Origin of the sequence: Granulicella mallensis MP5ACTX8, from assembly GCF_000178955.2 — a bacterium.
GTDB lineage: Bacteria > Acidobacteriota > Terriglobia > Terriglobales > Acidobacteriaceae > Granulicella > Granulicella mallensis.
On record NC_016631.1, the window covers coordinates 2,927,926 to 3,043,268 of the forward strand.

General features: G+C 56.4%; 83 protein-coding genes and 1 tRNA gene (2 of these 84 only partly in view). 46 read left to right on the plus strand and 38 right to left on the minus strand.

The features are described from left to right. Positions 1 to 286, minus strand: the 5' portion of a protein-coding gene (locus tag ACIX8_RS12045; RefSeq protein ID WP_014265615.1) for a DUF6982 domain-containing protein. It extends 224 nt beyond the left edge of the window; only the first 286 of its 510 coding nucleotides appear in the window; its start codon is at positions 284 to 286; its stop codon lies beyond the left edge, outside the window. A 276-nt stretch (positions 287 to 562) separates the two neighbouring features. Between ACIX8_RS12045 and ACIX8_RS12050 the strand changes: the two genes are divergently transcribed. Next, positions 563 to 2,359 carry a CCA tRNA nucleotidyltransferase gene (locus ACIX8_RS12050; RefSeq protein WP_014265616.1) on the plus strand — a complete coding sequence of 599 codons (1,797 nt, stop codon included), beginning with the start codon at positions 563 to 565 and terminating at the stop codon, positions 2,357 to 2,359. A gap of 57 nt (positions 2,360 to 2,416) precedes the next feature. Then, complete coding sequence (locus ACIX8_RS12055; RefSeq protein WP_014265617.1) at positions 2,417 to 3,415, plus strand: hypothetical protein; 999 nt, start codon at positions 2,417 to 2,419, stop codon at positions 3,413 to 3,415. Positions 3,416 to 3,521: 106 nt separating this feature from the next. Here ACIX8_RS12055 and ACIX8_RS12060 read toward each other — a convergent pair whose 3' ends face one another. Together ACIX8_RS12060 and ACIX8_RS12065 are read right to left on the minus strand one after the other, a co-directional pair. After that, on the minus strand, positions 3,522 to 4,967 hold the full coding sequence (locus ACIX8_RS12060; RefSeq protein ID WP_014265618.1) for a sigma-54-dependent transcriptional regulator: 1,446 nt from the start codon (positions 4,965 to 4,967) through the stop codon (positions 3,522 to 3,524). Next, positions 4,960 to 8,001, minus strand: a complete 3,042-nt coding sequence (locus ACIX8_RS12065) for an ATP-binding protein (RefSeq protein ID WP_014265619.1) — start codon at positions 7,999 to 8,001, stop codon at positions 4,960 to 4,962. The genes ACIX8_RS12060 and ACIX8_RS12065 overlap by 8 nt, the downstream gene beginning before the upstream one ends. A 577-nt stretch (positions 8,002 to 8,578) precedes the next feature. On the opposite strand from ACIX8_RS12065, the gene ACIX8_RS12070 reads away from it, so the two are divergent. After that, positions 8,579 to 9,514: an alpha/beta fold hydrolase gene (locus tag ACIX8_RS12070; RefSeq protein ID WP_014265620.1), complete on the plus strand. Its 936-nt coding sequence runs from the start codon at positions 8,579 to 8,581 to the stop codon at positions 9,512 to 9,514. Here ACIX8_RS12070 and ACIX8_RS12075 read toward each other — a convergent pair. Next, positions 9,439 to 10,131, minus strand: a complete 693-nt coding sequence (locus ACIX8_RS12075; protein WP_014265621.1) for an alpha/beta hydrolase — start codon at positions 10,129 to 10,131, stop codon at positions 9,439 to 9,441. The two genes, ACIX8_RS12070 and ACIX8_RS12075, sit on opposite strands and share 76 nt — an antisense overlap. Before the next feature lie 107 nt (positions 10,132 to 10,238). Here ACIX8_RS12075 and ACIX8_RS12080 point away from each other — a divergent pair, with 107 nt between their 5' ends. Continuing rightward, entirely contained in the window at positions 10,239 to 11,276 is a 1,038-nt protein-coding gene (locus ACIX8_RS12080) for a M20/M25/M40 family metallo-hydrolase (protein WP_014265622.1), read from the plus strand. Positions 11,277 to 11,345: 69 nt separating this feature from the next. Here the strand turns inward: ACIX8_RS12080 and ACIX8_RS12085 are convergent, their stop codons facing one another. Next, positions 11,346 to 11,717, minus strand: coding sequence for a hypothetical protein (locus tag ACIX8_RS12085; RefSeq protein WP_014265623.1), 372 nt, complete (start codon positions 11,715 to 11,717; stop codon positions 11,346 to 11,348). Between the two features lie 91 nt (positions 11,718 to 11,808). Between ACIX8_RS12085 and dnaE the strand changes: the two genes are divergently transcribed. The 6 genes from dnaE to ACIX8_RS12115 all read left to right on the plus strand — a co-directional run bounded on the left by dnaE (position 11,809) and on the right by ACIX8_RS12115 (position 19,480). Continuing rightward, positions 11,809 to 15,342 carry a DNA polymerase III subunit alpha gene (dnaE, locus tag ACIX8_RS12090; RefSeq protein WP_014265624.1) on the plus strand — a complete coding sequence of 1,178 codons (3,534 nt, stop codon included), beginning with the start codon at positions 11,809 to 11,811 and terminating at the stop codon, positions 15,340 to 15,342. Between the two features lie 25 nt (positions 15,343 to 15,367). After that, entirely contained in the window at positions 15,368 to 16,048 is a 681-nt protein-coding gene (locus ACIX8_RS12095; protein ID WP_014265625.1) for a hypothetical protein, read from the plus strand. A gap of 246 nt (positions 16,049 to 16,294) precedes the next feature. After that, positions 16,295 to 17,008, plus strand: a complete 714-nt coding sequence (locus tag ACIX8_RS12100) for a TIGR03435 family protein (RefSeq protein ID WP_044176635.1) — start codon at positions 16,295 to 16,297, stop codon at positions 17,006 to 17,008. Positions 17,009 to 17,054: 46 nt separating this feature from the next. Beyond that, positions 17,055 to 17,492 (plus strand): DoxX family membrane protein, encoded by a 438-nt coding sequence (locus ACIX8_RS12105; RefSeq protein WP_014265627.1) that lies wholly within the window; start codon positions 17,055 to 17,057, stop codon positions 17,490 to 17,492. 35 nt (positions 17,493 to 17,527) lie between these two features. Then, positions 17,528 to 18,376: an acetyl-CoA carboxylase carboxyltransferase subunit alpha gene (locus tag ACIX8_RS12110; RefSeq protein WP_014265628.1), complete on the plus strand. Its 849-nt coding sequence runs from the start codon at positions 17,528 to 17,530 to the stop codon at positions 18,374 to 18,376. 42 nt (positions 18,377 to 18,418) lie between these two features. Next, the gene (locus tag ACIX8_RS12115) at positions 18,419 to 19,480 is read left to right on the plus strand and encodes a CPBP family intramembrane glutamic endopeptidase (RefSeq protein WP_014265629.1); all 1,062 of its coding nucleotides are present in this window, start codon (positions 18,419 to 18,421) and stop codon (positions 19,478 to 19,480) included. 277 nt (positions 19,481 to 19,757) lie between these two features. Here ACIX8_RS12115 and ACIX8_RS12120 read toward each other — a convergent pair whose 3' ends face one another. From ACIX8_RS12120 to ACIX8_RS12140, 5 genes are all read right to left on the minus strand, one after another. Continuing rightward, positions 19,758 to 21,608, minus strand: coding sequence for a gamma-glutamyltransferase family protein (locus tag ACIX8_RS12120; protein ID WP_014265630.1), 1,851 nt, complete (start codon positions 21,606 to 21,608; stop codon positions 19,758 to 19,760). A gap of 32 nt (positions 21,609 to 21,640) precedes the next feature. Further along, positions 21,641 to 22,342 (minus strand): GntR family transcriptional regulator, encoded by a 702-nt coding sequence (locus tag ACIX8_RS12125; RefSeq protein ID WP_014265631.1) that lies wholly within the window; start codon positions 22,340 to 22,342, stop codon positions 21,641 to 21,643. Between the two features lie 159 nt (positions 22,343 to 22,501). After that, complete coding sequence (locus ACIX8_RS12130) at positions 22,502 to 25,696, minus strand: TonB-dependent receptor (protein WP_014265632.1); 3,195 nt, start codon at positions 25,694 to 25,696, stop codon at positions 22,502 to 22,504. A 285-nt stretch (positions 25,697 to 25,981) separates the two neighbouring features. Further along, positions 25,982 to 28,480, minus strand: a complete 2,499-nt coding sequence (locus ACIX8_RS12135; RefSeq protein WP_014265633.1) for an alpha-galactosidase D — start codon at positions 28,478 to 28,480, stop codon at positions 25,982 to 25,984. A 570-nt stretch (positions 28,481 to 29,050) separates the two neighbouring features. Then, entirely contained in the window at positions 29,051 to 29,794 is a 744-nt protein-coding gene (locus tag ACIX8_RS12140) for a hypothetical protein (RefSeq protein WP_014265634.1), read from the minus strand. A gap of 318 nt (positions 29,795 to 30,112) precedes the next feature. Here ACIX8_RS12140 and ACIX8_RS12145 point away from each other — a divergent pair, with 318 nt between their 5' ends. Beyond that, positions 30,113 to 30,292: a hypothetical protein gene (locus tag ACIX8_RS12145; protein WP_014265635.1), complete on the plus strand. Its 180-nt coding sequence runs from the start codon at positions 30,113 to 30,115 to the stop codon at positions 30,290 to 30,292. 185 nt (positions 30,293 to 30,477) lie between these two features. Then, complete coding sequence (locus ACIX8_RS12150) at positions 30,478 to 31,380, plus strand: dimethylarginine dimethylaminohydrolase family protein (RefSeq protein WP_014265636.1); 903 nt, start codon at positions 30,478 to 30,480, stop codon at positions 31,378 to 31,380. 90 nt (positions 31,381 to 31,470) lie between these two features. Here ACIX8_RS12150 and ACIX8_RS12155 read toward each other — a convergent pair whose 3' ends face one another. Next, positions 31,471 to 32,016, minus strand: a complete 546-nt coding sequence (locus tag ACIX8_RS12155; RefSeq protein WP_083836770.1) for a septal ring lytic transglycosylase RlpA family protein — start codon at positions 32,014 to 32,016, stop codon at positions 31,471 to 31,473. 121 nt (positions 32,017 to 32,137) lie between these two features. On the opposite strand from ACIX8_RS12155, the gene thiD reads away from it, so the two are divergent. Beyond that, complete coding sequence (thiD, locus tag ACIX8_RS25250) at positions 32,138 to 32,992, plus strand: bifunctional hydroxymethylpyrimidine kinase/phosphomethylpyrimidine kinase (protein ID WP_014265638.1); 855 nt, start codon at positions 32,138 to 32,140, stop codon at positions 32,990 to 32,992. Here thiD and ACIX8_RS12165 read toward each other — a convergent pair. Next, on the minus strand, positions 32,961 to 34,997 hold the full coding sequence (locus tag ACIX8_RS12165; protein ID WP_014265639.1) for a DUF1800 domain-containing protein: 2,037 nt from the start codon (positions 34,995 to 34,997) through the stop codon (positions 32,961 to 32,963). The two genes, thiD and ACIX8_RS12165, sit on opposite strands and share 32 nt — an antisense overlap. A 110-nt stretch (positions 34,998 to 35,107) precedes the next feature. Between ACIX8_RS12165 and thiS the strand changes: the two genes are divergently transcribed. Further along, the gene (thiS, locus tag ACIX8_RS12170) at positions 35,108 to 35,341 is read left to right on the plus strand and encodes a sulfur carrier protein ThiS (RefSeq protein WP_014265640.1); all 234 of its coding nucleotides are present in this window, start codon (positions 35,108 to 35,110) and stop codon (positions 35,339 to 35,341) included. Here the strand turns inward: thiS and ACIX8_RS12175 are convergent. Together ACIX8_RS12175 and ACIX8_RS24565 are read right to left on the minus strand one after the other, a co-directional pair. Continuing rightward, the gene (locus tag ACIX8_RS12175) at positions 35,327 to 36,517 is read right to left on the minus strand and encodes a glycosyltransferase (RefSeq protein WP_014265641.1); all 1,191 of its coding nucleotides are present in this window, start codon (positions 36,515 to 36,517) and stop codon (positions 35,327 to 35,329) included. The two genes, thiS and ACIX8_RS12175, sit on opposite strands and share 15 nt — an antisense overlap. A gap of 124 nt (positions 36,518 to 36,641) precedes the next feature. Beyond that, positions 36,642 to 39,704, minus strand: coding sequence for an RICIN domain-containing protein (locus tag ACIX8_RS24565; RefSeq protein ID WP_014265642.1), 3,063 nt, complete (start codon positions 39,702 to 39,704; stop codon positions 36,642 to 36,644). A 280-nt stretch (positions 39,705 to 39,984) separates the two neighbouring features. On the opposite strand from ACIX8_RS24565, the gene ACIX8_RS12185 reads away from it, so the two are divergent. The 6 genes from ACIX8_RS12185 to xrtJ all read left to right on the plus strand — a co-directional run bounded on the left by ACIX8_RS12185 (position 39,985) and on the right by xrtJ (position 47,305). After that, complete coding sequence (locus tag ACIX8_RS12185) at positions 39,985 to 40,902, plus strand: aspartyl protease family protein (protein ID WP_014265643.1); 918 nt, start codon at positions 39,985 to 39,987, stop codon at positions 40,900 to 40,902. 144 nt (positions 40,903 to 41,046) lie between these two features. Next, a complete protein-coding gene (locus ACIX8_RS12190) occupies positions 41,047 to 41,469 on the plus strand; it encodes a BrxA/BrxB family bacilliredoxin (protein WP_014265644.1) in 423 nt (140 codons plus the stop codon). Positions 41,470 to 41,765: 296 nt separating this feature from the next. Next, entirely contained in the window at positions 41,766 to 42,581 is an 816-nt protein-coding gene (locus tag ACIX8_RS12195; RefSeq protein WP_014265645.1) for a TIGR03435 family protein, read from the plus strand. A 731-nt stretch (positions 42,582 to 43,312) separates the two neighbouring features. After that, complete coding sequence (locus ACIX8_RS12200; protein ID WP_014265646.1) at positions 43,313 to 45,208, plus strand: NHL repeat-containing protein; 1,896 nt, start codon at positions 43,313 to 43,315, stop codon at positions 45,206 to 45,208. A 94-nt stretch (positions 45,209 to 45,302) separates the two neighbouring features. Beyond that, a complete protein-coding gene (locus tag ACIX8_RS12205) occupies positions 45,303 to 45,494 on the plus strand; it encodes a PExPT-CTERM protein (RefSeq protein ID WP_014265647.1) in 192 nt (63 codons plus the stop codon). Between the two features lie 158 nt (positions 45,495 to 45,652). Then, positions 45,653 to 47,305, plus strand: a complete 1,653-nt coding sequence (gene xrtJ / locus ACIX8_RS12210; protein WP_014265648.1) for an exosortase J — start codon at positions 45,653 to 45,655, stop codon at positions 47,303 to 47,305. Positions 47,306 to 47,567: 262 nt separating this feature from the next. Here xrtJ and ACIX8_RS25950 read toward each other — a convergent pair whose 3' ends face one another. Further along, complete coding sequence (locus ACIX8_RS25950; RefSeq protein ID WP_190273773.1) at positions 47,568 to 47,726, minus strand: hypothetical protein; 159 nt, start codon at positions 47,724 to 47,726, stop codon at positions 47,568 to 47,570. Between the two features lie 499 nt (positions 47,727 to 48,225). On the opposite strand from ACIX8_RS25950, the gene ACIX8_RS12215 reads away from it, so the two are divergent. The 7 genes from ACIX8_RS12215 (at position 48,226) to ACIX8_RS12245 (ending at position 56,413) form a co-directional block, all read left to right on the plus strand. Then, positions 48,226 to 49,725 carry an RICIN domain-containing protein gene (locus ACIX8_RS12215; RefSeq protein WP_014265649.1) on the plus strand — a complete coding sequence of 500 codons (1,500 nt, stop codon included), beginning with the start codon at positions 48,226 to 48,228 and terminating at the stop codon, positions 49,723 to 49,725. A 300-nt stretch (positions 49,726 to 50,025) separates the two neighbouring features. Next, positions 50,026 to 53,172, plus strand: a complete 3,147-nt coding sequence (locus tag ACIX8_RS24570; RefSeq protein ID WP_014265651.1) for a PAS domain-containing protein — start codon at positions 50,026 to 50,028, stop codon at positions 53,170 to 53,172. Beyond that, positions 53,169 to 53,795 carry a response regulator transcription factor gene (locus tag ACIX8_RS12225; RefSeq protein WP_014265652.1) on the plus strand — a complete coding sequence of 209 codons (627 nt, stop codon included), beginning with the start codon at positions 53,169 to 53,171 and terminating at the stop codon, positions 53,793 to 53,795. Before ACIX8_RS24570 ends, ACIX8_RS12225 begins: the two co-directional genes overlap by 4 nt. A gap of 126 nt (positions 53,796 to 53,921) precedes the next feature. Continuing rightward, positions 53,922 to 54,299, plus strand: a complete 378-nt coding sequence (locus tag ACIX8_RS12230) for a response regulator transcription factor (RefSeq protein WP_014265653.1) — start codon at positions 53,922 to 53,924, stop codon at positions 54,297 to 54,299. Positions 54,300 to 54,687: 388 nt separating this feature from the next. Continuing rightward, positions 54,688 to 55,512, plus strand: a complete 825-nt coding sequence (locus ACIX8_RS12235; RefSeq protein ID WP_052310604.1) for a sensor histidine kinase — start codon at positions 54,688 to 54,690, stop codon at positions 55,510 to 55,512. A gap of 122 nt (positions 55,513 to 55,634) precedes the next feature. After that, a complete protein-coding gene (locus ACIX8_RS12240; protein WP_014265654.1) occupies positions 55,635 to 55,847 on the plus strand; it encodes a hypothetical protein in 213 nt (70 codons plus the stop codon). Between the two features lie 47 nt (positions 55,848 to 55,894). Continuing rightward, positions 55,895 to 56,413 (plus strand): hypothetical protein, encoded by a 519-nt coding sequence (locus ACIX8_RS12245; RefSeq protein WP_223295527.1) that lies wholly within the window; start codon positions 55,895 to 55,897, stop codon positions 56,411 to 56,413. A 27-nt stretch (positions 56,414 to 56,440) separates the two neighbouring features. Here the strand turns inward: ACIX8_RS12245 and ACIX8_RS12250 are convergent, their stop codons facing one another. The 5 genes from ACIX8_RS12250 to ACIX8_RS12270 all read right to left on the minus strand — a co-directional run bounded on the left by ACIX8_RS12250 (position 56,441) and on the right by ACIX8_RS12270 (position 64,676). After that, positions 56,441 to 57,085, minus strand: a complete 645-nt coding sequence (locus ACIX8_RS12250) for a YukJ family protein (protein WP_014265656.1) — start codon at positions 57,083 to 57,085, stop codon at positions 56,441 to 56,443. 176 nt (positions 57,086 to 57,261) lie between these two features. Next, complete coding sequence (locus ACIX8_RS12255) at positions 57,262 to 57,657, minus strand: hypothetical protein (RefSeq protein ID WP_014265657.1); 396 nt, start codon at positions 57,655 to 57,657, stop codon at positions 57,262 to 57,264. 144 nt (positions 57,658 to 57,801) lie between these two features. Then, positions 57,802 to 59,016, minus strand: coding sequence for a glycosyl hydrolase family 18 protein (locus ACIX8_RS12260; protein WP_190273774.1), 1,215 nt, complete (start codon positions 59,014 to 59,016; stop codon positions 57,802 to 57,804). A 661-nt stretch (positions 59,017 to 59,677) separates the two neighbouring features. Continuing rightward, positions 59,678 to 61,579: a M61 family metallopeptidase gene (locus tag ACIX8_RS12265; RefSeq protein ID WP_014265659.1), complete on the minus strand. Its 1,902-nt coding sequence runs from the start codon at positions 61,577 to 61,579 to the stop codon at positions 59,678 to 59,680. Between the two features lie 190 nt (positions 61,580 to 61,769). After that, positions 61,770 to 64,676: a bifunctional YncE family protein/alkaline phosphatase family protein gene (locus tag ACIX8_RS12270; RefSeq protein ID WP_014265660.1), complete on the minus strand. Its 2,907-nt coding sequence runs from the start codon at positions 64,674 to 64,676 to the stop codon at positions 61,770 to 61,772. A 103-nt stretch (positions 64,677 to 64,779) separates the two neighbouring features. Here ACIX8_RS12270 and ACIX8_RS12275 point away from each other — a divergent pair, with 103 nt between their 5' ends. Next, positions 64,780 to 65,541: an alpha/beta hydrolase gene (locus ACIX8_RS12275; protein ID WP_014265661.1), complete on the plus strand. Its 762-nt coding sequence runs from the start codon at positions 64,780 to 64,782 to the stop codon at positions 65,539 to 65,541. A gap of 61 nt (positions 65,542 to 65,602) precedes the next feature. Here the strand turns inward: ACIX8_RS12275 and ACIX8_RS12280 are convergent, their stop codons facing one another. Further along, positions 65,603 to 66,214, minus strand: a complete 612-nt coding sequence (locus ACIX8_RS12280) for a hypothetical protein (protein ID WP_044176646.1) — start codon at positions 66,212 to 66,214, stop codon at positions 65,603 to 65,605. Positions 66,215 to 66,677: 463 nt separating this feature from the next. Here ACIX8_RS12280 and ACIX8_RS12285 point away from each other — a divergent pair, with 463 nt between their 5' ends. Beyond that, complete coding sequence (locus ACIX8_RS12285) at positions 66,678 to 67,568, plus strand: LysR substrate-binding domain-containing protein (protein WP_014265663.1); 891 nt, start codon at positions 66,678 to 66,680, stop codon at positions 67,566 to 67,568. A gap of 311 nt (positions 67,569 to 67,879) precedes the next feature. Then, the gene (locus ACIX8_RS12290) at positions 67,880 to 69,112 is read left to right on the plus strand and encodes a cupin domain-containing protein (RefSeq protein ID WP_014265664.1); all 1,233 of its coding nucleotides are present in this window, start codon (positions 67,880 to 67,882) and stop codon (positions 69,110 to 69,112) included. 162 nt (positions 69,113 to 69,274) lie between these two features. On the opposite strand, the gene ACIX8_RS12295 is transcribed toward ACIX8_RS12290, so the two are convergent. After that, a complete protein-coding gene (locus ACIX8_RS12295) occupies positions 69,275 to 71,059 on the minus strand; it encodes a tetratricopeptide repeat protein (RefSeq protein WP_014265665.1) in 1,785 nt (594 codons plus the stop codon). Positions 71,060 to 71,348: 289 nt separating this feature from the next. Here ACIX8_RS12295 and ACIX8_RS12300 point away from each other — a divergent pair, with 289 nt between their 5' ends. The 4 genes from ACIX8_RS12300 to ACIX8_RS25635 all read left to right on the plus strand — a co-directional run bounded on the left by ACIX8_RS12300 (position 71,349) and on the right by ACIX8_RS25635 (position 75,429). Then, complete coding sequence (locus ACIX8_RS12300) at positions 71,349 to 72,854, plus strand: carboxypeptidase-like regulatory domain-containing protein (protein ID WP_150110584.1); 1,506 nt, start codon at positions 71,349 to 71,351, stop codon at positions 72,852 to 72,854. Continuing rightward, positions 72,851 to 74,554 carry a carboxypeptidase-like regulatory domain-containing protein gene (locus ACIX8_RS12305; RefSeq protein ID WP_014265667.1) on the plus strand — a complete coding sequence of 568 codons (1,704 nt, stop codon included), beginning with the start codon at positions 72,851 to 72,853 and terminating at the stop codon, positions 74,552 to 74,554. Before ACIX8_RS12300 ends, ACIX8_RS12305 begins: the two co-directional genes overlap by 4 nt. A 51-nt stretch (positions 74,555 to 74,605) precedes the next feature. Further along, positions 74,606 to 74,693: transfer RNA gene (locus tag ACIX8_RS12310), tRNA-Ser, on the plus strand. Positions 74,694 to 75,069: 376 nt separating this feature from the next. Then, entirely contained in the window at positions 75,070 to 75,429 is a 360-nt protein-coding gene (locus ACIX8_RS25635; protein WP_150110585.1) for a hypothetical protein, read from the plus strand. Positions 75,430 to 75,693: 264 nt separating this feature from the next. Here the strand turns inward: ACIX8_RS25635 and ACIX8_RS12320 are convergent, their stop codons facing one another. Further along, a complete protein-coding gene (locus ACIX8_RS12320; RefSeq protein WP_014265670.1) occupies positions 75,694 to 76,482 on the minus strand; it encodes a hypothetical protein in 789 nt (262 codons plus the stop codon). A 70-nt stretch (positions 76,483 to 76,552) separates the two neighbouring features. Continuing rightward, positions 76,553 to 78,238: a tetratricopeptide repeat protein gene (locus ACIX8_RS12325; protein ID WP_014265671.1), complete on the minus strand. Its 1,686-nt coding sequence runs from the start codon at positions 78,236 to 78,238 to the stop codon at positions 76,553 to 76,555. Positions 78,239 to 78,677: 439 nt separating this feature from the next. Between ACIX8_RS12325 and ACIX8_RS12330 the strand changes: the two genes are divergently transcribed. Then, positions 78,678 to 79,091 (plus strand): hypothetical protein, encoded by a 414-nt coding sequence (locus ACIX8_RS12330; protein WP_150110586.1) that lies wholly within the window; start codon positions 78,678 to 78,680, stop codon positions 79,089 to 79,091. A gap of 248 nt (positions 79,092 to 79,339) precedes the next feature. Here ACIX8_RS12330 and ACIX8_RS25955 read toward each other — a convergent pair whose 3' ends face one another. Beyond that, positions 79,340 to 79,513: a hypothetical protein gene (locus ACIX8_RS25955; protein ID WP_014265673.1), complete on the minus strand. Its 174-nt coding sequence runs from the start codon at positions 79,511 to 79,513 to the stop codon at positions 79,340 to 79,342. Positions 79,514 to 79,593: 80 nt separating this feature from the next. Continuing rightward, on the minus strand, positions 79,594 to 79,773 hold the full coding sequence (locus ACIX8_RS26545; protein WP_083836671.1) for an HNH endonuclease: 180 nt from the start codon (positions 79,771 to 79,773) through the stop codon (positions 79,594 to 79,596). A gap of 233 nt (positions 79,774 to 80,006) precedes the next feature. Between ACIX8_RS26545 and ACIX8_RS12340 the strand changes: the two genes are divergently transcribed. Then, positions 80,007 to 80,429 carry a hypothetical protein gene (locus tag ACIX8_RS12340; protein WP_044176655.1) on the plus strand — a complete coding sequence of 141 codons (423 nt, stop codon included), beginning with the start codon at positions 80,007 to 80,009 and terminating at the stop codon, positions 80,427 to 80,429. Between the two features lie 158 nt (positions 80,430 to 80,587). Here ACIX8_RS12340 and ACIX8_RS12345 read toward each other — a convergent pair whose 3' ends face one another. The 7 genes from ACIX8_RS12345 to ACIX8_RS12375 all read right to left on the minus strand — a co-directional run bounded on the left by ACIX8_RS12345 (position 80,588) and on the right by ACIX8_RS12375 (position 93,374). Further along, positions 80,588 to 83,095, minus strand: coding sequence for a beta-glucosidase (locus tag ACIX8_RS12345; protein WP_014265675.1), 2,508 nt, complete (start codon positions 83,093 to 83,095; stop codon positions 80,588 to 80,590). Positions 83,096 to 83,439: 344 nt separating this feature from the next. After that, positions 83,440 to 83,826 carry a hypothetical protein gene (locus ACIX8_RS12350; protein ID WP_150110587.1) on the minus strand — a complete coding sequence of 129 codons (387 nt, stop codon included), beginning with the start codon at positions 83,824 to 83,826 and terminating at the stop codon, positions 83,440 to 83,442. Between the two features lie 130 nt (positions 83,827 to 83,956). Further along, the gene (locus ACIX8_RS12355; RefSeq protein ID WP_044176658.1) at positions 83,957 to 84,673 is read right to left on the minus strand and encodes a hypothetical protein; all 717 of its coding nucleotides are present in this window, start codon (positions 84,671 to 84,673) and stop codon (positions 83,957 to 83,959) included. A 180-nt stretch (positions 84,674 to 84,853) separates the two neighbouring features. Continuing rightward, entirely contained in the window at positions 84,854 to 85,975 is a 1,122-nt protein-coding gene (locus tag ACIX8_RS12360) for a Gfo/Idh/MocA family protein (RefSeq protein ID WP_014265678.1), read from the minus strand. A gap of 94 nt (positions 85,976 to 86,069) precedes the next feature. Further along, positions 86,070 to 88,388 carry a GH92 family glycosyl hydrolase gene (locus ACIX8_RS12365; protein ID WP_014265679.1) on the minus strand — a complete coding sequence of 773 codons (2,319 nt, stop codon included), beginning with the start codon at positions 88,386 to 88,388 and terminating at the stop codon, positions 86,070 to 86,072. A gap of 100 nt (positions 88,389 to 88,488) precedes the next feature. Continuing rightward, complete coding sequence (locus ACIX8_RS12370; RefSeq protein ID WP_014265680.1) at positions 88,489 to 92,082, minus strand: TonB-dependent receptor; 3,594 nt, start codon at positions 92,080 to 92,082, stop codon at positions 88,489 to 88,491. Between the two features lie 110 nt (positions 92,083 to 92,192). Beyond that, complete coding sequence (locus ACIX8_RS12375; RefSeq protein WP_014265681.1) at positions 92,193 to 93,374, minus strand: phosphatidylinositol-specific phospholipase C1-like protein; 1,182 nt, start codon at positions 93,372 to 93,374, stop codon at positions 92,193 to 92,195. Between the two features lie 395 nt (positions 93,375 to 93,769). Here ACIX8_RS12375 and ACIX8_RS12380 point away from each other — a divergent pair, with 395 nt between their 5' ends. Then, positions 93,770 to 95,092, plus strand: coding sequence for a hypothetical protein (locus tag ACIX8_RS12380; protein ID WP_014265682.1), 1,323 nt, complete (start codon positions 93,770 to 93,772; stop codon positions 95,090 to 95,092). Between the two features lie 8 nt (positions 95,093 to 95,100). Here ACIX8_RS12380 and ACIX8_RS12385 read toward each other — a convergent pair whose 3' ends face one another. After that, positions 95,101 to 95,931, minus strand: a complete 831-nt coding sequence (locus ACIX8_RS12385) for an amidohydrolase family protein (protein ID WP_014265683.1) — start codon at positions 95,929 to 95,931, stop codon at positions 95,101 to 95,103. A 174-nt stretch (positions 95,932 to 96,105) separates the two neighbouring features. After that, positions 96,106 to 96,657 (minus strand): fasciclin domain-containing protein, encoded by a 552-nt coding sequence (locus ACIX8_RS12390; RefSeq protein ID WP_014265684.1) that lies wholly within the window; start codon positions 96,655 to 96,657, stop codon positions 96,106 to 96,108. 391 nt (positions 96,658 to 97,048) lie between these two features. Here ACIX8_RS12390 and ACIX8_RS12395 point away from each other — a divergent pair, with 391 nt between their 5' ends. From ACIX8_RS12395 to ACIX8_RS12410, 4 genes are all read left to right on the plus strand, one after another. Continuing rightward, positions 97,049 to 98,083, plus strand: coding sequence for a ferritin-like domain-containing protein (locus ACIX8_RS12395; protein WP_014265685.1), 1,035 nt, complete (start codon positions 97,049 to 97,051; stop codon positions 98,081 to 98,083). 32 nt (positions 98,084 to 98,115) lie between these two features. Beyond that, positions 98,116 to 99,159: a ferritin-like domain-containing protein gene (locus tag ACIX8_RS12400; RefSeq protein WP_014265686.1), complete on the plus strand. Its 1,044-nt coding sequence runs from the start codon at positions 98,116 to 98,118 to the stop codon at positions 99,157 to 99,159. Between the two features lie 100 nt (positions 99,160 to 99,259). Continuing rightward, positions 99,260 to 99,904: an RNA polymerase sigma factor gene (locus ACIX8_RS12405; protein WP_223295528.1), complete on the plus strand. Its 645-nt coding sequence runs from the start codon at positions 99,260 to 99,262 to the stop codon at positions 99,902 to 99,904. Further along, on the plus strand, positions 99,901 to 100,716 hold the full coding sequence (locus tag ACIX8_RS12410) for an anti-sigma factor (protein ID WP_014265688.1): 816 nt from the start codon (positions 99,901 to 99,903) through the stop codon (positions 100,714 to 100,716). The genes ACIX8_RS12405 and ACIX8_RS12410 overlap by 4 nt, the downstream gene beginning before the upstream one ends. Positions 100,717 to 101,028: 312 nt before the next feature. Here ACIX8_RS12410 and ACIX8_RS12415 read toward each other — a convergent pair whose 3' ends face one another. Both ACIX8_RS12415 and miaB read right to left on the minus strand, forming a co-directional pair. After that, positions 101,029 to 101,565, minus strand: a complete 537-nt coding sequence (locus ACIX8_RS12415; RefSeq protein ID WP_014265689.1) for a bifunctional nuclease family protein — start codon at positions 101,563 to 101,565, stop codon at positions 101,029 to 101,031. A gap of 5 nt (positions 101,566 to 101,570) precedes the next feature. Beyond that, positions 101,571 to 102,947, minus strand: coding sequence for a tRNA (N6-isopentenyl adenosine(37)-C2)-methylthiotransferase MiaB (gene miaB, locus ACIX8_RS12420; protein WP_223295529.1), 1,377 nt, complete (start codon positions 102,945 to 102,947; stop codon positions 101,571 to 101,573). A gap of 123 nt (positions 102,948 to 103,070) precedes the next feature. On the opposite strand from miaB, the gene ACIX8_RS12425 reads away from it, so the two are divergent. From ACIX8_RS12425 to ACIX8_RS12435, 3 genes are all read left to right on the plus strand, one after another. After that, positions 103,071 to 104,516, plus strand: coding sequence for a 3' terminal RNA ribose 2'-O-methyltransferase Hen1 (locus ACIX8_RS12425; protein WP_014265691.1), 1,446 nt, complete (start codon positions 103,071 to 103,073; stop codon positions 104,514 to 104,516). After that, complete coding sequence (locus ACIX8_RS12430; protein ID WP_014265692.1) at positions 104,513 to 107,062, plus strand: polynucleotide kinase-phosphatase; 2,550 nt, start codon at positions 104,513 to 104,515, stop codon at positions 107,060 to 107,062. Before ACIX8_RS12425 ends, ACIX8_RS12430 begins: the two co-directional genes overlap by 4 nt. A 270-nt stretch (positions 107,063 to 107,332) precedes the next feature. After that, complete coding sequence (locus ACIX8_RS12435) at positions 107,333 to 108,283, plus strand: alpha/beta fold hydrolase (protein WP_014265693.1); 951 nt, start codon at positions 107,333 to 107,335, stop codon at positions 108,281 to 108,283. Positions 108,284 to 108,901: 618 nt separating this feature from the next. Here the strand turns inward: ACIX8_RS12435 and ACIX8_RS25640 are convergent. Next, positions 108,902 to 109,162 (minus strand): hypothetical protein, encoded by a 261-nt coding sequence (locus ACIX8_RS25640; RefSeq protein WP_150110589.1) that lies wholly within the window; start codon positions 109,160 to 109,162, stop codon positions 108,902 to 108,904. 263 nt (positions 109,163 to 109,425) lie between these two features. Between ACIX8_RS25640 and ACIX8_RS12440 the strand changes: the two genes are divergently transcribed. After that, entirely contained in the window at positions 109,426 to 113,040 is a 3,615-nt protein-coding gene (locus tag ACIX8_RS12440) for a TonB-dependent receptor (RefSeq protein WP_014265694.1), read from the plus strand. A 218-nt stretch (positions 113,041 to 113,258) separates the two neighbouring features. Then, on the plus strand, positions 113,259 to 115,343 hold the 5' portion of the coding sequence (gene bglX, locus ACIX8_RS12445; RefSeq protein ID WP_014265695.1) for a beta-glucosidase BglX. The gene runs 213 nt beyond the window's last position; only the first 2,085 of its 2,298 coding nucleotides appear in the window; it begins with the start codon at positions 113,259 to 113,261; the stop codon falls past the right edge of the window.

A 115,343-nucleotide genomic window follows, 5' to 3' on the forward strand; every position in this document is an offset into this window, starting at 1 on the left:
GCGAATCGTTGTCCCGGAACCCGAGCTTGAGCCAGAGACCATCGGCACGCGGCCTGCTCAGAAAGCTGCGCCGCCCAATCTGTTCCGGATCGGTTCCACCCTCAAGATTGAAATCCTTTACATAAGCAATGGTCTTGATCTGGTTCAAGGCGAGGGGGATCACGCGTCCCGAGGTGTCGAGGACCTCAACCGTTTCGCCGGTAACAAAGCCGTTCTGCGGCAGATAGCCCCAGGTGACAGAGCCGTCGAACTGACGAACCACCGTTTTCTTCTGTGCGATTGCCATAGGGCAGAATTGCCAGTTTGTCGGATTGTCGCATAGGGATCGTAAACAGCCAAAATAGTGAATTTTCGGGTAAAGCGAGCCCTCCACCGGGGGAGCTGGAGGGTGTCCTGCGAAACCGTAGCAAAAATGGTGCAAAAAACTGGTAAAAGCAGTGGCCATCGTGTAGAATCTAGGTTTGCGTCGAGCCTTCAGCGCTCTCCAAATAGTTGATTCGCCGCAAGTTACACCACGGTTCAGAAGCGCCTCAGAACCATCCGGAGCGAAGAGCAAAAAACGATGGCTGATTACATCTATCTGCTGCAAACCCGACTGACAGGCGCACAACAACAGGCTCTGGCAAAGGTTCGTGATGTCGCGCGTGCGCACGGCATGACTGTTTTTCTCGTTGGTGGGGCCGTCCGCGACCTTACGAGCGGTTCACCCATCCGTGATCTTGACGTTACAGTTCAGGGAAACGCATTAAAGCTCAAGAAAGACCTGCAGCATGCCGGTGCAGTCCTGGTCGGCGAGTCCGATCTCATGCAGGCGCTTTACTTTACGTTTCCGGGTGGCATCCGCCTGGAGGTAGGTTCGACCCTCTCGGTCACCTATCCGAAGCCGGGTAAGCCTGTCGTGCATGCATCGACCATCCTCGACGACCTGCGCCGCCGCGACTTTACCGCGAACGCCATGGCCATCTCGTTGAATGAGGGTTCCTATGGCTTGCTGATGGACCCGCTCAATGGCGTTGCCGATATCGACAACCGCGAACTGCGGCTGGTGTCCAACTACGGGTTCATCGAAGATCCTGCTCGCATGATCCGTGCGGCACGTTTTGGCGCACGCCTGGGCTGGCACATGGAAGAGAAGACCCAGCAGCGCTACGACACAGGCAAGGCTGAAGGCTATATCTCCGCCATGGACAGCGCTGAGCGCGGCTACGAGACCGAAGAGATCTTCCACGAGGAAGACCCACTTCGGGTGTTGCGCCGCCTGGAGTCCGAGGGCTGGAACAAGTTCCTGTTCCCGGCATGGACATCGGCAAAGGCCAACGAGAGCGAATTGACCCGCCTGCGCGACACGGTGGGTCAGCTTGAAGCTATGGGGATCCACCCTGATCCTTCCGCCGCCTACTTCCCGCTGCTGACCGCAAAGCTTGCACCCAAGGACGTCGCGGATCTCAAGGCGAGCTTTGCACGTCCCGGATTTGTCGATCAGATCGCCGCACTTGAGGGCGAGACAAAGAACTTTGCCACACAGTTTACGAGCAAGGCGGCTGCCGCTCCTTCCGATGCCTGGAAGATGCTGATGTCTGCCGTTCCCGAACAGGTTCTGTGGCTGGCTCACAGCACCAAGACCGCGGCTATTCAGGCACGCTTCAAGGCTTTTTTTGAGGAATGGCCGCAAGCCCGTCAGCGCATTCCATATCAGTTGATGCAGGAGATGCGCATCACCCCCGAACTGCCCGGCTATGACGACCTGATTGGCGAGCTTTTCTTTGCCATTATGGACGGCAAGCTCGATACCCCTGAGACAGCCAGGGCCTATCTGGAGCCGTATTCTCCCCCAGCACCGCCGCCGCCGGTAAATCTGCGTCGTCGTGCTGTGAAGAAGGAAGCGAAGGTTCCCAAGTCTCGGAGCAAGAAGGTTGTGGCCGAGTCTGAGGATTCCAGCGACGTTGAATCCGAGACCGCGACTGCCGCACACAAAGAACCGGCAGTCGCTCCGGTGAAGGCGAAGCCTGTTGCCGCGAAAGCTGAGACTGCCAAGCCTGCGGTTAAGGCTCCGGAGAAGAAGGTTGTGGCTGGAAAGAAAGTGGAAGCCAAGGCTGCAGTCAAGAAGGCTGCGCCGAAACCCGCTCCCGCCAAGAAGGCTGTGAAAGCCCCGGCGAAGGCGGTCAAGGCACCGGCAAAGGCGATCAAGCCAAAGACCGTCAAGGCTCCCGCGAAGAAAGCGGTCAAGGCAGCGCCTGCAAAGAAAGCCGCTCCGAAGAAGAACCTGAAGCCAGCTCCGAAGCCAAAGGCCAAGGTTCCGGCGAAGGCCAAGCCTAAGGCTCCTGCCAAGAAAAAGGCGCCCGCAAAGGCTCGTCGCTAATCGATACTGATTGAGACACACCCTGACGCGAAGTCATCTCGCAAAGGTGGAGAACTCATGCAAGGTCTGCGACGGTCCGACTGGGGAGATCTGATGGCTCTCCTGGTAAGCGTGGTAGCTGCGGCTGTGGCTCCGCTACAGGTGCTTATCCTCTCGTACGCCTTTCTTGGACCCTTTCACTACCTCACCGAAATTGCCTGGCTGCGCGGAAAGCAGTTTTACTTCGGCAAAGGCCTGGTTTCGCCGCGTGTCTATGCGCTGCTGGCTATCGGCATGTCGATCCTGGCGCTGGTCGAGGGCCTTGCGAAGAGGGCTGACTTCGCCTTCTGGATCGTCGGTGTTCTGCTGTTCCTTTCTCTCACAGTATGGGTACGTAATCCCTATCTCCTCGTCATGATTGCGTTAGCCGCTGTAGGCGTGTCCTTTGTTCTGCGGACCTGGGTGTATTTCATCAGCACCATGGTGCCGACGCTGGTGCATGTCTTCTTCTTTACCCTGGCCTTTATGGTGAGTGGTGCGCTGCGGGACAAGCGGACGACCCTGTTGAAGTGGCTTAACCCTGGACTGCTGGCCGTTTTTCCGCTGCTGCTGCTCTTCCTGCCGATGCACTATTCCGCTCCCAATGGTTTCTGGTTATGGGCTGAGTCGGCAAGCTTCGCCGCGATCCACGCAAAACTCGCAGGCGATCTGCATCACACGCTGCTATTGAACTCGAAGCTGTTCAACGATCCCGTGGTTGCAGGCCTGCTGAGGCTGTTTGCGTTCATCTACCTCTACCACTATCTGAACTGGTTTGCGAAGACCGAGCTGCTGCAGTGGCATAAGACTTCGAGACGAGGATGGACGGGGATCCTCACGCTGTATGTCGCATCGATCGCAATCTATGCGTGGAACTTCCGCATAGGTCTCGTGGTGTCGACCTTTCTAAGCGTGCTGCACGTGCTGTTGGAGTTTCCGCTGAATTGGCACACACTACGGTTTCTGGCTCTTCGATGGCGTGGGGAACGTGTGGAGACTGCGACCGGTAGCCGGACGCAGCTTCAGGTTCCTCTTTAGGGTGTGTCATCAAACTTCGTTCTAGGTTTCTTGCTTTGAAGGGGCGGGGCTTCAGCCCCGCCGTAGGAACAAAGCAAGAGTCTAAGTTCACCCCTATAGGGACTAATTAATCCCGAATACGCTTCTTGACCTCAACGCTGAGCCGCTTGATCTTCTGGTTCAGGGTTGAGAGGGGAATCCGGAAGTACTCCGCTGCTTCTGTCTGGTTCCAGTTGCAGCGCTCAAGACGGTCGGCGATGATGCGCCGTTCAATCTCTTCCATGACATCGAACAGGGAGGCATCAGGCTTCTGTTCCAGCAGGCTCGTCGAGTAACTGGTCCCGCGAAGTTGTGCGGGCAGAAGTTCGGGCGTGATCTCCGTGCTGCTGGAGAGTACAACGCCGCGCTCCATCGCATTCTCCAGTTCGCGCACATTGCCGGGCCACTCGTAGTCCATCATGACGCGCAACGCTTCCGAAGAAAGAATGCGCGCGGGGAAACCGTTTTCTTCCGCGTAGAACTTTAGATAGTGCGCCGCAAGCAAGGGAATGTCTTCTTTCCGAGCGCGAAGCGGCGGCAGTTCGAGGCAGATGACATTCAGGCGGTAGAAGAGGTCTTCGCGAAAGCGGCCTTCTTTGACGGCGTTCTGAAGGTTCACATTCGTAGCCGCGACGATGCGGACATCCACCTGGATCTCATGCGTTCCACCCAGATGCATGAAGCGGCGATCCTGGAGCACGCGCAACAGCTTGGCCTGCATGTCCATGCTCATGGTGCCGATCTCGTCGAGGAAGAGTGTTCCACCATCGGCGACTTCGAAGAGACCCTTCTTCGCGGCGACCGCTGAGGTAAACGCTCCGCGCTCATGGCCGAACAGCGTCGACTCAAGAAGATCCGACGGTACTGAGCCCGTGTTGACAGGGATGAAGGCGTGGTCGCGGCGGGGCGAGTTCGCATGGATGGCTTTGGCTATGAGTTCCTTGCCGGTGCCGCTTTCGCCCTGGATCAGCACGGTCGAACGGCTGGGAGCTACCTGGGCCACCATGTCGAAGAGCCGCAACATGACGTCGCTTTTGCCGACGATATTGTGGAAGGAGTAGCGCTGCTTGAGCGTGCGCTTGAGCTGCACAACCTCCTGCTCGGCGAGGTTGCGGCCGATCGCCGCACGAATGTCGGCCAGAAGCTTTTCATTGTCCCAGGGCTTCTGAACGAAGTTGGAAGCGCCGGCGCGGATGGCATCCACGACGTTCCCAACGGTGCCATAGGCCGTAATCATGATGACCGGAAGATCCGGCACGAGAGACTTGATGCGTGGCAGCAGGTCGATGCCGCTATCGCCCGGCAGAGCTAAATCCAGCAGTAGTAAATCGTAGTGGTGACGCCCCAGGAGATCGAGCCCTGAAGATCCATCCACGGCCATCTCAACCGTAAAGCCTTCCAGCATCAGCAGGGTTTCGAGGGAGTCACGAATACCGGCTTCGTCGTCGATGATGAGGATCCGCTGACTACGCGCACTGCCTCCTGCCTGGGATGAATCGGGTGCGTTTCGTTCTGTTACAGCGGTATTAGACATGTACTACCTTTCCTTCCAAACCAGCCGCGGTGCTGGAGTCACTGGGACGCGGACGCTCATTCTCGATAGCGGGGAACAACAGTCTGAAGGCCGTGCCCTCGCCGACTGTGCTGCTCGCCTCGATCGTTCCGCCATGCTCCTGCACGATGCCATAGGTCACTGCAAGCCCAAGCCCCGTGCCTTTGCGCTGGCCTTCTTTCGGATTGCTCTTGGTGGTGAAGAACGGATCGTAGATCTTGCGCAGTACCTCCGGCGGCATTCCAGGGCCGTCGTCCTCGAAGAGGATCTCTACACTATCTGACGTTCGCGAGGTCGAAATCTTGATACGTCCCGAGCCCTTGTCCTGCAAGGCGTCCTTGGCATTCATCATCATGTTGACCGCAACCTGCTGCAGCTTGCCCAGGTTGCCGGAGATCGCTGGCAGCTGCGGGTCCAGGTGCATCTCCACGGCGACGCGGCCGGAGCGCAGCTGATGCTCTAACAACAGAGCTGTATCGCGCAGCATCGCATTGACATCCACCCGCGCAAAGTCCACGGTGCCCATGCGTGCGAAGTTCAGCAGGCCATTCACGATCTCCGAGGCACGGAAGGTCTGTTGCGTAATCTTTTCGAGTACGGGCTGCAGGCGCGCATGATTGGCTTCGTCACCGCGAAGCTGCTTGCCGAGCATCTGGGTATAGCTGGAGATCACAGCCAGAGGTGTGTTGACTTCGTGCGCAACGCCGGCAGCCAGCAGGCCGATGGAAGACAGTTTCTCCGACTGCGTGAGCTGCTTCTCCATGTTGATAGAGTCGGTGATGTCATCGATGATGATGATGCGTCCCACCGCGCGGAAGTCGCGGTTGAGCAGTGGCGCGATGGTGATGTTCGCTGTGCGGGACTCGCCCGTCGGTGTCGGGAGCCGAAACTTGTAGAGCGTACAGAGACCCTGTTCGGCGCGCAGGCGGTCGAACTCCTGCAGGAACTCGGCAGGGAAGACTTCGTTCAAAGGACGGCGCAGGGCTTCGGCACGCGGCGTGGCGTACATGACCTCCATCTGCGCGTTCCAGCTCTCGATCCGGTCCTCAAGATCGACCGCGAACACACCGATGTTGATCGACTCGACGATGTTTTCGTTGAAGTCGCGCAGCCGCTCGAAGTCGAAGATCTTCTGTTCCAGCCGGCGATAAAGTTGCGCGTTCTGGATGGCGATACCGATATAGCTGGCGAGCGATTCGAGCAGTTCGACGTCTTCGCTGGAGAGGAAGTCGCCTTCGCCCGTGCGGCCCAGTCCGAGTACTGCGATGGTGCTGAGACCACCACCTTCATGCCTGGCTACGCGACAGGGAACATAGTAGTTGAGATCGAGTGTTGCCACGGTCTGCCGTTGAGGCTCGGGCAGTCGAAGCGCTGCCTGGGGGCTCTCGAAGAAGATGTGGTTATCGGCATCGCGGCGGTCGAAGTCCAGGAAGCCAAGATCGAAGCGATCGCTGGTATCGCTGATCGCCTTGGACAGGCCATGCGATGCGATCAGTTTGAAGTGCGTACGCTGTCCGGGCAGCTCATCATCGGCCAGGAATACGGCGACCCTCGTCAGCAGCAGGGTCTGGGGCAGGCGCTCGACGATAGAGCCGACCAGCGCGCCAAGATCTGTCTGGGCGTTCAGCTCGCGGCCAAACTCCACCAGCGTTTCGCGGTAGTCGAGACGCTTCTGGTCGAAGACACGGTCGACCCGTGCCTGAATGGCACGCTTCAAGGGATCGAAGAGGAGTGCTGCTGCAATGATGGCGGCCACCAGGCCCCATTCGCGAAGGCCCGGCGGCAGCCGGTCAGCCGCCATGGCCGATGCCATCTTGGCCGTGAGCCCAACGACTCCGAAGTAAAGTCCGACCAGGGCCGCGGTCGCCAGCGTGTATGTGACACCACGCTTGAAGATCAGGTCGACGTCCATCAGGCGGTAACGCACAATCGCCCAACTGAACGTCAGTGGCAGCAGAATGATCGACAGTAGCGCTACCTTCGTCAGCGCGCCAGGAACGTTCGCATCGAGCAGGAGCGGAATGACGTAAAAAGCAGTGAACGGAAACACTGTCATCAGCGTTCCGCGCGAGAGCCATTTCAGCTGTTGCCGTTGCAGGGGCTGCTGCTCGCGGCGATAGCGTATCCAGAAGACGAGCGCGGCAATGATGTAATAGGCCGCGAGGTACGCATAATCGATCTGATCCAGCCGATGTTGCAGGCGTCCAGTGCTTGACCAGAGATGGAACGAAAGAAAACGCAGCACCAGCAGGGCTGCTCCAGGCAGATAAAGCAGCGAGTAGAAAAACCGCCACGTTTTCTGCCGGGAACCCTCTCCTGTAAAGCTCACGGCAAAGTGCAGAAAGAGGGCCGGTTGCACAGCCATCGCCAGAATGTTGGCCCACAGAATGACCTGATCCAGGCCATCCAGCACTCCGGAGTAATGAAAGGCATAGAGGATGAAGGAGTCGAGGCAGAAGACATAAAAGTGCATCGACTTCGGCGCTGTCCAGCGCCGTAAGAGGACATAGAGGCCGATCGCCAGATAGACCAGTGCGATGAGCCGCTGCACATAGTGATCTGTGCGGTCGGTCGGTTCGAGGTAAACGACGGCAGCGATCTCCCGAACCATCGGCCTGCCGTTGCTAACAGTGTTTCTCAGCAGCGAATAGCTTGCATGGGACCAGACGCCACTGCGTTCAATCTCTCGCTCGAAAGATGAAAGCTTGAGCATCGGAACAGACTCTCGTTCGGAGGGGCGTTCCAGGGGCATCGGGACGTCTCCTCCGAAAGCCACATCTCCGTGCCGGATAGCGGTCAGCACATCGCCTGTGCGAATGCCCGCACGGTACGCCGGGGTATCCTTGGGAACGATGTAGGCGCGCAGACCACCTTCCGTTTCAGCCCAGTGAACACCGTCGGTAGGTGCGGCGTAGGAACTCTCCTGCATCAAGTTGGCAATCGACAGCCCGAACGCGGCGAGTGTAACAACCGCGAGCAGAATGGCCAACAGACGAGTTTGAGACCCAGTTTTCACACGAATACTCTTTTAGAGACGATGTCCCCAGTGGACTGAGAGCAACCCAGGGGCCAAAGGCCTTTTTGTTGCAATTGCGGGTACTTACAAGGTTTAGGGAGAACGTTATGCTTGGATTCATAGGCAAATACGGTTTTCTGGAGGCCTAAGTTCCATCTCTTCTTCTATTTTGCCGTATCCCGTGTGATTCCGCACGGACTTTAAACAGTTGTCACGGACGCGTTATTCGACGTGGTATTCGTTCCGATATCCTGATTTTTAGGAAGTCGTTGCAGTTGAAACCCAATGGGGCAAGGATTGTTACAAACGCTTGAACTTACCAGTTTCGGACAGCCCATTGCAGAGGCTGCTTCTCTCGGAGAGAAGTTCTGCTCAATAGGCTGCAAATAAAGATGTTAGGGTAGCCACCCACCTGCCTGGCGAAGAGGGAATAGGTAGACTTTACGAGCGAGTTAATTTCACGTATTATTAACACAACGAGCGATAGGGAGTGGGTTCGCCGTCTGCGCAGGATCAAGTTGAGGCCAATGCCGAAGTGATGGTTCCCGCTGCAGTTTAGTTAAAAGACATATGCGAAATGCTGGAACGGCACCATTTAGACCTCGACGGACTTCGCCTCTCGTACCTTGAAAAAGGTACGGCGACTGCGGATGCGCCTTCGTTCGTGCTCCTGCACGGTCTGATGGGATCGGCCGAGACCTTCCAGCCACTGCTTGCGGAGATGCCCTCACACTGGCATGTGATCGCGCTCGATATGCCCGGCTCAGGACTCTCCGAACGCCGCGACGATCTTGCTGCCACCATGCCCGCCACAGCCGCCTTCATTGAGCGGTTCCTCGATGCTCTCGGTCTCGAAAAGCCCTGTTTGATAGGCCATTCGCACGGTGGAGCGGTTGCCTTGCGTCTTGCCCGGACCTCTCCGAACCGCGTTCGTTCGCTGGTTCTGCTGGGTCCCGCGCACCCTTATTTCAACGAAGCCGACCAGATCATCAAGTTTTATCTCTCGCTTCCGGGCAGGATCTTTGCGTACACCATGCCCTGGTATCCGCAATGGTTCCAGATGATGGGGCTGCGTCGTATGGCTGGTCCTCAGAGCTGGGACACGCCGGAGCGCCTCATGCCCTATCGGGCGAATCTCCGCATCCGCGGTACGATGTCACATCTTCTGCGCCTTTTGGGCACTTGGCATGAGGATATGGCAGACCTGCGCCACCTGCTGCGCAAGCCGATTACCCAATCCACGCTGATTCTCTGGGGAGACTGCGACCGGGCCGTTCCTGTGCGCACCGCCGAGAAGCTGCGCGCGCACCTGCGCCAGTCCGAGCTGCATGTTCTGCCAGGCGTCGGACATCGTCCCGCTGAAGAGCAGCCTGAGCTTACTGCCGGGTTGATCGAGTCGTGGATGTTGCGCGCCGAAGCTGCGGCCCACCAACAGCACTACAAGCCGAACTCCTCTGCAAGCCAGAGCCGGATTCCTGCATTCATGGTTCCCAGCTTGGAAGCCGGCGACTGAGCGGTTCCCGCGAAGAAGTGGTCGGCACCCTCGACCCAGATCACACGCTTCGGTTCCTGCGCCGAGACCAGAACAGATTCCAGCACATCTTTAGGTCCGAACTGATCGTGGTCGCCACTGATGAAGAGCTTGGGTACAGCGCGGCAGGCAGGTAGAAACCCATACGTATAGTCGCGCCCCTCGGCGCGCACCGGCAGACCCAACCCCACCAGCCCTCGTACTCTTGCGTCGCCACAGCAGGCGCGAAAGCCGACGTTCGATCCGAACGAAAAGCCCGCAAACAAGATCGGCAGCCGATATCTTTCGGACATCCAGTCGAGTGCAGCGCGTACATCGTCGACCTCGCCGCGTCCTTCATCGTGCACACCTTCGCTCAGGCCGGTTCCGCGAAAGTTGAACCGCAGCACTGGCAGGCCGAAGCTGGAGAACGCCTTGGCCGCGTGATAGACGACCTTGTTGTGCATGGTGCCGCCGCCGAGCGGATGCGGATGCGCGACGACGGCGGCGTAGAGAGCGTCCTCACGTCCGGTGTTGAGGATAGCTTCGAGCCGTCCGACTGGACCGTGCAGGTCTTCGACGGCTTTTACATGAGACTGAAAGGGAAGTGCGTCAGACATAGAGCTAGTTTAGAAGAAAGCGACCTCCGCGCCCTCTGCGTTAAAGAAGGGTGATAAGTCGCAGCTCTCGCCGTCAAGATTCATCGGCTCGGGTATTCTGGACTCGCATGGCAATCGACCCGATCCAACTCACGAAGCAGCTCGTCGACATCGAATCGACCACCTATCACGAAGCCCCAGCGGGCGAATTCCTCGCGGAGTTTCTGGCGAAGCAGGGCTATTCTGTGGAGCGCCAGCCCGTGCCCCAGCCCGATCCGTCGAAGACACCGAATGGCGCCAGCGGCCCTCGCTTCAACGTGTATGCCGTGGAGCAGGGGATTACCCCCGATGTCGTGCTCTCGACCCACATGGATACCGTGCCCCCGTTCCTCGGCCCCTGCCGTGAGGACGCCGACTTTCTGTACGGTCGTGGGACCTGTGACGCGAAGGGCATCATCGCCGCCCAGATCGCCGCTGCCGAAAAGCTGCGTGCTGCCGGTGTTCGCGTAGGCCTGCTCTTTGTCGTGGGCGAAGAGCGCGACTCCGCAGGTGCGAAGATTGCGAATGAGAATCCACGTGGATCGCGCTTTCTGATCAATGGCGAACCGACGGACAATCGTCTCGCGGTTGCCTCAAAGGGCTGCCTGCGCGTTGAGCTCTACGCGCACGGCAAGATGGCGCACTCGGCTTATCCCGAACTGGGCGAGTCAGCCGTCGACAAGCTCCTGGCTGCGCTGCACGATATCCAGGCACTGCCGCTGCCTGTCGTTGAGGGCATCGGCGACTCGACGATGAACGTAGGCATCATCAAGGGCGGTGTGGCTCCGAACGTGATCGCCGATAAGGCAGAGGCGCATCTGCTGATCCGCCTCGTGGGGCCAGCGGACGAGACACAGGCTGCGATCCTCAAGGCAGCTGCTGGGCGCTGCGAGGTGAATTTTTCGCTGAAGCTACCGTTCATCCAGATGCGCACCGTCGAAGGCTTCGAGACGATGGTCGCGAAGTTCACGACAGACATCCCATCGCTCACCAACTGGGGCGAGCCCTTCCTGCTGGGGCCGGGAAGCATCCACGTCGCGCATACGCCGGACGAGAAGATCAGCAAACGTGAGTTGCTGGAGTGTGTGGACTTGTATGTGCGGCTTGCAACGCAGCTCGTCTCGTAAGGGTGTGATGGGCGAGTACTCAATATTTCTTTTAAATCCCCCGACGTTGTCTCTATGAGAACCGCTGCATCAATCGCGACCAATCTCAAAGGGAAGAGCCTCGTCGTTAGGCATAGCGATCATCTCGTCCGGATCCCTCGCGTTATAGCGAACCAATAAAGTCGCAGGTTTCTCTGAATGGTTCAGAAACTCGAGGGCCGGATAATCACCCATGCCGACACTGTGCAGCAGACCATAATGCCGATGACCATCCACAGTGATCGCGAGTGTGGCTCGAATCTGTAGAGAGTCGTCGTTCGATGCGCCACCGTGTGCCGGGATCATAGCCCAGTCGAAGACATCGGCGACTGCGGTGGGCCAGCCTGTTGGTGCTTCCTGCCCCTTCAAATGTAGAAGTTTGCCTGCAAGCTGAGATATCGCGCCAACGAACGTGTCACTCATGAGCGGGATTCTAGCATTCGCACGAACGAACCCTATTTGGTTCAGGTTTTCCTCTGCCTCATCCCTGTTGACCAAGCAGTAAACTAGCTACATGGCCGCTGAGTTTACGCACCTCCATCTGCATACCGATTACTCCCTCCTCGACGGAGCTTGCGACGTCGACAAACTGGCCAAGCATCTCGTCAAAATCGGGCAGACGTCGGCCGCCATGACCGACCATGGCAACATCTATGGAGCCGTTCACTTCTTCGACGCGATGAAGAAGAAGAACCTGAAGCCCATCCTCGGCTGCGAGCTCTATGTCTGCAAAGAAGACGACCATCGCCGCGAGTTCGCGAACCCTGACTCCAAGTACAACCACATGCTGGTGCTGGCTGAGAACGAAGCCGGTTACCGCAACCTTGTTCGCCTGACCAGCGAGGCGGCGCTGCATGGCTTCTACAAGAAGCCGCGTGTCAGCAAGAACTTCCTCGCCAAACATGTCGAAGGTCTCATCGGCTTCTCCGGCTGTCTCGCCGGCGAGGTCAGCCAGCACCTGATGGAAGGGGACTACGAGAAAGCAAAGAAGGCTGCCGGCGATTACGAGACGATGTTTGGTCGCGGTAACTTCTTCCTCGAGATCCAGGACCACGGACTCGAGCCCGACAAGGCTGTGACCGAGGCGATGTTCCGGCTCGAAAAGGACCTAGACATCCCGCTGATCGCGACCAACGATTCGCACTACATCGAAGACCAGGACTCTCGCGCACACGAGGTGCTGCTCTGCGTGCAGACCGCCGGGTCGATGAACGATCCCAAGCGCTTCAAGTTCGATACGCAGGAGTTCTACATCAAGTCGGCGGATGAGATGCACCGTCTCTTCAGCCATGCGCCCGAGGTCTGCACTCGCACCATGCAGTTTCCGGAGCGCTGCCAGCTAGAACTCAAGGCCGTCAAGAACCCGTTCCCGAAGTTCGACGTGCCCGAGGGCGAAGACCTCGACAGCTACTTCGAGCAGGTATGTCGTGCAGGCTGGAGACACCGCCGCGAGACTGCGGTCAAGCACCTTGAAGACCGCGGCATTCTGCGCAAGTCCATCGCCGACTACGAAGCCCGTCTGAACCGCGAGATTGACTGTATCAAGCAGATGAAGTTTCCCGGCTACTTCATGATCGTCTGGGACTTTATCCGCTACGCCAAGCAGCAGAGCATTCCCGTCGGCCCAGGCCGTGGATCGGCGGCAGGATCGCTGGTCGCCTACGTCATGGAGATCACTGACGTCGACCCGCTACAGAACGATCTGCTCTTCGAGCGCTTCCTGAACCCCGAACGCGTCTCCATGCCTGACGTCGATATCGACTTCTGCATGAACCGCCGCGGCGAGGTCATCAAGTACGTGCGCGAGAAGTACGGCGAGGATCAGGTCGCGCAGATCATCACTTTCAACACCATGGCTGCGAAGGCCGCGATCAAGGACGTTGGCCGTGCGCTCGACATGCCCTATGGTGAAGTCGATCGCATCGCCAAGCTGATCCCCGCGACCATCGGCATCACCATCGAGCAGGCGCTGAAGGATTCGCCTCCGCTGGCCCAGGCCTACGAAGATCCCAAGATCAGGGAACTGATTGACACCGCTCTGCGCCTTGAAGGCCTTGTGCGTGGCGCGGGCGTTCACGCTGCCGGTGTCGTGATCGCACCGCAGCCGCTCACGGAACTCGTCCCCGTCACACGCACCAAGGACGACGCCATCGTCACCAGCTACGACATGAAGGCCGTCGAGAAGATGGGCCTGCTGAAGATGGACTTCCTCGGCCTGACGACGCTGACCGTCATCGATGACTGCCTCAAGCTGATCAAGTCCAACCGTGGCGTCGATGTGGACATGGCGACCATCCCGCTTGACGATGCCGAGACCTACGAGAAGGTCTATCACCGCGCTCTTACCAGCGGCGTGTTCCAGTTTGAATCCGGCGGCATGCGCGACGTTCTGCGCCGCTACAAGCCCACCACGGTCGAAGACCTCACCGCTCTCAACGCACTCTATCGTCCCGGCCCAATTCAGGGCGGCATGATCGACGACTTCATCGAGCGTAAGTGGGGGCGTCGCGCCGTTGAATATCTCTTCCCCGAGCTTGAACCGATCCTCAAGGAGACGCTGGGCGTCATCGTTTACCAGGAACAGGTGATGCAGATCTCGAGTGCTATCGCGGGCTACTCGCTGGGTGGCGCCGATCTGCTGCGCCGCGCGATGGGTAAGAAGAACGCCGAGGAGATGGCCAAGCAGCGTGTCTTGTTCATGGCCGGCGCGGCCGAGCGCAAGTTCCACAAGGATCGCGCCGGACAGCTCTTCGACCTCATGGAGCAGTTCGCCGGATACGGCTTCAACAAGTCGCACTCGGCTGCCTATGCGCTACTGGCGTACCACACGGCCTGGCTCAAGACGCACTACCCGGTCGAGTTCATGGCCGCGCTACTGACCTCGGAAACCTCGAAGCCGGAGAACGTCGTCAAGTACATTGGCGAGTGCCGAGAGATCAACATCCCGGTCGTTCCGCCCGATGTCCAGATCTCTGCTGCCAACTTCACTCCGGCGGGAGACAGCATTCGCTTCGGCCTCGCTGCGATCAAGAACGTCGGCCACAACGCGATCGACTCCATTATCAAAGCTCGCGAAGAGCTGCAGGCCGCAGGGAAGCAGGGCTTCGTCAGCCTGTGGGAGTTCTGCGACAAGGTCGATCTTCGCCTGATGAACAAGCGTGTACTGGAGTCTCTGTGCAAGGCCGGTGCTTTGGATGCCTTCGGCCCCCGTGCCCGGGTCTTCGCCGCGCTGGATAAGGCGATGGAGCGTGCACAGAAGTCGCAGCGCGATGCCGCTGCCGGACAGTCCGGACTCTTCGGCATGTTCGACGACCCCGGTCCCTCCTCCGCCTCCACTGGAGGAGAAGAGACGCTGCCGCCAGCGCCGGATTGGGACGAGCACACCCGCTTGCAGAATGAGAAGGACGTGCTCGGCTTCTTCGTCTCCGGCCATCCGATGGACAAGTACCGTGAGAAGCTGCGCAATATGAAGGTCGTCGATACGGCGACAGCCTGCGAGATGAAGCCCGAGCCCCAGGTCTTCCGTCGTGGACAGGCTGAGCAAGGGAACGAGATTCAGATTGCCGGTGTGATCACCGGTCTGAAGGTCGCGAAGTCCAAGCGCTCCGGCGAAATGTACGCGCAGGCATACCTCGAAGACACCGTCGGCAAGATCGACCTCATTGCCTTTCCGCAGAGCTACGAGAAGCTCGCCGAGAAGCTTCGCATCGACGTGCCCGTACTGGTCCGTGGCTCGCTGCGCGGTGAAGAGGACTCGGCGCCGAAGCTGGCGATCTCCAGCATCCAGGCGCTTGAGGATGTAAAGATCAAGCTGCCGGATGCGCTTCGTATCCGCATTCCACTGCATAGCCATGATGAGACGCTGCTGGACAAGCTGCACACGCTCTTCCTGAGCGCTCCCGGCAACGGCAAGCTGTTGCTCAACCTCGAAGAGCCGGGCCAGTTCTGTGCCGTGCTCGAACCGAGCGGTTTTCATGTTGCCGCGGACGTGGCCTTTATCGAAGGGGTTGAAGCCCTTGTCGGCCGTGGTGCGGTGCAGGTGATCTGATAAAGACCCTGGGATAGGTTCTCTGATGAAGATATTGCCGTACATCGCAGCGTGTCTGGTCTTTGGTAGTGTGGGCGTGCAGGCTCAGTCCCTGCCGCCCAACTACAAGACGACGTTTGAGAACTCCGACTTCATCGTGATGCGCGTGCATTACGGCGCGCACGAGTTTGTGCCGATGCACGACCACTCGACCTACCCAACGGTGTATGTGTACCTGAACAACTCCGGCGAGGTCGATCTCAAGCACGAAGGACCGAACGGCTTCACGGCGCACCGTCCGCCAACGCACACGGGAGCCTTCCGCATCAGTCCCGGCATGGCAGAGCGCCATAGCGTTACCAACCTGGGTGATGTTCCCTCCGACTTCCTGCGTGTGGAGCTGAAGAGCATTCCGCCGAACGATTTGAAGGAGGTCTTCCGTGGAGAAGCTCCAGCGCTACCGGCAACTCCTGGCACGCGGACCGAGTTTCATGATGGCGCGCTAAAGATTGAGCGCACGCAGTGCCCCACAACTGAGTCCTGCACGATATCCGCCGCTGGACCACGCTCGTTGCTGGTCTCTATCGGGACAGTCAAAGCATCGATTGCCGGAAGTGAACGCACTCTTACGCCGGGAGACACGGTCTGGGTCCCAGCGAGTAAGGACGGCTCGATTCGATTGAGTGCCGGAGCGCAGTTTCTGCGAGTGATTCTGCAATATCCATAGAGCGGTTCCAGCGCGAGGGCACGCACAAGCTAAAAAGATTCCTAGCCTTTATCTTTTGATTGCGTCGAACGAACATACGCAATCCGTGAAGAGGACTGAGAGATGGCAAAGTGTATTGCCTATAGGTGTGGCGGGTTTCTACTATGCTTTGCCATGGTAGCGTGCGGCTCATCAACGGCGCTTCATGGCCAAACGTCTACATCTCCAAAAATAACCGGCTCGCAGACAGAAGCCGGCTCTGCTCAGATGCCCGCGTTCGAGGTTTCTACGATCAAACCCCATGATTTTAATCATGGCGGAATGCTGGGATTTATCTCGTATCCCGGAGGCAGAGTCTTCGTTGGAGCTGCCAACTTGAAGATGCTTTTGTACTTTGCGTTCGACCTTCAGAGTTTCCAGATATCCGGCGTTCCAGCCTGGGCTGACAAGAATCGCTACGACATAGAGGCTTTGCCTCCCGCTTCCTCCGAATCACGCACTGCAGTACAACCTCCAATGAAAGCAACTCCCAGTGACGAGCAACGAAAGATGCTGCAGAATCTTCTGGTCGAGCGATTCGGATTAAAGTTCCATCGTGAGACGAAAGAAGGGCCGGTCTATCTTTTGCTCCGAGGAAAAGGGCAGCTTCGGCTGGAAGCCCCAGCGCACCCGGAGGGCGACTCCAGGGGAGGTGTGATCATGATGCAGGGCGGCATCGCCGATGGATCGGCGTTCGGTTTAAATATCTCCATGCCATTTCTGGCGAGACAGTTGAGTTCGAATCTTGATCTCCCGGTACTGGATCGAACCGGTTTACCAGGACTCTATGACTTCCAACTCGAACCGGACGATCCTACGAATCACGACATGACCGCAGCTATTGTTGACGCCATGAATCGGCTAGGACTCAAGCTCAAGGCTGCAAAAGGTCCCGTCGAAACCATCGTGATCGACAGTGTGACCGAGCCGACGGAAAACTAGTCAGTGATGTTCGTCAACGGTGCGATTGCGTGCATCCAATTTAGCCATGAGCGATCAACTTCCCAGCATCGAACAACGCCGGGCTTATGTCCTCTTCCGGCTTCTCACTGGGTTGGATTTCTTTGGCCATGGCTTCGCGCGCATCTTCACCGGCGCCCACCTTTCGGGTTTTGCGCAGGGCATGGTGAAGAGCATGGCATCGACACCGCTACCGTCCTCGCTTACACTCGCCAGCGGCTATGCCATTCCATGCGTCGAGTTGTTGATCGGGATCTTGCTCTTGCTTGGCCTGTTCACCCGGTACACGCTCATCCTTGCCTTCCTGCTCATGTTTGTGCTGATGTTCGGTATCACTCTCAAGCAGGACTGGAGTATTGCGATGCAGCAACTGATGTACGGTCTTGTCCTGTTTCTTCTGCTCTTTGCCCGGGAACGCTACGATCTGTCCTGGCCGCAGTTCTTCCGCCGTCAGGACAGCTTCTGACCCCGGCTATCGCATACAATCGTTTAGGTACAAAGATGGCCGAAAACATTCCTCAGAAGTCTGTCACTGCACCCGCACCAACGCCCGAGGCATGGATTAAGACCGAACTCGCGCGGCACCCACAACGTCCTTATCCAATGGACTATATCGAAGCGCTCTTTACCGATTTCAGTGAGATTCACGGTGACCGGCAGTTTGCCGACGACGCCGCGATGACCGCAGGCATGGCCTACTTCCATGGCGAGCCCGTCCTGGTTGTCGGCAACCTCAAGGGGCGCAGCCTCAAAGAGCGTGTTGCCCGCAAGTTTGGCCAGCCCGATCCTGAAGGCTACCGTAAAGCCTTGCGTGCCATGAAGATAGCCGAGAAGTTCGGGCGGCCGGTCTTCACCTTCATCGATCTCGCCGGTGCGAACCCCGGCCTGGGCGCTGAAGAGCGCGGCCAAGGCGAAGCCATTGCCCGCAACCTGCTGGAGATGTCTCGGCTGCGTGTTCCCACTATCGCCACCATCACCGGTGAGGGCGGCTCGGGCGGAGCGTTGGCGCTGGCCGTTACCGACCGCGTGCTGATGCTCGAGAATGCGATCTATTCGGTGATCTCTCCCGAAGGCTGTGCGAGCATCACCTGGAAGGATGCCAGCAAGAAACAGCTGGCCGCAGCCGCTCTCCGATATACCGCCGATGACGTCCAACGGCTAGGTTGCGTGGACGATGTGATCCGTGAACCCGAGGGCGGTACGCAGATGGACCCGGCCTACGCCATGGAACTGGTCAACGAACGACTGGAACGCCATCTCAACGACCTGAAGCGTCTCTCGATCGACGATCTGCTGGCTGCCCGGTATGCAAAGTTTCGTAATATCGCGCAGTTTTATACCATGGCCTGAGCCTGACCGCCGGCGGTGGAGTTCCTAAGGAGCCAGTCACTGTTGCAACCCAACCAGCCCCAACGCGCGATTCCGCGCTCCATGCAGTTCGCTCTTTTCATCACGGGATTGCTGTGGCTTCTTGCCTCTCATTCGGTCGCGGATCACTCCGCGCAGGGCATTGCGAACCACCTGAACCTTGCTCTGATTCAGCCGCTGCTCAGCGAAGGCTTCTTTCTCTTCCTGCTGCTCGTTGGGTTCGCAACATTAAGCTGGATCGCTACACGCACCGGCAATCTTCGCAAAGATAATGCGCTGCCGCAGCGTGCGACGGCCCTTCGCGAAGGACAGCAGGGGATCGTGCTGGGTTGGGCCATGCTGCTGGTCGCCGTGCTTCCGATGATGCTCGTCGGCGATCTGCACCCAGAATTCTGGCTTGCTCCGCGGTCCTGGGGCCTTGCTCTGCTCTCTCTTGCCACGCTGGCTGTCGGCACACTCGCTTTGGAGGTCGCCTTTCGCGGATATCTCTACGCCAGGCTCATCGCAGCCGTAGGGCCCGTGTTCGCGACGATCCTGCTCTCCGGAATCTACGCGTTGTTCTCGAGCTTCCATCCCAACTCGACCAGCTCCAGCGTCGGCATCGCCTTTCTTTTGGGCATCCTGTTCTCTCTGGCTTATCTAAGAACGCACGGTCTCTGGCTCGGCTGGGGATTGCACTTCGCCTGGACTGCGGCCATGGGAGTTCTGCTGGGTTTGCCCGTCGGTGGACTGGAAACCTACAGCAGTCTCGTGACTACGGATAGCAGTGGAGCGGCCTGGATCACAGGTGGACCCTATGGTCCTGAAGGCGCGTTGTTCACGGTGATTGTGCTGGTGGTTGGAATGATCGTGCTCTATCGCATGACCACTGACTATGCCTGGGAGTACACCCATCCGCCGATCGTCCCGGCTGGCTATGAGATGACCGTCGCTCCGCCTCCCGCGCACACTGCGATGGAAGCGGCTGCTGCGGCAAAGCCCGTACCGCTGGTGCAGATCCTCGGCACTACTTCGACGAGCGCTTCTACGATGCCGGTGATTGACGAGCATCTCAGGACGAACTCGAACTCCGACAAAGCAGAGTAGCGATAGAGATAGAGCGCTTTTTAGCGAATTACCCCTAACTTGTCATCTCGACCGGAGGCGGCGCTTTTGCCGCCGTAGTAGAGAGACCTGCAGCTTGCTCGCGCCAGCAATATTGCCTCCATGCGCAAACTTCAGGTCTCTCCACTGCGCATAACATAAAGCCGTCATGCTTGCACCCCAGAGAACAAAGAACGTTCTCTGGGGGCCCGCGTTTCGGTCGAGATGACAAATCTTGGGTGCTTCATCCCTTCCATGCCTGGCAGCGCATGGCTATTCTTCAATAGGCCAGAGCCACGCCGTCCGCGCGCATCTCGCTGGCTGCCGCATACACGCGGTCATTCCCCTGCTTGCGATTTTCGATGCACTCGTAACGTCCATAACCACCATCGCTTTCGCCCATCGGCCAGCCCATGTCGACGAGAGCTTTACGTGTGGCCGCAGGAACACCGCTCTCCAGGCGCAGAATGCCGCGAGGGGCAAGGTGCGGCGGGTCTTCTCCCATGCTTTGCGACGAGCCTTCGTGGTGCCAGCGCGGACTGTCTCCAGCCGCCTGCACATCAATCCCGTAGTCGACGCGATTGATGATGATCTGGCTTTGGCCCTGGGGCTGCATGTCGCCGCCCATGACTCCAAAGGCGAGCCATGGCACACCATCTTTAGCCGCGAAACCGGGGATGATCGTCTGGAAGGGACGCTTGCCGGGCGCATAGATGTTTGGGTGGCCATCCTGCAGCGAGAACAACTGGCCGCGATCCTGGAACATGAAGCCGAGGCCATCGGCAACCAGGCCTGAGCCCATGCCGCGGAAGTTGGATTGGATCATCGACACCATCATCCCGTCCTTGTCGGCGGTAGAGAAGTACGTGGTGTCACCGTGGCTGGGGGCCTGACCGGGATAAACCGGTTCGAGGATGCGGTCGAGCTGGATCAGCTTGGCGCGCTCCTTGGCGTACTCCTTTGACTTGAGCCAGTCGATCGGGATCTTCGAAAAGTGCGGGTCGGCGTAGAAGCGGGCACGATCTTCGTAGGCAAGTCGCTTCGCCTCGATCTGCACATGCAACGACTCTGGGGACTGAAAGCCGTATCCGCGCAGATCGAACTGCTCGATGATGTTGAGCATCTGCAGGGTAGCGAGTCCCTGCGTGTTGGCGCCCATGGCATAGACGTCTACGCCGCGATACTTCGTCACCAGCGGCTCAACCCACTCCGCATGATGCTCGCGCAGATCGTCCGCCGAAAGCCAGCCGCCGATCCGCTTGAAGTACGCGTCGATCGTCTTCGCGATCGGGCCGTCATAGAAAGCGTCACGCCCACCCGCTGCAATCATCCGATAGGTCTTGGCAAGATCGGGGTTACGCCGCACATCGTACTCGTTGGGAGAGATACCGCCGGGACTGTAGGTCTTCACCGCATTGGCTGTCTCTTCGACGCCCGAGTGCGGCCTCAGGAAGATTGCCATGTTCCGCTTGATGTACCAGCCGATGATCTGCGGTGCGGGGTCGCCGGCTTCGCAATAGTGGATGGCCGGCTCGAAGAGTTCGGCCCACTTGAGCTTGCCGTAGCGTTGGTGCAGCGTCCACCAGCCGTCGAGCGCGCCGGGTGTGGAGACGCTGACCGCGCCCAGTCCGGGAAGCGCTCCGTTGACCGCGCGAGACCGAACCGTCGCGAGCGAGAGCGACTTCGGTGAGCGGCCCGAGCTCGCCATTCCGGCCAGCTTGCCCATCTTGGGGTCCCACACGAAGGCGTAGCAATCTCCTCCGAGCCCGGAGCTCGTCGGTTCGACAAAGCCCAGCAGGGCATTGGCGGCGATAGCCGCATCGACCGCCGATCCGCCGCGCTTAAGCATCTCGATAGCTGCCTGTGTCGCCAGCGGATGCGCTGTTCCCGCAGCCCCCGAGCAACCCAGTGCAGGGGAGCGCGAGGAGAAGCTGGCCCCGGCAGGCCGATCGCCTGCGTGGACATCAGGCCGAATGAACCGGTCTTCTCCAGGCGCCTGAAATTTAGGCAGCTTCGATAGTTCTTCTTCGCCGGGGAGGAGGGCCGGTTCATAAACACCGTTGTTAGTGGCGGCAACGAGAGAACCCGCAGTAGCCAGGGGAAGCGTTGCAAGAAACGTTCGACGGAGCATGGAGCTCTCCTTTACCGCATAACGGTTGTTATTCAACTGCGATTGGTAGAAAGGGCAAGACCGGCGTCTTCCTCATAGATGGTTAGGGGTTCTGTTGCCTTCAGCGAACGCAGCAGAGAGTTTCGAACGTATTGGATGTGATCTTTCATGGCCTGCTGGGCCAGGACCCGCTCACCATCCTTCAGGGCAAGATAGATCCTGCTGTGACTTACCGGCGCCATTGTCGAAGAGAGATTAAAGGTCTTCGACCGGCATAGAAGACTCTTGTGGTTCATGTTTTCAAGGACGCGACGGAGCTCTTCATTGCCCGTAGCGGCGGCGATGAGATTGTGGAAGCGAATATCCTCTTCCACGTGCGCCATTCTATCGCCTGCATCGAGATGCTTCCGGGTGTGCTCGATGCTCTCCGCGAGTGCGCCGAGGAACGCTGGAGTAATCACCGCCAACCCTACCGCATGCACCTCCAGCAGTTCGCGAAGGTCATACAGGTCGCTGACATCTTTGCTGTTGAAGCGGCGAACATAGGCGCCGCGCCTAGCTTCGATGTTGAGCAGGCCTTCGCTCTCAAGGCGGGTAAGGGCCTCGCGTATGGGGGATTTGCTGATGCCTAGTTGGGTGGAGAGAGATTCTTCTGTCAATCTCTGGCCCTCGCCCAGGGAACCGTCGACGAGGGACTGCTTGACGCTGAGATAGGCGAGCTCTGTCAGGTTCGGTGGTTTAGAGATTTTGATCATTGTGTATGCTCGGAATCCAAAGATTCTCTGGTTCTCGGACGATATGGTAAAGGTTCGAGGGGAGACCGACATCCTGTTGCGTGGAAGAACCAAGAATAGCTTCGTAATACGTGTGCGCTCGACCGGCGAAACGGTTCGGTCGAGCGCACACGTCACGAACTAGAAGGTGAACTTACCACTGATCTGGAGTTGACGAGAGGACCCGCCATCGCTGGTAGCAAAGCGGGTGGCACTGATCTGGCCAAAGGTCGAGGACTGGGTGTTGCCCGACGGCTGACCGAAGTTGGGGTGGTTGAGGATATCGAAGGCGTCGGCGCGAAGCGTGAACATCACGTTCCTAAAGAGTTTGGTTTCTTTCTGCCCTGACAGATCGACATCCGCAAAGCCGGGGCCGGTAACACCGTTACGCTGCATGTTGCCGATGCCGGTATAGACGATCGTCGAACTTCCAGCCGCCTGAGTCGCTTGAATCTGCAGGCTGCATCCGCTGGGCACCGCAAGCGTCGGCCCAATGGGGCAGACATTGGATTGCGGAATAAAAGTTACGTTTGTGATCCCCGTTTGAGATTTATGCGTGGAGACGTGGCCAACCTGGTTGGGGCGGATGGGGCCGGTAAGGCCGTTGAAGCTTGAGCTGCCTGCGGTGATGTTGACCGGGTTACCAGTCTGGTATTGAACAATCGTTGAAAGCTGATAGCCCGAGACCAGGCGGTTGCCTTTGAAGGGGAGAGCATAGATCGCGGTGCCAGCGAAGTGATGGCGTACGTCGAAGTCCGACAGGCCATAGTTGCCGCTGGGGTTGTTGCTGTCCTGCGGTGCACCGCCTGCCGCGCTGAGACCCCCCTGTGATCCAAGCGAGTTGATGTCCATCGACTTCGCCCACTCATAGTTCATGTTGAGCTCGAGTCCGTGGTGCATGTTCTTGCTGAACACGAGCCACAGGGCGTTGTAGTTCGAGCTGCCGATGCTGTTCACCTCGCTGATATTGGACGCGATCGTTACACCGGGATCGATGGGGCTGTTAGCCGAAAGGGTCTGGTACAGATGAGGTGATCCCGCTGGGCCGGTTGCCTGATTCTCGTTCGTGGCAATACGCAGGTGGCGTCCGACAGAGCCGTAGTAACCGAGCGAAGTGACGATACCGCCAGGGAGCGCCTGCTGTACGTTCAGATTGAAGCTTTCGATGTACGCATCTTTAAAGTTGGGGTTGATGGAGCTGATGGCTACGCCTGCGGCCTTTGCAGAGGCATACAGCGAGGAGACCGGGATGGCCGCCCCATTGTAAGAGACGGAAGTGCTGAAGGGAGGATTCGCTGCCAGTCCTGTTACGGTGTTCGAAGCTGGTTGGTCGACCAGGTAGGCATAGCCGCCACGCACCACGGTCTTGCTCGTTCCGAAGATATCGTAGGCGAATCCCAGGCGGGGCTCATAGCTGTAGCTCTGCTTGTAGGCGGAGTTAGCCGCAAGTCCGTTAGTCCCGACTCGTGTCAGCGTTGGGCCGCCATTGCCGTTTGGATTGAAGAGCACGAAGCGGTTCTCACCTTCGACTGGCGTACCATTCCACTCGAAGCGGAGACCGTACTCCAGTGTCAGTCTTTGCGTGAACTTGAAGTTGTCCTGGAAGAACGCTCCCAGTGCCCCATCGTAGACGCGACTGGATGAGATGTTGGGCTGGACGCTGAAGACGGTGGCGTTGTCCATCTCAAAGTTATTCGGGGTGCTTACAAAGGTGAGTGTGCCGATGTTCCCGGCAAAGCTGGCGCTGAGATAGCGGCGGAACTCGCCGCCAAACTTGAGGGTATGCTTGCCGCGCAACAGGGTTGCGGTGTCCGAGATGAGGCCCAGCGTGTCATTGCGTCCCTGCGGAAAACCCGAGGGGCCACCGAAGACGAGACCGATATCGGAGAGTGTGGTCTGAGGCAAGCCGACGTTGCCCATAAGGCCATCTCCAAGGCCGACGCTGGTCGGGTCGGTGAGATTGGCCGGGTTGAAGGCGATGGAGATGCGGTTGAAGCCGAGCCGCGCTTCATTGACGAAGTTCGGGTTGAAGATATGAGTCTCGTTGAGGGTAAGGATCTGGCGATGCGCCGCACGGTGATCGCCCCAGCCGGGAATGGTGTCGCCCTGCAATGCGGGCTCTGTCCGAACATCCTTCTGGAAGGCATAGAACCCGTGCAGCGAATCATTGCTGCTGAACTGTTGCAGGACATCTCCAGTGTACTGATCGATGCTGACCGGTCCCGGGGTGAAGGCTACATAGTTGTTTCCACTGTTTGGCAGTGGGATGAGCTTGGCCAGAGCAGCGGCGGCAGGGAAGAGGGCGGCATTGGCGGCGATGGTCGCCTGCTGGGTTGGGGTGAGCACCGTGCTGTTCTGCAGAATGCCCTGGTGCTGACGCAAACCTTCATAGCTGGCATAGAAGAAGGTCTTGTCCTTCCAGATGGGACCGCCTACAGAGCCGCCGAAGTTATTGCGCTTGAGTGGTGCCTTTTCCCCTGGAAGCCCGACGATCGGGAGGCCCGTGGTGGGGTTGAAGTTGCGATTGAAGTAGTTGCGTGCATCCAGCGCCTCATTGCGGAAAAAGTCGAAGACCTCGCCGTGGAACTGGTTGGTGCCGGACCGGGTGGCAACGGTCACAATCGATCCATCGCTGCGGCCAAACTCTGCACTGAACGTGGAGTTGTTGATCTTGAACTCGGAGGTCGTGCTGATCGACGGCTGAAAGGTGATCTGGTTCTGGCTGATGTCGTTGAGATTGACACCGTTGATCTGGAAGTTGACCGAGTCTTCGCGGTTGCCGGCAGTAATGAAAGAGTTCGCTCCAAGCCCACGGCTTGGAGCTGTGAGGCTACCCGACGTGGGAGCCACTACGCCGCCCGGCGTCAGCACCGTCAGGTCGAGGAAGTGACGTCCGTTGAGCGGAATCTCCTGCACGGTCTTTCTGTCGATGACCTGGCCAACGGTCATGGTCTGGGTCTCGATCTGCTGTGATGTGCTCTCAACCTCTATGGTCTCGCCTGCGGACGAGACCGCCAGGTGCATGTTGACCGTAACGGTCTGAGATACGTCGAGGGTGACCTTCTGCACGGTGTAGTTGCTGAACCCCGATACGGTCGCCTGAACGGAGTAATCTCCGGGTTCCAGCGAAGGCACCACATAGATTCCGTCGGAGTCAGTATGGATGACACGATCAATTCCGGTCGCCAGGCTATGCACTTTTACCTGCGCGCTGGGAACGACTGCGCCGCTTGGGTCCGTTACGGTTCCCGTAAGTGTGGCTGTTGATTGGCCCCAGGCAGCAAAGCTGCACATAGAAAGCAGAATTGCGAGAGAAAACCACTTAAAGGACTTCATATACGAACCTCCGAAGGGTGCTGCGCTGGAGCTAACTCAAGGCAAAGGCAAAGAGGTGTTTCGATGTCAAGGAACATATATGAGATATCACGTTTCATATCTCATTGAAAGAACATTAATCTTCCTGAAACCATTTGTTTATAGGGCCGATAGAATTTTTCGATCAATCTGTGATTTGTCGGATGGGTAGGCAGTAGGAAACTGGACCTGGTGTGTCGGATGAAACCGTGTAGCAAACGAATTGGGGGCAGCCGGCCGGCTGCCCCCGATTCGTTTTGCTTTCTGCTACTTCGTTTCGGAAGTGTTGACGATCGTGCCGACATCGGCTCCCTGGTTCGAGGAGAAGACCGCATGAACGCCAAAACTGTTGTCCTTATTGCAGAAAGGGGAGAAGACAACAGGGACAGTGATGCTTCTGGAGCCGTTTGCCGGGATCGTGCCCAGGCTGAGTGGCCCAAGGAAGACTGCAGCGGCTCCGCAGCCGGAGCTGCTGTTGGTTGAGGCGACGGTGAAGCTATCGAGGGTGGTTTTCGTGGCCGCGCCACTGCCTGTATTGGACAGCGTAAGCTGCCAGAGACGCAGATCCTCTGGGCCTGATTTGCGGTTGATCACAGCACTAAGGTTGGCGCTGTTGACGACGGGGCCGACAGTGATACTGTCCAGACCGGGCGCGAAGCCGTTTGCATTCGGATTCGTAAACACAATGGTGTTGGCGCCCGCGTTTAGCTGCACTGGAGTAAGCAGGAACTGTGGCGAATCCCAGGAACTGCCGTTGACGTCGAGCTCGATGGGTGACCCGCCGTTGACGTAGACGAAGAAAGAACGTGGCCCGTTTTCGGTGTAGTCAACCTCAAGCTGATAGGTGCCGGCTTGCGGTGCCGTGACATTGTTAAAGGTGACGGCATTCTGCGTGCCCCCGCCGAAGCTGCCGACGTAAGCTCCGCCCGAGCAGTAAGAGCATCCGCCTGCACTGGCAGAGCCGGAGAGCTGTGCGGCCTCTGCTTCGTAGGTCGTGAAGCTGGGCGGAGGCTCGTTGCCGTTGCCGGAGATCACGATGCGGTCAAGATCGGCGCCGAACGTAGCCGGATTGTTGAAGGTGATGATGTTCACACCGGCTTTGAGGGTGACCGGAACCGTCGTTGCCTGTGGCAGGTTGAAGCTGCCGCCGCCCAGGTTAAGCGTAGCGGGAGAACCTCCGTTGATGGTGTAGACCAGGGCGCGAGGGCCTTGTGTCATGGCATCGACTTCCATGCGGTAGGTGCCATCGTGCTCGACACGAACATTATTGAAGGTGACGGAGTTGGACGTGGTGGAGGCGCCGATATTGCCGGCCTTGGAGCCGCCGGAACAGGCGGTGCAGGCAACGACCGAGGCCGTGCCGTTGAGCACAGCAGATTCGGCTTCATAGCTTTGGCTGACGGTGGAGGGCACTGTGCCGGTGGGATAGACCCTCAGCAGGCGCACCCCATGGCCTGGAAGAATCGTGGTGAAGCTACTCGGAGTGGGGGAGAGGTTGATGCTGTTCCAGAGGTCGCGGACCTGAAGAGCTTGAGTGAAGCCGAGATCGCTCCAGGGAACGGTCACCTGCGAGGGCAGGCCATTCAGGTTGTACAGAGCGACATAGAAGCTTCCGTCACCGGCGTCGGCAACCCATACCGGCTGTGCGCCTCCAGTGACCTGGACGCCGGGGTGGCCGGACTGGTCGACCGCGAGGATCTCGTCGTTGGTGAAGGCAGCTTTAGCGAAGGCATCGAGCTGGGTAAGGTCGCCGCCTAAATAGAGTGGGGAATTCGCCATGGCCCAGATGGTCACGGCTGTCTGCTTCTCAGTGTCGCTGAGCCCGTCCTCGGTGCCCATGCCGATGTCGAGGGTGTCCATGTCGTTCCAGCCGAGCGTGGGGCCGGTGGCATGTTCCCAGCCTACGTCCTCGTACTCGCGCAGCACGATGCGCGGCCAGTTGGTGAGCGTGGCGCAGTCGCCCTCGCACTCGACGTCCTGGTCGATGCGGCGGGCGTTTGAGAACTGCTGCCACGTGCTGAGGTAATCCTGGTCGAGATCCCAGGAGACCGTGAACCAGATGGGACGTCCGCTCAGTGCGATCGCCTGCGACCAGGCCGCGACGTCAGGACGATCGTCGACGGCCGTGCTATCGACATCCGAACCGGGTGCAACCGAGTCCAGTTTGATGAAGTCGATGCCCCAGGAGGCGAACAGAGCGACGACGGAGTTGATGTACTCCTGTGCTCCCGGCTTTGTGAAATCGATCTTATCGTGGAAAGGGTTCGGCAATGGTCCGGCGAAGGTGTTGCCTTGCGCAAGCGGTATAGCGACGATCTGCTGTGTGGTGTACGAGGTGCCGAGGATGGGATAGTTGCCATCGACTGCGGGTTGTTCAATGCCTGGAATCCAGTAGATGCCGGCCTTCTGTCCATTGGCGTGGATGTGATCGACCAGGGCCTTGATGTTTGGGAACGTGGAAGTGTTTGGAATGGGGCGACCGTTTGCATCGAAGCTGCCCTGCCAGCCGGAATCGATGTTGATGTAGACGAACCCGTGTTGCTGAAGGCCCGAAGCCTTCAGCGCATCGGACTGCGCCTGAATGTTTGCCTGGGTAAGAAAGCCGCTGTTGATGGTCTGTTCGCTGAAGGTCGACCAGCCAAGATACGGGCGTTGGCCAACGCCGTTGACCTGCGCGGCAGCAGGGACGGAGGTCAGCACAGAGACGAACGCTGCAGCGAGCAACGGGCGAAAGGTGCGGTGCAGAAAGCTGGATAGTGGGGGCATCGGTCGGCTCCAGTGAATCGGTTTGAGAAGACAGGCGGCGCAAGAGGGCTGCGCAGCTCAAAAGTGGCAGCTTGTGCTGCGCCAGCCATAAGACCGTGTACGAACACGTTTTGTCAATACAGAATCGTAAAATATGTTTATTTATCGGGGAAACTTTGAGCGTGAACGAGCACCGATAACACTCCTGCTTGAAAACAGGTCCGAAATCTCAAAGAAGGGAGTGCGTGTTAAAGCGTGTGATCAATTTTTCGCTGCCGACATATGCAAGCACACTGCCCAGGCGCACCAAGCGGCATGAAGGACTGCCGCTTGTCGTACATAAAGATCGCAAGGAGCGCTATGTAGATCAAAGGTGCACGAGGATGGGGAGAAGCAGGGGAGTCAGCGCATTTGGGTAAAGCGATGAGCCCTGTATGGTCGGACCCAGCAGGTAATGGGAAAAGACGACCAGACACACGACGACGAACGCAGTCTCCAGAAAAGGCCACAAAAGCCTTCCATGCCATTACCCGGCACGTCATGGTGGACACGCGTCTGGTCGTTCACGATTTCAATATTCGCTAGGCGTGCTCATGGTTTTGCTGCGCTGATGTCCGCAGGGCTACGCGGATCGATCTCGTGATGCGTATCGTACTGGCTGCTAAAGCCGGTTACGCTTACCTCTTTCCCCGCAGCAAGGCTGTTCATGGAGATACCAGTTTGCACGTTGACGAAGATCAGGGTTTCGCCGGAACCATCGTTGACGGAGAACTTGAAGCCATAAGGCCCATCGCCGGCCGGTGCCTGGGTGATCTTCCCGTGTACCCTGACGATCCGTCCCTCGTTGGCTTCGCCCACCTCCACGGTCTTGAGCGCCTTCGGCTCGATCACGCTGAAGTCGCCGGCATTCTTCAGGGGCGCCATCTTCACCTCCGTTGCGTCGGCTGGGATCACGACTAGCAGCCCGGCCTTATCTGTGAGCACGCCGCTGACCCGCGCGCGCCTGGGTGGCGTCGCGACATTTGGATTACCCGGTGTGCTGATGTAGATGCCGCCGCTGGAGTCCTGCAGGCCAAAGCCCTTGTCGTCAAAGCTCGACTCGAAGGCGCCTGCGGGCGTGGAGACGATCCCATCGATCGTGACGTGGGTGCCGAGGGGAAGGGAGCGCGCCTTGGCGATTGGGATGACGTTATCGACGGGTGCGGCAGCCGTAAGGGTGCCTGCAAAGAAGGAAAGCAGACCCAGGCTGACGACGGTCAAAATGCGGCGTCGCAGGAGAGACACTATCGTGCGTTCGAGCGGAGCCATCTGGTTTAAGCTCTTTCCAAGAGCCATGCCTATCCTCATTTCTGTTGCTCAAATGTGCAAGAAGATACTGGACCCGGAGTTCAACACGATACTCTGTGCGGATCAGCATAGAGCAATTGCGATCCATCGCCGATTTATTTTTAGAGAATGCACAGCAGGCTCTCCACAGCAGGAGTCAGGCCCCCTGCGTACGAATGGTGTAGAATCAAGTTCGAGCTTTATCCGGTTTTCGCCTTCGCACTTTCCTGTTCGGCCCAGCCTCAAAGCCAGCCCACAGATAACGCAAGGTAGGGCTGTGTTCGACAACCGGGCAAGCCACTCATTCGTTTTCAGGGAGATTACACAATGGCGAAGATTGCCAAGACCGGCGACCGCAAGAAGATTATGGACACACAGAAGAGCACCGATTGTCCGAAGTGCTCCAAGACGACCCGCATCGTAAAGCGCGTCAAGGATCGCGAGCGCGGGATTCCGGGCGGAGTTTACATCTCCTGCTCCGCATGCGACTTCTTTGAAAAGCTGTAAATTTTTAGCAATCCACAAGAAAGGCTCACCCTTCGAGGTGGGCCTTTTGCTTTGATCCTGCGTCTTACTTCCAGAGCCCGCACTGGGGTTCATGTATCGAGTTTGGCACCCTCCACCGTCGGCACTTGACGATTGTTGTGTGGAGCGAGCAGACTCCCAGTCGGAAAGTAGGGAAACCAGGAATCATGGCAACCAGCATCATCGTTTCACCCTCCCCCCTCCCCGCCCTCGCCTCATCGCCTCACTACACCCGCCCCACATACCTGATGTGTCCGCCTGAGTGGTACGGCGTCGACTACGTCATCAATCCGTGGATGGCCGGCAACGTCCATCGATCCTCGCGCGATCTTGCCTTCGCGCAGTGGAAGGGTTTTCATAACGTCCTGCGTGGTGTCGCCGACGTTCGCCTGCTGCATCCCGAACCGGGCTGTCCCGACATGGTCTTCCTCGGCCACGGCGCCCTGGTACAGCACGGGGTGGCCGCGCTCTCCAGCTTCAACCATCCGCAGCGCCGGACCGAGACCCCGCACCTCAACAAGTGGCTCGAGAGCCAGGCCTTCCTGCTCTGGAAGACGCCGCGTGAGACAGCCTTCGAAGGGGAAGGGGATATCACCTTCAACGACGATGGCACGATCCTCTGGGCGGCCCACGGTGTCCGCACCTGCCGTGCGGCTCATCGCCATGTCGCCGACGCCTGGCATACGCCGGTTCGCTCCCTGCACCTGGTCGACCCGCGCTTCTATCACCTCGACACCTGCTTCACTCCGCTGCACGGCGGCTTCCTGATCTATTATCCCGGGGCCTTCGACGCGGCTTCACTAGCCCTGATCGAGGCAGCCTACCCGGCAGAAAAACGCGTTGCCGTCTCAGAGCACGACGCTACCCACATGGCGTGCTGCGCCCTGAACATCGGGCGGACGGTCTTCACGGGAGAGTTGAGCCGTGAACTGGCGGCGCACCTCTTCGATGTCGGCTTCGACGTCGTTCAACTGGAGCTGGGCGAGTTCATCAAGGGCGGAGGCGGCGCAAAGTCGCTGGCTCTGCGCCTGAGCGACCTGCGCGTTACCCACGCCACCGTCGGTCGCTAACAACATAAGACAGCAATGCCTCCTTCTGGTTGAAGGAGGCATTGCTGTCTTAGATATTTAACAAGCTTTTCTGGGGATGGGTGCGGAACCTTAGCGAACGACGATCGTCGGGCTGGAGAGGGGAGGCATCTCGGGCAGAGAAGCTACCAACGCCTGGGACATCTGCACATCGCCAGGGTTGACCTCTTCTACTTTGACTTTGCCAAGGCCCTGAATGCCCAGCTTCTTTGCTGCCGCATAGGACAGATCCATGATCAGGTTTCCGGCTACCGGTCCACGATCATTCACCCGCAAAAAGGTTGTTTTCTGATTGTGCAGGTTGGTCACCCGAACCCAGCTTCCTAGGGGAAGCGTGCGGTGTGCACAGGTCAGAGCATTCATATCGAAGCGTTCGCCGGTTGCAGTCCTGTGGCCCTGGAACCTGCCGCCATACCAGGAGGCCTTGCCGACCTGGAACCAATGATGCTTGATAGAAGCGGACGGTGTAGAAACGATCTTTGCACTACCAGGGGCCGGGGGACTTGCTACGATAGTGGTCGTCAGGCCTAAAGCAGCTGCCAGCAGGACGACGCGATTGCGTCTCCGGCTTCCAGCACTTAAGGTATTCTTTCGATCTCTCGTGTTGTAACCATTCATACATATATTGTCGAACGCCCGGGAGCCTAAGTCAAACATTTGAAAGGCTTTTTTCTTTGCTGAAGTGTTGACTCAACGGGTTCCCGCATGGTAGGAAATTAGAGAGGAATCAGGTCTTCTGTTGCCGCCACCGATAGCTCTTACCATTGCCGGCTTCGATCCTTCGAACGGTGCTGGCGTCACTGCCGACCTCCAGGTCTTTGCCGCTCACGGGCTTTTCGGGGTCTCGGCAATTACGGCTCTCACCATTCAATCGACGCTTGGCGTTGCTTCCGTGGAACCCGTCTCGGCGCAACTTCTTACCCAGACTCTGGATCATCTAACCTCTGACCTGCCTCCGCAAGGGATCAAAATCGGTATGCTGGCCACCCGGGAGATCGTTTCCGCAGTGGATGACTTTCTTCAAGCTTTTGCATATAAAAATGCTGCTAAACCACAGATTCCTGTTGTCTTAGATTCCGTCCTGGTTTCCAGCTCCGGCGCTCTGCTTCTCGACAAAGAGGGGGTTGGTCAGCTTCAGGAGAAGCTTCTCGGCCATGTCTCATGGGTTACCCCCAACTGGGCAGAACTGGCTATCCTCACTGGTCTGGAAGTGTCCTCTCTAGCTGGTGCCGAAGCAGCATTGCACGCTTTGGGGGACCGTTATCCCAGTCTGCATGCTGTCGCTACTGGGGGAGATCAGGGTGGACACCCTATCGATCTTTTGCGAACGCCAAAGGGCGAGATTCATCGTTTTGCCGGCGAGCGCGTCGACACAACGTCCACCCACGGAACGGGCTGTGCCTTCTCTTCAGCGCTACTTAGTCGTCTGGTTTTATGCGAAACGCCTCTCGCCGCCCTTGCCGGGGCTAAAAAATATGTCGAAGGTGCCCTGCGATATGCCCCTGGAATAGGACATGGCCGAGGTCCTATAGATCTGCTTTGGCCTTTACGCCATCCCCCTGCTACCGGTGTTGAAACTCCGGTGACCCCATAATGAGTCCCGCCGCCAGGGCCGCCTGAGTGTCCTCGCGTGCGGAATCTCCCATCTTTGTTCGGGCTTCGCCGGTCAAAAGGGGATCGCGCTTCTTCACCGCTGAAACCTGCCGCAGCTCCGCCTCCTGTTGTTGAGGATCGGCAGAGGTCTGGGCGAGGATCAACTGCTCGGTCCTGGCGCTGACGGGAACGTGGAGCAGCTTGGCCTCAAGGGTTTTGTCCTTGATCTCCGGAGACATCTCTGTCGCTTGCGGTCCCAGCAGGGCATCGAAATCGGTCGTCACTCCCTGTACCCGGTTGGCCGCGAGGGCCAATGCAAAGTTCATCCTTGAGACCAGCGCGCTGGTGCTGTTCCAGGCATCGCTCTGCATGGAGTAGCCGTCGGGAGTCTGATGGCCGTAGAGCGGCATGCCTAGATCGGCGATTGCAGTGCTGAGGGCTGCGGTACTCTCCACGTTCGAGCCGGTGGCCCGAACGGCGGAGACGACGTAGTCGAGCGGCGTCTTTACCTTGGAGCGAAAGACTCCCTGGGTAAAGAATTCCGGCGAGTTCACCATGGTCAGCAGCACGCGGCGGATATCTCCGTTTGTGCTCAGAAACGTTGCCGTCATGCGATCGATCATGGCCGGTGGGGGAGCATCGCTTACAAAACGGATGGCCAGTTTGGTAGAGATGAAGCGCGCACACTGCGGGCTGCCGGCCAACAGCTTCAACACGGCGAACCCTTCGCTCGATCCGGCTTCTTTGATCGTATGGCCCATGACGACTTTATTACCTGGCTCATGTTTGGTGGGATCGAAGTTGGCGAGATTGTTCTCTCCGTCTTCCTTGAAACGTTTGCCGACGGTCCAGCCGGTAAATACCTTGGCGACTTCGGTCACGTCCTTCTGGGTGTAACCGCCGTTGACGCCGATGGTGTGCAGCTCCATCAACTCGCGGGCGTAGTTCTCGTTCAATCCGCTGGCCGCGGGCTTCTTGCGCTGCGGCGTAAACAGGCCCGTGGCGTACGAAGAGTGAGGGCCAACGCTCTCGGAGTTGTCGAGATAGGTCAGCATCGCTGGGCTGATGGCTGTCGCCTTGAGCAGATTTTCAAAGTGCCCCAGGGCAAAGGGACGAATACTTTCACGCTCGTAAGCTGTTACGTAATAAGCCGCTTGTTGGTTCTTCTGAAGGTAAACGTTGAAGTGGTTGAGCCAGAAGTCAATCATGACCTCCTGAAGCTGCCGTTCGCTGTAGATGTCCCGTAGCAGTTTTACCTGGATAGCCTCGGCCATCACCACACCGCGCGGGCCGTTGAAGGCGGCGATCGCTTCTATCTGCTGCGCTGTCATGCCTGCGGTCAGTCGCGAACGATCTTCTTCCGATAAGGATTGCCGCAGTGCTTTCAACTGCGGAAGGGTCAGATGACAGAGGGCCTTGAATCGCGGCTCGGGTTGTAGCGCAAGGAACTCCGCCGGAGACATGGGAAGAGGAGCCGTGCCCTCCTCCTCAACATCTTTGCCCTTCTTCTTGTCGCGATAGCGTTCCTGCTGGTCGGCATAGATGGCATGCTCCGCGGCGCCGCCTGGGACGGAAACCCTGTTGTTCATCGCCGCCCGGATCTCTCCGTTGGTGGGGTAGAGCTCCATCAGCTTGTCGAGTGGCAACCGCATCGCCGGATAGATGGCCAGCCGCTCGTCGAGGGCCTTGTCATCAATGGAGTCCGGGTTCAACTGCTGGTTGAACCATGTACTCAAGCCCATGGCACGGACGCGCTCCAGGTCTCCTGGGCGAGGGCCATAGGTAAAGCGATTCAGCGCTTGCAGAATGGCGGCATCGTGACTGAGATACGCGTTGGAGGGCTCGGACGCTGGGCCGGCTTTCTGCATGGAGGACTCTTGCATCGTCGCAGACTGTGCTTCCATCTGCTGGCCCTGGGCGTACATGCCCGCGGGCAGGATGAACTGCAGGCACAGGAATCCGGCTGTGATCGGCCGAAGAGCGAAAGAAGGGAATTGCGAGCGCATGGCTTTCTCCAGCTTCATCCTAATCGCGTTTGTTTACGGTTTGTTCACAGCGAAACGAGCCAGGCTGAAGTGTGAGCAGATCCTCAGAAAAGGTAGGATTGTTGTTAGCAATGCTGACTGACATGACGCTTCAAATCAATGGACAAACCCGCAGCTTTCCCGAACCCGTTCCCTCAACGCTCGACCAGGTGCTCCTGGAACTTGGCATGAAGGCCGACCGGATTGCAGTGGAACGAAACGGGGAGATCGTACCCCGGACGCAGTGGAGCGAAACTGCGGTGCAGTCCGGCGACCGGCTGGAGGTCGTCCATTTTGTCGGCGGCGGCTCGTCAGCTTCGAGCTGACTTTGCCAGCAGATTCTGTAGAAGCCGCTCCCAGCGGTCTCCGTACTCGGTCCAGCCTCCGATAGCGTGAACACGAGCCAGAGCCGCCGCTCGCATCTTCGCTTGCAGCAGGGGATCGTCGGCCAATTGCTGGAGTCTTGCGGTAATGGCTTCAGGATCTCTGATCGCGACAATAAATCCTTCAACACCATCGCTGAAGAGGTCTTCCCCTCCGGTATTGGTTGAACAGATGACCGGGCACCCGCAAGCCAATGCCTGAGCCTGTACCAGGGCCAGACCTTCCTCAATGCTGGGTAGTACAAGAGCGTGGCTGGTGCTCATCAACTCCGCAAGCCGTGACTGCGGAATGGCTCCTAGAAATTCGACATTCTCCTGCGGGCAGTTGGGCAGGACGGTGCGCAGATCTTCCTGCACCTGGCCTGCGATCAGCAGCCGTTTGTGCGGATGGCGCAGCGCTGCAAACGCCTGTAGCAGGTAGGGAACTCCTTTACGCAGTCCCGCAGCCCCTGCAAAGAGTACCTGGAATTCGTCCTGTGCCGGTTCGCCGGTAGGGTGGAAGTTTTCGAGGCGAACACCATAGGGAATCGTATGCACCTTCGAAGCCGGCACGCCCATCTCCACAAAAGAACGGGCCGCAACGCTGGACGGAACCGTGATGGCATCGGCCTGGGCGTAGATCGCCTCCTCGCGCACGGTATCGCGCTCATCGGAGACCTGCCGCTCGACACCCCAGCGGCGATACTCCTCGGCGACGATGTTCTCCTGATATCGCTGGTGCGTGGAGCCGCGGTCGCACACGAAGAGTCCACCGCGTTCCTGCAGATGTCTGCCAGTCAGTAGACCGGCTCCGGAGATGGCGATCAGGACATCGGGAGAAGGTTTGCCACGGCGCAGGTCACGCAGGAACTGAAGGTCGGTCCAGAGGTCGAAGGTCAGCGCGTTGGCGTACCCCAAATGGTCATCGAGGGCTGGCAGATCGAACGGGCTGCGCTGTAGCGCGAGCTGAGGAAGATGCAGCCAGGGAAAGGTCTTGACCTTGTCGCGAGACAGGCATTCGCGTTTCAGCCTGGACCACGGCCAGGTTGAATAGACTCTTTCGAGGTGTCCACGCCGCTCGAGTTCACGGGCCAGTTCGAAGTGATGGAAGACGCCGAAGACGGCCTGGGCTACTCGCATGAAGAGTGTTGGGCTGCAGCTTTAGGATAACAAAGCTGCGTAAACCCTTGATCGTGCCATGCTTGATTGCCTTTGATGACTGGAAGCAGAGGGGGAACTCATCGAGTCCCCCTGCTGTGAACGACTATGGCAACACAAGCTTCCATGCCTGGGCTGCCGTTCCATTGCAGGTGTAGATATCCAGTTGCACACCGTTTGCGGTTGAGGCACTCGGAGTATCCAGGCAGAGACCGCTGCCTTGGCCCACAAAGTTGTAGTAGCCATTGCCCAACGGCACAGCTTCCCATTCTTCGTTGGGATTTCCTGCATAGGTCCACGTCTGCAGGAGACTGCCACTGGTGGTACCGCTGCCGGTTACGTTCCAGGTTTCGGTTGGAGCATTGGCGTTGGCGACGTAATAATAGCCACTGGCGGTCCCGTTCAGGAACTCCCACTGCTGGTTGGGTTGGGTGCTGTTGGTGCCTCCACCGCAAGCCCACTGCTGAACGGCAGTTCCATTCGCCGTACCCGAACCGGTGTCGTCGATGCAGGAACCGCTGTTCTCATTGACGAGGTTGTAAAAGACGCCGGTGGTCAATGTAGATCCGCCACCTGAGCCACTGGAGGCAAAGGCTACAGAGTAGAGGTTGTAGCCGCCGTTGTCCTGGTTCCACGTCAGGACTTGTTGACCTGCGGGCAGGGTGACGCTGGCCGTCACGGTTGCCCAGGTTTGATAGCCGCCGGTCGCCGGAATATTGACCGACCCGGTCAGGTTTGCTCCCGAGGCGTTCGACAGGTGGAGCCCATCGGTCACTGCGTTTGGAGAGGCAACCGTGAAGGTGACGTTGTAGGTCCCCGCTGTGGCCACGTTCACCGTATAGCGGAACCACTGTCCCGTGGCTGTCCAGCCGATATCATTACCGCCGCCACCAGCCGAGGTGGTCTCCAGATCGACGCCGTCGGATCGATAGCCGTTATCCGATCCATTGACGGTCGCGACGCTGTAGCCAACTCCCGGGCCGCCCGTGTCGTAGTTTTCGGCCAATACGGTTCCAGGGATGACTGCGGGAGTTCCGCCGTAGGGTTCTTCGGTTGTGCCACCACCGCTGCCGGTAATGGTCGTCCCGTTTCCTTGCGCAGAATTGGCAGATGTGCCGGCCGCATTCACCGCTTGCACGACGTAGTAGTAGGTTGTCGTTGCAGCCAGACCTGAATCGATGAACGACGGCGCGGTCAGGTCCGAAGCGATCATATTGCTCGTCGAAGGCGTGAACCCGGCGGCCGTGCTGCGGAACAGGTTATAGCTCAACGTGCAGTTCGACCCCTCAGAGCTGGCGCTCCAGCTCACGTTGATCGTGCTGCCCGAAGTTCCTGCTCCGGAGGGTGTCCCTGGGGTTCCCGGTACACCGCCGCAATTACCGCTCGTGCCTCCCCAGGAGGTCACATAGCTATTGGCCCCAGCCGTCGTGCCGCCGTTATCGACCGTGGCATTGTTGGAGGCGATCGTGTAGTTGATCTGACCGCCGGAGAGCGTCACCGACACCATGTCGTGGAAGGTGACTCCTTTGGCGACGGGTGCGGCTATCCCGCTGTTCGCAATGATGTTCACCCCCTGATCGAAGACAGAGTAAACACCCAGGCCGTAGGCCACATGGTTGGCGACCGTCGGCGCGACGTTGTAGGACGCATAACCGTCCACGCTGCCGTTCATCCACGCACCCTCACTGGGAACGTCGTAGGGCATCTCGCTCTGGTAGAAGATGGTTTCACCACCTTCGCCGTTCCAGACGACCTGCTCTTTTTCGTAGTGCTCCACAGCCAGACCGGTGGCGAGTACATTGTCCCCGTTTACGACCAATCCGTTATTGCAGACATTGAGAGCCCAGCCAACAGTCCCACCGTTTCCGTGGTCGGCGCGCCAGCTCCACATGTTGTCGATAATCACGTTGTCGCTGTCGATCTCCGTGGCTTCGCTGCAGGTTCCCAGGGTGGCTCCGCCAACACGGAAGTGCACATCGCTGATCGTGGTCGGATTGGTTGCATGGTTGACGCGCGGCGCTCCCTTGACTCCCACCTGCAGAAGCACCGAGGAGTTGACGGGGCCCGCATCGATGAGAAATCCGGCAAGCTGCACTCCGTCCACGTCGGCTACCGTGAGCGCGGGCGTTCCAGACTGCGGAACAAGATCAGCGTAGCCGAGTCCGAGCACTACGGTGTTCGCGTTCGTGACATTGATGGCCCCGCTGTACTTGTAGATGCCTGGGGTCAGGATGAGATTTTTGCCGGAGGACAGCGCAGTGTTGATCGTGGCTAGCGACGTGGAAGGGGTGGCGATCAGAAAGGTGCTGATCGAAAGGGAAGTACCGGCTTCTCCGCTGCCTACACCACCGCTGCCCCAGGTGATGCCTGACGTGTTCGTCCCATACGTCGGTGCGAAGACCCAATAGTTGCTGCTGCTATCCATATAAAGGAAGGGCTTCTCGCGGCTGACAGGAGTGGTCGCCAGAACAGTATGCGAACTTCCGCCGCCGCCAAAGGGGTTGCTTTGCGCGGGCGCGCCGGAGACTCCCGAAAAGACCATGTTCCAACTGCCGCCCGTCCAGCTCCCGAGAGAGCTGTTGCGCGTATACCACTGCTGCTGGGAACAGGAGTTGAGTTGGCCGGTGATCTTGGTGTTGGCGATGAATCCGCCGCTCGAGTAGTTGCAGCCCGAGTCCGTCAGCTCTACCGGGTTATTGATCAGCATGCGCCGGATGGACGCTCCCTGCGAAACGCCCCATTGCAGCGTGCCTGATCCCGGCGTGGTCATCTCCAGATTCTCCATCGAACGCCAGAAGGTCTGCGTGTCATTGCCGTTGATGAGTTCGTTGGATTCCAGGTAGCCCTGGCTGAGGTTGACGGCGCTTGGCGTCTGGCCGAGGCCGGCAATGGACTCATAGAACCCCACCTCGGATTCGACTCCGGTATAGGTGCCCGGCGCGAACAGCACCGCATAACGGTTGGTGCTGAACTGCCCGTTACCGGCCAGGGTAGCGAGCGTAGAGTTGATCGACGAGATCGAATTGCTGGGAGTAAAAACGTAGACGTTGGGGCCAAAGATCGTGCTGTTCTGTGCGAAGGCCGAGGTGCCCAGGGCCAGGAGCCCCACGAAGGTCAGGCAAAGGAATAACTTGCCCACGATAGTAGCTTCGAATATGCGATTTCTCATCAGATTCAACTCCGATCAACTCAGCTTGGGCGAGGGAAATCAGTGTCATAGTGCGCGAAGCAGGATGTGCTCCTGAGACAGCATCTTAGTAAGGAAGGTTTCGTAAGAAACAATATTCGGCTAAACCAAGGTTGTCAACAATTTTTCGCGTGTTTCTACTTCGAAAGTTTGGCTAACTCTGGCGGCAGGGGATTGAGACCCCTCTCTTAGAGGAAGGCCCGTTGCGAATAGCCATAGGCAATCTTCGGCTATCCGCGAGGGGTTCACTATAGGATGGCGTATGCCTCTTGCAAATCCTGTTTTGTTGTTTCTCTCTGTTCTCAGCCTTCCGCTTGCAGCCCAAAGCACTCCTGCGCCAGCCTCGGTTGAGGCACCTGCAACAGCAACAACTCAGGCTCCAAAGGCCGCACCCAAAGTAATGATCCCTCTGTATATGTCGTCGAAGCGCGCGCTCCTGATGTTGCGTATCGGCGATCATCCTCCCGTGCCTGTTGTGTTTGATACGGGCACGAACGGCAACCTGATCGATCTCAAGCTGGCCACGTCTCTGCAGCTTCCCAAAGCAGGACCCTCTCCTTCGATCGATGGCAGCACAGGGAAGCCTGTACCCGGTTTCGACACCTTCATCAAGGGCGCAAGCCTTGGCGGAGTTCCCATCGCCGATGCGAGGGCGACAGCTCTCGCGTATGACAATACCGACGAGGTCGGCATCTTTGGGCCGAACAGCTTTCCCAACCATCTTGTGCGCATGGAAGGCCTCAAAAGCAGACTGGTCCTTCAGGAGAAGACCCCCGAGACGATTCCAAGCGGCAAACCCTTCGCCTATCTGGGAACGCACGATGACAGTCTTCCGTCTGCGGTGCTTGATTTTGGGGAGATCAAGGTAACGGCGATCCTGGACACCGGCAATGATGCGCCCATCATTCTGCCCATGATTTATAAAGATAAGCTGCCTTTGGATGGGGCTCCAGTACAGATCGGGTTCGCCGTATCGGCAGCAGGCAAGCAGCCGATCTATCAAGCCCGATTGAAAGGTTCCGTCCGGCTTGGGGATGTGAAGTTGGACCAACCCCAGATCCGCTTCATGGAGGGCGGACGTCCTAACATCGGTCTGCCCATCCTGCGAATGCTCACCGTGGTCTTTGACCCAACGGAATCACGTGACTGGATTCTGCCGACGGAAGCCCCAAAACCTTAGGGTATGGAGCTGTTTTGTTCACGAGGTTTTGATCTTCGCTTCGTCAGGGGAGGATTAGATTGATCGGAGTTCGGATACTCGAACACTGAGCGTTCTGCTCAGGCACTGGCTTGGATAGTTGATCTAACACTAAGGAGAAATTAGATGCCCTACAGCCCATTGCTTGTCAAACCCTTTCGCGACGAAGTCACCGAAGTTGACGTTCAGGAATTATTGACCTCTCAGGATGTAGATAATTTTTTCAATAACCAGACGGGCTCGGCTCTTCTGTTTATCAACTCCGTATGCGGCTGTGCGGCAGGAACGGCGAGGCCGGCACTGCGTCAGGCAAAGGCAAACGGGAATGGAAAAACACCTGATAGGTGGGTGAGTGTCTTCGCCGGTCAGGACCTTGAGGCCACAGCAAGGGCCAGAGGTTATTTCCCGGATATACCACCTTCGTCTCCATCCATTGCATTATTCAAAGATGGCGAACTTGTCTATTTCGTTCCCAAACATCGGATAGAAGGCCGGGATGCGAATGGTCTGGCAAATGATCTGACCAGCGCATTCAGTGAAGTCCTGTAAAGGGCTGTTCTTTCACTTCATCCTAAGAATCAGCACATGACGTGAAAGCCCGTTTTCGGTGATGGCAGCAGGGAAGAAAGCTCCCTCTGCCATCTCATCCTTTTGGGGCAGCGTATCGATCAACGCCTGAACTGCCTGAGATGATGATCCGTGTGAAGATATCCCCATCGCATCCAGTCCACAAACGACATCGCGCCAAACAAAGAGTGATCGACGCGGGTCGACAGAAGTGCTCTAACTCGGCCAGGACATCAGCCCGATGCATGCGGCTCGATTATTAGGTTTGAAAGGCATCCATGAAACGCAGCCAGAAGTGTTCTCAACGTCTCAGAGCGGGAGTCATTCTGCTGAGTTGCATTGGCCCATGTTTCGCGCAAAATCTGTCGAGCGGGTCAAAGGCTAAACCGCTGGCGTTCGAGGTAGCTACGGTGAGACCAACTCGGCCGGATTCCACGAACGAGGATTGGGACAGTGAAGGTAACCGCGTCACCATCAAGGGCTATTCTCTTCGTCAACTGATCAAGGCAGCATTCAACCTGAGGAGCGCCGCACAGATCCTGGGAGGGCCTGAGTGGCTAGACAAACAACGCTTCGACATATTGGCCATAATAGACGAGGAACAGGCAACATCCTTTCATGCAGCGGGTGCCGATCGGGATGAGGAGGCTGAAATCCAAATGATGCTGCAGACTCTCCTTTCGGAACGCTTCAACCTTAGAGTCAAATCTGTTGAGAAAAAACTACCCATATTCGGACTGGTGGTCAGTAGCACTCATACACGGCTCGTTCCGGATTTGGCAAAGCCTCGCAGCTTATCAATCCGCAACGGACACATGGTTGCAGTCGCGACTTCAATGGACGACATGGCTCAGAGCTTGACACGAATGCGAGAGGTCGGCGATCGAATGGTTATCAACCAAACCAGCCTCGTCGGAACCTATGATTTCGACCTCAGCTGGACTCCGGACCGTGGTGCCGGAGTTCCCGAACAAGCTGTTTACCCCGGCCTCTTCACGGCTCTCCAAGATCAACTAGGGTTGAAATTGAGGCCTGGAAAAGCTGACGCACCAGCTCTTGAAGTTCTCGCGGCGGAGCTTCCACATTTCGATTGATTGATATTGACGCTGCTAGGTTCAGTCCATACAGCGCGATTATCGTGGGATGCTCGCAACGGTCTATGGTCCGGTACGCGTCAATCACTTAGATGGACTGTAGAGAGGGCAGTGACTGATTTGCTTTGCAGAAACCGACACTTCAACTTTGCGCTTACAGTGTCACTATACAGAATATCCGTTATCAGACATAGATATGCTTTCTGCGCGTTACTCTACTAACGATGGCGCGCTCGATTTGCTCCAAGCGGAACATTCCGAGACTCTAATTGGCTGACCAGCCGCTGCCGTGAACCTGAAACAGACGCAGCACGCTCCGAGAGCAAGGTCCGAATCTTTGCACGGTATGGTTCGCTTTCAGGGCGACTTTTCGATCGACTTTGCCTAACCGTGCGCATTTCCCAATGCTGACGAACATCCTTCTGGCTATTCGTCGCATCAAATTGGGTTGTAAATCCTCTTTCTCATGCGAAGTGAAAATGAGTGGGCGATGTCGTTCGACGATGCGCCAACGCTATGGTGGGCGTGACATCAAACGATGAGGAATGCTTCTCTTCCGATGTTAGTTTGAACTTCCGACATTGCATCCATGATCAATCAGGATTGTCGGCTATGGCTACGGCTCCTACTTGCTCCGCCTACCAGGAAGTAACCGGGAAAAGCTATAGAAATGTGCACATCGAGTTCCAACAAGCTGCACAGATAGTTCAACATCTCAGGAGGATTCCGCAATGAAGCATCTTCAATCCGCTCCTTTTTGTTTCGTACTTCTTTTTGGCTTCAGCGCAGGCCTCACCGGGTGCAGCATGGGCTCCTTTCAGCCCAGCACCCCCAGCACCGATACTCCAACAGAGATGAGTGGGGCCATCCATGGTGGACAGCAGCCTATCGTGGGATCTACCGTCACGATGTACGAGACGAACACCAACGGTGCCCCCGGAACGGTGACCAATGGTAGCGTGGTGGTAGGCCAAGCACTTGCGCTCACCGATGCTAATGGAGCCTTCAATTTTGCGACGACATTGACGTGCAATCCGGGCGGTCAATTGTGGATCGAGGCCGCCGGGGGCGATCCGATAGACGGACCCAAGGGGACGACCAACCACCCCGCGGTGCTCCAGGCTGCCGCGTTAGGACCCTGCCCTACTCTCGGAATAAACATTGGCGGTACCTACACTTACGTGTTCATCGATGAGGTCTCGACCGTGGCGTTCGCTTATGTAGCCGGGCCCTGGTATACCGGCAGCGCACTTAATAGTGCATGGCCGCAGACTACCGCAGGGCAGCTCGGAGTAGCGCAGGCCTTCGCCACCGCCGGAAACCTTTACGCTATATCGGGCGGCAGCGGTCAGGGATTGGCGAACACGACCACACCTAACGGCAACGGAACTGTTCCGCAGGCGACCATTCATACGATTGCCAATATCGATGCGGCCTGTATCAACTCCGCCGTCGGGTCTGCCACATGCTCCACGTACTTTGGGGCCACGGGCGGCAGCACGGCCACGACGAATACGCTGCAGGCGCTGGTCTACATGGCCCGGCACATCGGTGGCGTCCCCGTCGCGACCGTATACCCTCTTCAGCCGACCACGCCTCAGTTCTCCCCCAATCTCTCCACCGCGCCCACAAGCTTCGCTCTCGAGGTTCTTTACACCGGCGGTGGAATCAAGGGCCCAGATGGCCCAGGGGGCATAGCGATTGATGCCAACAACAATATCTGGATAGCATCGCAGAGTCAGAGTACGGCTGGCATTGGCGAATTTTCGAATCTTGGCGTTGTCAAATCCCCCCTTCCCAATGGCTGGACAGACTCTTCGCTCTCGGTGGGGACAACTTTCATCACTCTTGGTGGCAACGGCTCTCTCAATGCGATCACGCAAGGCAACAGTTGTCTTACCTCACTTAATAACAATGGTTCAATAATCTCTGGTGCACCCTGTAACACTGCAATGACGGATACAGAAGGGATCGCAGCGGGCAGCTCCCATCTCTGGATTGCAGACACCAATTTGAACGAAATCTCTGAGGTGACCACAAGCGCTTACACTGCCACCCTCTCGGGAAATGGACTGAACCATCCTTACGCAGTCGCAGTGGATGATAGTCAAAATGTGTGGGTCGCGAACTTCTTAGGTAATACGTACTCGAAGTTTACCAGCGCGGGCGTCGCGGTGAGCACCGGAGGCTCAGGACTCAATCAACCGGGTTCTGTTGCCCTGGACAAAAGCAGCAACGCGTGGTTTGCCAACAGGAACAACACCAACATTGTTGAATTGAACAGCGCCGGCACAGCCGTCGCTGGTAGCCCGTTCACTTGTGGAGCCGGAAACGCGTCCGGAATTGCAGTGGATGGTGATGGCAACGTCTTCACCATGGGTTTCACCACGATCTCCGAGTATACGGCCGCCGGCATTTGCGAATTCCAGTCAGTTCCAGCGGTGGGTGGGGGCGGAACGAGAGGAATTGTCGCAGTTCTTAGCGGTCTGGCGATCGACGGGTCCGGCAATATCTGGTTCTCAAGCTCTACCGGGAACCAAGTGGGGGAAATTATCGGCATGGCAGCCCCCGTGGTGACACCGCTTGCCCTCGCCGCCAACAACGGTACACTGGGTACCCGTCCCTAACGGTGGCTCCAGCATCACAGTCTGCTTTCACAAGAACCTCTGTCCTTTCGTCGACCATAGCCGCGCAACTATATGAATTCACAGGAGCCAATTAATGAATGCCATACAATTCCGCTTTCTTGCAGCTCTATCGCTTCTACTCGCCGCTACATCTGCATATGCACAGGGAGGCTGCTCCGACTCACCGGAGGCTCCGACTTATGTCCTGATGTTGGTCGGCTCGGTCGGCATGTTCTACGGTTCTTCAGTGCTGATGAAACTTGTTCGCCGCAAGCGCAGCTGCTGATATCTGAGGCTGGCGGCTCAATTGGACGCAGGTGATCTCGACAGTTGACTAACTCTAGTTGCAGAGTGAGGTCGAGTTGCGAGGGTACTATTCACAAACTAATTTTAAATCAGTTGAAGCCAGATCATGCTTCTGATTCTCGAGCCACTGATGACCCCATGCCACCAGTGATCGCACGCAGCACTTACACGTGGGGCAGTCGTGATGGAATGTCCGCTTATGGCATCGCGGTACTGGTAACCATTGGTAGTGTGTCGTTGCTTCCTCTGTGGCTAATCATTGGACATCTTTGGGCGACCGACCCGCTCCGTTCGATCGGAGCATTATTCCCCTTCGTCAGTCTGATCGGCGTGGTGGCTGCTTGGCGACGGCTCGGTTGGAATCTCGATGGAAGCTTGTGGGGAATACTGCTTGTGGGGCTATCCATTCTTCTCGCCCACGTGATAAGCGTATCGAATTTAGTCATCTTTTTTCAATCTGAACGGATTGGCCTGTTGCATCCCGGCGCAGTATTGTTCCTCTATGGAGCCGGAGTTACGGTGCTTTTTGGCGGGGTCCGTCTCTTACGTGTCGGGATAGCGCCCCTTTGCCTACTGTTTTTCATCGATCCAGTACCGCAATTCTTTAATTCTGCGGTAGATCTACCGTTGCAGGAGCTTTCGGCTTTGACGGCGCGCGCATTTTCCCATCTGATCGGGCTCAACCCGACTGGTGCTCAGCTTCGCATGATGTTTGCGCCGGATTTTGGCATGCTGATCGTGCCTGGCTGCAATGGGGTTCGAGGCTCGATTACTCTCGCGTACTTAGTACTGATCTTTGGCTACAGCCGACGCCTGCGCCCTCGCAATCTTGGTCTCATCACATTGGCTGCAGGTCTTCTGGGCTATGGACTCAACCTGCTCCGACTCTGTGTGCTCGTTCTCTATTACAAGCTTGGACTCGAGGTCCCCTCCATCCAGCGATATGGTGTCGAGATCGACTACCTCATTGGTTGCAGTCTCTTCTTGATAACGACGCTTGGTCTCGGACTGCTTATCCGTTCGCTCGAGCCGCGTTTCGAAATTCACGATGTACGGGAAAAATCCACGGTCGCAACCCATGTCCCGACTACTTCCAACAGCCGCCAAGCCACGGTAGTCCAGATCGCCTGCTTTGTCGCGCTCGTAATGGCGTTCATTTTGCCAGCGAGCCGCTCGCTCAAAGTTGCGCCCTCTATGCGTCCCAAAGAGTCGGAGATACTCGCGGCATTTCCGACGACAGTAGGGCCATATCGACTGATCCGTACTTACTCAGAACACGATAGTACAGGCATGATCGTACTTGGGCTGGGTGAGTATGAAGCGACGAATGCGACGACATCCGCGGCCACTCATCTTACATTAGGTCTTTGGGTCGCATCCGCCGACCACCTTGTTGCCCACAGCAAAGCAACTCAGGGATTACGGCCTGACTGGACTGGATCTTTCGATGCGACCGCGCTCCAGTCAATACCGATTGACTTCGCAAGCACCTTCTACGACGACGGTATCAGCCGACAGTACAACGCAGAGGCTATCTGTTCCGCCGGTGGCTGTGTGGCCCATGTAATTGGCTCCGGCAAGCAAGGTGCATTCTTTAGCGCTACCGGGGTGCGAGATCTTTTGTTTGTCTCTTCCGGCAAGCGTTTGCCAATTTTTCTCCGTGGAGATTGGCCGGATAGTGACCCGACCCAATCGTCCAACCTACGAACTCAATTCGAATCTGATTCGCGAGTTTTCATGGAACACCTCGATATTTTGCCTCTTCTGATGTCACTTGGGTCCCGAACCTGACCCCGATATTGCTTTCTTATGTTCTATTAGAATCGGGAAAAGTCTAATGCGAGGTAATGGGGATCACAGGCCTGCTCTGCCAATAACGATAAGTCTCAGCCTATTGTTGCTTCGGGTTTGTAACTCTGCGAATGGTTTTGTCCATGTTCCCCTGCCCGCAATTTTCTGAGACTTCCCTTACTTGTGCAAGACTTCTTTTGAAAGTGCGGATCGGAGGCATTGAATCGCGCCTCCAGAAGCACAAGAAACACTGTCAATCCTCTCATTCCCCGCCCTGTTTTTGCTGCGCGAGGTCAATCAAAATCGGGATGAGACCCAGGTCGCGCCACGGAGCGAGCAAGACAACCAATGCCCCCAGCCCGATAAAGAGGACCGTCGGAACCGCGACATCACGATCTTTTGCCGGAGCAGGAACGAGCATCTCTCAAGTGACTGTTGGTGGGCGCACCATGCAATTGAACGCAAGGCTAACGTTCTGACTTACATATTAAACGTAAGTAATATTTAGACAATCGATTTACTAGAAGTAAATTTTATTGACACAGGGATTCTTCACCTGTTAGTGTTCGGGCTTACTAGACACAATGCGTAGGATCTTCTAGCGAAAAGACCTGAAAACTAGTCTGACGTGCGAGATCTCTGCGCGCTGAATGTCTCTTGTGTACGTTTAGCAATCTTGACTCCACACTCGAAGGAGCAACAAAGATGCATATCTCACTCGTCTTCCCAGGTCTCAACCGAAGTACCGTCAGTTGAGGCCCACTCCCGCACGATCGGGGAGATGATCTCTATTTAAACCCGAACCCAAAAACCAGGCCCCGAACTCTTCTTGACTCGGGCTATAGAGAGTTGTGCGCTCGAATACCCCTCTCTTCCCTGTCCACCACAACGCACATCCACCTACAGCAAAAGGAGGCAACATGTCACGCACCTGCAACTTCGCTAAGCTGGTCGGTCAAAAGCACTCCATCCTTCGGTGTTCTCTCTTCCTCGCGATCGTTTTCCTAACGCCGCTCACATTACTTCACGCGCAAAGCACCTTGACCACCGGCACCCCCTACAACATCGTCAATGAGAACAGCGGTTCCTGCGTGGACGACACCGCTTCGGGCACGGCGAATGGAACCGCCGTGCAGCAGTGGGCTTGCGGTGAAGGCACCAGCAGTACCCAACCCAACCAACAGTGGGAGTTTCATAACGGGACCGCCAGTGGTTACTACTACGTCACCAACGTCAACGCTCCGGCCGAAGCCTGGAATGTAACCGGCAACGGAACCACCAATGGCAGCCTCATCCAGACGTGGACCTATGCTGGAAATCCTAACGAAGAATGGGAGGCCGTGTCGCTGGGCGGTGGCTACTATAAGTTCGTAGGCCAAGGCAGCGGTCTCTGCCTGGACACGCCGAGCGCCTCAACCGCAAACGGTGTGCAACTGGAGATCTACACCTGCAATGGAACAGCTGCGCAGGCGTTCAAACTCGTCATACCTTCGTCGGGCACGGGCACCGGCACCGGTACTGCCACGAACCTCTTCGCGCCGTTCGAATATGTGGGCGACTTGGGCGATGCCAATCAAATTCCGGGCATCGTATCGGCTTCTGGAGCGAAGGCGGTCATACTGGCTTTCCTGGATCCAAGCAACAATGGCTGCAACTTGATCTGGCCTGGCGCAAGTGGGCCGTTGCCCAATGACACGGTGGGCAGCACCAGCATGGGCACTGCGATTGCCAATTTGCAGGCTGCTGGTGTAACCGTCGCCCTGTCACAAGGCGGCGCAGGCGGCCAGGAGGCTGCCGCACATTGCAGCACAGCGGCGGCGACTCAGGCTGTTTATCAGTCGCTGATCACCAAGTACCATGTCAATTGGCTCGACTTTGACATCGAATACTCCGAAACTTCCGGTCAGTCGGTCAGACGTGCTCAGGCGTTGGCTGCCCTGCAGGCGGCTAATCCGGGGCTGATCATCTCCTACACGCTTCCGCTCGGTCCAGGCGGACTTGATCCCGGCACCGGTGGCGGCCTCACGGACATCACCGACGCCAAAGCAGCCGGCCTTAATCTCAATATTGTCAATGGTATGGCCATGGATTTCGGTGGAACAAACGAGAATCAGCCGCAACTATCCGAAGAGGGTGCTGCCGCGTTGAAGTCACAAATTCAATCCGCTGGGTTAACCTCGACGGTTGGACTCACCTTTTTGCCCGGAACAAGTGACGATACCCCTCCGAACTCTTTCACCCTTGCCAATGCCACCACGATGTTGAACTGGGCAGAAACGAACAAATACGTCACGCTACTGTCCTTCTGGGAGCTCAATCGCGACAACGGCGGTTGCCCCGGCTCGACGGTAGACGAGGACACTTGCAGCGGCGTAAGCCAATCCAGCTACGAATTCTCCTCGATCTTTAGGACGTTCTAGCTGTGAAGTATCAATAGGTTGTCCATTCGATCTGACTGCTAGAAGCTGGTTCTGCGTCGAATCAGTAATCTCGGAGGAGATCGAATGGACAACCACCAGAATGCCCGGCTGACGGTTCATAGTCGAGAGCAGATAGCCAAGGCTCGTGTTCTGTCGAAGCGGGTGGCGAAACGTTGCTGCCTGGTGATTAGAGAACCCTTTCGGGAATGCGCTATCATGTCCAGCAATTAGCATTTTGAAGCCACGATTGAACTGCGTCTGAACACCCCAGGTGGCAAACAAGCTAATGTTGAGGCATCTATGGGATCACAGGGCGATCGCTCCTCTGACAGGATGCACGCAAGGGCTGTTGAGAACCCGATTCTCCGGCTTCTGATATGTATTGCGGCTGTCGGCGTGCTCACGGCCGTGCTCTATACAGTTCCCCTTCATGACCGGACCTTATCCGCTGCCCTGACTTTTCTCTTTCTCGTGTGGACTGTCTCTTACTTCTGGGGCTTTCGTTACGCGCTCTTCGTCTCCTTACTGGCAGCCCTGGCGTTTAGTTGGTTGCTCCCGCCAGTCGGTGTTTTTTTTCAGCTCAGTGATTCCCGCGACATCTTTGCGCTCGCGGCATTCCTCTTCATCGGGATCACTACAAGCTATCTTTCCGACCGCGTCCGTAGAGAAGCTCTGAACGCCCGGCGGGCAGAAGCCGCTGCCCGCCGGAGTGAAGAGGGGCTTCGTGAGGTCATCGAAACGATGCCGGCGATGGCGTGGAGTGCCCTGCCCGATGGCTCCAATGCCTTCATAAACAAGCAATGGGCGGAATATACGGGTTTATCGGCGGAGCAAACTGCAGGTTGGCTGAGCACAGTTCACCCCGAAGACGCCAGCGGACATACAGAGAAGTGGCGTCAGTCCCTGGCTACCGGCCAGCCGTTGGAGCATGAGGTGCGTTTGCGGCGGATTGCCGATGGACAATATCGCTGGTTTTTAGTTCGTGGTATGCCCTTGCGCGATGAGCACGGCGAGGTCCTCAAATGGTACGGAATCGCCACGGATATTGAAGATCACAAGCGGGCGGATGAAGCCCTTCGGGCGAGCGAACGAGAGCTTAACCTGATCATCAACACGATCCCGGCACTGTCATGGTCGGCCCGTACAGACGGCACGGCAGATTTCTTCAACCAGCACTACCTTGACTTTGTGGGCTTGTCCGCGGAACAGGCACAGGATTGGGGCTGGACGGTTGCGGTTCATCCGGACGACCTTGGCGGCCTGGCTGGTTCGTGGCAATCCATTATGGCTACCGGTAAGGTAGGAGAGGCCGAAGCGCGATTGCGCCGCTTCGACGGAGAGTATCGGTGGTTTCTGTTTCGGGCTAACCCCTTGCGCGATGAATCCGGCAACATCGTCAAATGGTTCGGGATAAATACTGACATCACCGCGCGGAAACGTGCCGAAGACTTACTTACCGGTGAGAAGCGGATTCTTGAGATGGTGGCCAAAGGAGACCCTCTTAATCAGATACTAGACGGCGTCTGCCGTTTCGTAGAGGAACAAGCCAGCGGTTTTCTGGCGTCGGTCTTATTAGTTGACGGCGGTCGCTTACGGCATGGCGGGGCGCCCAGCCTTCCACGGACCTATACGGATGCCATCGATGGACTTACGTTTGGGCCATCTACAGGTTCCTGCGGGACAGCCGCATACCGCGGAGAACAGGTGATCGTGGCGGACATCGCAACCGACCCCTTATGGGAGAACTACCGCGAGGCGGCTTTGCCACACTCTCTACGCGCCTGTTGGTCCACTCCTGTCTTCTCTTCTCAAGGCAAAGTAATCGCGACGTTCGCCATGTATTATCGTGAGCCGCGCAGCCCGAGCTCCCACGACCTGGAGACCATCGAACAGATTACGCATCTGGTAGGAGTTGCGATTGAACGAAAACTGATACAGGAAGCTCTACAGCGGAGTGAATCTTATTTGGCCGAAGCGCAGAGACTGACACACACCGGAAGTTGGGCTTGGAATGTTCGTACCGGCGCTTACTTCTGGTCGCAGGAGATCTTTCGCATTTACGACTGCGATCCCAGGATGGTGCCCACCTGGGACTTTCTCATCGAGAAGACTCACCCCGAAGATCGAGCGAAGATCGAGCGGAGAGTGAAGATAGAGTCCCTGAAGAAGGAGTGGAAAGATTTCGAGTCGGATTTTCGCATCGTGCTGACAGACGGAACGATAAAGCACCTCCACGCGCTTGCACACCCAGTGGTGGATGAGTCGGGAGAAATCACCGAAGTTGTGGGCACGATCATGGACGTGACGGAGCGCAAACGTGCGGAGGAGAAACTGCGCCGCAGTGAAGAATCTCTTCTTGAAGCCCAAAGGCTGAGCCATATGGGTAGCTGGCGACACGATGTTGCGTCCGGGGCGGTCATCGTGTCGCCTGAGATCCTCCGAATATTCGGAGTCCAACCCGATGAGGATAGTTCGAGCGCTGAATTTTGGTTTAGCAGAAATCATCCGGAGGACCAGCAGCGCATCCGGGAACTTTTTGAAAAAAGTGAACGCCTCAAAACGGACTATGAGGGGGACTACAGGATCGTTCTCACCGATGGCACCATCAAGCACCTGCACGCAGTCGCACATCCTGTTTTGAGCCTGTCCGGCGAGCTCGTTGAAATGATCGGAACGACCATCGATGTGACGGAACGCAAGCGTGCGGAAGAGGAGCGCGAAAGGCTGCGCCAGCTGGAGACAGACCTCGCGCACATGAACCGGGTGACCATGCTTGGTGAGTTGGCCAGTTCCCTTGCCCATGAGCTCAATCAACCCATTGCCGCTGCCATCACAAGCGCCAATGCCTGCTCGCGATGGCTTGCGCACAATCCCCCGGATCTGGAAAGAGCCCGCGCCGCGGCAACAAGAATTGAACACGACGGAAGCCGTGCTGCCGAAATCATTCAACGTCTGCGGGCGTTCTACAAGACAGGTGCTCCACCGGAGCGTGAGTTGGTTGATATGAACGAGGTCGCCGGGGAGATGCTTGCGTTGCTGCGTGACGAGGCAGACCGGCACTCCATCTCTCTACGCACGGAGCTTGCCACCCAACTGCCGCAAATCATGGCCGACCGAGTGCAACTGCAACAGGTATTGTTGAACCTGTTATTGAATGGCATGGAGGCCATGACGGGCAGGCCCGCCGGCAGGCTTATGATCCGATCGCAGAGTACTGAAGACGGGCTTTTGCTGATCTCCGTTAGCGATACCGGCGTTGGACTTCCCTGCGAAAAGCTGGACCAGCTTTTCAGGGCTTTCTATACGACGAAGCCTCAAGGCACTGGCATGGGCCTGGCGATTAGTCGTTCCATCATTGAAGCACACGGTGGCCGCCTGTGGGCCACCGCCAATGCGGAGCGTGGTGCGACCTTTCATTTCACCTTGCCCGCGGAGCTGCAGCCATGAGCGTTGGGGAGGTACCCACCGTATTCATCGTCGATGATGATGCCGGCATGCGTGAGTCGATTCACGATTTGGTGGAGTCGGTGAGCCTGCACGCAGAGTCCTTCTCTACGGCTCAAGGGTTCTTGTCGGGCGAGCGGCGAGACGGTCCCAGCTGCCTGGTCCTGGACGTAAGACTTCCCGACACCAGCGGTTTGGATCTTCAGCAGGAATTGAGCAGGGCAGGAATTAAAATTCCCATCATCTTCATCACCGGCTACGCAGACATTCCGATGACCGTGAAAGCTATGAAGCTTGGTGCCGTCGAGTTTCTCACGAAGCCCTTCCGGGAGCAGGACCTGCTCGATGTGATTCATCGCGCACTCAGGCGCGACCGGGGGGTCCGCGAAAAGCAAAAGCAATTAGCGGAACTGCAGAAGCGCTATAGCACGCTGAGTGCCCGCGAGGATGAGGTCATGAATCTGGTCGTCGCCGGCTTGCTCAACAAGCAGATTGCAGCGGAACTTGGGGCCAGCGAAACTACAGTAAAAATCCACCGTGGGCGCGTAATGCAAAAGATGCAAGCCAAGTCTTTGCCCGACCTGGTCAGAATGGCGGACAGGCTCAAGATTTCACCTCACCGCTGATACCCATCACTCCCGTTGTGGCATTCCAAACTCAATCTATAGCCAAAGGCATGCCTTGACCAAAGTCTTATTACGTCGTCCGAAGGTCTGATTGTTTTCTGTCCATTGTCGCGTTACGGTGGTGAAATGGCGAGCAATCAGAGCACTAAGTTCGTTGCAATTGTAGATGACGATGAATCAGTCCTAAGCGCGCTCCAGGACCTGATGGAAGCGGATGGGCTTCCGGCTCTTTGTTTTGGGTCAGCGGAAGAATTCCTCGAATCCGGCCTGCAGCATGAAGCCGCGTGTCTGGTCGTTGATATCAGAATGCCGGGAATGTCCGGCCTGGAACTGCAGGCAAAGCTTAAGGCTGCTCAATCTGACACTCCGGTCATTTTCATCACCGCGCACGGAGATGCGAGAGTGCGGATGCAAGCCATGAGGGAAGGAGCAGCCGAGTTCCTGGTGAAGCCGTTCGACGATCAGGTCCTACTCAACAGAGTTCGAGCCGCGCTCGATATGTGAGCAACCGGCAGTAAGGTGGCTCTTGGTCCGTCCCCTAAGGTCTGTGGATATACCAAAGGGTTATACGAATGCCATCCGAATGGGGCTTTCGTCTCTGCGGGAGCTAATGGAAACTTATCTTCACTTCGCCGTTCTATCAGGTTCGTCGAGCAATCTGCGGGGCGATGGAATCAAGATCGTGCATTGCTCGCCTGCATAGGATAGCGGGTAACAAAGGAACGAAATTGCAATAAGCTGTCGATATCGAAATCAATGCCGTAGTTTTTGCCGTGTAGAGCTTGTATTCAGGCGAATCAAGAGCAAAAAGAGCGCCTTCTGCTAAATTTTCGTAGACCGGTAGTCCAGCGGTTGGACGCATGTCTGCGTAACAAACCAAAGGAGTCGATCTATGGGGCAGCTCATGTCAGTCGACGACGACACCAGCCTCGACACAAAGAGCGCTCTCGCCTCTACGGGAGTATTGCAGAGAAGCGATATGCCACTTCATCAAAGCCGTCTCGATGTGGGACGCGGTGAGTCGTTGGCAACGTTGATAGCGTCCTTGCTGTCACACGATATTCGACATCATCTAGCAGCTGTCTATTGCAATGCTGAATTCATGAGTGCCCCGGCAACCCTGACATCTGACCGTAAACAGCTTTTTGAAGAAGTAAAACAGGCCATCGAAGATATAACGAAAACCCTCGATTTTATACTTCACCATGCTAAAAGCGAGCTCCCTTCGCAGGTTGGCGTTGAGTCGTTCAACGATCTCATGGAGCGAACCGTGGCCGCCATTCGGCCCCATCCGCATGCGACAGGAGTACGGGTCACCATTGAAGAGTCTCCGTCGATCTCCGCCCTCTTCAATAAAACCATCGTCGGCAGTGCCGTCTACAATCTTCTGCTCAATGCCTGTTTTGCGGCGCAACGGACAAGTGCGTCGGGGAAAGTTGAGATCTCACTTCACGAGGATCAGTCATTCGTTTGTGTTCGTGTGAAAGACAATGGTCCGGGAGTTCCTGCCGCCGTGCGGCAAAGCATGTCTCAACCATTTGTGACATCGGGCAAACAGGACGGGATCGGCCTCGGCATCACGATCGCACATTATGTAGCACGTGAGTACTGTGGCAGCCTGCAGATTGAATGCAGTTGTCCCGGTTGCACAATATTTGCTTTGAGACTTGCAAAACCATCGATTAACTATATCCGGCACAGTCATAGCCTTAAGTAGATGTCTGCTGGATGTCCGTTATGGCGATGACGAAGGATGAAAAACGTTGGGACGCCCACTACTGATGAGCAAGGGTGATCGAAAGCAGAGAGCCTATTTCAATCTTGTCAGGAGAAATGCAGATGCGTTCTGAGTTGGTCTTCAAAGCACTTGTCAATGAATCGAACCGTTATCAGCTGTGCCGGCTGATCGCAAAGGGAACCCGCAAGCTGCATCGTCCAAATACCCGGTTGCAAGAGACTGCCAACGATGTGTTCGAGCGCTTCAGTGTGCCCGGTTCGAAGGTTGTGGCCGCGAGATTTGCGCAGCCCGAACAAGAACGCCGTGCCGCATAAGCGAAGGGCGTAGTCTATTGCGGCCGCGAAATGCCGCCAGGAGGACGATGATGTCAATTCGATTCGATGTATCGCTCAGGTCGTCATCCAAAACGGCGCCGCAGGAGGCTGTATGGAAAAATCCTGCGTGGTATCTGCTTTTTCTCGAACATCTGGACGAATTTGCGACCTTGGCTTGGTACCTGGTGGCCGACCACCAACTCGTGGAAGAGACGATTCAGCGTACGCTGGCTCAGCTCGAGATGACTCCTTTCGAGGCGTCGATGCCTCTGCTTGCCTATAAGCAGGCCAAGACTGAGCTGATTACACAGGCGATTGCGGGATTGAGTCTGGGGCGCAAGGAGAGTGAAGAAGATGCAGCGTATCTGCCAAGTTCTCTCGGGGATCTGCCGGATATGCCGCGACTCGCTTTCATGCTCAAGCTCGTTTTGCGCTCTTCGGAGATCGAGGTCGCAAGGTTTCTGGATGTCCCTCCATCCAGGGTGCGCGAACTGGTGCAGGTTGCGATCGATCGGTTGAGTTTGAGGATGCCCTATTCTTTATTGACCGGTTGCTATGACGCATAGCTTTAAATAAAAAGGGCTTCGGCAGCTTTAGGCATTGCTGAGTGGATTGCCAGAGCTGTCGGTGTTCCATGACTCGGTCTGGAAGGCGATGAAGATGGCGGTCCAGGTTCCAGTAGACGGTAGATAGATGAAAATAGCGCCATCCTGCCAGATGCCATTGTCCTTGCCAAAGGTGCTGATGGGGTTGCCCTGGTTCATGTGGATGTCGTGGATCCCGTCCACCTTGCCGCTATCGGCATAGGCGCTGCCAAAGGCAAAGATCGTTCCCTTTTCGGCGACGGTTTGGTTGAGCAATGTATCGACGGCGTTCTCAAGCGGAGTGGCGTGATCGCCGATTCTTTTGCTCTCAGGCAGAAGGATCATCTGAGCGAGGGTGATCATCGGCTTGCCGCCCACCTCTTCACGTACGAAATCCAGTGCAAGGCCGCCCGGAGTACTAGGCAGTGAGTGCATGCCGGATTTGAGGGCAAGGAGTCCTGCTGGATCGGGCGGTTGGAAGCCCTCGACGATGGCATAGAGTACCTCAGAGCCATCGGTAGACTCGATATTGACGGCGACGGTAAAGGGGCCGCCGGTGGCCTGCATGGTGATCTGGTAGTGGGTGCTCGTACCCGTGACAACTTTGCCTGCTGTTGGCAGGCCCTGCAGAACGCTGTAATTGGTAATTGGCATAGATCTTTCCTCTATGCGTTGATGATAGGTCTTCTCGTTGAACACAGGGTTTCATGCAAAGTCACTTTTTGAGAAAGTTCGCAAGAACACAACCCCGACTTTTCGCGCAAGTCGACGGTTCACGCTGGATGGCGTGCTTCCCGTAACGCATACGAGCCGCACGCCTTTTCCAGGACTTAGTGGTTGGCGACCTTTACATTGAAGGTCACCGTGTTGGTTCCGCCGGCGTTCTTGATGACAAACTTGTACTGCCCGTCCTTCTCCGGCGTGAACTTAACCGAACACTTTGGTCCGGACGACTCGTCCTTAGCGACTTCCGCTCCTGTGGAATCGTAGACAAAAAGGTGCACGTCGGTATTCTTCAGGCCGTCCGTGGTGGCCTCGAACTCTTTCCCGGCCGTGAAAGACAGGAGGTAAGCAACCTCTCCGTTGTCCTTCATCTCGAGCTTCTTGCCGTTGAACGCCGACCCCGTACCCAGATTCTTCGGCTTGGCGCTCTGTGCGGGACACAGTACGGTGACCATCAACATGACTGCCACCACTGCTGTGACAAAACGAGTAATCGATTTCATTGGTGTTTCCTCCAGAGTCGAATCAGGTCCGCACTCCTGACCCCAGTAGACGCTGAAACACATAAAGAAGGTATGTGCCGTGACCCATTTAGCGTTCTGCCCTGACTTGGTTCCAGGGACTCGTGGCGCCTAAGATGAGTTGCCTTATTGCGGAGCAGCGATCGCCGGTAGTCCGTGCAGGTATGGCGCAATCGTATTCGACAAGGCAAACCCATTTACATCGTCCCAATTAATCGAGAAGGTCATCAGGCCACGTAACCCCGGATATCCCGACGGATTCTGCAGCACGTATTGGCCGCCAAAAGGCACACCAGTAATCAGGTAATTCAATGCCTGTTCTACGGCACTTGGCGCTGTGTACCCGCCCCCGGCGCTCGAGCTGGCGGGCACACCGAAAGCTATCTGTCCCGGGGGAAAACCTGGAAAGTTTTGTCCGTTGGCCAGGGTGAAGCCATGCAGCAGCAGTTCGGTCATCGCAACCTGGAAATCAGCCGTGCCTTCCGTGTAGTTCTTGCCATCCAGAGCGTTCGTTCCGCCGGTGTTGTAATCCTGGACCTGGAGGAACGACATGATATCCCTGCATCCCCACACCAGAGGCAATTGATCGCCAAAGGTAGAGACGTAGGCGACATTCGCTTCCTGTATGTCCGCAATCTGAGGGGCAAACGACAACATAAATCCGGGGAATTTGCTCGCTAGCTGGTGTAACGCATTGATCATATTCACGGTGGTCGGTGTCTTCGGGTTGGTAAAGTCGTTATCCCCGGAGATCAAGGCAAATGAGTTGTTCTCAATGTCGATATCTACTCCGTTGAACCCGAATTTCTGTATGAGCCCGGAGACAGAATTTACAAAGTTGGTCACGTCTTGAGCCGTGTTCAAGGCAACATTGCCGTTCGCCCCGCCAATGGAGAGTATGACCTTTTTGCCGCGACCTTGCAGCGTGGCAACGTCCTCAATAAACTGCGCCTCGCTTTCAATATCGACAGTGTCCACATCGAACGAAATGGTACTTGTGTCGGTGGTCGTGCCGGCAAAAGCAACATCGATCACATCGAAGTTGGAAGAGACCTGGGCTAAAGGCAGGTTGACGGAACCATTGCTGAAGTCATGCCAATAGCCAATAAGAACGCGCCCATTGCCACTTCCAGGCCCATTGCCACCTCCAGGTGGAGGAGGCGGCGGAGGAGGAGGTGGTGGTGGTGGTGGAGCTGTAGTACTAGATCCACACGCACCTACCAACGACCAAAGGGCTGGTACGTTCGGCGGTTGCCAGTTAGAAACCGCAAACGTCTCGGCCTGCAGCGCTCGATAGTTTTCACTATCGTATGAAACCACCTCGCCAACGGTCACGCTCATGCCCGCAGTCCAGGGAGAGGCGCATGCTGGCACGCTTTGTGCAGAAATACAGCGCACACCCGATAAGAGGAAAGAAAGACCCCAAACGCTCACGTTGAAAATAGAGATTCTTTTCATGCGCTCTCCTGATCAAGCTGATTTGTTCTATCTGTGACGAAACTCAATTGCCCGCTGCACCGATGGTTTCAAATAATAGAAAGCTCAATGAGACTCAATACAAGTCGCCGTTCCGGAAGCAGAAGCAGGCTCTGCTTCCCTGCCGTCGACCTGTGAATTCTCTACAACAACCTCTATATTTCAATGATCTCGAGGCAGGAAGGATAGCGGGTTCTTGAGGTGGCTATCCTGCATACTTTTTATTCATTCATAAGTAATGTCCGAAACGGTAACAGTCGAACATCAGCCTGTCAATAAATTTATGAAGGCTGGGGTTTGCCTCTATGGCGGTTCATTTGTTGATAGAACTGCTCTCACTCTAGAGGCCGACCTGCGTTGCTTATCGGCAAGAAAGGTATTGTTCCACTGGCCCTGCTTACACACGGCTGAGCCGGATGAGGAAAACCATCAAATCCGGTTTTCAGGTAAGGGAGCAGCAGGAATGCTGTTCCCTTACCTGACCTCCTCATGGATACAGAGAAAGGCAATACAACCGAGTGCGGTCTCAGTGGTTTGAATCAGTTGCCGCTGATGTCATCGGAGCCAAAATCTCCGTCAGCATGTCCGGCGTATTGTCGGCGCGAGAAAGGCGAGGATAGCGCAGGCCCTCGTTATAGGTGAGGCTCATCGGAGCAATCGTGTCCTCATCCTGCACCATCAACTGTATCGGCGTGTTTGTGCCCTTGGTGGCCTTCAGGGCATCGGTCAAAGCCTCAATCGTGAAGACTCGTCCGTTGACCGCCATGAGCTTTTGCCCGGGCGCGAAACCCGTCTTATCCGCGACACTTCCGACGCGCACATCGCGGATCGTCCCTTCCGCATCCTCACTCAAGCCGATCGAGAACCACGTCGCGAGTGACGGGTTTACCTTCAGCGATCGTTCCATCTCGGGCGTGAGCTCCGAGGTGTACTCGAGCCGATACCCACCCTGCTCGATCCCTTCGGTGTTCACCTGGGGTTGCACGTCATACAGACGCATCTTGATGAAACCAGCCCAGTCATGGGCGACAACCTGATTCAGATCCGCTTCTACCTCGCTGAGGCTGTAAGGCACCACGCGGGCAACGCCGCTTCCACCTTTCTGCAAAAAGATCTGCAGAAAGTCGCGCAGAGATTTTTTGTCTTGTGTGAGCCTGCGAATGGTCGTGTCCACGTCCAGCCAGAAGAGCGAGCCCTCGGGATAGTAATCCGTTCCGCGCTTCCAGCTACTCCAGGCGCCTCCTCTGCCGCCACCGTTGCGAGGCATGGCTGAATCGAAGGTAGTGTCTTCGATGCTGCGCCATGCGCGGCCACTTGTGGCATCCTGCTCTGCCGCAGTCAGGGCCAGGTCCTGCCGGTACTGCTCGGCGGTCACCATGCCGATGCGCTCGCCCATCACGTCGCCCAGATAGTTGGTCAGGCCCTCGTAGACCCACAACAGGTTGTCCTGCATAGGAGTCGCGTAATCCGGCGTCGAAAGGCCATCAGGACGTCGATACTTGCCGTTCCAGGAGTGCGTGAACTCATGCGGGAGCAGTCCGGCCATACCGACCGACGGTTTATAGCCAGTAAAGAAATCCTTCTGGATCGTATTGTCGGAAGACTCGTGGTGCTCCAGGCCACCACCGCCACCGTCACCCTGCAGCAGGATGAGGAAGTGATAACTGGTGTAATGGGGTGGCCCATACATCGCAAAGGCCTCATGCACCAGACGCGACATCTGCTCAACCGTCTCAGGGCGAGCCTCGATCGACGCAGCCGTTGGTCCGATCACATCCATATAGTGTTGTGGCGACACGCCGGGAGCGAGGGCATACTCGTGAAAGTAAAGTCCCGTCATGACGGGCGAATCCTCAAGCATCTCAACGGTCGTCGCTGCATACTTTACCGTGCCGCCTGCGGGATGCTGCGGGTCATAGGGAGTCAGCGGCTTCAATGAGGTGCCGATGCCCCACTGCGCAGGGACGGTGACCGTAGGCTGGATCGCGATCTCACGTACCGGCATGTGCGCCGGATAAAGCATCAGGTCTTCCCACTCCAGCGTTGCCGCCGTGCGGGTCGCCCGGCTAAAGATGCAATCCAGATGCGCATGCAGCATGGAAACACCTGCCGGAATATCAAGGTGATATTCGTAGGTGTCCACCGGATCGCGGTGCCAGGGAATTGTCTTGCCATCTGCTTCAAAGCGAATCCCCGTGATGTCGTGAATCGGGCCATCGGGACCGTGGGCACCGGGAATCCACTCCGGCGTGATCAGGTCAAGCGGGCCGCGATGTACAGGAAGGTCGACATCGGCGCGATAGATTTTGCGCGGCGCATCCGTGAGGTCTGCGTGAATCTGGATTGGCGCATGCTGCGCGTTAGCCGTAAGCAGACTTGAGACAAACACAATCGATAGAAGCTGGAATCGCAGTTGGATTTCCTTCATGAATGAGCGGACCCTCTCTAAACACTTCCTTGGCTCTTAGTCAGTTGGTATCTTATGCACCATTCTAGGGAGTGTCATTTGATGCTGGAAGAGGCCGTACTGACAAGAACAAGCCCAATCATAGATCGTAGGAGTCAGCCACAGTGCGTCCGGGAAAATCGCGCACTGTGGCTGGCCCTGTCATACAGAGTTAGTCATCATCATCGTCGGTGTACTTCTTGGCGGCCTTAACAAATGGCCCAGGCATGAGCAGCTTGGTCTCTCCCGGATACGGACGCTTCCAATCTGTTGCTGAATACCAGGTCACATGATTGAGAAAATTCGGGTCCACCGCATCGGCTTTATCGTACTTCCCTTTCATCACTTCGGCGGTGGCCTTGAGCCATGCTTTCTGTAGTGGAGTGTAGTCGGCTACGGTTTTCCCCAACGGCAGGCCTGGACCTTCATTCAGCGGAATAACGGCAGCCAGATGATCGTAGGGTGTGAGGTCCGGCGTGTTTTGGAACGCATCGAACATTGGTGAAGCCACCAGATCGAACTGTGTCAGAGGTTGCATTCCCAGAATGTTCTCGATGGTACGGTTGATGTTTTCCGCTGTGTACGTAGTATGGATGGCTTTGCCCTGACCAGGAGTTTGAGGTGCCACCGTATAGGGGCTGATGACGTAGACCGGCTGCCGGTGACCGTCGACATGGTCGGTCCCCGCTTGAGAATCGTCTTCCTCCACAAAGATGGCTGAGTCCGCCCAAACTTTGCTGTGGCTGATGGCCTCCACCATGCGGCCCAGCGCGAGATCATTATCTGCCTGGTAGTTGGCGGGATAGGGCTGGCCCTTCGTGGTGCCGGCGGTATGGTCATTCGGGAGCCAGAGAATCGTGAAGTTGGGAACCTGATTCGCAGCATCCAGACGTTTGAACTCGGGAATCCAGTAATCCATGCGGTATTGATCCGGAATCACCAGATTGAAGGGCGGATAATGCGGGTCCATAATCTTCGCCGCGGATGGAATATCGGACGACACCTTAATGGCATCATCTGGAACGACGCAACTGGAGGCAGGAGCCTTGCCTTCCTTGCACAGTGATGTGTTGTAGAAATCGCTCCAGGTGTAGGTACTCCCGTCTGCTTTTTTCGCAACGGTTGCGCCGCCGCTCCACTCTCCGTACAGCTTTACAGAAAGCCCCTTGGCCTCAGCCGATGTCCATAGAAAACCCTGGGGCGTATAGGTCAAGGCATCTTCCGAGCTGCCTCCGGGATAGGATCGGATCCAATCCGGCGACAGGATGTCGTTGGAGTAGAACGATCCAGACATCCCGATCCAGGGGTGACCATCCGCGGACTGACGGCTTGGTGCGTACACATTGTCGAGCAATGGGAAGCGCTTTACGAGGGCATGTTGATTCGGTGTGTCAGACCCGAAGATGGCCAGCGCCGGAGCGCCATTACCCCAGGCAACGTTCCCCAGCATCTGGTCATAGGTGCGGTTCTCTTTGATGATGAGAAAGACATGTTTGATGAGCGAAGGCTCGCCGATATGCTTAGGAACCGCTACAGGGGTAGCATGCTGGTCGATGTACTGCTGTCCAACCTCGATGTTCGTGGTCAGGTCCCAGTGATTGTTCACAAACACCTGCTTGCTGAACCTCGCTAACTCGCTCGCGTTCGGCTCCGGAATCAGATTCACGACTCCGGTATCGGCGTGCGTGTTGTAGCCGATCACTCCATCCTTGGTGCTTGTATTGCCCCGCGATCCCAGACCTTTGTCATCGGCAATCACAAGTTGCTTCTGTGCCTTGTCGTAGGTGATCGAAGTTGGGAAATAGGCAGTCGGGATATAGCCAATCACTGGATTGGCATCCCGACCCTGGAGGTTGACGACGGCTACGGAATTGGCTTGTCCCAGGGTTACGTAGGCTTTCCCGTCGTCCGTCACGGCAACGCCGTTCGGACCGGAGCCAAAGACTCCGCGAGCGATCGGAACGCTGAGATTGATGGTGCGGATCACCGCATCGGTGTGGAGGTCGATGACCGACAAGCTGTCGCTATAGGCGTTGGCTACATAGAGATTGGAACCGGAGATTGCCATACCTACGGGGTGCAGGCCGACTTGAATTGTCTTGACCTCTTTACCCTCGGTAAGGTCTACAACAGACACTGTCCCGGTAAGGGTAAATGCATCCTTCCGGTCTACGACGATGGGTGTTCCGTCGGAATAGTTTGTGAAGTCCTCACTGGTAGCCGGCCGCCCACCTTCATTGGTGACGTAGGCATACTTACCCCGGACAATGACACTGTTCGGCACATTGCCGACAGGTATCTGAGCGATGAGCTTAGCCGGAGACGCTGTAAGATCGATCACGCCGAGCGTATTTGCCACGTTGAGCGCGACATACGCCTGTTTGTTGTCACCGGAGAATGCAATGCCTCCCGGATTAATCGACTTCGCGTTGTGATAAGGCCGTCCATCCGCAGGTGGTTCAGGCAGATTGACCCTCTGCTGGTGAGTCAACGTTCCGGTCTCCCGGTCTACATTCGCAACGACGACGTAATTGTTGTCCTGACTGAATAACAACTTCTTGCCATCGGAGGAATACGTGATTCCGGTGAAGGAGCCAGTCTGCAACCCTTTGGAAGCATCTCCCGTAGCGCCCGTAGGAATGAAGCGCTGAAGAACTTTTCCGGTCACGGTATCGAATACGATGACCGGTTCCGGCGACCCCATCAGCAGCACGGCGCCGCTATGCGTCGCGCCATTCGGATTGAGCACGATGGCTTTGGCACGTACAGGCGATCCGAGTTCAATAATTCTTCCAGCCGGGGTTAGTGTCTGGTTGTCCGAGACAACAATAGAACCATCCTGCTGGGGACCAACGGTGCGATCGGGGCTGCTTGATTGTGATGCCGGAGGATGGCCTGGAGCCATGTTCTTCCCTGCCGGCGTAACTCCTGTAGCAGCATCTTTTGCCGGGGCGACGTTAAAATCGGAGCTGCTTTTCGGTGAGGACTGTGTTTGGGCGTAAGCCAACCCGGAACTGACGATCAGGCAAAACAAGATCGAATGAGCGGCTGGAATCGAGAACGGAAATTTCAAGTGCATATCGGACACTCTCTTTCAAGATGTATCGTAGCTATGTTCTTTCTCATTGTTATGAACATTTAAAGAAGGAACGGAAAGATTGGAGCGGACGCTAAGGAAGACCATGCGACGGATATTCACCATGATCGCAGGAACGGCGATCATCACGTATGCGCTGGCCTGCGCGGCTCTGTTCGAGTTTCAGCGCTCGCTGCTCTATTACCCGCAACCAAGATCCAAATCCGAAGGCAGTACGCTCCTGACTCTTCCGGTAGGAGCCGCGACGGTGCATGTGTCTACACATCCGCATGCTGGTACGGCCGCGCTCCTCTATTTCGGGGGAAATGCGGAGGATGTTTCGCGGGATGTTCCGGACCTTGTCGAGGCGTTTCCTGACAGAGCGATCTATGCCCTTCACTACCCCGGCTATGGCGGAAGCTCGGGCAGTCCGTCAGAGCAGGCGATCTTCGCCGAGTCGCTGGCGCTCTTTGATCGAGTGTATGCGGAACATCAAGACATCGTAGTGATTGGGCGAAGTCTTGGAACCGGCGCAGCCGTCTGGGTGGCCAATCAACGGCCAGTGGCGCGCCTTGTTCTGGTCACACCCTTTGATAGTCTTGGGGACGTCGCAGCCGCTCAGTATCCCTTTTTCCCTGTACGCTGGCTGCTGCGCGACAAGTTTGAATCGTGGAGATACGCACCTCAGGTAACAGCTCCAACCCGAATCGTTGTTGCAGGGGCCGATGAGCTCGTTCCACGCTCGAGCTCGGATCGCCTGCGCACACGCTTCCACAAGGGCGTCAGTTCCTACGTTGTTGTGCCCAGGGTTGGGCACAACAACATCCAGGACAGCGCAGAATATTGGCCTCTTCTAAAGGGTGATTAGAAGAGGCCAATATCCTGCGCTGTCCTGGATGGTTCATTCTTCCCAAGCTTCGGCACCCGGTTTAGTTGCTATCGCAAGCGGTACCACCGGGTATCTGAGCGGTCTTCGTTGCGATGACTGCGCTGGGAGGAAACCAAAACTCTGCGCCTCCGCCGTTCTGGCCAAAAGCAGGAGCGACAACGCCCATATAGGCGCGCACTCCGGGCCTTACCGAGTCGGCGTAAGCAATGCATGCCGGCGAACTGGGCAATGCCAATTTTCTTTGGATAGCCTCTGCGTCGAGCAACTGCCCGCCCTGGCTGACATTGTCGAGCGTTGTCCACCAACTACCACTGCGCGCGGAAATGGATCTTCCGGAGACGCGTACCAATCCACTGGTGCCGGTGAATGAGCCGATGAATTTATCGGTAGTGATGAACGTGACCACCTCAGTGCCGGGCACGAACGCGGGATAGAGAACGCCATCCATCTCCGCATTGACCCGGCGCGCGGACCTGAGTTCCAGATCGATCTCACCGCTTGCCAGCAGTCGATCATATACAGAACAGATGGGTGAATTGTAATCAGTCGTTCCCTGCGTCTGGATCTCCGGGTCTGCAAGACATCCAGGAATTGCTGGCCATGTCCAGGTATTCGGAGTGGCACTTGTTTGAGCATGGGCGAGTCCACCCATCCAACTGCTCCCGGCTACAGAAATGCCTGCGAGCAGTAGAGACGCTATAACTTTTGGGAATAGTGTTTTGAGAGAATGCGGAAGGCGTGCGTATGTAAAAGACATAAAGCTCCTTAGAGAACTCAGCGGTTGGAAGCTTGGGTGAAACTGCGAGGATAGCTAGGGGCGATGTTAAAGGGGTAGTGTCGAGCGCGTCAATATTTTTTTAGATCGCAAATGTGCTAGCCCTGGAAGTCGGTGCAACAATCAGTCCGCAACACGTCTTTCTTCGGTCAATGAGCCGGGATTGGCCAGTCTCCCTTTTATTCAGATTGCTGTCCTTACAAATTGTTGTCTCTGGCCTTCTGGGCCTCTGAATGGAAGTGCAGCAGCACAAAGCATCATCACGTAAACTGTGATAAAGCAAGGTCCTATGAGGTTCGGTATGGCGATGCGATCGAACAAGTAACAATCGAGGAGTTAATTGGAGCTAAAGCATCTAACGTCTTTTGTCGCCGTGGCGGACCGATTGAGCTTCGTGCACGCCGCCAAGCAGCTTCACATCTCTCAACCGGCACTGACTGGCCAGATCCAGAAATTGGAGGAAGGTCTCGGCGTCCAATTGCTGGTGCGCGACCGGCGCACTGTCAAACTCACAGAGGTCGGCAAGATTTTTCTTGTAGAGGCCAGAGCCACTTTGACTCGAGCCAGGCAAGCTGTGGAATGTGTACAGAGGGCAGCTCGCGGCGAAGTAAGAAGGCTAAAAATTGGCTTTGTTTCCTCCGTAGCTCTCGAAATTGTTCCCAGCATCGTAAGCGAGTTCAGAAAACAACATCCTGAAGTAACACTTGACCTGACAAATCTGCGAACCGTAAGCCAGGTTAAAGGGCTGCTTGGGGAAAACATCGATATTGGGTTTCTACGATTACCCCTTGCCCATGACCAGTTGAATATCAAGGTCATCCATCGGGAAAAATTTGCGGTGATCCTGCCCAAGGGGCATCGATTGTCGAAGGAAAAACGCCTTTGTCTTGCTCAGTTGCAGGACGAGCCGTTTATCGCTTATGGGCGCCGCTGGGCACCCGGTTTCTTTGATTCGATTATTCAGATGTGCACCCGCGAAGGTTTTCGCCCGAACATCGTTCAGGAAACAGGCGAGATGTATACCGCCATTGCGCTAGTTAAGGCAGGCGTTGGCATCGCAATCCTTCCACAATCCGTGGTCCTGGCTCAGTCGAAAAATATCGTAATGAAGCTATTGCCGAAATCAAGCGGATGTTCCGAGATTGCTCTTGCGACTAGAGCCGGCGAAGACTCCTCCCTCGTTCTCTCCTTCATCGCCCTTGCCGGCAAGATGTGCAAGACCATTAGCTAACGTGTACTTCTGCTCTCTGCCGCCTTCGCTTCTGTAATAAGAACGGCCAATCAGTAATGCGATTAATACGATTGGACTCCTGCATCCCCGCGACCTGTAATAGTACCTGGGAATAATGCCGCCTCAAACGGCGTTTCGAAGCGCCGTCACGAACAACGAGTCGCGGGCATGAGCAATGAAGAAGCACAGAACTATCTTCGACAGCGATCGAGACATGGTCTTCTGGGTGCCGAATTTGCCGTGCTTTCGATGGTTGCTCCGATGAGGCATTGTCGTAGGCAATGATTGCAAGGATGAAGAGAGAGAAAGTCATGAAACTGGTAGAAGCAGAAAAAGAGCAATCCGTAAGCCGCCGTTCATTTCTTGGAACCGCAGCCGCAACCGTGGGCGCTGGAACCCTGATGGCGCCTTATATGTTCGGACAAAGTGCGACGGAAAAGAGCACGGGTGAAACCGGCTCTGAAGTGGTCAACAAGACAGCGTCTTCAGGCAATCGAACCTCCAGTTCCCCTCATATCACTTCGCTCAGCGGGAAAAAACCGTATTTCGTTGATGACTTTGGCAGCCAGACCCGTATCGACGCGAATGATCTTCCCAGAATGAACCGACTCTCGATTCGCCGTGTGCTTCTCGCTCCAAAAGGTGTTCGAGAACCACATTGGCATGCCAATGCCCACGAGCTCGGATATTGCCTGAGAGGCGAGCATCTGGTTACGATTGCGAGCAATGGAGAGGCCAGAAACAGCTTCGCCATCTCAAGCGGCGAGATGTTCTTTGTGCCTTCAGGATCACTCCACCATATTGAAAACATTGGCAATGTAGAAGGTGAAATCATCCTTGGTTTTTCGCATGAAAAACCAGAGGACTTCGCTCTTTCCGGCACCTTCGGCCATTTCAGTGATGCTGTTCTCGGCAATAGCTTCGGATTGCCGGCCTCTGATTTCGCCCATTTGAAAAGGACGCAGCAGGATACTGGAATAGGGCATCGGGCGACGTCGGCCTTGATCGAACTCCAGGACAAGGAGACCAATCCTTACAAGTACTCGATCGAAGCGGCATTGCCACAGAGAAACTCCGAAGCCGGTACAGCCCGCACGGCTCAGTACAAGCTTTGGCCGGCACTGCAGAACATTGCAATGTTCTCCGTGGACCTGACTGATCAGGGAATGCGCGAATTGCATTGGCATCCCGACACGGCAGAGATGGGATACATCACCCACGGAAAAGGCCGGATGACCATCGTCAACCCGGATGGATCGGCCGACACCTTTGAGATGCATCAAGGCGATGTCTACTTCATACCGCGGGCATATCCGCACCACTTTGAAGACACCGGCGACAGTGATCTCAAGCTGCTCGTCTTCTTCGATCAGGCTGCACCTGGAGACATCGGCGTAAGAACATCCCTCGGATGCTATTCCCGCGATGTGCTGGCTGCGACCTTCAAAGTTGACCCCTCAGCTCTTCCTCAATTCCCTTTTGCGACCGAAGACCCGCTTCTCGTGCCCCGAGTCAATCCTGTTGATCCATGGAGCAAGTCGTAGGCGGCATGCTGGTTACTGGAACTGTTTGAATGTCATTGCCGACCGCAGTTCTACCTAAGATGATCCAGAGATGCCTCCTCACGGGTTACCACCTCATGCCGGCTGCAAATTTCAGCCCGGCTGTCGCAGGAACCCGTAAGGAGGCATCTCGACACAGGAGGTTCAGTGGCCTTGCTGCAATAAGCGGATGTTTCTGAGCGTATCTTCATCCCCGGGTTTCAACTCCAGGACTTTTGTGTAAAGAGGCATGGCCAGATCTCCTCGTCCAGCCTGTTGAAAGAGCGCTCCCAGGTCATAGTAAGGAACGATGTCGTTGCTCTTCATGTCGATTGCTATCGCGAACTGGTGCATGGCATCGCTCTGTCTGTTCTCTGCGACGTACAGCACGCCAAGATTCACGTGTGCGGCACTGCTTTTGGGATCGATCTGGAGGACGCGCTGCCACGTTGCATCCGCCTCAGGCAATGCCCCGGCACCCTGATAGGCCGCTCCAACGTTCAGCAAAACGGCTGCGTCGTTCGGGTCTTGTGCGAGCGCCTTCTGGTAGGCCGCTTGTGCCTGGGCATAAGCATTCATCCGGAGATACGCATCGCCCAGGCCGGCGTATCCCTTCGGAAATGTTTTGTCGATTTCAACGGTCCGTTGATACTCCGCGATGGCCTCCTGCAACTGCCCTCTCTCCCTCAGGGAATAGGCAAGGTTGAAATGAACCGATGGACTCTGCGGAGTCGCAGCAAGCGAGCTGCGATACAGGCGAACCTCGTCGGACCAATCGGCCACCCGTATGGAAGTTCGGCAAAGATTCCAAAGAGACCAGAGCGCCAGGCAAACGGCCAAAGTCCTTCTCACCTGCGGCTGACGCACATCCATGCAGACGGCAACAATGGCGGCGACCATACCGATGGCGGCAAAGTAGGCAAAGCGCTCCGCGAGGCCCTGATAGTTGAGCAGTATGCAAAAGGGGGCCACCCCGATTGCGAACCAGCCCAAACCGTCGAGCAGAACAGGCTGTTCCTTGCGTCGAAAAAGCGCATAGCCCAGGGCGAGTCCAAACCCAAGGAGTCCCACATAAGACCAGAGATGAGGCTGGCTCAACGAGAGCGTGGTGGAACGTTCCACGCTCATGTGCACGGGGAGGACGGTGAGGGACACGTACTCCCACAGGGCCAGGCCTATCCACTTGATCGAGGCGAACGCCGAGAAGGACTTTACCCCGACTCCAATGCGGAGGGCTTCGACGGCCACCACGGCCGCGGTGACAGTGCCAATCGTTAGAAACAGTCCTTTCGACCATTTCAGGCGTGTGACGAAGACCAGCACCAGCAAGATGGGAAGAATGACGATTCCCGACTCATGAGAAAGTACGGCGCAGGCAGCCGTGAGCGAGCATAGGATGGCCCATCGGGGCTGAGGCCGTTCCAGATGAGTGATCGCTGAGAGCAGGCAAAGCAGGATGAAAAACGTGCAAAGCACATAAGACCGTCCGCTCACCCATGCGACTACCTCTGTATTGATCGGCAACGAAAGCCACAACAGGGCGACCGCGGCAGCCGTCGAAACGGGCAGCTTCAACCTGCGAAACAACGCGAAAACAAGATTCCCGTTCAAGAAGTGAAGCAGTATATTCGTTGCATGGAATGCAGGAGCACTAAGGCCCCAAACCGTACGATCCAGGAACAATGAAAGCCAGAATAACGGCCTGTAGGTAGATCCTCCATATCCCAGGTACGAGGTGTTCAACGACACCGGATGGAAGAAAAAGCGGTGAACAAAACTGCTCCAGGGTTGAAGATTCGGATTGTTTACGATCTGATCGAGGTCGTCATAGACAAACGGCGCACTGAACGCATGCCAGTAGAGCGCCAATACCAGCAGCGCCGAAAGGATCAGAAAATTACGCCGTGGCCGCTGAGCGAACCACAGGGAGAGAGAGTGCCTTGAATACATAACTTCCTGTTGGAATGAAGGAGTTTGTCCAGTCCCATTCTACGAACGTCAGTGCCGTTCCGAAGAGCGAAGCCAATCGCTTATGAGACTCAAAATGCCAGGCGAAGAAAGCAAACGTAGCGAATCTGACATCCGATTGACTCCATTATCCTGTTTCATTCGTCTCAAGTTGTATCCGCCCCTGCGAGGTTTGTCCTTGTTCTCTGTCCGGCCGCAAGCTTCTGCGTTTAGCGTTGCACTCTGGCTGTGGGTATTCCTGGTCTGTTTCTTAGGATCGGGCGTTCCAGCCTTGGCGCAATCCAGTCAGGCGCCTGCTGGTCCCACGACGGTCTCCGGTCAGGTCATCAACGCGGTGAGTGGGCAGCCTGTCTCGCGCGCCCTCGTACGGCTCGCCGATCGTTCCATGCTGACCAACTACGAAGGCCGGTTTCAGTTTGAGCAGGTGACGCAGGATGGCGTGCTTCTTGTGACGAAACCGGGCTTCGCCATGAACCCTGATTCGTTCAGCCCTGCCAATGTCATTCTGAGCAAGCTCTCCGGGCAGCTCACACTCCGTCTCTACCCGGAGGCCATCATTACCGTGCATGTCTCCGAGCCGGATGGCGATCCCTTGCAGGGTATCTTTATCACCTCCCAGCGCTACCTCTTCGATGGTTCGCGCCGTTGGGTTACCGTAGGAGGAGGTTTGACGGACACCCATGGCGATGCCCGGCTTCCCCTTTCAGCCGGCGAATACCGGCTCGTCACACGCTATCTTGCCCCGAATGCAGATCGCGATGAAGCTATTTTGCCTCTCGTAGTTCCAGAGCAAACCTCAAGCAGCACCTTGCAATCGGTGCATCTTCATAGTGGTCAGGAGATGCACTTCGATCTGCACCCCCAGCTAAGCCGAACCTACCCCGTCGACGTTACGGTCAAGGGGGCCGCACTTCGATCCGACCCCGCGATCATGGTGACTTCCAGCATCGGCGCCCGCATCTCCGTCTCTCCCCGGAAAGACGCTGGCAGCGGTGTCCAGCGCATCGATCTCCCCAACGGCTCCTATACCCTGTCGGCTCGAAGCGGAGAACAAGGGGTGGTAGAGATGGCTGAAACCAGCGTTTCCGTCGCGAACCAGGGTCTTTCGGGAGTGACCCTCAATCTTCAGCCAGCGCCCATAATCCCTATAGAGCTGACGATCGATCCGGCATCTACCTCCGATAACTCCGCAAGCTCCCCTCCAAACGTGAATCAGCTGGGGCTTTTCCTGGAAAACCAGCAGCAGGATTTCGACAGCGGGAACGCAAATGCCACTCTTATAACCCGTCGTGACGGTGGTTCTGCTTTCACAGTTCCCTTCGGCACCTATCGTCTCCGCTCAAGGAGTGCAGGCCAGTGGTACGTTAAATCCGCTACGTATGGCAGCTCCGACCTGCTGCAGGAGAATCTCGTTGCCACTTCCGGAGGGAGCGGTGTTCCGATCCGTCTCATAGTCTCCAACCAGGCCGGATCGGTGCAAGGAACGACCTCTCTCGGGGGCAAAGCTGCCGCCGGCTCTATCTACCTGGTCAGTCTTACTCCAGGCCTGACCTCCATGATCAGCCTGCGCAGCCGTGATGATGGAAGCTTTAGCAGTTCGAGGATTCCGCCGGGCTCTTACCGAGCGCTTGCGCTGGAACAGCCCAGGCAGATCGACTTTACGGATCCAACCCTTGCCGCCCCTTTCACCTCGTGGATGCAGAACATCACTGTCGGAACCGGTGTCGCCAGCAATCTTAATCTTGACGAAGTGCCTGTCGAGGACCTCTTCCCATGAGACTCCTCTTCTCGACGGCTTCCCTTCTTCTCACCCTGACCTTTGGCGGCTGCTGGAGCTGCCTGGCGCAGTCTCAGGATCTGAAGGCCATCAAAACATCCAAGGCTCCTGCCTTCCACATCACCGGAACAGTGGTCAACAGCGTAACGCAGTCTCCTGTTCCCCGCTGCCGCATGACGGCTATGCTCACCAATGCTCCTCAGGGACCAACGTCCGACAGCTTCGAGACCGACGAGAGTGGCCGCTTCGATGTCCCTGTTGCTTCCGCCGGCGCGTGGAGGCTGACCGCCCATGCTCGCGGATACATCGTTCAGGCCCTGGATGAACACGAGGGATTCTCCTCCGCGATTGTGCTTACCGCGGAGAATCCTACCTTGGACGTGCTCTTCCCTCTGTCGCCCAACTCTTCGATCTTCGGCGCCGTGCTCGATGAAGCCAATGAGCCTGTTCGCCAGGCCCGCGTCACCCTTCAGTCTGTCGCGCCTCGCGATAACGACAACGGGCAGCCAACCCCCGCTGTGCGGGGCCAGGCTCTCACGGACGATCGTGGGCACTATGAATTGCCCAACCTGTCCCCTGGAGACTATCGCGTCGAAGTACAGGCTAACCCCTGGTATGCTACGGCGGCTCAATCCTCCAGCAACCAATCCGCAAACGCTGACCCGTCTCTGGACGTGATCTATCAGCCAACATGGTTTCCCGGCGCGACAGATCCAGCCTCTGCCGCAACGATTACGCTGCACGGCGGCGAATCGAGCGAGGCCGACTTCCACCTGCTGCCTATAGCGGGAATCCATCTTCACCTTTCGACGCCTGCTGCTGTCGTGTCCACTTCTGAGGGACAACCTCCTCTTCGCTTTCCGCAGATTACCCCTATTACTTCGGCGGGGGGTGCCTTGGGATCAGTGCCTTCCATGCTCTCCACCGTTCAGGGCCAGGTCGATACGGGAGGCCTGGCCCCTGGCCTGTACAAGGTGAGCTGGCCCGACTCCGGCGGACATAGCACGCTCATCCAGATCACAGCCAATTCACCCCGTTCGATGGATCTGAGTTCAGGCGCGGCCGGCGTTCACGTCTCTCTCAAGGTCGATGGGGCTGCGGTGATCGGCGCGGAACAGATTACCTTTATCGACGTCAACAACCCGGAGAACGTCTTCCCCGCCTCCGGTGCTGCGTCTCCCGGCCGTGCAGGAAGACGGGGGAATCTCCAGGCGCGTGGACAGAGTTCTGACCTCAGCGTCGATCTTCTGCCCGGTCGTTATAGCGTCCACCTTGCCGGCAGTCCGGACACGTACCTCACAAGCCTCTCTGCAACAGGGGCCGAGGTCGTCGGCCGTACCGTCACCGTGCATGGAGACGCTTCCCTCACCTTGCATGTGACGAGCGGACGGTCCGTGGTCTCCGGCTTCGCCCACTATCAGGGCAAGCCGTCGGTGGGAGCTGAGGTCCTGCTTATTCCCGCGACCTTTGGAGAGCCGGAGAGCATCACAACGGTTCGTCGCGATCAGACCAACACGGATGGCAGCTACCAACTCCCGGAGATCATTCCAGGCCAGTACATTCTCATCGCCATCGATCACGGCTGGCAGGTGAACTGGAACGACCCGGCAACGCTGCGCGGATACCTGCTCCACGGCGTGCCGCTCGATCTCAAGTCAGGCGCGAATATAAAACAAGAGATCGCAGCCCAGGCTCCTTAGGAGAAGTGAGGCCCGCAAGTATGGTAGATTCAATAAGTCAGGTGCGACTGCGGAGAGATGGCCGAGTGGCTGAAGGCGCACGCTTGGAAAGCGTGTATACCGCAAGGTATCCAGGGTTCGAATCCCTGTCTCTCCGCCATTCACTTTCGCAAGCCCCCTCAAATCAAGCAAATACAACCAAATAAACGACTTAGATCGGGCTAGTATAGTCTCGATTTTCTCGACCTTTCCCTCTATTTCCCCATTTTCGGAGGTTATTTCGTACCACTCCGAAATAACCGTACCAAGCCAAAACCCCAATCTCACTTCCCTCTCCCGCATCGCCCCACCACCAACGATTCGCAGTCAGCGCCGCATCGCCAAAATCCGGCTCATGCGGATGCAGCAGGATCTTTCACACCCCTACGACTCCATTCCTGAACCGGTTACCTCCGAGATTGAGATTGGAGGAACCATCCATGATGCCGCTTAAGACTCAACTCAAACGCGCATACGCCGTTGAAGAATACTGCTTCATGAATCACACTCGTCGGAACTGCACCGCTGCCGTCTTGACGAAGCTCAACCAACTCGCTCCGGACCATATCGTTATATGTGCCGGGGGAAAGGTCGTCGAGGTCACGCTGCCCATCCTGATCGAGACGCTCGTCTCCAGCGGTTATCTTCTGGGCGGCGCCGCCCGTTTACCCTCATCATTCCTCGGCGTGGGTGGGCGTTGCTGGTGCCGCGTCCCCCAGAAGGACGGGAATCGCTCAGAATACATCTCGATCAACCCGTCCAACTACCGCCCAGGAGGTGCGCATAATGGCAAGCAAAGACATCCGACTCATGACCATCACAGAGCTTGGCCAACTGGCCGAAGCGATCCGCACTGAACCCTCTGGTAGTCGCAATTACAAACGACTCCGAGATCAGATGTGTGCTGCCTCGCTCTACCTGGAGGACTCCGGTGCCCTCCAGCAACTCTTGTGGTGGGCGAAGGACACGGTGATGGAGGCACCGCCGGAGGCGAGGGGGAAACTGTTCGTTATGTCGAGCCCGCAAATGGACCGCCGAGTTCAAACTGGGGGACAGTAGCTCCCTATCCCGCAAATGAACGAGCCCAACCTGTTGTTAGGGTGGGGAAAGCTAATGTGCATTCACAGCAATCCACCGTTATAGAACTTGACAACAATCTCAGCCACCAATCTACTCATGCTTTCAAGCGTGGGGATGACTTGCTTTCCCCGAACATCCTGGGGTTCGCCGAATGCAATGCTAATTCTGAAATCCATTTCATCATTCGCCTCAGAAATAGGAAGGGTGAGGATTTCGTCGCCATTCTTTAAAAATTTGATACCGGATGCGGCCTTGAGCCATCCTGGCCCACCAAATCTGGAGCCGAACAGTTTTTCGATACGTTCCTTCTCCGTCTTAGGGAAAGTGTGAGAAATGAGGCTTCCCCATACGGGGATCAAAAGCCTATGCTTATCTCTATTGTTCATCGTGTTGATGCACCAGAGGTGCCAACCATTACCTCGCGGGTATGGTTGGGTATCGTCGATTGCTTTGATCGCTTCTGGCCTCGCACCCAGTATTTTAATCATCTTGTCGGCGTTGTAAGCCTCGGCACTCTTGAAGATGGGATAGTAGGGCATTTTGGCTTTGGGTTCGATTCCGATATCAACTAAACGTGTAGCCAAGTGATCCAAAGCACTCCTTAGATTCTGAATGGCATCCCCGATGACAGGGGAAAAATCTTCGGGAATATTCCGCAAGAAATGAACATAGTAAGTTCTCTCGCTGGTCGCAAGGTTGTCCTTATGGCGAATGGAATATGGGCGGGAATCATGGAAGGCGCTAATTGCCCCTTCGAGGTCGCGGATGTGCTTCTTGGCCCGTTTTAGCTTCAGGCTAATATCCTCGAAAGCCTCTTTTGCGGTGCGCATCTAGCCAGCATATCAGCCCACCTTCGGCAGACCTCACGGCTGGATGTGTGGGTCTTCAGGATTATTTCGTTCATGGTTTGCTTTTGCAAACTCCGTCCCAGAGTTGCTCGCCCAGGGTGTCTGGAGTCACATCGCTCCAACCACTCCCTTCTGACTGCCCGATTGTATTGTTGTTCGAGTCATACGAAATGCTCGAATCTTGCCTCAGTCTGCGCGATTGGCAATTCAATTCGAGTGCCATAACCTCAGACTGTTTGGCTCCCATCCTCTTCACCCATATTCGCGGTGAAGACTCAGTCAGCACATCTGAACTTTTGACATCGAGATAATAGTTATCCCCGTGACCGAACGTTCCTATTGCACGCCATCTCTCGGTGGAATCTACTCGCTCCGGAAAGCCCCCGTAAATTAGCTGAAAATCAAGGATGCCGCGCCTGTAGTCACCACTCTTCAGATAAGTGTCTCCCCGAGCTTCGTATAAATCACTGAGCAAGAATGTGATTGAGTATTTTCCGTTACCTTGCAATTGCTTTTTAAATGCTACGGTTTCCCAGCTTGGTGCAAACCTCAGCTTGAGCTTTTGCACGAGAACGTCGTCTGATACGGAGGCGTATTCCGGGTATAGCCCCCGAAATTGAGCAAGGCTCAGGAGTATGACCTGATTTTCAAGCTTCAATTCTATGGCTGAGCTGTAATCGTCGATGGCACGCCGATAGTCTCGCACTTTGACATAAGCGTCGGCCCGATTCGAATAGAGCGTAGGCACATAAATGTCACCCTTCGGATGCGCTCGTATCGCGTCACCGAAGTCTGTGATAGCCAGGTAATACTTACCCAAATCCGATTGTGCCATCCCTCGATCAGCAAGGGCGGTGTAATCGTCGGGCTTTAACGAAAGTACTTTATCAAAATCCTTGACTGCTAAGGTGTCCTGCTTCAGTTCGAGGTACGCCTCTGCCCTTGCTGCATACGCTTGCTCAAAATTGGGATCGAGCAGAATGGCCTTAGCGAATAGTGGTATAGACGCCCTGTAAATCTCGTTGCGGGCAGCATCAGAAGCCCACGCTTTCTTTGTCCAGAATGCAGAATGTACCTTTAGCTCGCCCTGCAAATACGGAACCACTGGCGTTCTACCGTCAACCATCAATGCCTTTTGGAATGATGCCTCCGCTTGCGAATAATAGCTTTCGTTGAAGGTTGTGAAGAATTCGTAATAGGAACCCAGCAGTACGCGTGGCCGCCAGTCCTTTGGAGCCGCCGCAATGAGAGCATTGATGTCAGTCAGATTCCATGTACAGAAACCTGATGTTCTCTCCGGGACAACACCTTGAGTGTTAAAGATATCGTTCGACACGCTGAGGTCTAACCTCATAGCCTGCTCAAGAAGATCCAGAGCGCCAGAGGAATCTCCTTCCGAAGCAACAATCTTAGCGAGAAGAGAAAGCATCTCCTTGCGTTCGGACATCGAGACGGTATCGTCTTTCACTGAAATACCGACTTGGAGATCGGACTTAGCTCTGGCAAGATTGGATGGCTTGACCTCGCAGGCCACGATGTTTGCCCGCCAATAACGCGCCGCCCCATAGTTGGGATAGTCGTTGATGAATTTGTCGAGCCGTTGGACATCTTCATCTGTGTAGCTCTTCCCGACTCCTTTGAGCGCATCCCAAAATGCAGTATCAGCGGGTGACGGTCCTGTGAATGGCTCAGGTGTTCCCATCATCTCTGGTGGGCCCGAAATTCCCGAAATCGACATAGGTCCAGACTGCGCAACTGCTACACAGACGGTTCCAAGACTAATTGCAGCAATCAACAAACAATGAAGCGTTCTACGAGTAGCCAACGTTCAACCCCCGAAATCGTCATTACATCCTAAGTTATGGCACTAGCTTACGCTGAACTTATTCCGCTTGAGAAGCGTACGTGTAAACCCAAAACGAAGGGCCAGTCCGCAATGGACTGGCCTTTACAACTTTGGTGAATCGGAACTATACCGTAACCCCTCCAGGATTGTTCTAAGGTCATATCCGAGGACTTTAAGGGCATCATGACACTCTCAATCCAACATACCGGAGCCTGAAAAGAGGCTGATTGCGTTTAGATGTGTCAATGAGAGGTGGAGTCGATGTACCAGCACAGGACGCGAGGATGGGTGAGCAAAATTAACTTACAATTCTGGAGCGCTTCACTATCATTTGAAAACACAACATTCTGGTGGGCCAAGCAAACTCAATCTCAAAAGCATCACGCTATATGGCGTGAAGGACTATCCTTGGAGAAATGAAATGACTGTAAACAACCAATTAGATTCACCAATCAAAGTAAGCATTAGTGCGTGGGACGGTAGCCAGAGCCCTGCCTGGTATTCAATAGATACGGGCGGCTCAGAATCGTGGGACAGGGATCGGGATTTTCGCGGCTATATCGTGGCCGTTCAATATAACCTATGGGCAGTGGAACCGGGTTTTGCTCGGTATTATGTATTTGGTGGTGAGAGCGGTACGAACTATGTCATGAATATCACGGGGAGCGACTCTCCTAATGTCACGCTGAATAGCGACCATGGCACTTATCTCGACCTTTCTCAGTCTTCTCCTGTCGACAACTAAATGACTACATTTACTGGACGGAGCGCTAGATACCGAGATAGCTCTTGTCAGATTGCGGTTTCTGACAAGATACGTCGCAATTGGGATTGTATGGCTATGCGGCTAACAAGTATTTCTATAAGGTCTATCTGATTTTGGCGGGTGTTTGTCGCAACTGTGCTTCGAGCAACATGTGGCATGAGTGACAGACACTCGTCAGGTTGCGCAAGTCTAACCACTTGGTAGGGTCCATTGTGATTGGTATCGATCTACTGTTTACGGGTTTCCTTAGAATACAGCCCCAAAAATACGATCAATCCAATAAACGAAGGAAAGAATACCAAGCGTGGTAGCCAGATAAGAGCCTTACTGAAAAGCACAGAAATGGCACAAAGCATTCCGAAGCTTAATGCAATGGTGAGAAATGTTCGATTCTTCTTCATCTCAATCTCCACTCATTTAGACTTTGGAATCTGTTTTCAGTTCGCCATCAGTCTCTTTGTTGGTATACAGGAGTTTGGAATCATAGACAAACTTTCCTCAGTGGGTGCTGCATCGCAGTAATGCGTGAGTGGCATGTCTTGCAGAGTGAATTGAGATTCGTTAGGTCGAGACGGCGGGATGGATCGGTATTGACGGGGATCTCGTGATGGACCTCTTCAGCCGGGATCGGTCTAGGCAGGCAATGCTGACACAGGAACATATCTCTGTAGCACCAAGAGCCTTACACGTCGCCAATCTGCATCATATCCGTGGGATCTTGCTGATCCACAATAATTGCCATACCGGTACAGATCGCTTGGTGTGCTGTGCGTTTCGCAGTAACCGGATGAGGTGATTTCACTACATCTCGATTTCTTGCACGGACGTTTAGCTGTTTGGGCATGCTAAATGGCGTCGTATTCGCTAGTCGTTTCGGCGGTAAGATTAGTTCAAATGAATTTTGTTTATGAGTCTGATCGCCTCTTCAGCCTGTTTGGCTATTCGATGAGTCATGGCCTGCTCCTGCTCCGAAGTGGGAAATCAAATGGAGCACCTGAAACAAGGGTCGACATCCTCTTTCGAGATGTCAGAGTCATGGAAATCAGGGCGTGGATGAGCGGAATACGAATCGAAGAAGTCAGCGACCCACGATTCCTTGATGGTCAGCGGAGCAATCCGGCTGCGATGCTGGAGCCGGGACTAAACATCTATTCCATTGCTAGCGCTGAACACGGCGACGCAATCGGCGAGTCCACGGCCAAATGGCAAGGATTCATAATTGCCGGTCGCGTTCAGATTGAAGAGGATAAGGGAGAGATGCTCGGACCAAGCACTCTTGTCCCGGACTCACCTATCAAGAGATGGGCAATGAGTTGAGGTATGGACTACGTTACCCGGTTATGGGGCAGTCTGACCTGCTTTAGCAGGGTTCGAGAATCTGAGAGATGGATAGTCGGAGAATATAGCGTGAGCCCTTGGTATGGCGCAGGCATTTCTAATTCCGTGCATTGAAATCTCCAAAGTCGAAGCGTTCCTTAGTTCAAGGTGATGGGTGCTCTAAGTTCAATCTGTTCGGAAGACGTGCCCACTTCGATGGTGTATTTCCCTTGATCCGTCTTCCAGGTGTGCGCATTGATATCGAAGTAGGCAAATGCCCGGTCGCTTAGCGAGAGAGAGACGTGTTTCGTTTCACCTGGCTTTAGCCTTACCTTGGAAAACCCCTTCAACTCTCGGAGCGGGCGGGAAACGGGAGGAGAGTTTTCTCCTACGTAGACCTGAGGAATCTCTGTGCCTTCACGATCACCAGTATTGGTGACGTCGAATTCAACGGAGACCATAGGGTTTTTTGCATCCGCGCTACCGCTGACCTTGAGATGATCGAGTCGAAAGGATGTGTAGGACAGGCCGTATCCAAACGGAAACAGAGTCGATTTCTGGCGGCTCGTGTAATAGCGATATCCAACGAACAAACCTTCGCTATAGCGAACACTGGGCGTTGGTTTCAAGGATGGGTCAGGATAATAATTCTTCGTCGTAGGGTTGTCCTCGAGACGGCGCTCAAAGGTCATCGGCAGCTTACCTTCAGGACTATGGCCTAGAAGAATGTCAGCCAGCGCACGTCCGCCCTCCTGGCCGAAGTACCAATCCTGTAAAAGAGCGGGCACCTGGTCTAGCCAGCTTGCGGTCTCGTAGCCACCGCCACTCGCGACCGTCACAATGGTGTGTGGGTTAGCCCGGACAATGCGACGAATCAGCTCGGCCTGCCCATACGGTAGCGTGAACGTACGATCATGCGACTCTCCCTCAGATTCCGGACCGAAACCCGCAGCCACAATCACTGCATCCGCGTTGCGCGCGATGGTGTCAACCTCTGGTGCGATCAAATGGCTTGTAGGCGCAATGGCCACTCCCAACCGATCCGCTTCCGCATCCGGCAGATATCGCACTCTTATCTCTACCCGATCTCCGGCGTGTAGAGATATCTCAGCAGAGTTGGGACTTTGGTCTTCCGACTTCGATTGGTGAAGGACCGTTTTTTCGCCGACTTTCACGTCATAAACATCCCGGAGCACGGCGGCCGCGAGCACCGTATAACTGCCGGTCACAGGCGCCTCGTAGGTTCCGGTCCACTCCTCGCATCGCCGGTCCTCGGCTACGGGGAGATTCGCAAGCGAATAGACGGAGGTCCGATAGTCCGCTATACGCGTCGCTGGAGCGGAGCGAATGGGTTTTCCGGTACAAGTCTCCGTTTCATAGATGTTCTTCGTCATACCGTCGAAGTGCATCTGCGAAAACATATCCGTAGGGCGTATGACTCCACGCGAATAGAGAATATTTACCTTATTACCCAACTTTTGCTTCAAAGCCTGCATGAGTGACGTGTACTGTTGCGGTGTCACCAGGGAGCTGCCGCCACCCCCTATCGCCGGAGGGTCGGCGTCAGGACCGATCACTGCGACCGTCTTGAGCTTTGCCGGCGAAAGCGGCAGCACATTGCCATCGTTCTTGAGTAACGTAATACTCGCAAGCGCCGCTTGATAGGACACTTCGTCGCCACCACTATCAAACTCGGAGAGACCTGGGTCCCACTGTTGCTTATCCAGAAAACCAAACCGCACAGCTATCCGAAGTATTCGCCGGACTTTGTCGTCGATCGTTTCCATCGATAGCGTGCCCTTCGCCAGCTCGGCCCTGAGGCTATCCGGATTCATGTAGTGCCCGCCAGGCATCTCCAGATCGAGCCCTCCTTTGGCTGATGGCAACGTGGATGCTGTCGCTCCCCAGTCGGACATTACGATGCCGTCGAACTTCCACTCCCCTTTCAGAAGTTGATTGTTCATTCGATCGCTTTGCGTCAATCGTTCCCCATTCAGTAGGTTGTAGCTATCCATCACTGCGCCAACCTTTGCTTCACGAACACTTGCTTCGAATGCTGGCAGGTAGATCTCGCGGAGGGTACGCTCGTCTACGATGGCATTTAAATTGTGCCTGTCGTATTCCGAGTTGTTCGCTGCAAAATGCTTCACCGTCGCAACCACACCTTCGCTTTGAAGCCCCTGGATGAAGCCCACAGCAATCCGCGAGGTCAGATAAGGATCTTCGCCAAAATACTCGAAGTTCCGGCCATTCAAAGGCGATCGATAGATGTTCACTCCTGGCGCCAGCAATATGCCTACGCCCCTGGCCTTCGCATCTCGTGCCAGGCTGCGGCCGGCAGCTTGAGCCATCTGCGGATCCCAGGCTGCTGCCAGAGAGACTCCAGCCGCATAGGCTGTCGCTGCCCCAAAGGTGCGCACGCCATAGGGTCCATCGCTCATCTTGATCGCGGGCATCCCGATGGACGGTAACGCGTGAATATAGAAGCTTCGATCTCCCCCTAAAACCTGAAGCTTTTCTTCCAGGGTGAGCTTAGCTAGCAACGTGTCGACGCGCTGTTCTATATCCTTCGAGTTTTGCTTAGAGATTTGAGCTGCGACATTGGAGACCATCATGGCAGCCCATAACACAACTACTACGCATTTCGCACAACCTGATGCCCGCATGACACACCCTCTCCTACTCTTCTTGAGTTTCGGAATCCACGTAAATCGGCCTCTTCAATCGTCAGTGCGCCACTATAAGGATGTACAAGGAGCGTTGAGAAGGAAGGCAAGGTACATCCCGATCCGTTTCACCATGCGATCTAACGGAAGGCTCAAGGCAGGGTTCGCAAAAGCACGTCCCACGAGCTGAGGGCTACAGAAGTTTGAGATGATTCTCAGGATTGCAGGAGATTTTGTTGAGTATATCCGAGCGTTGTTGGTTTCACATTGCGAGACGCAAGCATAGTCTTCTCCCGTGAATCAAGAACAACGGTGTGTTCCCGCATCTCGGCTACCACACAGCATCATTCTCCGAACCGGTTAGAGAAGTCTGCGTGCGGCCTGGACAAGAACGCCAGCAGTAGCCCGCTGAATACGCCCAGCCAATCCAGAAGGACGTCAGACCACTCCATCGGCATTTGGAAGATCAGATGTTCCCCTGACTCTATCCCCAGGGCGAAAAGCACCAGCCCAAGAAAAAATAGAAGCCGATTTCGAGAAGTCTTCGGTGTCATCACTCCTACGAAGCCAATTGCCGCGAAAGCCAGCAAGTGTCCTAACGGATGAAATCTTCCCGTGGTGTGCAAGGCATGTTTGTCTCCCTCCGGCAGGAATGAAACGACGGCGATCAGAGCAACCATCGCAGCAAGGGCAGTGCCAAAGACAAGTTTTCTTTTACTTAGTTGAGACATCTCTTATAAGGATACCTGTTAGGTCCCGAACTCAGAAAGATCATCAAAGAGTGTCACAGGAGCCCAGCATGAAGAGAAAGCTATGATCTTAGAAAAAGCTTCCATTGTCTTCTATGGAAGAGGCATTCCTCTAAAATTTAAGCTGGAGTGACATCTTTGCGCCGGATGATCCTCTTCCGCCTGTTCCAGGAGCGCGTAGACCACCAGCCCCACCAAAGTTCCCAGCTCCGCTATCGCCAGCCAGTCCAAAAGATCCAGCGCCAGCGCCGCCCATACCTTGGGAAAAGCTCCCTCCTAGCATGTCTTTCATGGAGAGATGGACGTCGAACATCGAAGTCTTGAGCGGAACGATCACCCCTACACCGCCCGTTGAGGCTTGATTGTTTCTGGATGCCGTGTTGAACGGGTTTCCAGAAGTTCCACCAAAGGCTGCGCCAGTCGAGCGCATGGAACTACCGTCTGAGGGAAACAAAGAGAAGTCGCTGCCCCCTGTTGACTTCATTCCTCCGGAGTCGAGAGGAGAGCCAAACCCCTGGCCTCCCGACCCATGATCTACTCCGGCGAAAGACAATCTCGGCAGAGCAAACTGGAATTTGATCCCCGAAGAGGTCGTTTCGGTGAAAGATCGCGGCAAGCCAAAAAGGTTTGATCCACCCGGTCGCGATCGTGAATAAGCGCCAGATCCAGATAGGCCCGCTCCGGGCTTCACTCCGGAGTCCATACCGGCAGAAGCAGATGCCGGGTCAGGCAGATTTTGTTGCGTCGTATCGGTCGGTGCCGGAGGCAAGGAGCTCTGGGCGCGCAGAAGTGCGGAGCTCGAAAGGACAAGTGCGGTAGCCAGCAGCACGGTATGTTTCCTGCGGTGCCAGGAATGAGACGGTGTCGTGCAAGAAAGAGCTCCCAATCTGGTTACCTCCCTGCGCAGGTGCATGCCGAACACATCACTGCTTCGATAGACGCGATCTCCTGGTAAAAGTTTCCTCTGGTTTGAAGATGAGCGATAGCTTCGACCTGCGATCGATGCCGTTTACGGAGTCATCGTAATGGTTCGTCCGGTGCGTGCAGACTCCCGGGCCGCCTCAAGAATCCGCATGACTTTGACGTTGGTCTCCGTCCCGGAGAGATCGTTCTGATCCTGGATCTGACCATGCAGCACGGCCGCAAGATAGTTCAAAGGATCATTCTGCGGTGCCGAAAGAAGCGTTGCGGGCTTGAGCGTTTCGTCAGTCTCACCAGTGAGACGCACTCGCACCTTATCGCGCTTCAGCGTATCGACATAGCCCGTTGCACCGTAGACTTCCATGTCTTTGCGATCGTACGGCCAGTTCCACGAGCCTTGAATGATGGCCTGGGTGTGGGGATACGTAAGCAGGATGGTGCTGTCGTCATCTACCTTGGGATAGATCTCCGGCTTGATGTGCAGTGTAATGGCCGTCACTGTAAGTGGCATCTCTCCGTGCATCAGCCACGTGGAGAGATCGACGCCATAGCAGCCGAAGTCGAAGAGCGCTCCAGCGCCATTTTCAACGGGGTCAGTGAGCCAGCGGAAGAACTCCGGGGAGACGCCGGTCTCCTTGGGCCCGCGGTGGCCGTCGTGAACGACGATCTTGCGCAGGTCGCCGATCTTCCCGCTGGCAAGAATATTTGCCGCTTCGATGTTCGAGGGAAACCAGGTGGTGGCATAGTTTACAAGCACAGGAACGTGATATTCCTGCGAGGCCCGTTGCATGGCCAGAGCGTCGTCAAGCGTGGTGCTGAAGGGCTTCTCGACCATGGAAGCAATATGATGACGTGCCGCCATCTCGACGGCTGCGCGATGAGCGAGCGGCGAAGTGTAGACGAGGATCGCCTCAGGGTGAGTATGGTCGAGCATCTCCGCCTCGGAGGTATAGAAGAGGTTATCGGGGAGATGGAAGAGCACTTTGTACTTCTCGCGCAGTGTGGCGTCTGGCTCTGCGATGCCGACTAACGTGACCTCGGGATGAGTCGGAAGAAACTTCAGCAGGCCTGCAGTATGGCCATGAACCAGGCCAACGAGAGCGATACGCATCGGAACTGGTGTTTGTGCGCTGGCACACGGCTGCAGCGTTGCATAGCTCAGCAGCAGCGCAAAAAGAAGGGCGGGACAGGTGCGAAGAAGCTTGTGCATACGGTAATCCAAGACGTGCAGTGCAGAAGTGTAGAGAAGGAAGTTGTGTCGCAGTGGAGGTTAGGTTCTCCGCTGCGACACAAAAGCTGAAGCGTTATTCTGAGGCGTGATTCTGCAGCTTCCAGTCCACACAGCTATGGAAGTCGGCATCGCTCATCGAAGGCGGAGGCGTGACCGTACCCCAGGCGGAGGGAGCCGGTCCCATGGTGAGAACCAGCGTGGCTCCATCCTTGATCTGTGCATGACGGAACCACGCGTTCGGCAGATCCACTCCGTTCAAGGTGGCGGACTGCACATAACGATTGAGCCCATCCCCATCGAGGTTTTTCGCGACGATGCGGAACTTCTTGCCGTTGCCCAGCGAGAGCGAAGCGTCAGGAATGCTCGGTGTGCTGATCAGGTAAACATCCTGACCGGCAACCGGAAAGATGCCCAGCGTGGAGAAGATCAGCCAGCTAGACATCGCGCCTGAATCGTCATTGCCGGGAATGCCCGCGCGAGTATCAGTGAAGGCCTTCTCAAGAGTCATGTGAACGATGTCGGCAGTCTTATCGGGACGTCCGGCATAGTTGTAGAGCACGGGAAGCATAAAGCCGGGCTCATTCGTGACGTCGAAGTGACGGCGCAGGAACGTCCAATCGAGGCGACGGACGAACGCTTCATTGCCACCGGCCAGTTCGATCAGGCGGCGCATATCCTGCGGGGCATAGATGGAGTACGTCCAGATATCGCCCTCATAGAAGAAGTCCGGCCACGTGCCGCGAACAACAACATACGGTGCGGCCCAGGAGCCATCCGGATTGCGTGGCCGCATAAAACCCCTGAAGCCTTCGACCGTCATGTCCTTGTCCCACAGGTTCGCGAAGTTATGCGTGCGGCTGGAGTAGAGCGCAGCCTCCTTCGTCTTGCCGAGCCCGCAGGCTACTTCGGCAATAGCGAAGTCATCGTAGCTGTACTCCGCCGTGCGCGAACCCGCACGCTCGCTGGCCAGCGTGACATAACCCTTCTGGTTGTAGTCCTTCAGCCCACCTCTTCCCTGCTTCTGCGGATCGGCCGGAGGCACCTCTGCATCGTGAACCATGGCGGCAAAGGCTGTCTCGAAGTCGATACCTTTGAGGCCTTTTACGAAAGCATCGGCAACAACGACGTTGGCGTTGGAGCCGCCCTGGGTGCGTCCGTTGTCATTGCCGCTGCGGGCGTCGGGCATGTAGCCCGTATGGCGATAGATGTCGATGAGCGAGCGGATAATATCGCGCTGGCGATCGGGAGAGATCATCGTAAGCAGAGGGCTTGAGGTACGGAACGTATCCCAGATGCAATAGAAGTCATCGTAGTAAGGTTCGTTGGATTTCCAGCCAGGGTTCTCGCCAGTGCGATCCGTAGGCATCAGCATGACGTGGTACATCGCCGAATAGAGTTGGTGCCGCTGAGAATCGTTCTCGCCAGTAAGACTCAACTTCGCGAGCTCCGTATTCCAGAGAGCTTTCGCCGCGGCATGAATGGTAGCGAAGTTCCACGCGGGAACCTCCTGCTGCACGTTCTGCTTCGCCTGCTCGGCGCTGATGAAGGAGATTCCTACCTTGGCCTGAATCGCCTGGTTGGCCTTCGTCGTGTAATCGAACGTAGCGCCGATAGGAGTGCTGTTTCCGACGGTAGCGTCTTTCGCATCGGAGAGCGTGCTTCCGGTCCAGGTCTGCGTCGCCTCGGCCGGTGTGTCGAGCACCATGTAGTAGTAGACCTTGTACTCTCCGCCGCGATTCCAACCGCCGATGAAGCGCGCTACGCCCTGCGCCTCGTGGTTCGAGGTAAGGTGAATCTCCGCTCCGAGAAACTTCTGTGCCTGCCAATCATTCCCGAGGCCCAGGGCGGCGGCCACGTTGATCGTAAGATGCGACTGCTTGGAGGCTGGAAATACATAGCGATGGAAGCCGACGCGGCGGCTGCTGGTCAGCTCAGCCTTCACCTGGTAACGCGTGAGCTTTGCCGCATAGTAGCCGACTTGGTTGACCTCGTCCGTGCGTGGAGTTCTGATGTCGTCCAGCTTGAGTGGACCGGTGACAGGCGCGACGAGGATGTTGCCGTACTTGCCCTGCGCGCCACTGAGGTGCAGATGCGAAAAGCCGAGGATGTTGCCATTGCTGGAATAACCGAAGCCGGAGCGGCGGCCATCGAAGGTCTCCATGTCAGGGCCGATCTTGACGAGGCCGTAAGGAATGGCGGAACCAACAAATGTATTACCGCCCCAATCTACACCGATGAAGGGATCGACGTTGTGGGTGTAATCCACTGTTGGCTTGGTCACGGTCTTTTGCGTTGAGACAGACTGCCCTGTCATGGGCGCAGCGAGCAGCAGAGCGCCGAGCGAGAGCTGTATCGAACGCCGAAGGATGAATTGCATCTTCCCTTGCATCATGAATCGTTCCTTGAAATAGCTATTTGCAACCTGATGACTTAATAAGACTATCGGGGCCTGTTTGCACAGGCCCCGACACTATCCAGCAAAGGATAAGTCTCTAGAACGAATAGCGAAGGCTGGCCTGCATCGCACGCTGCCCCGTCTTACTGGTGACTCTGCCGAAGGCCGCATCCGTGTAAGTGGAATCCGGAGCGGAGAGGTTGGGATGGTTGGGAAAGTTGAAGGCATCGAACCGGAAGGACAGGAACTGATCCTTGTAGGTCATGAACCGCTTCTGCAAGCTGGCATTGAAGCTGTCCTGCCCAGGACCATAGAGGATGTTGCGATTGTGCTGGGTGGTAAAGGTACCTTTGTTCGGCAATGTAAAGATCGAGCTGCCGTCGGGGTTCGTGGTGTTGAACCAGAAGTTGGAGTCGGTTCCGTTGGAGAACTTACCGTTGCCGCGGAGATTTGCACCAGGGGTGATCTGCAGGAACTGACCCTGGAAGCCCGCACCGACACCGGCGACATCCTGTGTCGTTAAGACTTCGAGAGGTGTACCCGTCTGGAACTGGTAGGCCTGCGAGAGCTGCCAGCCGCCCAGGGCTTCATTCGCGATACGGCTGTGGCTGCGGAAGGGAATGCGATAGACGGAGTTGAGGACGAGTACCTGGCGGACGTCATAATCAGCCGTTCCGCAGAGGCCTTTGGTGTCGTCGGCATTGGGGAGAAAGTTCTTCTGGAAGGAACCGCAATCTCGCGAGTGGGCAAAGGTGTAAGCAACACCGAAGCCGAGGCCATGGCTGAAGCGATGGTTCACGTCGATCTGCAAACCCTGATAGAACGCGGTATCTCCCTGGTAGACCTCGGTGATGGCGGCATATCCCTTATACGGGCGGTAGGCGTTGACGCCGTTGGTGCCTGTGGGTAAATAGGCGCTTCCCGCGGGGGCCTGGTTGACGTCCGCTTCGAACTGCTGATGCAGCGCGTGACGACCGACGTAAGAGATATCGGCGACAGTATCGAAGCCTAGTTCGCGCTCCACCGAAACGTTCCAGATGTAGGCTTCGGGCTGGGGCGACTGCTGGTTGATCTCACCCGCCAGCGTTGGGTAAGAGCCTGTTGCCGCCGCTGTTCCACCAGGGTTGTCCGCACTGCCGCCGGAGATGGAAACGACCTGCTGCAAGGGGGCAAAGCCGCCCAGGAAGACGCTGTCCGAGGTGCCCTGACGGCTGGTATACCGGCCGAAGCCCGTGCGCAGAACGGTCTTGCTGTTCAAGGAGTAGGCAATACCGACGCGAGGCTGCAACAGCAGCTTCTGCACATGGATGTAGCCGCGAGGCAGGTTGTGGAAGAGATTGTTGTACTGCCCCGTCGACGCGATGGCGACATGGCCGTTTGCGCTGGAAGGAAAGCCATTGCCAAAGAGAACGGTACCGTCCAGAGGATCTCCGCTACCGGCAATAGGATTACCGGTAGAAGGGTTTACCTGCACGGCCGTGTTGGCGTTGTAGAAGGCCGGATCAAAGGTGCCGGCGTTATTCCAGAGGCTGTAGAACGGGTGGATGCTGCTATAGCGAATGCCGTACTCGAGGTGCAGCTTGGGCGTGGCCTTCCAGGAGTCCTGTGCAAAAATCTCGAACATATTGGCACGGCTGGGAGTCTCGTTGCGCGGTCCAATTTCGGAGTAGGTATTGAAGATACCCAGTGCCGCGTTGGCGAGGTCATACCCTGTACCGCCTGACGTCAGGCTCGAGAAGTCGAACTTACCGTTCTGATTGTTGGTCTGTCCTGTAGTGCCGTTGGAGAAGGCGATCTGGTCATCGTCGTTCTCGCCCGCGCGTTCGTACAGTCCACCAGCACGCAGGATGTGGTTGCCGATGATGCGCGTAAACGTATCGGCGTAGTCGAAGATCTCGCCCTGCGAGTGCGAAGGATAGGTGCTGCCGTCCAGCGTCGTAATGCCAGTAGTGTCGAACGCAATCGTGGGGATCTTATTCGGAAGGTCCTTCCCCTGCGGGAAGAGATAGGGATAGTTGATACCGTAGGCTGCACGGTTATAAGTGCCCGTAGAGGTATCGATGCTCAGACGCGCGGCATCGTGGCTGGCCGTGAACAGTACCTCGTTCGTGGTGTGGGGGCCGAAGGTATGGACCCAGTCGAGCGAACCGGTCTGGTTCGGACGGTTATAGATACGAGGAACGATGTCGTAGTTGGAGGTCGCAAACGGGTTGACCTCGTAGTAGAAGAAATGGATGAAACGGAAGCGGATGTAATCCTTATCCGTCGGGATGATGTCGAGGTTGCCGCTGTCGATCTCCTGATGAATCGGATATCTTGCAGTCTCCAGCAGGTTGTTCGCGCCGATCTGGAAGCCGGGCGTCGGCGTCGGGAACGCGGTAAGCAGACCTACGCCATTCGGGCTGAGGCGAGATTGAGGAATGATATTGCCGGGAAAACATCCAGGACCGCCATTCGCAACGTCGCAGACAAGGGGTGCCAGCTTTGGGTCTGCGATGTAGTGATTGGTCTTCGGGTTGCCGGTAATCAGCGAACTGAAGTCGCCTGTTCTGAAGGCCGCATTGGGCACCGCATCGGTTTCTGTGGAGAGCGATGGGTTATGAACAAAGGCCTCAGAGTATAGGAAAAAGACCTTGCCCTTGGGGAGAACTTTCGGGACATAGAGCGGTCCGTCGAAAACAAAACCAAACTGGTTGAAGGTGAACGGCGCTACAGAGTTGGTTTTGAGCGCGGCTGGATAATTGGGATTTGAATTGTTGGCGTTATCGTTGCGCACCCAGCTATTCGCGTTCAGAACTGGGTTCTGAAGATACTCATAGATGCTGCCGTGGAAGTGGTCGCCACCGCTCTTGGTGATGATGCGGATCTGTCCGCCAATCGATCGGCCATACTCTGCCGGGTAGTTGGTGGAAAGAACCTGAACCTCCTGCACGGCGTCCAGATCGGGGGTGCCGACCGAGTCGCCGCTGGCACGGATGCGGACGGCCACCGCGCCGTCATAGGTCAGCAGGTTGTCGCGTTCACGAGCACCATTGATGTTGATAGCGCCAAGTCCCGTGCTGTAGCTCTGTGTCGAGACGTTACTGGTGATACTGGTAATACCAGCTTTGGTGAGTGCAAGGTAGATAGGATTGCGTCCATTTAGCGGCAGGTTATCCGCCTGGCTGCTGGTGATCACTCTTCCCAGTGTGGCGGTGTCGGCCTGCAACGTCGTCTCTTGCGCAGTCACTTCGACCTGTTCCGTATTATTGCCGACGGGGAGCATGACATTGACCGTGGCAGGGAGCGAGGGATCGAGGTTGTTATTCGTCTTCGTTACAGTGCTAAAACCCGGCGCTGTAACCATGACGGTATATTTCCCTGGCGAAAGTCCGGCGATCGTATAAAACCCCGATTTATTGCTCGCAGTCTTATGCACCGCGCCATTGAGTTCACTGGTGACGGTGATAGATGCCTGGCCGATCTCCGCGCCGGAAGGGTCGGTGATTGTGCCGGCGATCGAGGAGTTATCGGACTGTGCCCATAGAGCAGTCGGGCGAAGAACAAACATGCCAGCAAGCAGCAAAAGCATGAGAGAGATAGGACCAAAGCTGGATGTAACGCGTGACAGTCCTTCGATCAGAAACTTCGCGGCGAAAGGCCTGCGGAACCGTTCGTTGGGGCTGGATAGCGGCATAGACTTTCTGAACACAGGTGCCTCCTGGGCAAGTGAGTAAAAATCATTCAGGACAAAGCGCTCCGGGAAAGACTCGGATGGATCGCTATAAAGCCGATAGGTGTCAGGGCCGAATTTAGGTTTTCTTACTTCGTGCTCGATGGTTCAAGTAGCGAGTCCACACAGCCCGCAGGTGCCGTCACAGGATTGCAACGCGCCACGAGTCCGTGTGGCAGACCAACGAAAAAGCCCGTCCATTGCGAAGGCTCGGAAGAGGGATAGTCCGTGCTCAACATCTGCGCCCCGCTGGAAAGCGCCAGCTCGGTGCGGGTACGGTCATTGGTACGAGCCTCTTCCGTACCATCGTCCGTACGTGTGCGAATCAGGTAGCCCTGCTTGGCGAGCGCATCGATCTCCGCCTTCGTTCCGCTGTTCTCTTCCGTAAAGGCTGCGTCCGGAGCACCCGGGGTGGCATTGGTAAAGATCACGCGTCCGCGAAGCGAGGGATGGCCCTCGGTGTAAACCGCCTCTACGGGCCTCTGGTCCATCAGAAAGACGACCTTGCCGCGGGCTTCCGCCAGCGTGGGCCAGCCACCGGCTTTCTTGCCCAGGGTGCCGCTTCCACTGGCGAGAACGGCATCGAGCAGAGTGTCATAGCTGCCCCGAACCTGGTCCGGAGTGACCATCTCTTTTTCCGTAAAGACGGAACGTATCTCGGCGTCCAGCGCATCGAAGGTCGCAGAGGTGAACGGCTCTGGTCCGTGGGCCGCTGGCGGTGCGCCAGGTCTTCCCTGCTTCGTCTCGACCAGGATGAAGATCGGCACATGCCGGGGATGCTGCTTCGACCATTCTTTGATCACCGTCAGGCAGGCGACGAAGGTATGGCAGGAGCTGCGCTGATCAAAATCCAGCACGTGCATGACCTTGAAGCCGGGCTTGTCCATCTCGTGGTTCGGATCGAAGTCCGGATCGGCAGGCAGACCCGCTGCCGCAACCTTATCGACGATAGCCGGGTGGGCATAACGACCGCCCTTGGTATCCGCATAGACGTCGATCTCCAACTGGCGAACTCCACCGGTGAGCTGATCCGGGAGCGGCGCGTGCGCATAATCGAGTGCCCGCATGGCCTTGGGGTTCTGCTGTTCGATGAACTTCCGCTCACTCGGCGCGATCCCTGTGTGGTAGCTGTTGTGGCTGCCGATCACCTGAATCTGGTTAATGCGCAAGGTCCGATCCTGCCTGACAGCTGTTGCCTGTTGCGCCACACCGCAGAGCGGAACCATTGCGATCAAGGAGAGTGTTGCCAGAAGTTTCGTCATCTCATCCATCTTTCTGTCGTCCTGAAAGGAACTCGCAAGCCGTCGGGTTGATTGCAGCCACTGAGATCGGAAGAAACTTCCGGCTCCTGGAGACGCATCTTCGCCAAGTTCTTTCTGTCACCCGATTTTCTGCGGGCTGGACCTGTTTTGTTAGGGGGTTCCACGGTGTAAAACGGGGAAAGTCGGGTGAGGTGGAAACTTCTATCTGTTGGAATAGAAAAGCTTGCAGTAGCCATTGGAAAAATATTTTGATGTTGCCGTAATTAGCTGTCATCTTCGAAAGATGCGGATTAACTTTCCCGTAACATTGGAAACTCCTGTGTGCGTGTCTACTTATCACAGTGGAAAAGACTTCAATTGGCAGATCGACAGCAAGTTCCAATGCCAGACCGTCATTGGTTAAGGTGGCTGCCAAAGATCGTGTCAGTCTTGAAGAAGATCCGCGCTGGCAGGTCGCCAGACGCCTCGTTGCGAGCAAAGGCTTTGCCAAGTCCAGATTCCTTACCAGCTTCATCCTCTATATCTGCGAGAAGCATCTGCTCGATCAAGGCGACGAGATCAACGAGCAGCAGATTGGCGAACATGTCTTTGAGCGTCCCCAGGGCTACAACCCCGGAGACGACAACATCGTCCGCAACTATGCGCGCCTGCTGCGGCAGAGACTCGATGAGTACTTCACCGGAGACGGTATCGACGAGAAGATTCGCATCGTCGTTCCCCGAGGAGGCTATGTTCCCCTCTTCGTAGAAGAAGGCACGATGGTGGGAGAGAGCAAACCAGGCTACTCAGCCGTTGAGCCGCTGCCTCATGGCCCTTCTCTGCAAGAGGACAAGGAACCCTTTCCGGCATCGTCGAATACGCCGGTGACGGCTGCCCGGTCGTCCTGGGTACTCAAGGCTCTCTGTGCGGTATTGTTTCTCGCGCTGCTCTTTGTCCTCGTTCGCGATGCTCACCTGGTTAAGCCGCCGCAAACGGCAACGAACCGCTTCTGGAGTGTGTTCTTCAGCCCAACGCGCGATACCCTGGTGGTTCCTGCCGACAGCGGTCTGGCCATCTATCAGGATTTCAGCGGAAAGCACACTCATCTGGCGGAATATGTTGCCGGGGAGTATCACAAGGACATCTCCGCCCCAGCCGGCATTCGTCCGGAGATCGTGAATGAGTTGGGAAGCCGCCGCTACACGAGCGTTGTCGATCTCAATCTTGTTCTATCGATCTCTCAGCTTCCCTCTGTGGTAAGAAATCGATTCAAGGTGCGCTACGCTCGCGAGGTAACACTGGATGACCTCAAACAATCCAATGTCATCCTGCTAGGCTCGCTCGATTCCAACCCATGGGCAGAGCTCTTTCAGAAAGACCTGAATTTTCAGTTCGAGTGGCCGCAGAAGGCGAACAATGTCGTCATTCGCAATCTCCACCCGCTGGCTGGGGAAAAGGCGTATTACGAGACGAACCAGACTGACCCCTCACACAGCACGTTTGGTGTAATCGCCGTCACGCCAAATCTGGATGGAACCGGGCACGTCCTTCTTGTCGAGGGGATTAATATGGCCGGCACGGAGGCCGCCGCAGACTATCTCTTTAGCGATGCTTCAGCCGCACTGTTGAATCAGATATTCGACGCAAAGGGTAACGTGCTTCCGTTTGAAGTGCTGCTGGAGACAAGCAATATCGGCGCAAATGCCCCTCGCCCCGTGATCATCTCCCAGCGCATCGCGCGAAGATAGCCTTCTCCTCAGAGCCCATAAGCTTCTATCGCTGTCTTCGCCAGGATCTGTTCCTGTTCGTCCGGCGAGAGTTTAGCGATCGCACGTCTCACGAGCTCAATCCATGCTGTGTAGTCTGACGCCAGATTGAGTACAGGCCAGTCGGAACCAAACATGAGCCGCTCTGCGCCGAAGGCGGAAAGCACAGTCTCCATGTAAGGCCATAGCTGTTGCTCGCTCCACGAACTCCAGTCCGCCTCCGTCGTCATGCCGGAGAGCTTGCAATAAACGTTCTCGCGCCGGGCAAGCTCACGCAGGTTCGATCTCCACGGCTCCATCGCCTGTTCGCGGATCAGGGGCTTGGCGATGTGGTCGAGGATGAAGATCTGCTTGGGATGCCGATCTACGAACTCGATCGTCTGGAGCAGGTGCCGCTCAAAGACCAGCAGGTCATATCTCAGATCGAACTGCTGCAAGCAGGCGATGCCGCGATTGAAGTCGTTGCGCAGCATGTAGCGATCGTCCGCCTCGTCCTGCAGGATGTGGCGTAGCCCCTTCAACTTCGGATGCCGCGCAATTTCTTCAAGACAGGCTTCGATCTTTGGCTCTACCAGCGGCGCCCAACCCACTACGCCACGGATACGTTGACTATCCTTCGCCAGCGAAAGCATCCACTCGGTCTCCGCAAGCGTTTGCTGTGCCTGGACGACAACAGTTCCGGTAACACCAGCCGCGGTCGTAATCGCCTCAAGCTCGGGAAGGAGGTAATCGTGACGGAGAACCTCCATCTTGTCCGACATCCAGGGATAGTCCTCAGGGGAATACTTCCAGAGATGATGATGTGCGTCGATACATTCCATTGGCTTCAGTGATTCTCCAGTCGCCCTCCCATCATGACTGACAGAAAACCTGCACCGCAAGTTTCATCCAGTAGTGCGCAAAAATGCCATGAAAGACGCAAAGGTTCGAGATGAACCCTCACGTCTTTCATGGCTCCATGCTTGCAGCCTATAGCAGCAGTAGTACCGGTAAGTTTAGTTGGGCATTAGAACGGTATCGACAACATGGATCACGCCGTTCGATTGGAATACATCGGCGATGGTCACCGTCGATGTGCCACCCTTTTCATCTGTCAGGATGATCTTCCCGCTCTGCATCGTTGCTGTCAGGCTGCCACCCTGAACAGTCTTCAGGACAGCCTTGCCGCCACCCTCCTTGATCTGCTTCTTCAGGTCCTTTGCGGTCACCTTGCCGGAGACTACGTGATAGGTGAGAACCTTCACCAGCGTGTCCTTGTTCTCAGGCTTCAGCAAGGTATCGACAGTGCCGGCAGGCAACTTGTCAAAGGCTGCATTGGTTGGGGCAAAGACGGTGAAGGGGCCAGGGCCCTCCAATGTATCTACCAGCCCGGCTGCCTTGACGGCTGCGACGAGCGTCGTGTGGTCTTTGGAGTTTACGGCGTTTTCGACGATGTTCTTCGTGGGATACATCGCTGCTCCGCCTACATCCGGGTCTTTCTGCGCATGGGCTGCGATGCCGGAGAGCGCGAGTATTGCCGTCAGAACCATTACAGGAAACTTCTTCATAGATGTCCTATCCATTGCTGAGTTTTACTTCATTAGCAAAACGGCGCCCAGGGATGGATGGATTCATGGAGGCGGAATAATGCCTCCCCAAAAATATATTTAGAAATTTTCGCAATCCTTCCAATCCAAACTTTCCTGTACTGCGTTCCTCCATCGTGACAGTTCTGATTTAGTCAGCACTGGTCTTGCAAATAACGACAAAGATCCCATGCAGAGGCCACCACTCTGCACGACATACTTACCTGCGCTCTGACTGGTTTCGGCTGCACGCCTTTTCCTGGCAACTCTTCGTTTCGCCGGGCTGAACAAACGTCTACTTCCGCACGTGTGCTCGCTCACTACAGGCGAATGGCATGGCAAGCATCTATCAACGCACCTCAGGAGATGTACTGTGAAGACACTCGATTCAATTGTTGATAAAGCTCTCTCTCGGCGATCGTTTCTCGCAGGCGCTGGAGCCGTGGCCGCTACTACAGCGGTGGTCGGCTGCGGCGGCAATGGCAATAACATGCCCCCCGTCACTACACCGCCGCCTACAGGTGGCAGCCCAACCTTTACCGACACGGACGTTCTAAACTTCGCTCTCAACCTTGAATATCTTGAGGCACAGTTTTACCTCTATGCCGCAACTGGCGCAGGGCTTCAGAGCTCCGATACAACTCCAGGTTCCGCTGCCCCCTCACAGACTGCGGGTAAGGTCACCGTGGGCAGTGCTGCCGCGGTCCCAGGACTTACGCCCGCGCAGCAGGAGATCCTGAACGAGATCGCCTACGAGGAGCAGACTCACGTCCAATTCCTTCGCAAGGCACTCGGTTCGGCTGCGGTTGGCATGCCTGACATCGATCTCTCCTTCTTCGGACCTCTCGCGGTCGCAGCCGGCATCACTACGGCAGCCACTGGCGCAGGTGCGTTCAATCCGTTCTCCAGCTTTGACTATTTCCTCGTCGGCTCCTTCATCTTCGAGGACGTAGGAGTCACAGCCTACTCCGGCGCCGCTCCTCTGATCACTGCTGCAGGTGTAACAGCCGGTTACCTCACCGCTGCCGCAGGCATTCTCGCCGTCGAGGCCTACCACGCTGGCTACGTCCGCACATCACTCACTGGACGCGCCATCGCCGCCGGTTCCGAGGCTGCCTACCCGTACCTGGCCGCTGCCAACAAAGTAGCGGCTCTGCGAGCGACACTCACCGTCGGCAACAGCAATGCGCCTTCGACGAGCGGCTCAGTCGAGACGCTGCTCACCTTGCCCACCAGCCTGACCATGCCAAGTGCCATCGTTGCCGCCGATCCTGGCAATGCCGTTGGCTTCTCGCGCAGTGTGGATCAGGTTCTGCACATCGTCTACGGTTCGCCGATGGTCGGCGTCAAGAGCGGCGGTTTCTTCCCCAGCGGCGTCAACAGCGTCTTCGCCACCACCACAGCCTAAGCGGCAACATCACTCAAAGGACGGTAAATTCCATGGCAAATCAAGAGACTCAACTTCTGGATGAGATCATCGTCACGAGCCGGCGCAAGATGCTGTCGCTCGGGGCCGCGTCGCTCGCCGGCCTGGTTCTGAGCGCAAGCGCGCCCGAGGCCAAGGCGGCAACGGCGGCCTACTCGGACACGGACATTCTCAACTTCGCCCTCAACCTCGAATACCTGGAGGCGAACTTCTACTACCTCGCAGCCTTCGGCACGACCATCGATAAAGCCAACGCAGCCTCGATGGCCGCAGGCGCTCCGCTGATTACGCTGTCGGGCACCGTCGGAACACCCGGCACGGTCTCCGGCGGCAGCCTGGTTCCCTTCACGACCATCCCAGTGGCGTCCTATGCCATCGAGACGGCCGTTGAAGAGGGCAAGCATGTCCAGTTATTGCTCAGCGCGCTTACCACTTCAGCCGTCGCCCAGCCTGCCATTAATCTGGGCACGTCCTTCCAGACCCTCGCCACCGCGGCGAAGATCCCGGGCGGCTCAGCCTTTAGCCCGTATGCCAGCGACGCTGCCTTTCTGATCGGCGCCTACGTCTTCGAGGACGTAGGAGTCACGGCGTACCACGGAGCGGCTTCCCTGCTCACATCATCCAAGAACCTGACGACAGCAGCCGGCATCCTCGCAGTCGAGGCCTATCACGCGGGTCTCGTCCGCACCACCATCAACTATCTCGATCCAGCGGGCACCAGCATCGCCGGCTATACCAACCTGATCTCGACGCTTCGGGCATCGCTCTCCCAGGCCGGTCTGCTCGGCGTCGCACCCAGCGCCTCGCAGTACGACAACAACCCCGACGACTACGGCCTGGCTACCTTCTCGGTCGCACTCGGCGGAGCAGGAAACGTTACGGCAACACGCATCACCGATGCCGACCCGACCGACGTCGTAGCCTTTGCCCGCAACACCACGCAGGTCCTGAACATCGTGACGGGCGGCGGTGCGGTCAACGGAACCACGGTCGTCAGCCCTGCCAAGGGAGTCTTCTTCCCCGCAGGAATGAACGCAGGCCCTAACGGCTTCAAATAGACCGCAAAACGCAGCAAACGAGCCGTCCCTGGCAGAGACGGCTCGTTGCTGCGTTCTATCGCATCCCTTTTGCGAGTGCTCGACCTCCAACCTATGTACTATGGAGGGGCGCTCCGAACCCTTACACTGCCCCTTATTAGATTCCTCGATGATAGAAAAATCCTCCAATCCGATTAGGGCAGCTGAGCGTTCCCTTAATAGCGATTTGGATCGCCTCCAGGCAGCAAATGATGAGTTCCTGCTGGAACGCGTGCGTGCCAATGATCAGAAGGCGATGGCGGACATCTTCGATCGCTATGGAAGCCTGGTGTATTCGGTATCTCTCCGCGTTTTAAAGGATCCGGGCCAGGCTGAAGATGTCATGCAGGAGATCTTCTTCCAGCTTTGGAAGAACCCAAACACTTTTGTCCAGGGCCGCGGTTCGCTGGGTGCGTGGCTCGCCGTTGTCGCGAGAAACCGGGCGATCGACGTTTTGCGGCGCAGAAAACCGACCGACTCCGTAGACGAGGTCGTCCTGGTTTCAAAGACGAACATCTCCTCGGAGATCGAGCGCAACATCATGGTGGAAAAGATTCGCGAACTTATGAAGAGTCTTCCATCCGAGCAGCAGAAGTCAGTAGAACTAGCTTTTTTTGAGGGGTTGAGTCACGCAGAGGTTGCGGCTAAAACGGGCGATCCCCTGGGCACTGTAAAGACGAGAATTAGATTGGCATTAATCAGCTTACGAAAGGCCATCCAGGCATGATGCAAGGCGAACACATCTCGCAGGAGGATCTAGCTCTCTATGCGATGCAGGCTCTCTCTCCGGAGGAAGCCCTGGCAGTCCGCACGCATCTGGCGGAGTGTGCACTTTGCCGCGCCGAGTTGGCTGAGCTCTCCGGCGATCTAGCGCTGGTCGCTCTAAGCGTCGAACAACACCCCATGCCTGAAGGCGCGCGGCAGCGTTTCCTCAACAGGGTCTCCGCAGATTCGGCAGCAACTACGCAGCAGGCGGTAGAACTTCTGGCTGCTCAAGAAGCGCCTCGCAGGGCGACGCGTACGACAGCAATCTGGCTTCCCTGGGCGGCAGTCGCGGCACTGGTCATCGCGGTGGTCTCTCTCAACATGAAGATTGCTTCACTCAAGGAACAACTGAGCGAGCAGTCCAGTACAGCGCTGAAACTGGAAGCCGAATCCTCACACGCGCAACAGGTGCTCGAGGTCTTGACCGCGCCCAAGGCTCAACGCGCAACACTGACTGCCAGCAAGGTTCCTGCTGTTCCTACCGGACGGGCTGTCTATTTAGCAGATCGTGGCGCTTTGGTCCTGCAGGCGAGCAATCTGGAGCATCTGCCGGAAGGTAAGACCTATGAGCTTTGGGTGGTTCCGGCAAACGGTGCCTCGCCCATTCCGGCAGGACTCTTCCGGCCCGACGCCACGGGTTCTGCCAGTCTGGTGTTGCCGCCTTTGCCCAAGGGCATTCCTGCAAAGGCCTTTGCGATCACCATCGAAAGAGCCGAGGGCTCCAGCGTCCCAACGGCTCCGATTATTCTCTCTGGCGCTGCGACAGGGGTTTAGACCGGAAACACAATCGTTAGATCCCTGGTGTGTCCGCTTCTGTCTTTGCCTTTGCTTTTCTGTCTTGTCATTCCCGAAGGGAATCTGCTTCTGCTTTTGTCTTTGCTTTTCTGGCTGTCATTCCGAGCGCAGCGAGCGAACCTGCTGTCTCCCGTTTTCTGCCAGTGCTACCGCAAACGATATGCGCTATCTCACACCGGGCTCTAGCCCCAACTCACCTATTTTTCTGGGGAACACGAGCAAAGAACGGGAGACAGCAGATTCCCTTCGGGAATGACAACCAGAAAAACAAAGCAGCAAGCCATCCCGCCGCTACATCTTGTAACGCCCCATCTCGTCATCATTCAAATTCTCCAGCCAGCGCCGCAGATCCTCCGGCGCCAGCGAAGTCGATCCCCCCGAGGCAAGCCGCGCCTGCTCCAGAAGCTGCTTGCTGACAAAGATAGGGCAGTCGGAGCGCAGAGCCAGCGCAATAGCATCAGAAGGGCGCGCATCCAGCGCAACGACTTCCCCGCCCTGATCCATCCAGATCGTTGCGTGAAAGGTATCCTCGCGCAGCGCCCCGACAACCACACGAGTCACGCGAGCATTCAGCCCGTGGATGATGTTGCGCAGCAGATCATGCGTCATCGGTCGTGGAGTCGTGGCCTTCTCGATCTCAAGAGCGATAGCATTGGCCTCGAACAACCCAACCCAGATCGGGAGCACGACCTCCCCGCTGAGATCGTTGAGCACGACGATGGGCATCTTCGTTGAAGGGTCCATCATGAGCCCGCGAATGCGAACCTCTACATCAGGTTCCGCGGACTCCTGGGGGTTGGACTCGAATTTGAAGCCGGGCAAGTGCATGGGTGCTAGTGTACAACCGGAACGCGTGCGTTCAGAGCCTGTTGGGCGGCCAGTGCCGGAGAGGGTACCGTCGGGACGGAAATCGCCTCACCCACCAGCGAGCTCGGAAAGACCTGGGTGATACGTACGTCAATATAGCTTCCAGACGGCGGAGTGCTATCGCACATGAAGTTAACGGTCTTATTCTGCGTAGAGCGCCCCGTAATCTGCCCCCGTGAGTTGGCGCCGTGCTCCACCATGACCTCGACGGTCTGGTCGAGGTGCCGGCCATAGTTTTCGCGTTGAATCTCGCGTTGGCGGGCGTTGAGGATTGCGAGGCGCGCCACCTTCACGTCCTCGGGGATCGAATCATGCATATGGATCGCCGGGGTGTTCGGGCGCGGCGAGTACTTGAAGCCATAGATGGCGTCGTAGCCAACCGTCTCCAGCAGCGTAATGGTGTCCTCAAAGTCACGGTCGGTCTCTCCGGGAAACCCGACGATGATGTCCGAGGTGAGAGAGATGTCGCGGCGCGCTGCCTTGGTCCAGGCGATGCGCTCCAGGTACCAGTCGCGCGTATAGTCGCGCTGCATGGCCCGCAGAACGTCGGTGGAACCCGATTGCACGGGCAGATGGACGTGGTCGCAGAGCGTAGGCACGGCGTCGATGGCGTCGACGATGTCCTTCGTAAAGTCGCGCGGATGCGAGGTCGTGAAGCGCACGCGCTTGATGCCGTTTACCTCTCCCACTGCTGCCAGAAGCTCGGCAAAGCTGCGTTTGCCGCTGGGATCGAGATAGCTGTTGACGTTCTGGCCGAGCAATTGGATCTCGGTAAAGCCCATCTGCGCGATGCGCTGGGCTTCGGCAAGCACCGAGGCCGAGGTGCGTGAGCGCTCCTTGCCGCGCGTGTACGGCACAACGCAGTAGGAGCAGAACTTGTCGCAGCCTTCGATGATGGTGATATAGCCGCGGTGCGGATTCGTGCGAGAGGTGAACTCGGTGTCGAAGGTCTCGTCAGTCTGGCGGTCGTCGAGCCCGGTAATCCGGGTCTCCCCGGCTTCCAGGCGGGCGAGCATCTCCGGGAGGTTCCGATAGGATGCCGATCCGGCGACCAGCGAGACATAGGGCGCCCGCTCGAAGATCTTGTTGCCCTCCTGCTGGGCCACACAGCCCAGCACGGCAAACTTCTTGCCTTCCCCCTGCATGCGCTTGTACTCATTCAGGCGGTGGAAGACCTTCTGCTCGGCCTTATCGCGGATGGAGCAGGTGTTGTAAAGAATGAGGCCCGCATCGGCCTCATCGACGACCTGGCTGTAGCCTTCGCGCAGCAGCGTGCCAACGACCTTCTCCGAGTCATGCGCGTTCATCTGACAGCCAAAGGTTTCGATATAAAACGTCTTCAAGTGAATTTCCTCTACCGAGCCGCACCATAAGCCCGGTTGCAAATCGCCCTCACCCTAAGGTTTTGTGCCTTCCGGGGAACACTCTTTAGTATAGATGGCATCCCTCCGCTACACTGGGCCTCCATGCTTCTCACGCTCTCCACGACGCACAAACCCGCGACCGATCTCGGCTTCCTGCTGCACAAGAATCCCGCACGTATGCAGACCGAGGAGCTTTCCTTTGGCAAAGCGCACATCTTCTATCCGGAAGCGTCCGAAGAGCTCTGCACCGTCGCCCTGATGCTGGAGGTCGATTCCATCGCGCTTGCCCGGGGGCGACACGGCTCCTCTGGCGACGGTGGACCGCTCCAGCCCTACGTCAACGACCGGCCCTATGCTGCGAACTCCTTTCTCAGCGTCGCGATAGGTCGCATGCTGGCCTCTGCTCTCGGAGGCCGCAGCAAGGACCGCCCTGAGCTCGCCGAAACTGCCATTCCGCTGATCGCGCGCATTCCCTGCGTCGCCGCGCGCGGCGGTGAAGACCTTGTGCGTCGCCTCTTCGAGCCGCTCGGCTATGCTGTGGTTCTCTCCAGTGCCCTGCTTGACGAGCGTTTCCCCGATTGGGGAACCTCCCCGTACGTTTCTCTCGAACTCTCTGCTACGGTGCGCCTCCAGGACCTTCTCACCCATCTGTATGTGCTCATCCCTGTGCTCGACAATGAGAAGCACTACTGGGTGGGCGACGATGAGGTCGAAAAACTGCTCAAACGCGGCGAAGGCTGGCTGCCATCGCACCCGGAGAAGGACCTCATCGTCTCGCGTTACCTCAAGCGCCAGGGCGAGCTTACCCGCGAAGCGCTTGCCCGGCTCATCGCCGAGGACGTTGCCGAGCCTGAAGAGCAGAAAGAACAGGTTCGCGATGAAGAAGAACAGAAGGTAGAGCGGCCCCTCGGCCTGCACGAGCAGCGGATGGGAGCAGTGCTTTCAGTGCTGCGCGGTGTTAGCGCCAAGCGTGTCCTCGACCTGGGGTGTGGCGAAGGCAAGCTGCTGCGTTATCTGCTCGCAGACCAGCAGTTTGAAGCCATTCTGGGCATGGATGTCTCCTGGCGCTCTCTTGAGATTGCCAAAGACAGGCTCAAGCTCGATCAGCTCCCTGAGCGTCAGCGCGCCCGAATCGAACTCGTGCAAGGCTCACTGATGTATCGCGACCAGCGGCTCAATGGCTTTGAGGCGGCTGCGGTCGTCGAGGTGATCGAACATCTTGACGCTCCACGATTGGCCTCCTTTGAGCGCGTTCTCTTCGAGTTCGCGCGGCCGTCACACGCCATCATCACCACCCCAAACTCTGAGTACAACACGGTCTTCGAGACGTTGCCCGCCGGCCAGTTTCGCCATCGCGACCATCGCTTCGAGTGGACGCGCGCCGAGTTTGAGCAATGGGCAGGCGACGTCGCAGCCCGTTTCGGCTATACCGTGCGGTTTCAACCCATCGGTCCCGAAGCCCCTGCCCTTGGCGCACCCACGCAGATGGCGATCTTCTCCCTTTCAGCCCCAACCGATATCCAGACCGAGCCCCAGACGAACGCATGAAGATCACCCTTCCCGAGCTGTCCCTTGTTCTCCTCATCGGTCCTTCCGGCTCCGGCAAATCCTCCTTTGGCCGCAAGCACTTCCTTCCGTCGGAGGTCGTCTCCTCCGACTTTTGCCGCGGACTCGTTTCCAATAACGAAAACGACCAGTCTGCAACGGGCGACGCCTTCGATCTGCTGAACACGATCCTCCGTAAGCGCCTCGCACGCGGCCTCCTTACCGTTGTCGATGCCACCAATGTGCAGCCCGAGGCTCGCAAATCACTCCTCGAACTGGCGCATGAGTTCCACGTTCTGCCCTGCGCTATCGTCTTCGACCTGCCCGAAAAGCTTTGCCATGAGCGCAATGCCCTGCGCCCTGACCGGCAGTTTGGCCCGCATGTCGTGCGTAACCAGTGCCAGCAGTTGCGGCGTTCCCTGCGAGGGCTCGAGCGTGAAGGCATTCGCCATATCTTCAAGCTCTCCACGCTTGAAGAAGTCGATGCTGCCACAATCGAACGTCAACCGCTCTGGAACAATCGCAAATCCGAGCACGGCCCCTTCGATATCATCGGCGACATTCACGGCTGCTTCGACGAGCTCACGGACCTTCTCCATCAGCTTGGTTACTCCGTTGCCCACGAAGAGGGCCGGTACAGCGTGCAATCGCCTGCCGGACGCAAGCTTGTCTTTGTCGGAGACCTCGTAGACCGCGGCCCCGGTACACCCCAGGTTCTGAAACTCGTTTCGAGCCTGGTGCAATCCGGACAGGCGTTCTGTGTTCCCGGCAATCATGACGTGAAACTCATGCGTGCTCTCAAGGGCCGTAGCGTCCAACTCACTCACGGTCTCGCCGAGTCCATGCAGCAACTGGCTGCCGAGCCGGACGCTTTTCGTGCCGAAGTCGTCAAGTTCCTCGACGGCCTTGTAAGCCACTATGTCTTCGATGACGGCAATCTCGTCGTCGCGCACGCCGGACTCAAGGAGTCCATGCAGGGCCGCGGCTCCGGACGAGTCCGCGAGTTCGCGCTCTATGGAGAGACCACCGGCGAGACCGACGAGTTCGGCTTGCCGGTCCGCTACAACTGGGCGGCTGACTATCGCGGTAAGGCGCTCGTGGTCTATGGGCATACGCCGATGCCCGAGCCCCTGTGGCTGAACAACACCGTCAATATCGACACAGGCTGTGTCTTTGGCGGGGAGCTCACGGCTCTGCGCTATCCCGAACGAGAGACCGTCTCCGTTCCCGCGCGCCTGACCTATTACGAATCCAAGCGGCCCTTCCTCGCTAACAAGGCAGAGCGTTCTGTCCAGCAGACGCTGGATGACACCCTCGACCTCTCCGACGTGACCGGCAAACGCCTCGTGGATACGCGCCTGCTTCCGCGCATTACCATCCGCGAAGAGAACGCCATCGCCGCTCTTGAAGTCATGAGCCGTTTTGCCGTCGATCCCAAATGGCTCATCTATCTGCCACCTACGATGTCGCCATCGGAGACCAGCAAGCATCCTCATCTTCTCGAGCACCCTCAGGAGGCCTTTGCCTATTACCGCAGCGAAGGTGTGCCGGAGGTCCTCTGCGAGCAGAAGCATATGGGTTCGCGCGCGATCGTTGTTCTGTGCAAGGCCGAAACCGTCTCGCAAAGCCGGTTTGGAGTTGGGCAGCCTGCCCTCGGCACCGTCTACACACGCACGGGACGCCGTTTCTTCGCGGATGACGCCGTTGAGTCGGCCTTTCTCGTGCGTCTGCGCGATGCTGCTGAGGCCGCAGGTCTGTGGTCGGAGCTTGCCACGGATTGGATCTGTCTCGACTGTGAACTGATGCCCTGGTCTGCCAAGGCGCAGGAGCTCCTGCGCCAGCAGTACGCTCCCGTTGGCTCCTCTGCGCTACAGGCGCTTACCGCCGAGCAACGCATCCTTGCTCAGGCCCGCGAACGTACCGCTGGCCTCGACGAATTGGCCGACCGCACGACGCAGCGGCTCGCTGCTATCGAGAGCTACATCCGCGAATACCGGCAGTACTGCTGGCCGGTAAACTCGCTTGACGACTTTAAGCTTGCGCCGTTCCATCTCCTGGCAAGCGAAGGAGCGGTCCATACCGATAAGCGTCACACCTGGCATATGGAGATGCTGGGGAAACTCTGTGCTGCCGATGCACGTTTATTGCTGGCAACCCCTTTCCAGATCGTCGACCTGAATGACACCGCAAGCTGTGAGGCCGCGATCGCCTGGTGGACGGACATCACGTCTACCGGTCGCGAAGGAATGGTGGTCAAGCCGCTCGACTTCATTGCCAAGGGACGGCGAGGCTTCGCGCAACCGGCGATCAAATGCCGTGGGCCGGAATACCTGCGCATCATCTATGGCCCGGAATACCTGCTCCCGGAAAATCTGGAGCGGCTCAAAGCTCGTAACGTCGGAGCGAAGCGTTCTCTCGCCAGCCGCGAGTTTGCTCTGGGTGTAGAAGCCCTGGAGCGCTTCGTCCGCAAGGAACCCTTACGGCGTACGCATGAGTGCGTCTTCGGTGTCCTGGCGCTGGAGAGCGAACCGGTCGACCCGCGACTCTAAAGTAAATCTCCTCTAGGTGCATGGCGAAGCCACGACACCTATGGCCGTTTCCCAGAAAAACGGTACCGCACGCCCGATTCGATTTCACAGTAACAGGAGATTTGCTCTAGTGCTGCCCGGCATAGATTTCCGGTAACCTTACCGGCCGATCAGGCTCTAACTAAATAATCGTACCGTCCAGTCTCAACCACTAAGGCAAGCCCAAGAGAGGTCCGATGGGCAGCCAACGGTATGTCTATGTAGCAGCACAACGATAGTACGGAGAAAATCATGTTGAATCGCAGGGATTTGGTGAAAACGGGTGGATTAGCCGTGGGGGCGCTTACTCTCGGTGGATTGTCTGCAAAGTCAGCGGGCGCGCAGAGTACACCACCGCCTGTGCAGAGCATTCCAATTGCAGCCAATGGTTTTATCTTTGACGCCATTACGTGCGGACCGGAGAGTGGAGAATTAGTGCTCCACCTGCATGGTTTCCCCGAGTTTAAGGAGTGCTGGATGCCCGTCATTCAGGCCCTCGGTGCTCAAGGGTACTATGCGGTAGCAGTCGATCAGAGGGGATACTCGCCTAAAGCACGTCCAACGAACGCCCAGGACTATGTCATTGCCAACCTTGTCTCGGACGTAGTTGGATTTGGTGCGGCATTGAAGGGCACCGGCACCAGGTTTCATCTCATCGCGCACGATCAGGGGGCTTCCGTCGGCTGGGCATTTGCGGCGGCACACCCGGAGCTGCTTCTTTCTACGACACTCCTCTCCTCGCCTCATGTGAATGCTTTCGTAGCTGCCTACACGCAGCCAGGCAATCCGCAGCAGGCTGCATCGAGCTATATCCCGCAGCTACAAACCAACGGGGTAGCGTTCATGACTCAAAATAACAATGCAAACTTCTACGGTTCCTACGCGGGCGTGGTTCCTGATGCGACTACGTTCGTCAACCAGTTCACCGTGACGGATCCTGGGTCGCTGCAGGCTGCAATCAACTGGTATGTCGTAGAAAATTTCACGGTTGCGAACGAGCCGGTCATCACAACACCGGTCACTTATGTCTGGGGTGCGCTAGATCCATTTCTGCTAAAAGGGGTGGCGGTGAATACTGCGAACTTTGTGACGGGGCCGTATACATTCATTCAACTGCCGAATATAGGGCATTTTATTGCGGACCAGGTGCCTCAGGACGTTGTGACAATCTTCCTGCAGCAGGTGCAGGCGAAACTCACTTAACGGTTTCAGTAGGTAGCGCTTCTATTACAGAGAGCGGTCCGGACAGCCGGACCGGTGTGGTGAGTCTTTATTCATTGAAGAAGGATGGTCTGTTCAGCACAGCGCGAAGCGCGTTCCCTGATGCTTCAGCATCAGGGAGACGGAGGAAGCCGTAGCCTTTAGGCTACGGAAATAGAGGTTGGCAAAGATGTGGCCTTTAGGCCCGGGCCTTCTTTTGGCTGCGAACAAAAGGCCCAGGGGCTGAAGCCGAATCTTGACTGTCCTTATTCCGTAGCCTAGAGGCGATTGCCTCCCTTACCTTCTGCCCGTGCACTTCGCGCTGGGTAACGCTGGTTCTTCATCGAACAAATGACTCACCACTCTAGAAACGGTTCTATAGGGTTTATCGCTACCAGGAGCGCGGCGGGAGTAACCCTTTCTCCGCGCAGCTAAAACTGCAGCCGCAAAACGACTCCTCATAAAATTAAATCCACAGCGTTTAGATCACGCCCGTTCAATTCAAGGGCTTGAACATTTCTATTCCCTCCTTGAACTGAAACCGCCAAAGTTTCAAGACTTGACAGCGAATGCTGGGCTCGGGCAGTATCGTTTGCGGTTTGAAAGACAAGCGTTTGTCTTTCACCAACAAACAATTTCGAAGAAGCCATGACAAGGATATGGGGACAGGATGAAAGCGGCTGGGGTTAACGCAGAATAAGAATGATCCGCAAATGCGGCAAGTGGGTTGAATTCAGAAGAGTGGCACCAAACGCTGCTTTCCTCTGTATTTAATGGATATTGCTTTTGTTCGATCAGAATTTCTTCCCAAAAGACAAAGGTTTGTCTGACAAACAAATGACAAAAAATCAATTGACAATCTTTTCCTAGATTTGTTTTCATTCGCAACAGCCAACAGGAACCCGTCTACTTCGTTGAGTAGATAAACGGTTGTCTTGGTGGTTCGTGTTGGAGCGCTCGGTGGAGAAATTTCTTCTTAGAGCATAAGCACCGGCCTGCAAACAGGACTGGGTGAGCCGCTTTGCGCCGTTTTCCAATGCGTTGTCCAGAAATAAAGAGCTTCAAGACTGTATATCAGCGGGGCTCAGTGAGTGAACGCAGGTACCGGGCCGCGCAGTCAAATGGCAACATTTTCAGGAGGCAACATGAAGCAGTGGATCCGCGCCAGCCTTGGGCTGACGCAAGAGTGCAAGCCGTGTCAAACAACGGATAAAAGTAAACACCGTAGTCCGCTAACAGATGAAAGCAACGTACGCCGTACACTGTTACCTGCTCTTGCCCTGGTAGCTCTGCTATCGTCGGCTCTTCCGGTCTTGGCCCAGAATACAAATTCAGGTGACCTTCGCGGCACAGTAACCGACGCAACCGGAGCGGTCATCCCAGGGGTAACCGTTGAGGTCAAAGACGTGGACAAGGGCGTCGTCAAGGCTTACGTCACCAATGGAGCCGGCTTGTACGATACCGGTTCGATCACGCCGGACCACTATCTGCTGACCTTTACCAGGCCTGGGTTTAGCTCCTTTGTGCGCGGTCCCATTACGCTGGACGTCTCAATTCAGACCATCGATGCGCAGTTGAAGGCGGGCTCGACGCAGGAGCTGATCGTGACCACCGATGTGCCCCTGCTCAGCACCGAGTCAGGCGCGGTAGAGGCGACACTGTCTTCCGACGTTATTTCCCAACTGCCCCAAACGAACCTTGGAGCGGACTGGGAGAACTTTATCGTATTGCTGCCAGGCGCCGCCGGCGCTCCGGAGAACTCCAGCAGCGCCTCGAACCCCGGCCAGGTAGCCGCTATCAACGGTAATCTGCCATTTGACAGCATCCTGGCCGATGGCGCCACGACGACGCTGCCGAGCAGCGAAAACTCTGATGTCACGATCTTCGAAACGACGGCAGAGGTGAAGATCAGCACCAACGGCTTCTCGGCCCAATATGGCCAAGGAGGCATTATTTACAACCAGATCACCAAAAGTGGTACGAATCAATTCCACGGTGCGGCATACGAATATTTTGCCAATGACGCCCTGGATGCTTTTGCTTACCAGTTTGGTGCGACCGGCGTACAGCTCCCCCGATTGCGCTTCAATAACTTCGGCTTTGCAGTGGGTGGGCCAGTCATCCGCAACAAAGTCTTCTTCTACTTCGACTTCGACAAAACCATTGACAACACAATCAATCGCAACTATGAAACACTTCCGCTTGCCCAGAATGCAGCCATAGCAAATGGCGACTTTACCGGTCCCGGCTTCCCTACTATCTACGACCCGACTACTCAGGTAATCCAGGCTACCGGCTCCCACACGTATACACTCTCTCCCGGCTCCAAGGTCACTTCCGTTACTCAGCAGTGCCCGTGTGTGATTCGCCAGAGTTTTGCCGATGAGTATCACAATGGCAACCGTATTCCAGCTAACCTGATCAGCCCTGTATCTCAAAACTTCCAAAACCTCCTGAATACCCAGGCCACGAATGCGGTTTTACAGCAGGCTAATGTAGGCAGATCGCAGACGATTCAGGGGATCGTCACCAACAACTACGCTTTCGTCACTCCGGGCATCAATCCATTTACCAAATTTTTCGGTCGTCTGGATTATGACATCGCCGCCAATAATCGGTTCACGGCCTCGGTAACAGAAAGCGATAACCCTGGATATGATTTCGGCAGCACAGTTTGCCCCATCAATTGCGAAAGCGAGGACGTCAGTCGGCACAATGCGCAGATCTCCGACGTCTGGAACCATAGTTCGACTTTTCTCAACGAAGCGCGCCTGGGCTTTACCGACCAGTTGAACTTCTTTCTACCAGCGACCATCAACCAGGGCTATCCCGCCAAACTAGGGTATAAGCTCGCAAAGGTGGATCTACTACCGGGCTTCGGGCCAGGAAGCAACATTTCAGGCTTCGGCAACGGCAATACCAGTCCGTTCATCTATAAAGAATTTGTCTACGATCCATCGGACGTAGTGACGCTGATTCGCGGGCGGCATGTCATACACTTTGGTGGCGAGTTCCTGATCAGCCTCTCGGACTCGACTCAGTACGGGTATGTCAATGCAGGCACCCCGGGCTTCAACGGCAACTACACGTCGCAGGGCGGACAGATTACGCAGGGGTCGGACACTGGTATCGGTAACGGCTTCAGTTACGCGGACTTCCTTCTTGGACAACTAAACAGTTTCAGCGCTAGCCAGACACCGGAGTACGGTGCACGAACCAAGAGTCCGCAGTTATTCGTTCAGGATGACTGGAAGATTCGTCCCAACCTCACCATCAACCTGGGCCTGCGCTATCAAATTCACACTGGCTGGAGCGAAGTAAAGGGTAACGAGGCGACCTTCGATCCCACAGTGGTCAACCCCGCCAACAACAGCCTGGGAGCTATCTGGTATGGCTTCAGTAAAGCGAACGGACGCAATCAACTGATTGCGCCGAACTATAACATCTGGCTTCCGCGCGTAGGCGCCAGTTGGCAGCCTCTTCCGAATACGGTCATCCGTGGCGGCTTCGGTGTCTATGCTTCTACCTTGAGTCTCGACACCTATGGTGCAGGCATGGGAGGCGCCTTCGGCAGTAGCGGCAATGTTGGCGACCTGACCAGCGGCATCTGCCCTGTTGCGCAGATCGACAGCGACGGCAGCGCGCCGGATACGACAGATCCCGGTTGCGGTGTAATCGCAAATGGCAAAAACTACAATACGCTTTCCCCGAATGCTGCCTATGTCAATTCACCGACTACGCCGGATGCCCTCAATGGCCAGAGCGTAAATTACAACCAATACCATACGCCCTTGCCTGAAAATTTACAGTGGAACCTCGACGTACAGCGACAGCTTGGGCACGACTATTCGGTCGATGTCGCCTATGTCGGCAATCACGGATACCATTTGAGCTTTCCAGTAGACCTCAACCAGGTTCCTGAAAACCTGCTTGGGCCTAACGATCTTAACAACAAACCGTACCAGCTTTACCAGAGCGTAACTGGAAGCACGAACAACGCCGTTTCGAACTATAACGCCCTCCAAGCTCAAGTGACTAAGCGCCTGAGAGACGGCTTTCAGTTCAATGTCAATTACACCTGGTCCCACTTTCTGGACGATCTGGACTCTGCCGGGTTTGGCTCACGCGAAGGCTACCAAAACTACCAGAATGCCTTCAATCCTCACGATAACTACAGCAATGGAAACTTCGACATCCGGAACATGCTAAAGGGACAGGTGATTTACCAGTTGCCCTTCGGCAAGGGCAAACTATTCCTGAATAACAACTTATTGCTCGATGAATTACTGGGCGGCTGGCAGGTGTCCAGTGTATGGGTGATTGAAGGAGGCAACCCAATCGGTATCACGACCGGCGGCAATAACAATTCAAATAACCAGTCGGGCAGCTTTACGCAGGAGGCGAATCGGGTTCCCGGCCAAAGTCTTCACTTGCCTGGCAGCACGAAGCAGCGCCTGAACGAGTATTACAACCTGAATGCTCTAACGCTCCCCGCTCCTTATACCTATGGCAACTTCCTAAGGAATACCGTTTACGGGCCCGGAGTCGTCAATGTTGCTGCCTCACTGGGCAAGACGTTCGATGTCTGGCCCCGCCGCGGAGTCAAGATGCTGTTCCGCGCCGATGCAGGAAACGTATTAAACCATCCCAGCTTCGGCCAGCCCGGAAACAACGCTATCGGACCAGGTGCGACTGCTAATATCACGAGTACAACGGTCGGCGGCAGACAGATCCAGCTCTACGGACGAGTCTCCTTCTAATCGGCAACAGGCAACAAACGCAGGGGCGGTGCGAAAGCGCCGCCCCTGTTTCATTTCCACTAGCATTTGAAATATATTTTTCGTCGAAAAAATAGACAACGAGACAAACGTTTGTCTACAATTGCGGTGCTGCTGAATCTCGAATTCCTCTAATTCATTGCGCTAAACGCCCTTTGCGAATACGCGACTGTTGTAATTTCCATTTCTGGAGATATACCGTGCGAACCTACGTTGCTCTTTCGACCCTTCTGCTGCTGGCTTCCCCGCTTCTTTTCACCACTCCGCACGCAGCTTACGCACAACGGCCAAATTCGACAGTTCGCACCGCTTCCGGGCAGGATGGCGAAGCGTTTGTAAACAGTCTGCTGGGCAAGATGACGCTGGAAGAGAAGATCGGGCAGATGAGCCAGGTAGCGCTCAACACAAAGCTCGACACTCCAGCCGACGAGATGGCTCGTAAGGGACAGGTCGGATCATTCCTCTTCCTGACAGACGCGGCAGAGATTAACCGATTGCAGCATGTAGCTGTCGACCAGAGCAGGTTGCATATCCCCCTCCTCTTTGGCTTTGACGTGATTCACGGGTTTCGCACGATCTATCCTGTTCCGCTGGCGATGGCTGCGAGCTGGGATCCCGCCGTGGCGGAACGCGCACAGAGCATGGCCGCAAAAGAAGCCAGCGCCACGGGTGTTCAGTGGACCTTTGCTCCTATGGTTGACATAGCGCGCGATCCTCGCTGGGGACGCATCATGGAAGGAGCCGGTGAAGACCCGTTCCTTGGCTCGCGGATGGCTGAGGCGCAGGTGCGCGGCTTCCAGGGTGACTCTCTCGGGGCACAGGATCACATCCTTGCCTGCGTCAAACACTTTGCAGGATACGGCGCAGCCTCAGGCGGCCGTGATTACGAAGAGTCAAACATCTCCGATGAGCAGCTTTGGAACGTCTACTTCCCTCCGTTCGAGGCAGCGATTCACGCGGGTGCGGGATCGCTGATGAGTGCGTACATGGACCTGAATGGCGTTCCCGCTACCGGCAATCGCTATCTTTTGCACGATGTGCTGCGCGACGACTGGAAGTTTCAGGGCATGGTGGTGAGCGACTGGGAGTCGGTGATGAACCTGACCACCCATGGTTTTTCACGCGATGCCGGAGATGCCGCAGCTCGTGCCGTCAATGCTGGGGTGGATATGGAGATGACCAGCCATACCTTTCGCGACGGACTGCCGGCGGCGCTTCATCAGGGCCTTGTCACACAGGCGACCCTCGACGCAGCCGTGCGCCAGATTCTGTTGACGAAGTATCGGATGGGCTTGTTCCGGAATCCCTATGTCGACGTTTCCAAAACGGCTTCGCAGATGGTCACACCGGAGCAGCGCGAGGCTGCGCGGCAGGCGGCTACGCGCGCAGCGGTACTGCTGCGCAATGAAGGCAATCTTCTTCCCTTGAGCAAGCAATACAAGTCGATTGCTCTCATCGGTTCCCTCGCCGACTCCAAAGCAGACATCATGGGATCGTGGAGCCTCGCAGGCCATCCTTCCGACTCTGTCACTGTGCTCGAAGGCTTGAAAAAGCGGTTCAGTCCCGGTACGCAGGTTGAGTACACCAAGGGAGTTGAGATCGAACGTGAACAGACTTCTATCTTCGATGAACAGTTTTCAAGTCCAAAGCCAACACTGAAGACAGACGCAGAGCGAGACGCAGAGTTTCATCATGCGATCGATCTTGTTCGCCAATCCGATGTTGCTGTGCTCGTTCTTGGTGAGCTGCAAAGCATGAGTGGAGAGCGAGCTTCCCGGTCGAGTCTCGACCTGCCAGGCAAGCAGGAAGAGCTTCTTGAGGCTGCGGTCGCGACGGGCAAGCCTATCGTGCTTGTGTTGTTGAATGCCCGCCCACTGGATATCACCTGGGCATCCCAGCATGTCGCCGCCATTCTTGAAGCCTGGTATCCCGGAACGGAAGGCGGCGATGCGATTGCCGATCTGCTCTCCGGGGATGCGAACCCCGGCGGCAAGCTTCCCGTTGCGTGGCCTCGCAGTGTCGGTCAGATCCCCATCAACTACGCGCGTAACCTGACGCAGATTCCTAATGATCCGGATACGCGCTACTGGGATGGCTCCAGCGCGCCGCTCTATCCGTTCGGATATGGCCTCAGCTACTCGAGCTTTTCCATGACGAACCTTCACCTTGCTTCGAACTCGGTCCACGCTGGTTCAAAGCTCGAGGTTTCGGTTGATCTTCAAAACACGAGCTCGCGTGATGGCGATGAAGTGGTGCAGCTTTACACTCATCAGCGCGCCGGAAGT

Coding starts and splice junctions, on each gene's coding strand:
- ACIX8_RS12125 (WP_014265631.1), bottom strand. CDS start 22,342: ATGATCAAAATCTCTAAACCACCGAACCTGACAGAGCTCGCCTATCTC.
- ACIX8_RS12440 (WP_014265694.1), top strand. CDS start 109,426: ATGAAGCAGTGGATCCGCGCCAGCCTTGGGCTGACGCAAGAGTGCAAG.
- ACIX8_RS12140 (WP_014265634.1), bottom strand. CDS start 29,794: ATGGCTCTTGGAAAGAGCTTAAACCAGATGGCTCCGCTCGAACGCACG.
- ACIX8_RS12295 (WP_014265665.1), bottom strand. CDS start 71,059: ATGTATTCAAGGCACTCTCTCTCCCTGTGGTTCGCTCAGCGGCCACGG.
- ACIX8_RS12185 (WP_014265643.1), top strand. CDS start 39,985: ATGCCTCTTGCAAATCCTGTTTTGTTGTTTCTCTCTGTTCTCAGCCTT.
- ACIX8_RS24570 (WP_014265651.1), top strand. CDS start 50,026: ATGGGATCACAGGGCGATCGCTCCTCTGACAGGATGCACGCAAGGGCT.
- ACIX8_RS12325 (WP_014265671.1), bottom strand. CDS start 78,238: ATGTCGATTTCGGGAATTTCGGGCCCACCAGAGATGATGGGAACACCT.
- ACIX8_RS12110 (WP_014265628.1), top strand. CDS start 17,528: ATGGCCGAAAACATTCCTCAGAAGTCTGTCACTGCACCCGCACCAACG.
- ACIX8_RS12205 (WP_014265647.1), top strand. CDS start 45,303: ATGAATGCCATACAATTCCGCTTTCTTGCAGCTCTATCGCTTCTACTC.
- ACIX8_RS12240 (WP_014265654.1), top strand. CDS start 55,635: ATGCGTTCTGAGTTGGTCTTCAAAGCACTTGTCAATGAATCGAACCGT.
- ACIX8_RS12390 (WP_014265684.1), bottom strand. CDS start 96,657: ATGAAGAAGTTTCCTGTAATGGTTCTGACGGCAATACTCGCGCTCTCC.
- ACIX8_RS25640 (WP_150110589.1), bottom strand. CDS start 109,162: ATGAAAACAAATCTAGGAAAAGATTGTCAATTGATTTTTTGTCATTTG.
- ACIX8_RS12340 (WP_044176655.1), top strand. CDS start 80,007: ATGAATTTTGTTTATGAGTCTGATCGCCTCTTCAGCCTGTTTGGCTAT.
- ACIX8_RS12290 (WP_014265664.1), top strand. CDS start 67,880: ATGAAACTGGTAGAAGCAGAAAAAGAGCAATCCGTAAGCCGCCGTTCA.
- ACIX8_RS12385 (WP_014265683.1), bottom strand. CDS start 95,931: ATGGAATGTATCGACGCACATCATCATCTCTGGAAGTATTCCCCTGAG.
- ACIX8_RS12265 (WP_014265659.1), bottom strand. CDS start 61,579: ATGAAGGAAATCCAACTGCGATTCCAGCTTCTATCGATTGTGTTTGTC.
- ACIX8_RS12215 (WP_014265649.1), top strand. CDS start 48,226: ATGTCACGCACCTGCAACTTCGCTAAGCTGGTCGGTCAAAAGCACTCC.
- ACIX8_RS12190 (WP_014265644.1), top strand. CDS start 41,047: ATGCCCTACAGCCCATTGCTTGTCAAACCCTTTCGCGACGAAGTCACC.
- ACIX8_RS12120 (WP_014265630.1), bottom strand. CDS start 21,608: ATGCTCCGTCGAACGTTTCTTGCAACGCTTCCCCTGGCTACTGCGGGT.
- ACIX8_RS12415 (WP_014265689.1), bottom strand. CDS start 101,565: ATGCACTTGCCCGGCTTCAAATTCGAGTCCAACCCCCAGGAGTCCGCG.
- ACIX8_RS12345 (WP_014265675.1), bottom strand. CDS start 83,095: ATGCGGGCATCAGGTTGTGCGAAATGCGTAGTAGTTGTGTTATGGGCT.
- ACIX8_RS12425 (WP_014265691.1), top strand. CDS start 103,071: ATGCTTCTCACGCTCTCCACGACGCACAAACCCGCGACCGATCTCGGC.
- ACIX8_RS12320 (WP_014265670.1), bottom strand. CDS start 76,482: ATGCGCACCGCAAAAGAGGCTTTCGAGGATATTAGCCTGAAGCTAAAA.
- ACIX8_RS12350 (WP_150110587.1), bottom strand. CDS start 83,826: ATGTCTCAACTAAGTAAAAGAAAACTTGTCTTTGGCACTGCCCTTGCT.
- ACIX8_RS12410 (WP_014265688.1), top strand. CDS start 99,901: ATGATGCAAGGCGAACACATCTCGCAGGAGGATCTAGCTCTCTATGCG.
- ACIX8_RS12195 (WP_014265645.1), top strand. CDS start 41,766: ATGAAACGCAGCCAGAAGTGTTCTCAACGTCTCAGAGCGGGAGTCATT.
- ACIX8_RS12135 (WP_014265633.1), bottom strand. CDS start 28,480: ATGCCCCCACTATCCAGCTTTCTGCACCGCACCTTTCGCCCGTTGCTC.
- ACIX8_RS12250 (WP_014265656.1), bottom strand. CDS start 57,085: ATGCCAATTACCAATTACAGCGTTCTGCAGGGCCTGCCAACAGCAGGC.
- ACIX8_RS12095 (WP_014265625.1), top strand. CDS start 15,368: ATGAAGATATTGCCGTACATCGCAGCGTGTCTGGTCTTTGGTAGTGTG.
- ACIX8_RS12275 (WP_014265661.1), top strand. CDS start 64,780: ATGCGACGGATATTCACCATGATCGCAGGAACGGCGATCATCACGTAT.
- ACIX8_RS12260 (WP_190273774.1), bottom strand. CDS start 59,016: ATGAGCGTGACCGTTGGCGAGGTGGTTTCATACGATAGTGAAAACTAT.
- ACIX8_RS12080 (WP_014265622.1), top strand. CDS start 10,239: ATGGCAATCGACCCGATCCAACTCACGAAGCAGCTCGTCGACATCGAA.
- ACIX8_RS12245 (WP_223295527.1), top strand. CDS start 55,895: ATGATGTCAATTCGATTCGATGTATCGCTCAGGTCGTCATCCAAAACG.
- ACIX8_RS12430 (WP_014265692.1), top strand. CDS start 104,513: ATGAAGATCACCCTTCCCGAGCTGTCCCTTGTTCTCCTCATCGGTCCT.
- ACIX8_RS12270 (WP_014265660.1), bottom strand. CDS start 64,676: ATGCACTTGAAATTTCCGTTCTCGATTCCAGCCGCTCATTCGATCTTG.
- ACIX8_RS12145 (WP_014265635.1), top strand. CDS start 30,113: ATGGCGAAGATTGCCAAGACCGGCGACCGCAAGAAGATTATGGACACA.
- ACIX8_RS12150 (WP_014265636.1), top strand. CDS start 30,478: ATGGCAACCAGCATCATCGTTTCACCCTCCCCCCTCCCCGCCCTCGCC.
- ACIX8_RS24565 (WP_014265642.1), bottom strand. CDS start 39,704: ATGAGAAATCGCATATTCGAAGCTACTATCGTGGGCAAGTTATTCCTT.
- ACIX8_RS12165 (WP_014265639.1), bottom strand. CDS start 34,997: ATGCGCTCGCAATTCCCTTCTTTCGCTCTTCGGCCGATCACAGCCGGA.
- ACIX8_RS12155 (WP_083836770.1), bottom strand. CDS start 32,016: ATGAATGGTTACAACACGAGAGATCGAAAGAATACCTTAAGTGCTGGA.
- ACIX8_RS12360 (WP_014265678.1), bottom strand. CDS start 85,975: ATGCACAAGCTTCTTCGCACCTGTCCCGCCCTTCTTTTTGCGCTGCTG.
- ACIX8_RS12130 (WP_014265632.1), bottom strand. CDS start 25,696: ATGAAGTCCTTTAAGTGGTTTTCTCTCGCAATTCTGCTTTCTATGTGC.
- ACIX8_RS12405 (WP_223295528.1), top strand. CDS start 99,260: ATGGAGGGGCGCTCCGAACCCTTACACTGCCCCTTATTAGATTCCTCG.
- ACIX8_RS12375 (WP_014265681.1), bottom strand. CDS start 93,374: ATGGATGAGATGACGAAACTTCTGGCAACACTCTCCTTGATCGCAATG.
- ACIX8_RS12075 (WP_014265621.1), bottom strand. CDS start 10,131: ATGTCTGACGCACTTCCCTTTCAGTCTCATGTAAAAGCCGTCGAAGAC.
- ACIX8_RS12200 (WP_014265646.1), top strand. CDS start 43,313: ATGAAGCATCTTCAATCCGCTCCTTTTTGTTTCGTACTTCTTTTTGGC.
- ACIX8_RS12100 (WP_044176635.1), top strand. CDS start 16,295: ATGCCCGCGTTCGAGGTTTCTACGATCAAACCCCATGATTTTAATCAT.
- ACIX8_RS12105 (WP_014265627.1), top strand. CDS start 17,055: ATGAGCGATCAACTTCCCAGCATCGAACAACGCCGGGCTTATGTCCTC.
- ACIX8_RS12175 (WP_014265641.1), bottom strand. CDS start 36,517: ATGCGAGTAGCCCAGGCCGTCTTCGGCGTCTTCCATCACTTCGAACTG.
- ACIX8_RS26545 (WP_083836671.1), bottom strand. CDS start 79,773: ATGTTCCTGTGTCAGCATTGCCTGCCTAGACCGATCCCGGCTGAAGAG.
- ACIX8_RS12085 (WP_014265623.1), bottom strand. CDS start 11,717: ATGAGTGACACGTTCGTTGGCGCGATATCTCAGCTTGCAGGCAAACTT.
- ACIX8_RS12050 (WP_014265616.1), top strand. CDS start 563: ATGGCTGATTACATCTATCTGCTGCAAACCCGACTGACAGGCGCACAA.
- ACIX8_RS12435 (WP_014265693.1), top strand. CDS start 107,333: ATGTTGAATCGCAGGGATTTGGTGAAAACGGGTGGATTAGCCGTGGGG.
- ACIX8_RS12365 (WP_014265679.1), bottom strand. CDS start 88,388: ATGATGCAAGGGAAGATGCAATTCATCCTTCGGCGTTCGATACAGCTC.
- ACIX8_RS25955 (WP_014265673.1), bottom strand. CDS start 79,513: ATGAAGAAGAATCGAACATTTCTCACCATTGCATTAAGCTTCGGAATG.
- ACIX8_RS12070 (WP_014265620.1), top strand. CDS start 8,579: ATGCTGGAACGGCACCATTTAGACCTCGACGGACTTCGCCTCTCGTAC.
- thiS (WP_014265640.1), top strand. CDS start 35,108: ATGCTGACTGACATGACGCTTCAAATCAATGGACAAACCCGCAGCTTT.
- dnaE (WP_014265624.1), top strand. CDS start 11,809: ATGGCCGCTGAGTTTACGCACCTCCATCTGCATACCGATTACTCCCTC.
- ACIX8_RS25950 (WP_190273773.1), bottom strand. CDS start 47,726: ATGCTCGTTCCTGCTCCGGCAAAAGATCGTGATGTCGCGGTTCCGACG.
- ACIX8_RS12055 (WP_014265617.1), top strand. CDS start 2,417: ATGCAAGGTCTGCGACGGTCCGACTGGGGAGATCTGATGGCTCTCCTG.
- ACIX8_RS12060 (WP_014265618.1), bottom strand. CDS start 4,967: ATGTCTAATACCGCTGTAACAGAACGAAACGCACCCGATTCATCCCAG.
- ACIX8_RS12235 (WP_052310604.1), top strand. CDS start 54,688: ATGGGGCAGCTCATGTCAGTCGACGACGACACCAGCCTCGACACAAAG.
- ACIX8_RS12255 (WP_014265657.1), bottom strand. CDS start 57,657: ATGAAATCGATTACTCGTTTTGTCACAGCAGTGGTGGCAGTCATGTTG.
- xrtJ (WP_014265648.1), top strand. CDS start 45,653: ATGCCACCAGTGATCGCACGCAGCACTTACACGTGGGGCAGTCGTGAT.
- ACIX8_RS12225 (WP_014265652.1), top strand. CDS start 53,169: ATGAGCGTTGGGGAGGTACCCACCGTATTCATCGTCGATGATGATGCC.
- ACIX8_RS12230 (WP_014265653.1), top strand. CDS start 53,922: ATGGCGAGCAATCAGAGCACTAAGTTCGTTGCAATTGTAGATGACGAT.
- ACIX8_RS12305 (WP_014265667.1), top strand. CDS start 72,851: ATGAGACTCCTCTTCTCGACGGCTTCCCTTCTTCTCACCCTGACCTTT.
- ACIX8_RS12280 (WP_044176646.1), bottom strand. CDS start 66,214: ATGGGTGGACTCGCCCATGCTCAAACAAGTGCCACTCCGAATACCTGG.
- ACIX8_RS25635 (WP_150110585.1), top strand. CDS start 75,070: ATGAATCACACTCGTCGGAACTGCACCGCTGCCGTCTTGACGAAGCTC.
- ACIX8_RS12400 (WP_014265686.1), top strand. CDS start 98,116: ATGGCAAATCAAGAGACTCAACTTCTGGATGAGATCATCGTCACGAGC.